This window comes from Mangrovimonas aestuarii (assembly GCF_028767185.1).
Taxonomy (GTDB): domain Bacteria; phylum Bacteroidota; class Bacteroidia; order Flavobacteriales; family Flavobacteriaceae; genus Mangrovimonas_B; species Mangrovimonas_B aestuarii.
In genome coordinates, this window is the sequence record NZ_JARACK010000011.1 from 1 (window position 1) to 97,811 (window position 97,811).

Sequence of the window (97,811 nt, forward strand, 5' to 3'; positions counted from 1 at the left end):
CATATGATGTTAAATCGTAAACATAATGTGTTCCTCCAGCAGGAACTACAGAAGTATTATCCCAAGTATCTAGAGCAGTCCATGTAGTACCTGCATCGGTAGAAATCAAAAACTGAACTTCGTCGTCAGACCCTAAAGTTCCAACTGTTGTTGATGAAGCATACTGCATAATGGCAAAATCAAACTCTACCTGATAAGGACCGCCAGTTGATAAATCGAAGCTTGGAGACAATACCCAATCACTCTTACCTGTGGTATAAATATTAATCTTATAGGCACCATTTGTTCCGTTGTTTGCAAAACCATCAGCAATCCATGATCCCGCTCCTAAACCAGTAGGCCCAGTTGTTGGATCACCATTATCAGCCTCATCCCAACACTGTGGAATGATGGTTGTAAAATCCTCTAAGTATTCTGGAATATAAGCTGCACACTCTGTTGTTATAGAAACTGGCCCTACCCAAGCACTTGTATCACCAGCGCCACAATCGGCTTGCACGTAAAACTCATATTCTGTAGCAGGAGTCAATCCGGTAACAGTGTATGGATTTGTCACTCCTGTATAGGTTGGTGTACCTGTAGGGACAGTCCCCGCAGTTACCATTTCAATGTTCCAAGAAGTTGCTGTTCCTGCCTCTGTCCAGCTTAAATTTGCTGTAGTATCGGTAACGGCACTTGCCATTAGGTTAAATGGCTGAGCACAAGCTGGCATTTCGTCGAAAGAGACATCATCCAGTAAAATATCATTATAGTATGCAGAAGTTGAAGTACCTGTAACCGTGAACCTAACTTGTACCGGCCCACTAATTGTATAAGTAGAAAGATCTATAAAGTAATCTTGCCACTCTGCACCCAATAAATTAGTTATGTTCATTACCGTATTCCAAGCAGTGCCATCGTAAAGTTCTACATCAATCAAGTTAATTGTTGCGTTATTAGTATTGTTACTGAATAATGCGAATTGTAAAGAAGGGCTAGTTAGACCAGACACATCTACTAATGGAGACGTCAAGGTACTGATTTCAGCATTGCCGTTATCTGAGCCATCCATCCATGCATAATTAGTTCCGCCACCAACGGTATGATCATCAACATCTGTTGCAGCATAACCTGCATTTAAATTATAATCCCATGCATTATCACCACCTTCGGTCCAACAGTTAGGAGTTGTCCCCCCTGTAAATGGCTCAGTAAATGGTGCTAAAAAAACACTACAAGCGGTTGTAAACCCAAAAGGCCCTACCCAAACACTTGTATCACCGGAACCACAATCGGATTGCACGTAAAATTCATAATCAGTAACTGGAGACAAATCGGTAACACTATATGGGTTTGTCACCCCTGTATAAGTTGGTGTACCTGTTGGAGCTGTTCCTGTTGTTACCACTTCAATGTTCCAAGATGTTGCAGAACCACTTTCTGTCCAAGATAACTCAGCAGAGGTTGAGCCTATATTTGTTGCAGTTAAAGCAAATGGTTCTGGACAGGAAGGAATATCCCTAATACGGAAATTATCGAAAGACACATCTATATCCTCAGGGTCGTCTACAGTCCCTTCAGAGCCCCAATAAGCGAACCTTGCTGTCATTCCTGCATATGACGTTAAATCGTAAATATAGTGAGTTCCTCCAGCAGGAACTACAGAAGTATTGCTCCAAGTATCGAGAGCAGTCCAGGTAGTACCTGCGTCTGTTGAAATCAAAAACTGGACTTGGTCGTCAGTCCCTAAAGTTCCTGCTGTTGTAGATGAAGCGTACTGCATAATGGCAAAATCGAACTCCACCTGATAAGGACCGCCTGTTGACAGATCAAAACTTGGAGTCAACACCCAATCACTTTTACCTGTTGTGAAAAGATTAATTTTATAAGCCCCATTTGTTCCGTTGTTTGCAAAACCATCAGCAATCCATGATCCCGCTCCTAAACCAGTAGGTCCAGTAGTTGGATCCCCATTATCAGCCTCATCCCAACACTGCGGAATGATGGTTGCAAAATCTTGTAGGTATTCAGGAGTATAAGCTGCACAGTCTGTTGTAAACTCAAATGGACCAGCCCATGCACTTGTATCACCGGCACCACAATCAGCTTGTACATAAAACTCATAAGTGGTAGAAGGACTTAGTGTATTTTCATTATAGGTAGTACTAGTAAGTCCCGATACCATAGTTCCAGAACCTTGAACAAACCCTGCTACTCCCCACTCTATATTCCACATAGTTTCACTGAAACCTTGAGCCCATGTTAAGTCTACAGAAGTAGTAAGAACGTTTGAAGCTCCCAGCGTGTTTGGTTCTATACAAGTAGGTGCTTCATATAGTGTTACAGCAATATTCAACCAGTTACAATCTGAATTAGTCCATGATTGATCTAATATCAAATCAAGCGCTCCATCTACAGCCGGCTCATACAATCCTGCCAAATCACCCTGAAAAGTCAAGGTTGCTGAATTTGTATTATTTGCACCTCCAGATGTTGGAGGGTCGATAACAACAGAACCTGCAGCGGTTGTAACAGTTACATCTGCTTCGCTTGAATAGGCATTATTAACATTTACCCAATCTACCGTGATTAGAAATGAATCGTAAACTCCGGCAGTTACTGCTGCCGTGTTGGCAACATCATTGATATTTAAAGTAATCTCTGTAGAGCCCGGTACATTAGTAGGGCCCGCAATAACGGGGAATGTGAATTGCGCTTGTGACTGCCAAGAAAACACAAAACACATTGTGGCAATAAGCCAAAACGTAGTTTTTCTCATTTGTTAAACAGTTAATAATTTAATTATTTATTCAAAAAATTGATTAAATCTACGTTTTAACATTTTTTTTAAAGAATTTTCAACACTTATTAACCTAAATTAACATATATACTTAAAAATATATAAAACAAAAAAAGCCATAGATTTAAACCTATGGCTTTTCAGAGAAACTGAAAACTATTATTGTTTCACTACTCGAATAGTTTCTACTACATTATTAACTGTTACTTTAACAAAATACGGCCCTTGTTGCAAGTTAGCCATATCAAGGTTAACAGCCATACTGTTAGGGGTAAAAGCAACAACCTGCTGCCCAAGAGTATTATAAACCTCAATGTTTTGGATATCTGATTGAGCTTTCAGTGTCAATTCAGATTTCACAGGGTTAGGATAATATGACAATCCCGTTTCCTGAACGAAGTCTTCAGAAGACAAGGTTTCTGAATCTGAAACTTCAATACCGAAGACACCATTTGGGTTCATAGTTCCATATTTATCAACTTGAATGTAATAGGTATCACCAGGTGTTAAGTCTGTTAAACTCAAAACAGAATTCCAATCATAATAACTTCCACCATCTTGATCACAACCAATTTCTACCAACGTAGACAAGTCACTACAATCAACTGGAGTCTCATATACTGCTATTTCAGTATCCTGAAGACTTGCTCCTTCTATGTCTGTTGAAATAGTAACAGCTCCAGATGCAGGTGCTACGAACGAGAACCATACTGTAGCGTTAGCTCCATCATAAAAACATGAACCAGCAGGCTCATTAGGCTCAACTGTAGAATACATATTACTATACTGTACTCCATAACTTTCTGCACCCAATTCTAATGCCAATGCATCACATAGGTTATCATAAGCTGGGGGACAACCATCTTGAGTCATACTAAGGCTATCAAACTCACAATTTGCATCGTTGTCATCAGAAACGTTAATGGAAATATTATAATTATTAGTATATGGTCCAAACTGTAGTACTCCTACTGAAGTTGCTGTCTGTGGATCATTTCCTTGGTTATCTGTCAATGTTAAACTGGTTGCCGTTCCCATATCTTCAATATTTGCAGTAACAAAGAATCCGTAGCTGTTCTCACAATCACTTACAACTTCAAACGATACAGTAGCATCGGTACAAGTATTTTCATTTAAGGTAAGTGTATATCCAGAACTTTGAGGCGCTGCCCAAGTTGAAATTACAATATAATATGTCTCACCTGCAACAACATCCATATCAAATCCATAAGTATTACCTTCCCAATTATCAGATGCTCCTGCAATACAACTCACACCAATGTCCTCGCAAGACTCATATACAAACACTCCGGTAAATCCTTGTACTGGGTCCATTGTCACTTCAATAGACATATCTGCTGTAGCTGTATAAGAATACACAACGTCATCTCCATTTAAATATGACCATTCAGCACCACAAGACGTTCCTGGAACCCCTGAATAATCGTCAAAATAATTTGCTGTATCATCGGTAGTTGTATAAGGTAATTCTGTTATTTCAAGAGCCAACTCACAAATCTGCCCAGATATTGGACAAGCATATGTTAACACATCACTTTCCAAAATACAGTTGGTATCATTATCGTCAGAAACGGTAAACATAACTTCTGCACCATCTGTATAAGGACCAAACTGCACAACTCCTGTTGCTGTAACTGTTTGAGCGGTACTTCCAAAATCATCTTCTATGGTCAAACTAATAGCAGACCCCATGCTTGTAATATCAACATCAACATAAAAAACCTCATTGTCACAATCGCTAACAATGCTATATTCTGCAACGGCATCGATACATGTATTTTCAGTAATACTAAAGTCATATGTTGTACTTTCTGGATAAGGCCCCCAAGTACTTATCAGGAAATAGTATGTTGTTCCTGCAGATACTACTATGTCAAAGTTTCTTTCATCTGTAGAATAGTCTGCAGCACCACCAACACAACTCACCCCAATGTTAGCACAATCATCAAATACAAATATTCCGCAGTTATTATCTCCAGGAGTAACAGACACTTCTAGAGATGTATCTTCTGTTGGTGTATATGCATACACAACATCGTCTCCATTCATAAACGTATATTCTGTACCACAACCAGTCATTTCACCTGGTACGCCAGTATAATCATTAAAATAGTTTGAAGTGTCATCTTCAGTATTGAAAGGTAAAGAAGCAATTTCTATAGCCGCTTCACAAACCTGACCAGTAATTGGTTGTGTCCAACTTTCTAAAATCCAAACACTATTATCGTCTGCTCCACAATTAGCCTGCACATAAATGTCATATGCCACACCTTCTAACAGTCCATCTATGCTAAGCGTTGTTTCTGTTGACGTACCAGATATTCCCTCTCCTAGGGTAAAACCTTCCAAGCCGTATTCGTAAGTCCATGCAGTTTCTGCATTACCTGCAGACCAGGTAATTTGAGCTTCAGTTAAGCTTAAACTTTCTGCCATAAGGTTTAAAGGGGCAGGACAACTAGGCGTATTGTAAGTTACTTCTAATCCTACTGATAAAAACACTTCATCATCATAAGTATCTATACTGTTTGAAGTAAAAACAATTGATGTAAAATCAGTTACATTCAAATCATTAAAATCGGCTGCGCATCCATTTGCTATAGAAGTACCGTCTGCGGTACCACCAACTACCGTTAATGAAAAATCGTACCAGCTACCACAATAGTCCCAACCACCTGGCTCCGACCCATAGGGCATTTCAATGTTCTGTAACACAACACTTGTAATGGTTTGCTCCTGGTTTACGATTATTTGATCTGGAGTAATTGTCAAGGTAAAGGAATCACTATCCAATCCTGTCGCCGTGAAGGTTTGCGAATCAATAGATTGTGCAAACCCAGTTACTATAGACAAAAGAAATGCCCATAGAAAACAAGTAATTTTCTTCATAAATCAATTTTAGTTAATTGTTAATTTTGGTTCAATTTTTTTTGTGAAAGGCGACAAATCTATACCTATTAACACTAATTAACAATGATTTTTTAATAAAAATAAACTGCATCAGAAAACACTTTAAACCCAAGGAAAACTTAACGCACAAAAAAGCCCCCAACTTCTGTTGGGGGCTTTTTATTGAAAAGCACTATATTAAATTAAACCATTATTTTTTAACCACTCTAATGGTTTGAAGAGTACCATTAATCATAACCTTAACAAAATATGCTCCTGTTTGGAGGTTAGACATATCTAGATCTACTTTCATGGTATTTGGAGTAGCATTAACAACCTGCTGACCCAACATATTGTAAACAGTAACATTTTGAATGTCTTTCTGAGCTGTTAACACCAAGTTAGAGCTTACTGGATTTGGATAATATGAGAATTGACACAATTGCTCTAATTCCCCAACTCCCAAGGTAGTAGGTGACCAAACTTTTAAATTGAACGTTCCATCTGCAGCTACAGCTGAAGCATATTGATATATACGTACATAATACGTTTCACCTATTGTTAATCCTGTAGCTTGAAGCTCTTCCACACCAGCGGCAAGAATATCATCAGCACAGTCTACAACAGTTAATCCCCCTGTACAAGTTCCTGAGTACAACTGCACTACAGAGTCAAAATTAGCATCAAAAGTAATGTTTACATCTGCTGTCAGCGCCTCAAAAGTATACCAAACATCATCATTAGCCGTTCCTGTTGTACCATTACAACTTTCGGCAGCTAAACCAGAATCGGTCGCACCATCTATAGTACCTAGAATTGCAGTAGCAGAATCTACATTCGCGACTCCCATTTCATGAGTTACAAAAATAGCACCTGAACAGTTATCATTGGATGGAGGACAAATAAATGCAATCGGATCACTAGTAAAGACACAATTGTCTTCATTATCACTATTTACCGTAAACGACACTTCATTTCCTATGGTATATGGTCCAAATTGAACCACCCCAACAGAAGCTACTGTTTCTACAAAACCAAAGAAATCATCAGAAATTGTCAAACTGGTAGCGGTTCCCATATCAGTAATATCAACATCCACAAAAAAGTCTCCATTTGTGTCACAATTACTAATTACTGAGAAATTCGCTGTTGCACTTACACACTGATACTCATACAAACAAAACTCAACCGTATCCTTTTGAGTATCGGTCCACACCATACCGTAATAGGTATTACCAGGAGTTAACCCCGTAATACTTCCATCCATATTGTTAAAACAGTTACCTGCAATCTCTGTTAAAGCCCCACAGCTTCCTTCATAAATCACTATTCCAGGACTACCAATACCTGAATCGAATTCCAAAGCTCCAGAGGTTGGTGCTATAAATTGGTACCAAAGCCCAAAATTTCCTGAAGTATCGCAAGAAGTAAGTTCTTCTGACCCTTCTGTTGCGGTAGCTGTATAAGTTACAATATTAGCACATGAGTTTGTAATTGTAATCACTTCAGCATTAACACAGTCGTCATTAGCTAAGGCCGGGAACCAAGTAAAACTAAATGGTCCTGCCCAAACACTCAAGTCATCAACCCCGCAATTAGATCTGACATAAAATTCGTAATCGTTACCTACAATCAAATTCGAAACTGTTAAAGGACTTGAAACGTCTATATCTGTTGGCATACCCGTTGCTGTTTCACCTGCAGTAACATTCAATAATTCAACATCCCAAGAAGTCGCCGTTCCCTCTTCTGTCCAAAAAAGATCAACCGATGTAGAAGTATAATTATCAGTCCCCAAATTTGAAGGTTCTATACAACTAATTGGCTCTGCTACAGAAATATCATCTAGAGAAATATCTCCATTTACTCCACTCCCTCTAATGGCTCTGAATCGGATTTGAATAACCCCAGAATAAGAAGACAAATCAACATATTTTTTACCCCAAGGTTCTTGCGTTGAAGTGTGTTGCTGTCCTAACAACTGATCAACTCCCACTATCCAGTTACTTCCATCATAAATATCAATATATAGGTCTCCCATGGAAGATCCATACATATGGTAGTAAAATGTCAACTCTGGATTTGTTAAACCAGAAAGATCAATGAACGGGGTAAGTAATTCTGCTACATCTCCTTGACTTCCGTTTGAAGCTTCAACATAAAAAAAATTGTTTCCGCTAAATGCTGCTGAAGGCCCTGTAAAAAAAGTTGGAGTAGATGAAGAGCCATCAACGTTCCAGTCATAAGCACTTACTGAAGTTGTATCCCAACAATTTTCTGTTTCAAAATCTGTTGTTGGAGTAAACACCTCTACATCGTCAAACCAAGGAGCTATAGTTACAGCACATTCGGTAGTAAACTCATATGGTCCTATCCAAGTACTTACATCTCCGCTACCACAATTTGCCTGAATATAAATATCATATGAGGTAATTGGAGACAACCCATTTAAAGTACATAGGTTAGACACTCCAGAATGAGTAGGGGTTCCCGTAGGGGTTCCTCCCGCAGCTACAATTTCTATATTCCATAAATTAGTAACATCTGGCGCTGTCCAGCTTATTTCTGCTGAAACATCTGTAATTTGCCCAAAAGTTATCAGGTGAGGCGCAGGACAAGAAGGCATTTCATCAAAAATTATATCATCCAACAAAATATCGTTGTACTTTGAAGAATTAGAGATGGGAGTACCCGTTACCGTAAATCTTGCTTGTACTGGTCCAGTAATTGTATAGGTGGATAAATCAATAATAAATGTCTCCCAAAGTGGACCTAAAAGATCTGTTATGTTAACTACTGAATTCCAAACTGCACCATCATAAATCTCAACTTCTATTGAACTTGCTACATCATCATTGGTATTATTGCTAAACAATGAAAATTGAAAAGAAGGCTGTGTTAAAGTTGAAACATCAATCATTGGAGTAGTTAAGGAACTGACATCGCTCAATGAATTAAACGACCCATCCATCCAAGCGTAATTGGTACCTCCTCCTTCGGTATGATCTCCCGCATTTTGAGCAGCATATGATGCTCCCAAACTATACTTCCAAACTGTATCGCCATTTTCTTCCCAACAGGTTGGAGTTGTGCCATCTGTAAAGGTTTCAGAAAATGGAGCAGCTGTTACAGCCGGACAAGCTGTAGTAAATTCGAATGGACCTACCCATACACTTGTATCTCCTGCTCCACAATTTGACTGTACATAAAACTCATATGCAGTAATAGGATCTAACGTATTTAAATTATAGGTTGTACTATTAACATCTGTTACCATAAAACCAGAACCTTGGGTAAAGCCAGCTGTCCCCCACTCTAAATTCCATAAACTTTCTGTGTATCCCGGATTCCAATTTAAATCTACCGAAGCTTCAAGAATGTTTGTAGCATCTAGTGCGCTTGGCTTAACACAACTTGGCGCCTCGAAAAGAGTAATCGTAATATTCAACCAGTTACAATCTGAACTACTCCAAGATTGATCTAACATTAAATCAAGAGTCCCATCGGTATCTGGCATATACAATCCTGCCAGGTCTCCCTGAAAAGTCAAAGTTGTTGAATCCCCATTAGAGGCTCCGCCCGAAGTTGGAGGATCGATAAGCACAGAACCCGAAGCTGTAGTTACGGTAACATCAGCATCCTGTGAATAGGCGTTATTAATATTTACCCAATCTACAGTAATTAGGAATGATTCATAAATCCCAGAATTTACCCCAGCAGTATTGGTAACATCATTAATATTTAAAGTAATTTCTTCAGAGCCCGGTACATTAGTAGGCCCCGCAATAACAGGGAACGTGAATTGTGCCTGCAACTGCCAAGAAAACACAAAACACATTGTGGCAAAAAGCCAAAACGTAGTTTTTTTCATACTTGTAATTTTTTTTTGTTTAAAGGTTTATTAAAATGAAAATGATTTGTTATTCTTTTTGAGTGCTATACTCTTTATAACAAAAAAGATTCTGAAATGCATTTTTTTAATTTTGCCTGCAAGGATATATTCTTTTTAAGCTAAAGCATTAATAGTGGGCTATAAATTGCGTGACATATGTGTGACAAAACGTGATACTATTTGATTTAAAGGTAACAGGAGTGCCTTTATTTGTTTTAGATTTTTATGAAAAAGGTTGTTCTATTTCGTGAAATAAGATTGTGAATAAAGCAATAACATGTTATGTGCGATAAAAAAATGTGGGTTATTTAAAAAATCGCCACAATTAGAAGGTGTGGTCTGCAAGGAAAGGCTTTAAACTATATTTTTTTGTTTTTCAAGTAGTTATGAGAATATCTAGTCTGTGATAGGAATGAGCTGCTTTAAGTTAAGATCAGTTGTATTAAACAAAAGAGTTATTTTCAATTTTTCCTGCTCAGTCATAGTGAAATTTATGCCTGATTCCTAATCCTTGATGGTTTAAAATAGTACAGCCTAGTTGTTAAAAAGAAAACACCCTTTGGCAGTTTTTAGCCCATTAGCTTATTAAACTGTATCATTACAACAATTGGGAATTTCTTTAGGTAACTTTAATAAAAAAAAGGCTACCATATTGGTAGCCTTTTACTTTTTACAATTTAAACAGTTTTATTGCTTAATTACACGAATGGTTTCCAAATTTCCATCAATACTAACTTTTACAAAATACGCTCCTGTTTGCAGGTTAGACATATCTAAATCTACTTTCATAGTGTTTGGAGCTGCATTAATAACCTGCTGACCCAACATATTGAAAACAGCAACATGTTGAATGTTTTTCTGAGCTGTTAACACCAAGTTAGAACTAACTGGGTTTGGATAATATGAGAATTGATACAATTGCTCTAATTCCTCAACTCCCAAGGTAGTTGGCGACCACAATTTCAAATCGAAAGAACCATCTGCAACAGGAGCTGAAGCGTATGCATAAATACGAACATAGTAGGTTTCTCCTACAGTCAATCCAGTAGCTTGAACCTCTTCTACGCCTGCAGAGAAATTACTATCAGAACAGTCCATTACGCTTAACCCGCCTTCACATGTTCCAGAATACAATTGAACCACACAGTCGAAATTTGCATCAAAGGTTATGTTCACGTCAGAAGTCAACGCTTCAAATGTATACCATACATCATCATTAGCCGTTCCTCCTGTTCCACCATCACAACCTTCGGCTGCCAAACCAGAATCGGTAGAACCGTCTATGGTTCCTGGAATTGCTGTAGCAGAAGCTACATCTATAATACCAGTTTCCTGAGTAACAACATCAGCTACTGAACAGTCATCATTAGATGGAGGACAATCAAAAGTAACAGGATCACTTGTGAACTCACAGCTCGCATCGTTGTCGTCTGTTACGGTAAAGGAAACAGAAGTTCCTGAAGTATATGGTCCAAATTGAACTACTCCTGTAGCTGTAGCAGTTTCTACAAAACCAAAGAAGTCATCGGCAATTGTTAAACTACTAGCACTTCCCATATCTGTAATATCAACATCTACAAAAAACTCTCCTGTGGTATCACAATTATCCACAACTGTATACGTTGCTGTTGCATTGGAACAGGTATTATCGGTTAATTCAAAGGTATACGCAGTACTTTGTGGAGAGGCCCAAGTAGAAATGACAAAATAATAAGACGTTCCCATAACAACATCCATATCAAAATTTATTTCGGCAGCTCCAAAGCCATTGGAACCTCCAGCAATACAGGAGACACCAATATCAGCACAGCTTTCATAAACAAAAACACCAGCATAAATTTCTGTTGGCAATAACGACACCTCTATAGAAGTATCGGCTGTAGCCGTATAAACATAAACCACATCATCTCCATCTAAATAGTACCCCGTTGTCCCACATGATTCACCAGGCTCCTGACTATAATCGTCAAAATAGTTAGAGGTATTATCTGTAGTAGAATAAGGCAACGAAGTAATCTCTAAGGCTTCTGAACAAATTTGACCAGGTATAGGACAAGCAGCTTGTGATAATGGCCCACTAAACAAAGGACAGTTAGGGTCGTCGGTGTCATTTACAGTAATGTTAACATTAGTTCCATTATCGAATGGTCCAAAAGTCACTATTCCTATTCCAGAAACAACTTGAGCTGTACTTCCTTGATCATCTGTAATCGTTAATGAGTCCGCATCTCCCATATCGGTAATATCAACGTCAATAAGAAATCCACTGTTGCCCTCATCACAATCTGAAACAACAAAATAGTTAGCTGATGCATCTATACACGTATTTTCCGTCAATTGAAAATCATAACCAATTGATTGCGTCCAAGATGATCCTATAACAAAGTAATATGGAGTACCTGCAGTTACATCCATATCAAAATTTATAAATTCTTGATATCCGCCCATACCTGCAACACAATTTACTCCTATATCTGTACAACTGTTATAAACAAAAACACCAGAAGACACGAAAGGGGTACTAGGAATCAACTTCACCTCGATTGAGGTATCTACAGAAGGGGTATAAACATATACTACTTCATCACTCTCCAAGAACCATTGGTTTCCACCACAGCTATCACCTGGATTTGCGTCATAATCATCAAAATAGTTACTGGTATCGTCGGTAGTAAAATATGGTATTGAACCAATTTCAATAGCCGACACACAGTTCTGCCCTGGAACCGGGCAATCCATTTGCGTTAGTGCTCCACTGTATATTGGACAGTTAGGGTCATCTGTATCGTTAACAGCTATGTTAACGATAGTAGCATTATCGTATGGCCCAAAAACAAACAAACCTGCTTCGGTAACAACCTCAGCAGTACTTCCCTGATCATCGGCAATGGTCAAGGAATTAGCATCTCCCATATCAGTAATATCAACTTCAACAAGAAATCCACTGTTCACTTCATTACAATCCGGAACAACCAAAAAGCTAGCCGTGGCATCTATACATGTATTTTGGGTCAATTCAAAAACATACCCAGTACTTTGTGGCTGAGCCCAAGTAGAGATTACAAAATAATAAGTCGTTCCTGTAATTACATCCAAATCGAAATTAAGTTCTACTGTCCCCTCTTCCCAATTATAACTATCTCCTCCAACACAAGCAACACCTATATCAGCACAATCTGTATATACAAAAATACCAGCGTAGGCATTAGTAGGTGTTAAGGATACCTCGATAGATTCATCAGCAGTAGCGGTATAAGCATAAACTACATCATCCCCATTAAGAAAATTATTAGAAACTCCACAACCAGTACTTCCTGGTATTCCACTATAATCATCGCCATATAAAGAAGTATCATCGGCTACATTATACGGTAGGCTTGTTACTGTTATAGGCAATTCACAGGTCTCTCCATAATTTTTTTGTGTCCATGTAAAAGGACCTATCCATACGCTATCATCACCACCACAATTGGCTTGAATATAAATATCGTAGGAAGCACCTGGAGTTAAAGCCCCAATAACTACTGAAGGATTAGAAGTAACTGTACCGGGAGTACCTAATCCTTGATCAAATCCCATATCACCATATTCATAACTCCAATCTGTTTCAGTCCCACCTTCTTCCCATGAAATGGTAGCCTGGCTCACATCATCTAAGGTTACAGCTACATTTATAGGCGCAGGACAGGGAGGGGTATTAAAGGTTACCTCTAAATCAACAGATAAAAAGACTTGATCATTATATGTATCCAAGTTATTTGAAGTAAAGGTCAATGTTGTGAACCCTGTAATATCCATGTTTATAAAATCAGAAACACATCCATTAGGAATTGAAGTCCCATCAGCGGAACCTCCGGTTACTGTTAAACCAAAATCATACCAATTACCACAATAGTCTGTCCCCCCTGGCGCAGAGTAGGTCATTGAAACGTTGTCCATTGTAACAGCGGTCATGGTTTGACCTTGATTAACTGAAATTTGATCTGGTGTAATTGTCAGCGTGAATGAATCACTGTCTAGCCCAGAGGCTGTAAACGTTTGGGTACCGATCATTTGAGCATACCCACCAACTATGGACAACAGAAATGCCCATAGAAAAAAAGTAACTTTTTTCATTTTTTAAATTGTTAATTAATTATTGAGTGGTTGTAAAACTACACTTTTCATTTTTTTGAAACAACAAAAAATTAACATTAATTAACTTTATTTAACACGAATTAACCTTAAAAAACCAGAGAAAACCCCTAATCAACCTATTAAAACAAGAAAAAAATTAACAATATTAAAAATCAAAAAACATATAAAAAACAACTCAAAGCCTTACAAAAAATATCAATAAGCATTAACTAACCATTTAGAATAAGAGCTTATTTTTAAAGTTTATCACAAACAAAAAGCCGCCCATTAGGACGGCTATATATTTAATTATTAAAAACTAATATTACTTCTTGATAACTCTTAACGTTTCAGCAACACCATTTATCATGATTTTCACAAAATACGCTCCTTCCTGTAGATTTAGCATATCAAGGTCAACTTTCATGGCATTTGGAGTCACTTCAAGAACCTGCTGCCCTAATACATTGTAAACAGTCACATTTTGAATGTCTTTCTGAGCCGTTAACACCAAGTTAAAGCTAACTGGGTTTGGATAGTATGAGAATTGATACAATTGCTCTAATTCCCCAACTCCCAAGGTAGTAGGCGACCAAACTTTTAAATTGAACGTTCCATCTGCAGCTATAACTGAAGCATATTGATATATACGTACATAATACGTTTCACCTATTGTTAATCCTGTAGCTTGAACTTCTTCTACTCCTGTAGATGTATTACTATCAGAACAATCGATTACACTTAACCCTCCTGCACATGTTCCAGAATACAATTGAACCACACAGTCGAAATTTGCATCAAAGGTTATGTTCACGTCAGAAGTCAACGCTTCAAATGTATACCATACATCATCATTAGCAGTTCCGGTAAAACCACTACAAGACTCTGCAGCCAAGCCAGAATCGGTAGAGCCATCTATAGTTCCTGGAATTGCTGTTGCAGAAGCTACATCAATAATACCAGTTTCCTGAGTAACAATATCGGCTACCGAACAGTCATCATTAGATGGAGGACAATCAAAAGTAACCGGATCACTGGTAAACTCACAGCTCGCATCGTTGTCGTCAGTTATGGTAAAGGAAACTGAGGCTCCAGAAGTATATGGTCCAAATTGAACTACTCCTTTAGCTGTAGCAGTTTCTACAAAACCAAAGAAGTCATCGGTAATTGTTAGAGACGCAGCATCCCCCATATCTGTTACATCAACCTCTATTAAAAATCCGCCACTCGTTTCACAGTCGTTAACCACCATAAAATTAGCAGTTGCATCTACACAAGTATTTTCTGTTAACTCAAACATATAACCTAAAGATTGAGACCACGCAGACGCTATTACAAAATAATAAGGTGTTCCAGCGGTGACATCCATATCGAAATTCACCTCCGAATTATACCCTATTAAACCATCAATACAATTCACCCCGATATCAGTACAACTGTTGTAAACAAAAATTCCTAGGTAACTGTACAGTTCGGTTGGAACCAACGACACTTCTATTGAGGTATCTTCAGTAGGCGTATAAACGTAAACCACTTCGTTAGCGGTCGCCATATCTATTTCTGCGTCGTCTCCCTCGTAAATCAACTGAATCTCTAACACAAATAGTCGCAAAAACTCTTGATTTCAATTCTCCAGACTAAAAAAGCCCCCAACCTGAGTTGGGGGCTTTTTATTGAAAGCACTATATTAAATTAACTAAACCTTTATTCCTTAACTACTCTAATGGTTTCAAGAGTATCATTGATCATAACCTTAACAAAGTATGCTCCAGTTTGCAGGTTAGACATATCTAGATCTACTTTCATGGTATTTGGAGCAGCATTAATAACCTGCTGACCCAACATATTGTAAACAGCAATATTTTGAATGTCTTTCTGAGCTGTTAACATCAAGTTAGAACTAACTGGGTTTGGATAATATGAGAATTGATACAATTGTTCTAATTCCTCAACTCCCAAGGTAGTTGGCGACCAAACTTTTAAATTGAACGTTCCATCTGCAGCTACAGCTGAAGCATATTGATATATACGTACATAATACGTTTCACCTACAGTCAATCCAGTAGCCTGAACCTCTTCTACCCCTGCAGAGAAATTACTATCAGAACAGTCCATTACGCTTAACCCACCTTCACATGTACCAGAATACAATTGAACCACACAGTCGAAATTCGCATCAAAGGTTATGTTCACGTCAGAAGTCAACGCTTCAAATGTATACCATACATCATCATTGGCCGTTCCTCCTGTTCCACCATCACAACCTTCGGCTGCCAAACCAGAATCGGTAGAACCGTCTATGGTTCCTGGAATTGCTGTAGCAGAAGCTACATCTATAATACCAGTTTCCTGAGTAACAACATCAGCTACTGAACAGTCATCATTAGATGGAGGACAATCAAAAGTAACAGGATCACTTGTGAACTCACAGCTCGCATCGTTGTCGTCTGTTACGGTAAAGGAAACAGAAGTTCCTGAAGTATATGGTCCAAATTGAACTACTCCTGTAGCTGTAGCAGTTTCTACAAAACCAAAGAAGTCATCGGCAATTGTTAAACTACTAGCACTTCCCATATCTGTAATATCAACATCTACAAAAAACTCTCCTGTGGTATCACAATTATCCACAACTGTATACGTTGCTGTTGCATTGGAACAGGTATTATCGGTTAATTCAAAGGTATACGCAGTACTTTGTGGAGAGGCCCAGGTAGAGATAACAAAATAATACGATTCTCCTGCGATTACATCTAAGTCGAAATTCCTTTCATTAGTAGTGTAATCACCCATTCCAGCAATACAATTTACCCCTATATCGGCACAACTCTCATAAACAAAAATCCCTGAATAACTCCCTGTAGGAGTCAATGACACCTCTATAGATGTATCTGTAGTTGCAGTATAAACATAAACCACATCATCCCCTGTTAAATAACCATAACTTACCCCACAACCTTCTGACGCTCCTGGTATTCCATCGTAATCATCAAAATAGTTAGCAGTATCATCGGTAGTAGAATATGGCAATGCATCAACAACTAAAGCTTCACCACAATTCTGTCCTGGAATTGGACATGCTGCTTGAGTCAACATACCACTATACAACGGACAGTTAGGGTCATCGGTATCATTTACGGTAATATTAACTTCTGTAGCGTTTACGTAAGGCCCAAAAGTCACCACACCAGTAGCAGAAACAACCTGATCGTCACTTCCCTGATCATCACTAATTGTTAAAGAGGCGGCATCTCCCATATCTGTAACATTAACATCAATAAGGAACCCTCCACTAGTTTCACAATCGTTAACCACCATATAATTAGCAGTTGCATCTACACAGGTATTTTCTGTTAATTCAAACATGTAAGCAATAGACTGTGTCCAAGCAGAAGCAATTACAAAGTAATATGACGTTCCAGCAGTAACATCCATATCGAAGTTAATATCGGTATTATAACCACTATTACCCGCAATACAGTTTACACCTATATCCGTACAACTGTTGTAAACAAAAAGTCCTGAGTAAGTATAATCATCGGTTGGAACCAACGCTACTTCTACCGAAGTATCTGTAGTAGGCGTATAAACATATACCACTTCATCACTGTTTAAGTACCAGTTGTTTCCACCACAGTTTTCTCCCGGGTTACCATCATAATCATCAAAATAGTTAGACGTATCATCTATAGTAGTATAAGGCAAAGCATCTACCACTATAGCTTCACCACAGTTTTGACCAGGTACTGGACACGCAGCTTGTGTCAACACACCACTATATAGAGGACAGTTAGGATCGTCTGTATCGTTTACGGTAATGTTAACTTCTGTAGCGTTATCGTACGGTCCAAAAGTCAACAACCCTGTTTCAGATACAACTTGTTCTGCACTTCCTTGGTCATCAGTAATTGTTAAAGAAGCGGCATCTCCCATATCTGTAATATCTACCTCAATCAGGAATCCACCACTAGTCTCACAGTCGTTAACAACCAAATAGGTAGCCGCAGCATCAACACACGTATTCTGTGTCAATTCAAAATTATATTCTGTACTTTGAGGAGAAGCCCAAGTAGAGATAACAAAATAGTATGTTGTTCCACTGACTACATCTAAATCAAAATTTATCTCTGCTATACCTTCTACGTAATCGTAATTACCCCCCGCAATACAAGCAACACCTATATCGGCACAATCTTCGTACACAAAAATTCCTGCATAGGAAGTTGTTGGTGTTAATGATACTTCAATAGACTCATCTGCTGTAGCTGTGTAGGCATAAACCACATCATCTCCATTTAAATAAGAGGAAGTTGTACCACAACCTGTAGCTCCTGGTGTTCCAGAATAATCATCACCAAACAAAGCGGTATCGTCTGAATCAAGATACGGTAGCGCATCTACCACTATAGGCAGATCACAGGTTTCCCCATAGTTTAGCTGAGTCCATGTAATTGCATTTGTCCAAACGCTGGTCTCACTTCCACAATTGGCTTGAAGGTAAATATCGTAACTTCCTCCTGGCAATAATGAGCTCAAAGCTAAAGTTGGATCTGTACTTACTGTTCCCGTAGTGCCAGTTCCAAATTCAAATCCAGCCTCTCCATACTCATAGTTCCATTCTGTTTCAGAACCACCAGCTTCCCAGTTAATTGTAGCTTGATCTACGTCGTCAATAGCTACAACAACATTAATTGGTTTAGCACAGCTTGGCGTGTCGTAAGTTACCTCAAATTCTACCGATAAAAACGCTTGATCATCCCAAGTATCTAAATTATTTGAAGTGAAGGTAAGCGATGTAAACCCTGTAACATCAAGATCATTGTAATCTGCAGAACAGCCATTAGCAATTGAGGTTCCATCGGCTGTACCACCGGTTACGGATAAAGCAAAATCATACCAGTTACCACAATAGTCCCAACCACCAGGTGCAGACCCATAAGTCGCTGAAAAGTTGCTGATGGTAATTGCGGTCATTGGCTGACCTTGATTTACAGTAATTTGATCTGGCGTGACAGTAAGGGTGAATGCATCACTGTCCAACCCAGTAGCGGTAAAGGTTTGCGTATCTATTGATTGCGCAAATCCAGTCACTATAGACAATAGAAATGCCCATAGAAAACAAGTAATTTTCTTCATAAATTAATTTTAGTTAATTGTTAATTTTGGTTAAAAATTTTGCTGAAACTAACACTATTAACTCTTTTTAACAAACTATTTTTATTAAAATTGTTTTTTTTCAATCAAATAACCATTTCTCAACAACTTTCTTTAACGATCTCGCAATCAAAAAAAAGCGAACTTACACGCTTTATTATCAATGACATACATTTAAACAACAACTAAAAAAACCACTAATTAATTCAATAAACAGAATCTACAGAAACATGTATCATTCGCTAGGTGTTAAACACAAAAAAAAAGCCTATGGAACATTCCATAGGCTTTAAGAAAGAATTAATTTATTTTGAAACTTACTTCTTAATAATTCTTATCGTTTTGGCTGCATTACCCATCACTACTCTAACAAAGTAAGCCCCTTCAGACAAATCTGCCATATTAACAATAGTACTTAAAGAATTTGGCTCTACATAGGCAACTTGTTGCCCTAAGACATTTAACACAACTACAGCGTCAATAGTATTTTGAGCATTCAAATTCAATACATTGTTTACTGGGTTTGGATAATATGAAAACTCGATTTGCTCATTTTCGTTTATATCCAAAGTGCTATTCGTTGTAAACGAGAAAGGACCAACCCATCCACTAATACCAGTTTCACAAGCAGCAAGCACATAAAACTCATAACTAACATCTGGAAGTAAACCTGTAACTGTAAATGGATTAGTAGCCACATCTGCATTTGTAGCAGTACCTGTTGGAGGAGTACCAGCTACAACTAACTCAATATCCCATGTAGTAGCATTACCGTTTTCAATCCAAGTCAAATCAGCACTTGTATCTGTAATATTTGCAACTGTAAGATCAGAAGGGTCTGAACAAATCGGAGTTATCATCGTTACTTCAAAATTATCAACGTATACGTTATAATCTTCTGCATCATCTACCGTTCCTTCTGTTGCCCAGAAAGCAAACTTGGTATATGCGTTATTATAACTAGTTAAATCTACCACTATCTGACTACCTGTATTTGATGGAGGGTTATTTACATCCCAGGTCATCAAGGTCGTCCAATTGGCACCACCATCTGTTGTAACTAATAATTTAAGCTCATCGTCACTTCCCATAGCACTGTTTGCAGTACCACTAAATGCTGTAATTCCTAAATCGAATGTAAGCTCACAAATACCACCTGATAAATCTATATAAGGCGAAATCAACCAATCACCTGTGTCATTTGCATTATAAAAATTAAATCTGGCAGCTCCAGTAGTTCCACTATTTAAGTAGCCATCTTGAGCCCAAGTACCGTTACCTACTACCGGACCTGTTGCCAATGGACTATTATCTGCTTCTTCCCAACAATCTGGCAACGTAGACCAAGAATAAGTTGAAAAGTCCTCTAAATAATCAGGCTCATAAGCACCACAAGCTGTAGTAAAACTAAATGGCCCAATCCATGGACTAGTATCTCCAGCACCACAATCAGCTTGAATGTAAATATCATAAGACGTACTAGGTGTCAATCCTGTTAAAGTGTAAGGATTTGTTGTAGCTACGGCAGTTAAACCTGAACCAAAAACAAAATTAGGAGTTCCCCATTCAAGATTCCATGCTGCTTCACTTCCACCATTGGTCCATGAAAATTGCGCTGTAGTATCTGTTACTGAATCAACTGCAAAATCAGATAAATCAGGGCAAGATGGAATTGGCTCAATACAAATCGAATCAAAAGTATATGAATCGTATGTACCTACCATTCCATGTTTTATAGCAACAAAACCATCTGTACCTAACGGAATATTAACTATATGAACTTCATTATTACTTGTAGCCAAAGTAACAGTTTGAATTGCTGTGAATGTAGAGGCGTTACCTGAATCTGTCATAGTACCAACAATTAAAGTTTGGTCTGCACTACCATCTACAGTAAATTTAACACGATTAGTTCCATCTGCAACATTAGTAATTTCAGGGCTCACCAAAATATAGTCTCCAGCATCATCACTACTATTATACATGTAAAATGCCTGAGAATAGTTAACATAACCGTAACCAGCCCCAGAGTCTATAAACGACCAACAGCTTGGTATAGTAGGATTTGTAGATGTACCAGACGGTGTAGTAGAAAAGTCTTCACATAAAGGCAAACTTGAGAATGCATCACAAGCTGTAGTAAAGTTAAATGGACCAGCCCACTCACTTAAATCCCCAGCAGTACAATCTGCCTGCACATAAACATCGTAATCTGTTTGCGAGGTCAAACCTGATAAAGTGTAAGGATTAGTTACTCCAGAAACAGTTGTACCAGAACCAGGTGTAAATCCAGTTACCCCATACTCTATATTCCACAAGGTTTCTGTATTACCAGCTGTCCACGAAATATCTGCCGAGCCTGCTAAAACATTACTTGCCTCAATAAATGCTACTGAAGGACATGAAGGAATAGGCTCTACACAAATATTGTCTAAGCGGTAAGAATCATAAGTACCATCCTGTCCATGCTTAAAGGCAATGTGTCCGTCAGTTCCCGAAGGAATGTTCACAACGTAACTTTCATAACCAGTTGTTGCCAATGCAATTGTAATTATTGGCGTGAATGTAGAACTAGCTAAGTTTCCGTCCATTGTTCCTACAACAATTGATTGTCCAGATCCTGTTGCCTTCACATCAAAAGTGACACGATTAGTTCCTGAACTTAATCCTGTAGTGTTAGGCCCCACTAAAATATAGTCTCCAGTACCGTCAAAACCATTATAGAAATAAAATTCCGCCGAAGAGTTTACATAACCATATCCAGAACCTGAATCTATAAACGTCCAACAGCCTGGAACCGTAGGATTACTTGATGTCCCTGCACTCACAGTAGCAAAATCTTCACAATAGTTTGGTGCAAACGCATCACATAAGGTTGAAAAACTGAATGGCCCAGTCCAAACACTTACATCACCTGCTCCACAATCTGCACGTACATAGAATTCATACTCTGTATTCGATGTTAGGCCTGTAACATTATAAGGGTTTGAAACACCAGAAGCCGTAGCTGTTCCTGTTGGTGTAGTACCAGCAGTTACAACTTCTACATCCCAAGCTGTACTTGTACCACTCTCTGTCCATCCTAAGTCTGCTGAGGTAGAAGTAATATTGGAAACCGTCATGGTATTAATTAACGGCTCTGGACATGAAGGCATAGGTTCTACACAAATATTGTCTAAACGGTATGAATCGTAAGTACCATTTTGACCATGCTTAAAGGCAATATGACCATCAGTTCCCGCAGGAATGTTCACAATGTGGTTTTCATAAGATGTTGTAGACAATGCAATTGTAGTAATAGCCGTAAAAGTAGAACTAGCCAAGTTACCATCCATTGTTCCTACAATAATTGACTGGCCAGATCCTGTTGCCTTTACATCAAAAGTAACGCGATTAGCTCCTGAACTTAACCCAGTAGTGTTAGGTCCCACTAAAATGTAGTCTCCAGTGCTGTCTGAACTGTTGTATAAATAAAATTCATCATCAGTGTTTACGTAACCATAACCTCCTGTTCCTGGAGTAGGATCTAAAAATGTCCAACAACCTGGTACTGTATTATTGTTATAAGCTCCTGTATCTGCAGTAGCAAAATCTTCACAATAATTCGGTAAAAACGCCTCACATAGCGTTGTAAAACTCAATGGTCCAGTCCAGTAACTTAAATCTCCAGCACCACAATCTGCACGCACATAGAATTCATACTCTGTATTCGATGTTAAACCTGTAACATTATAAGGGTTTGAAACACCAGATGCTGTAGCTGTTCCTGTAGGAGCAGTACCAGCAGTTACAACTTCAACATCCCAAGCTGTACTTGTACCGCTCTCTGTCCATCCTAAGTCTGCCGAGGTAGAAGTAATATTAGAAACAGTAAGAGAACTAATTAGAGGTTCTGGACATGTTGGTATTGTTTGAACACAGATATTGTCTAGATAAAAATTATCGTAAGATCCATCCTGTCCATGCTTAAAAGCAATATGCCCATCAGTACCAGCTGGAATGTTAACAATGTGGTTTTCATAAGATGTTGAAGACAAGGCAATTGTACTAATAGCCGTAAAAGTAGAGCTAGCAGTATTACCATCCATTGTTCCTACAATAATAGATTGACCAGAAGCTCCTGCTCTTACGTCGAAGTTCACTCTGTAATTTCCAGAGGTTAAACCAGTCGTGCTAGGCCCAACTAGAATATAATCACCAGTAGTATCACTAGAATTATACAATCTAAAATCCTGATCTGAAGTAACATAACCATACCCCGATGTACCTGGAGTTGGATCTAAAAACGTCCAACAGGTTGGTACTGTATTGTTGTTGTAAGCCCCTGTATCTGCAGTAGCAAAATCTTCACAATAATCTGGAGTGAAAGCAACACACAAGGTCGTGAAACTAAAAGGACCTGTCCATTCACTTGTGTCTCCTGCACCACAATCGGCTTGAACATAAAAATCGTATGTAGTCGCTGCAGTTAGTCCTAAAACAGGAGTCGAAGTGCTAGTAAGCCCATTACTGCTAACACCAGAACCCTGAGTGAAGCCAGTTGGCCCATACTCTACATTCCATAACGTTTCTGCATTACCTGCTACCCACGATAAATCGGCTGAAGTAGGTGTTATGTTCGATACTGCCAAATCTGTTGTGGCAGGACAAGTAGGCGCTTCATTTAGTGTAATGATAATATTAGACCAATTTGCGCTACTACCATTATATGATTGGCCATAAACCAAATCTAGATACCCATCAACAGTAGGGTCATACAATCCAGCGAAATCACCTGAAAAGGTTAAAGTTGTAGCCGCTGTATTATTTCCCCCACCAGCAGTAGGAGGATCAATAACAATAGAACCAGCAGTGGTGGTTATTGTCATATCTGCCTCATTCGACCAGGCATTTGAATTATTGGCCCAGTCTACAGAAATGGAAAAGGAATCATACAAGCCTGCAGGAACAGCTGCTGTATTAGCCAAATCGTTTACATTTTCTGTTACGTCTGAACTCTGTGCAACTAGTGTGGGTCCAGTGATAGTTGGAAATGTGTATTGCGCAAAACTTTGCCAGGAATACGCAAAACAACATATGGCAATCAGCCAAAATGTAGTTTTTTTCATCATAAATCGTTTAGTTAATTATTATTATTTAGTTAAAAGAGTGCTAAATCTACATTTTTTACCCCACTCAAAACAAAAATAAACACCCGTTAACCTTGATTAACATTTCTAACGTTTAAGCATAAAAAAAGCCTATGGAAAACTCCATAGGCTATAAAAAGAAATCGGTTTTTTGAGAATATTACTTTTTAAGAACTCTTATGGTTTTAGTTGCATTGCGCATTGTCACTTTTACAAAGTAAGCGCCTTCAGATAACTCAGTCATGTCAACTTTAGCTTCTAAAGAATTTGGTTGAACATGTACAACTTGTTGTCCTAAAACATTTAATACAATCACAGCATCAATTGTATTTTGAGCGTTTAAGTTCAAAACATTTTCTACTGGGTTTGGATAATATGAAAACTCGATTTGCTCATTTTCGTTTATACCCAAAGTGCTATTCGTTGTAAATGAGAAAGGACCAACCCATGCACTAATGCCGGCATCACAAGTAGCAAGTACATAAAACTCATACTCAACATCTGCAAGTAACCCTGTAACCGTATATGGATTTGAAGTTACATATGCATTTGTAGGCGTACCTGTTGGAGTTGTTCCTGCAACAACTACCTCTATATCCCAAGATGTAGCGTTACCATTTTCTAACCATGATAAATCTGCACTTGTATCTGTAATATTAGCTACTGTTAACTCTGAAGGGTTAGAACAAGCTGGCGGTAAAGCAACTACTTCAAAATTATCAACATATAAATTATAATCTTCAGCATCGTTTACTGTTCCTTCTGTTGCCCAAAAAGCAAACTTAGTATATTCAGCATTGTAAGAACTCAAATCAACCACTATCTGGCTTCCTGTATTTGATGGTTGGTTATTTACATCCCATGTCATTAAGGTAGTCCATGTGGCACCTTCATCTGTGGTAATTAACAACTTAAGCTCATCATCACTTCCCATATCACTATCTGTCGTACCACTATAGGTCGTAATACCTAAATCGAATTTAAGCTCATGATTACCGTTCGATAAATTGATATATGGCGAAATCAACCAATCACCATTGTTTACATTAGAATACAGGTTAATTTTAGCAGCACCAACAGAACCATTGTTCAAAAAGCCATCACTACTCCATGCTCCATTACCAATTGCCGGACCTGACTCTATAGAACTATCATTTGCCTCTTCCCAACAATTAGGCAAGACTGAAGACGAATAAGTAGAAAAGTTTTCTAAATAATCTGGCATCATTGTACCACAAGCCGTTGTAAAGCTTAATGGTCCTGCCCATGCACTAAGGTCACCTTCCCCACAAACGGCTTGTACATAAACATCGTAAGATGTACTCGGCAACAATCCTGTTAAAGTGAAAGGATTTGACGTTGCTACATTAGGCAGTCCAGAACCAAGAACAAATCCCTGAGTTCCATATTCAATATTCCAAGTTGTTTCACTACTTGAATTTGTCCATGAAAGTTCTACTGAATTTTCAGTAATTGTACTAGTTGTTAAATCTGACAATTCAGGACAAGACGGTATTGGCTCTATGCAAATAGAGTTAAAATAATATGAATCATAAATCCCTTCCTGTCCGTGCTTAATTGCAACATAGGTATTTGTTCCCACTGGAATATTTACCATATGAACTTCAGAATCACTTGTAGCAAGGGTCACCGTTTCTATGGCACTAAATGAAGCTGTGTTGTCTGCAGAACTCATTGTCCCCACAATAAGTGTCTGACCAGCAGACCCATCAACAGTTAAGTTGATACGGTTGGTTCCATCTGCCACGTTTGTGATAGCAGGACTAACTAAAATATAATCTCCAATAGCATCATTAGAGTTTGACATGTAAAAATTTTGACCACCAACACTACTTACGTAACCATATCCCGCACCTGAATCAACAAAGCTCCAACAATCGGCATTAGTAGGGTTAGAAGTACTCCCTACCGGAGCCGTTGAGAAGTCTTCACATACAGGCAAGGTACTCATTACATCACAGGCTGTACTAAATGAATACACATCACTCCATGTACTTAAATCACCAGCTGTACAATCTGCCTGTACATATACATCATATTCTGTTTGAGATGTTAATCCGGATAATGTGTATGGGTTTGTAACTCCAGAAACCGGAGTTCCTGAACCTAGTGTAAACCCAGTAGGACCATATTCAATATTCCATAAGGTTTCAGTATTACCAGCTGTCCATGAAATATCTGCCGAATTTGCCAAAATATTACTTGCCTCAACAAGCGTTACTGAAGGACATGATGGAATTGGCTCCAAACAAATATTGTCTAAATTAAAAGTGTCATAAGCCGCATCTTGACCATGCTTAAAGGCAATATACTCATCAGTTCCCACAGGAATATTAACAATATGACTCTCGAAAGCAGTTGTTGTTAATGCAATTGTTGTTATTTCGGTAAAAGTAGAACTGGCTGTATTACCATCCATTGTTCCAACAATAATTGATTGACCACTTCCATTTGCTTTAACATCAAATGTTACGCGATTAGCTCCCGAGCTCAACCCAATAGTGTTTGGACCTACTAAAATATAATCACCTGTAGTATGTGAAGCATTGTACATATAGAATACTTCTGATGCATTTACATAACCATACCCAGAACCCGAATCTATAAACGTCCAACAGTTTGGCACCGTAGTGTTACTAGATGTACCTGTTGGCACAGTTCCAAAATCTTCACAAAAATCTGGAGTAAACTGAGCACATAATGTCGTGAAGCTGTAAGGACCTGACCAAATACTTGTTTCGTCTGTACCACAAATTGAACGAACATAGAATTCGTAATCTGTTGCAGAAGTTAAGGTTGTAGCAGAGTAAGGGTTTGTAGCGGCGGTAGCTGTAGGCATACCTGTTGGTGTTGTTCCAGCCGCTACAATTTCTATATCCCATAAAGTTGCCGAACCACTCTCAGTCCATCCCAAATCGGCAGAAGAAGAAGTTATATTAGAAGCCGTAAACGAATAAACTAACGGTTCTGGGCATGCGGGCATTGGCTCAACACAAATATTGTCTAATCTAAAGTTATCATAAGTACCATCTTGACCATGTTTAAAAGCAATATGCCCGTCTGCTCCCAATGGAATATTTACTATATGATTCTCGTATGCATTGGTTGCTAAAGTAATTGTAGTAATTTCAGTAAAAGTAGAACCAGTAGAATTACCATCAATAGTACCTACTATAATTGACTTACCTGCAGCTCCCGCCTTTACATCAAAAGTAACGCGATTAGTTCCAGAGCTTAATCCAGTCGTGTTTGGACCTACTAAAATATAGTCACCTGTAGAATCCGAAGCATTATACATATAAAATTCTCCACTAGAGTTAACATAACCATACCCACCGGAAACAGGAGTCGCATCAATAAACGCCCAACAGTTCGGTACAGTATTGTTAGAAGTGCTACCCACTGTTGCTGTAGAAAAGTCTTCACAATAATCTGGAGTGAATGCATCACATAATGTAGTGAAGCTGTATGGTCCTGTCCAAGCACTTACATCACCTACACCACAATTTGCTCGTACATAAAAATCGTAATCTGTTGCAGAAGTTAAACCTGTAGCAGAGTAAGAATTTGTATTAACTTCAGTAGCTGTAGGCGTACCTGTTGGTGTTGTCCCTACAGTTACAACCTCTAGATCCCACATTGTAGCATCATCACTCTCGGTCCATCCCAAATCGGCGGATGTAGAAGTAATGTTAGATGCCGTTAACGTACTTAAATAGGGCTCTATACATGATGGAATTTCCTCTACACATATATTGTCTAATTTAAAACTATCATATGTACCATCCTGACCATGTTTAAATGCAAGATATTGATCAGTTCCAACAGGAATATTCACTATATGATTTTCGTAGGCAGTAGACACCATATTAATTGTAGTTATTGCAGTAAATGTAGAAGTAGCCGTATTACCATCCATTGTTCCTACAATTACAGATTGCTCTGTCCCAGCTGCTTTTACATCGAATTTTATGCGATAGTTTCCAGAACTTAACCCAGTAGTATTTGGTCCAACCAGAATATAATCACCTGTCAAATCCGAACTATTATACATATAAAATTCTGCAGAAGAATTCACATATCCATAACCATAGTTACCTGGCGTAGGATCTATAAACGTCCAACAGTTTGGAACAGTACTGTTATTATAACTTCCTATAGGTGCAGTAGAAAAGTTTTCGCAATAATCTGGTGAAAAAACATCACACAAGGAAGTGAAGCTGAATGGTCCTTCCCAAACACTTACATCACCTGCACCACAATCTGCTCTAACATAATATTGGTATGAAGTAGCTGAAGTTAGACCTGATAAAGAGTAAGGGGAAGAAGCTACTCCGGGAATAGTTGTTCCTTCGCCAAGAGTAAATCCTTGCATTCCGTATTGGATATCCCATAAGGTTTCTGTATTGCCTGACACCCAAGCCAAATCTGCAGAAGTAGATGTAATATTTGAAGCACTTAATTGTGTTGGATTTGGACACGTAGGCGCCTCATATAGAGTTATCACAATATTTGCCCAGCTAGCACTACTTCCATTAAAAGATTGGTTATAAACCACATCTAAATACCCATCAACAGAAGGATCATACAACGAGGTAAAATAACCATTAAAAGTTAACGTTGTTGGAGTAGAATAACCAGCTCCTGATGTAGGAGGATCGATTTGAACCGAACCAGCCGAAGTCGTTACTGTTAAATCTGCTTCACTGGACCAAGAACCAGAAATATTAGTCCAGTCTACAGAAACGGAGAATGAGTCATATAATCCTGCTGGAACAAGCTCACTATTATTAATATCATTAACGTTCTCTGTGTATGGGGCACCCTGTGCCACCGTTGTAGGTCCTGTAATGCTGGGAAATGTGAATTGTGCAAAACTATGCCATGAATGCACAAAACAACAAATGGCTATAAGCCAAAATGTTTTCTTTTTCATTTGGTAAATTAGTTTAATTAATAATTTTTTTTTAGCAATTTATAATCAAAACTAATCTTATAATTTTGTTAAATATAGCAATAACAAGATGTTAACCCAACTTAACAAAAACAACAGTAAACCTTACATTTAAAGAAAGAAAAGACACTTTTATAAGTAAGATTTAATCTTGATGAGAACTAAATTAAGACAATATTACACTTATTAAATTATGACGAGCATATCATATCTATCATTACTTACTTTTAAGAACAACATCTTAAGTCATTTATTAACAAATGGATTTTGCCATAAAAAAAAAGAGCTGCTATTTAGCAACTCCTTATGAATATTATAAGATGTTAAATTTTACTTATTCTTGTGTAAAAGCTTCCATCACGGCATCGCTTACCCCTACATTACTGAATCCACCATCATGGAACAAGTTTTGCAATGTAACCTTTCTCGTTAAATCACTGAACATAGCTACTGTGTAGTTTGCACAATCTAAAGCAGACGCATTACCAAGTGGAGACATTTTATCTGCATAAGCGATAAACCCATCAAACCCTTTAACCCCTTGTCCTGCAGTTGTAGGAGTTGGAGACTGTGAAATTGTATTTACACGTACTGTTTTATCCTTTCCGAAGAAATATCCAAAACTTCTAGCAATACTCTCCAAATAAGCTTTGTTATCAGCCATATCATTATAGTCAGGGAATACACGTTGTGCAGCCATATAAGTAAGAGCTACTATACTACCCCACTCGTTCATAGCATCCTTTTTGTAAAGCGTTTGCATTACCTTGTGGAAAGATACCGCAGATACATCCCATCCTTTAGCTGTAAAGTCGTAGTTCTGATCTGTATAGTGGCGACCTTTTCTAACATTCACTGACATTCCAATAGAGTGCAGTACAAAATCTATTTTACCCCCAAGGATTTCCATAGCTTGGTCAACCAATTTCTCTAAATCTTCCATATTGGTTGCATCAGCAGGAATAATTTGCGAGTTTGTTTTTTCTGCCAATTCATTGATTTGCCCCATGCGCATTGCTATTGGTGCATTGGTCAAAACAAACTCTCCACCTTCTTCGTGAACACGTTCTGCTGTTTTCCAGGCGATAGAGTTCTCGTCAAGCGCCCCAAAAATGATTCCCTTTTTTCCTTTTAATAAATTGTATGACATGGTAATCTGTATTTTCGTTGATTCGTTATTAGCTGTCCAAAGATACTATTAATTCAATAATTGTTTGGCATGGGCTATAGCAGAATTTGACAATTCTACACCTCCTAACATTTGAGCTATTTCTGCAACGCGCTCATCATGCCCCAATTGCACCAAATTAGTCTGGGTTACATCTTCCACATCTTCTTTATAAACCTTAAAGTGAGCATGGCCTTTAGCCGCAATTTGCGGTAAATGCGTAATGGCAAACACCTGCATGGTCTGACTCATTTGCTTCATGATATCTCCCATTTTGTTCGAAATTTCCCCAGACACTCCAGTATCAATCTCATCGAACATAATGGTTGGCAATTGAATGTACTTTGACAATATGTATTTTATCGCCAGCATAATTCGCGATAACTCCCCTCCAGACGCTGCTTTTTTCAAAACGTTAAAACGCCCACCTTTATTAGCTGAGAACAAAAAAGCAATCTCATCCTTACCATTGCTCAGATAAGATTCAGTTTCTAATAACTCCACATTAAATCTAGCATTGGGCATTCCTAAATCGCTTAACAAGGTTTCTAATTGAGACACTAGATCAGGAAGTACCTTCAATCGTTTATTATGAATTGCTTTAGCAATTGCATCTATTTCTTTCTGAAGCTTTACAACAGCAGCTTCTTTCTCCTTAATCGTATCTTCTATATTTTCTGTAGCCGTTACTTTATCTTCTAATTCAGTTTTTATAGCAAGTAATTCAGAAATACTACTCACCATATGTTTTTTCATTAAATTATGTAACAGCTGAAGCTTTGTATTTACTTCATCCAAACGATTAGGATCTGCCTCCAATTCATCATGTAACTGCTCCAATTCAGCAAACACATCATCCAGTTCTATCAAACTACTGTTAACACGCTGGGAAACCAATGCGTATTTTTCGGAATATCCAGCAACAGATTGCATTTGATGTTTTATACTGTTTAATGTAGAAAGCACACCTATTTGTTCATCATTTAACAATTTATAAGAACCAGATAGCTTTTCCTTAATATCCTCAATATTGTTAAGTGTTTCGTACTCTTCCTCAAGCGACTCCAACTCACCATCAACCAGCTTTGCCTCAACCAACTCATTTAGCAAGAAACTGTTATAATCATACTCTTTGGTCGCTTCTGCTTGGAATGCAACAAGCTTATCCAACTCCTTATTTAGCTTTTTGTATTCCTTAAGAAGACTGCTATAACTAACTAAATCCGTTTCTACATCTGCCAACGCATCCACTACTTGAAACTGGAATTCATCCTGAATAATTTCTAGCGTTTGATGTTGTGAATGTATATCAATTAAATGTGTAGATAAAGCCTGGAGGTTTGATAGGGTTACAGGGGAATCGTTCACAAAGGCACGCGATTTACCTGATGGTAAAATTTCACGCCGAACAATAGTTTGATTATCATAATCCAACTCTTGCTTTTCAAATAATTCCTGAAGTTTATAATTAGAAATATCGAAAACCGCCTCAATAATACATTTGGTTGAGCTATCCTTTAAACTGCTTAAATCAGCACGTTTTCCAAGGATAAGAGATAATCCACCAAGTAAAATGGATTTTCCAGCTCCGGTTTCACCTGTAATTATAGAAAGACCTCCATTGAAGTTTACTTGTAACTCATCAATTAAGGCATAGTTCTTTATAGTAAGGGACGTTAGCAAAGTGACTTAAAGCATTTTGGGTTTGAGCAACCAAAGATACTTGAGTTTTAAATTGTAATCAAATTAAAGTTTGATATTTCTCCACTTATCAGAATGTATAGGAGCTATCCTATTGAGTAAGTCTACAAGATCTGAAATGTTCACCGTTGGACCTTCAGAGAATACATCAGAAATTTCATCGGCTTTAGCATCAAAGAAAGTACGCATCAAAAATGAATTTGGCCTCCTACCATGCATAGCCTGAAGCTGCATTAAACTCTCGGCAACTTTTGTTTTACCTTGCTTAACATTATCACTCATTATGTCCATCCCCTCCCTATGGTAATTGTACATTGTTTGCCTATATTCCTTATAAGTTGGAGAAAGAATATTATCAATTAGCATATAACGACTTTGCAAGCCATCCTCTAGTTTCCAACCTTTAGCATTTTCCTGTTGGGAATAATTTACTATTGCTTGAGCTTGTTTATAATATTCATCACCTCCGTTGGGGGCAAAGCTATCTGCATCTATTCCTAGAATCATATAGATGTGAAATGAAATCACAGAAATTAAGTTAGACTCAAACTGACTGGGATTAAATACCATTCGCTCAAATTGAACATACTGAAAGTTAAAATCCTTATCGTTGTAATTATAAACAGGTGAACTATAAGATGAGCCAAAAACAGGTCTAGAAGATTGAACCTGAATGGTAGCTCCAAAACGCTCCGATTCAAATTCTGTAATGGTAATCACCATACTACAATCTATACGTTCTTGGGCTGTAAATGTTTTACGGGTCCATTGCGTTTTGTTGACAAACTCATTTAACTGCCGTTCCAATGTTTTAAAAACCTGAAGATTTTGATTGCCAGTTTGTTGTGCATTTACAATTACACTACAATTAAGTTCTTGAGCAGAAACAGTTAGAGAAACAAAAAAAAGTAAAGAGATTAATAGGTTACGCATCTAATCGTTTTAAAATTTCGTTCATTATATCTTGAGCCACTTCAGTTTTAGACTTAAGCTCATAACGCATAATATTACCTTTATTATCTATTAAGGTAACTTTATTTGTGTCGCCTTTAAAACCGGCCCCTTTGTCATTCAACGAATTTAATACAATTAAATTTAAATTTTTGTTTTTAAGTTTTGCTTTTGCATGCTCCAATTCATTGTTTGTCTCTAAAGCAAAACCAACAAGATACTGATGGGTTTTAGCTTTTCCTAATGAAGCCAAAATATCTTGAGTTTTTTCCAGTTCTATGGTAAGAGAATCTGATTTCTTTTTAATTTTCTGATCAGCAACAGTTTTTGGCTTATAATCTGATACTGCAGCAGAAAGAATAGCGATATCAACCGATGAATAATGCTCATGAACAGCATTGTACATCTGCTCTGTACTTACAACTGGGATAACAGAAATCGAACCATGCTCAACGCTTTGCTGGGTAGGTCCAGTTACCAAAACAACCTCAGCGCCTAAATTGGCTGCTGCTTTAGCTATCTCAAATCCCATTTTTCCACTAGAATGATTTCCAATAAAACGAACAGGATCGATGGCCTCATAAGTAGGTCCAGCGGTAAGTAATACTTTTTTCCCTTTAAGTGGTAGTTTATCCAATATGTCGCTCTCAATAAAAGCAACAATATCTTCCGGTTCAGCCATACGACCTTCCCCTACCAGACCACTAGCCAATTCACCACTGGTTGCAGGAATCATAGCATTTCCAAACTTTTTAAGTGTATCGAATGAATGTTTCGTAGAAGGATGCTTATACATATCCAAATCCATTGCCGGAGCAAAATAAACTGGACATTTAGCCGAAAGATAAGTAGCCATTAACATGTTATCACAAACACCGTTGGCCATTTTTGCCATTGTATTGGCTGTAGCGGGAGCTATTAAAAATAAATCTGCCCACAACCCCAATTCTACATGATTATTCCAAACAGCATCGTCATCTTCTTCGTTTGTAAATGAAGAGAACACAGGGTTTTTGGAAAGCGTAGAAAGTGTAAGGGGGGTAATAAAATCTTTAGAAGCAGGTGTCATGACTACTTTTACATGAGCACCTGCTTTTATAAACAATCTTACTAATGAAGCTGTTTTATAAGCAGCGATTCCAGCACTAATGCCAACAAGAACGTTTTTGCCACTTAAAATAGACATGCTAAATTATTGTTCGTCTTCTTCGGTGTTTCTGTAGTACACCTTATTATCTAACCACTCTTGAACAGCTAATGCATGAGGTTTAGGTAGTTTTTCATAAAACTTAGAAACCTCAATTTGCTCTTTGTTCTCAAAAATCTCTTCAAGACTGTCGTTGTAAGTTGCAAATTCATCCAACTTTTCAATCAATTCCTTTTTAATTTCGGTATTGATTTGCTCTGCACGTCTTGAAATGATTGAAATCGCTTCGTAAATGTTCTCTGTAGAGTCATCTACTTGATTTCTGTCGTACGTCACAGTATTCACCGGAGCATTGATTTTCTTTAAATCCATTATTGTATTAACTTTTAGTGTTAATGATATTTAACTGTTCTTCAATTTCAGCCCCCATTGTATTTGCTTGTTCCAAATACCCTGAGTTTGAATATGCCTTTTTGAAAGCATTATAATAAGTTTGAGCGGTCTCCAAACGTTCCTTCTTTTTATATTCCACACTGTTTACAGCCAAATTATAGGCTGAATCCAATCTATAGAACATAGCATCTTCACGATAAACCGATCCTGGGTAATCTAAAATAAAATTATTGAAGGCTTTAATGGGAGCCTCATAATCCCTTCTGTACTCTGCTATTGTATTAAATTGCTTTGCTATCTCGTAAGCCTTACGTTCAAGCTTTATATCCAATTCTTTAATAAGCATATTAGCTTCAGTAATATACTCTGATTCTGGATATGAATTAATAAACAATTGAAGCTTCTCTATCGCTTTTTTTGTATCTACTTGATCCTTACTGTAAGCAGGGGAAAGCATATAATAGCTTTTTGCCTCTAAAAACGAGGCTTCCTCTAACTTTTCGCTTTCAGGATAACTTGATACAAAACGCTCAAACTGATACCCTGACACATAATAATCATTCATCTCGTAAAACGATTTGCAATACATGTACATAAGCTTCTCAGCTTGTGGCTTACCTCTGTAGTTTGGTACTATTTGCTCAAATAGTCTATTTGCTTTAGCGTACTTTCCAAGCTCGTAAAGTGAATCGCCAACCTTGAATTTCAAAGCTGTATCGTCACTTTTAAGAGCCTTTTGATAAGTACTACAAGAGCTTAATCCAGTGAATATTAAAAGTAAATAAAGAAATTTCCTCATAAGTTTAAACAGAACGCAAAATTAAACCAATTATATTGATTATAAAAATAATATTTCCTGCTAAAATAACAGCACAAATTGGCTTAAACTCAGGTTTAGGTTTTATTTAACTTTTACCAATGTTTAAGCCAAGCCCTATTTTATAAATCAGACATGAATTGTTTAATTTTCTGCTTAAGCATATCGCTGGCAGAAACTAAAGGCAAACGAACAACATCTGCACTCAATTTTAACTGTTCGAATACAGCCTTAATACCTGCAGGGTTACCCTCTTCAAAAATCAAATCAATTCCATCCATTAAGCTAAATTGAATTTTATAAGCCTCTTCAGCGTTCCCTTCAAGACCCAAATTCACCATAGTTGAGAACTGTCTAGGAAACCCTTCTGCCATAACAGAAATCACTCCAGCTCCACCAGCCAATACCATTGGCAATGTAATCATATCATCTCCAGAGATTACCAAAAAGTCTTTTGGCTTGTGTTGTATTAACTTCATTGCCTGAACCATATCGCCTGCTGCCTCCTTTATTCCAATTACATTATCGAAATCGTTTGCCAAGCGCATTACTGTTTGCGGAGTCATATTACTTGACGTTCTACCAGGCACATTATAAAGAATCACTGGTTTAGGCGAAGCTTGTGCAACTGCTTTAAAATGTTGATAAATGCCTTCCTGCGATGGCTTGTTATAATAAGGTGATACAGAAAGAACCGCATCAAAACCTGAAAAATCTGTAGTTTTTAATTGCTCTACTACTCCAGCTGTATTATTTCCGCCAACACCCAGAACCATTGGTACACGTCCATTATTTGCAGCTTTAATGGTAGCTATTACCTCTTGTTTTTCCTTGGAAGTTAAAGTTGCGCTTTCTGCTGTAGTACCAAGAACCACTAAATAATCTATTCCATTGTCAATATTGAAATTTACAATATTAGCCAAAGCTTCATGGTCTATACTGAAATCTGATTTAAAAGGCGTCACCAATGCCACACCCGTTCCTACAAAATTCTTATTCATCTGCTATTTTGTTTAGTATTAAAAGGTATTTTTTAAGTTCTTTCTTAAAAGTATTAAAATCGTTTGCTGATGTTTTTACTATCAAATCATTTAAACGGTCATCTGTTTGTAGAATGCCCACTTTGAAATTTGAAGCAGAATCAACGGTTATCATTTTTAATTCGGTTACATCTTCAGCATAATAACTTATCAAAATATCGAAAGGAGTTTCTACAAATTGTTTCAAGTCTGGGTGTTTTATCTTCCCCATCCAATTAAAATCCTTGGGACCAAAAGCATCCCCAAAAGAAGGAGCACTTTCTGGAGCTTTCTTAGAATACCCTACAATTTTAACATCCGTTTCCTTAACATTAAGAGTTCCTGTTAATGATTTCAACAAATCAATATTTTTCAGCTCATCAAGATTATACACGATACCAACGGTTTTAATTCTGTTGGATACAGCATTAGCCCTAGATCTATTTAACGAATTGTTAATGTGTTTTTGTGCAGAATTTTTCCTAAATCCCTTAAAAATCATTCAACTTTATACTTTGCGCAAAGGTAGTAAAAGTACTGCCTGTTTAAACACAACTTGATCGTTTAATTACGAATCTTAGTCTTTTTGTATCTCTATAAGCTTTCCCTATTCTAAAAACACATAAATAAAGTTATTTACAGATTAGTTATAAGCAAACAGTTTACCAAGGAATAAAACTCGTAAAATAGATTTTACTTTACCGTAAAGAAACACAGAATTTAAAAAGGATTTTTTAAGGCAGATTAAAACACAACCCTTTCAACAGTATTTACTTCGTCAAGTTGTTTTATGACTTTAACAGACTGGTAGATGTCTCTGTATAAAATTAAAAACACTAATCCTGAAACATACAATATTCTGTTGAACGCAATAAAACTCCAATGATATAGATAATACTCACCCACAAAGTAAAAAACTTCCGCAAACACAAAGCATAACCCCATCATAAGAAACATTATTGCTTGCTTTGTGTCCGAACTTAAATAAATGGCAAAAGAAACGAATAACATAACAAAAAGAACTGTTCCGCTAATAATAAAAAGTACTAATTTGAAATCATCCACAACGGTTACCTTCAAGATTTCAAATAATACCAATAGAAAATATGCGTTGATTAAAAACACAACTAAAAGATATCCTCCAACAACCTTATCAATACTCAATCTCTTAACTTTTCTTGCCAACACCATCAACAACCCCAAGTAACTGAGGCAATGCAACACATTAGAGCTGCGTATTGCCCAAATGTCTTTGGAGATTGCGGACAGATAGTCACCTAGAAAAAAAAACAATAAAAAAATTACCAATAGGGTATCTTGTTTTTTCTTTCTGTACAAATAAAAGGATAAAATAACAGGCACAAACAGTGGTTTGGTCCACTGCAACAACAGCTGATTGTTAGTCACCGATGCAAAGATGTTCAATCCGAGCACACACAAGAGCACACAGATGAATAAGGCAACTTGACTTTTAGTAGTCCAGTTTCTCATAGTAGATTTGAATAAGTAGGCGTCTCAAATATAATAAAATATTCTAAAAACCAAACATTTACACCAAACCTTACTAATTATTAAAAGTAAAACCTAAGATAAAGACGGAACCTCTTCCTCTTTAATTGTAGACTGGATATAAAACAGATAAAATGCTAAGATAAGTAATGTTGAATAAGACATGTTAAGCAATTCTCGTTCTGCGATGTAATAATATGCTATTTGGATAACTTCTGAAAACAAAAGACTTAATGCTCCTAAAAACAAAAGCAATGAACGTTTATCATCTTTGTAAAGGTAATTTAACAAGGCAATAGATAGCAACAATAAAGTTACAATGTTGTAAATCATCTCTACGATATACTCATATCCAATAGAACCAAAATCCCGTATTGAATACTGAATATCCCACAACACATAAACTATATAACTATTCAACACAATAAGTACCGATAATTGCAACCTACAGTTTTTTAAAATATAAGCTATGTCCAAGGTCTTTAGAATAGCAACAATAAAGCAAATATAGGCAGCTATATTAAGTCCGTTTCCCAATAAATAATCGACTGTGTACAAAATATAATCATCAAATAAATACAACAGTTCAGAAATTGAAAAAAGGACTAAAAAGGCACTAAAAAATTTCGATTTATACTTTGCATTCAAGAAGTAAAAAGCTGTAATAATGGGAACAATTAATCCTCTAGTAGATTCGGCAAGCCCCTCATTATCATTAACCTGAAAAAGGACAAATAGCAGGCAAAACACCAAAACTAACGCCGTTAACAATTTAGACTTATCCATTACTTTATCTCCTTTATCTTGTCAAAGATAACAAAAATAGTGACTTACCGATGAAAACCAACGTTTTAACGATCCTTAATTACACTTTCTCTAGCAAGCTTAGAAATTCATTCTCAGACAATAAAGGAATATTAAGTTTTTCCGCCTTTTCTTTTTTACTCGGCCCCATTTTATCTCCTGCCACAATAAAATTGGTTTTAGATGATATTGATGAAGCTACTTTACCTCCATTGTCTTCGATTAATTTCTTTAATTCGTTTCGTGAAATAGTTTCAAAAACACCAGAAACAACAAAAGTTTGACTTTGTAACTTATCAGTTTGATTCGCTAAAACACTAGCATCGATTTCCAATTGAACACCAAAACTCTTTAACTTCTGTATGATGGAATTATTTTTTTCTGATTCAAAGAAAACCTGTACACTTTGAGCAATCTTTTCCCCAATTTCCTCCACAGCAACTAAATCCTCAAGTGAGGCATTCGCTAATGCATCAATAGTTTTATAGTGCTTAGCAAGTTTTTTTGCCACAGTTTCACCTACATAACGTATTCCAAGCGCATACAAAACTCTTTCAAAAGGAATACTTTTCGACTTCTCAATACCTTTAATCAAATTGTCGGCACTTTTCTCAGCCATTCGCTCTAATGGAATTACCTGTTCCTTTTTCAACTCATACAAATCTGAATAATCGTTAATTAACCCCTCATTTACCAAAAGAGCAACCGTTTCCCCTCCAAGACCTTCTATATCCATTGCCTTTCGGGAAATAAAATGTTGGATTCTACCAATTACCTGTGGTTTGCACCCATTGTAATTTGGACAATAATGTTGAGCCTCTCCTTCTTTTCTAACTAATTCTGTATCACACTCTGGGCAATGGGAAATATATTCTACAACTTGAGAGCTTTCAAGCCTTTTAGTCAAATTAACCCCTACAATTTTAGGAATGATCTCACCACCTTTCTCTACATATACTTCATCATCAATCCTAACACCCAGTTTAGCGATCTGGTCTGCATTGTGCAAAGAAGCACGCTTAACTATGGTTCCAGCCAATAAAACAGGCTCTAAATTTGCTACCGGAGTAATTGCCCCTGTCCGGCCCACTTGATAGGAAATACTATTCAACTTAGTAGACACCTGTTCTGCCTTGAACTTATAGGCCATTGCCCATCGTGGTGACTTGGCAGTATATCCTAATTCCTCTTGTTGATAAATGCTATTCACCTTTATAACCACCCCATCAATCTCAAAAGGCAATTCATGACGATTTACATCCCAATAATTAATATACTCTAAAACTTCATCTATAGAATTCACCAATTTGGCTTCCTCAGGTACTTTAAATCCCCAAGACCTTGCCTTTTCCAAGCTTTGAAACTGAGTTTCTATACCGACATTATTTCCAGTAGTACCTCCCAACTTAACACTATACAACAAACAATCCAACGGGCGTTTAGCTACTTCCGAACTATCTTGAAGCTTCAAGCTCCCTGAAGCTGTATTTCTGGGGTTTCTATAAGGCTCCTCTCCTATTTCAATTCGCTCCTCATTCAATTTATTGAAACCAGCCAGAGGAAGAACTATTTCCCCCCCTATATCAAATTTTTCAGGATACTCGCCATGAAGCTTTAAAGGCACACTTTTTATGGTCTTCACATTATTGGTTACATTGTCCCCTTGGAATCCGTCACCTCTTGTTACCGCCCTCTGTAACTTACCATTCTCGTAGGTTAAATTTATAGAAGCCCCATCGTATTTTAGTTCGCAGGTATATTCTATTGGATCATCAACCATTTTTTTTATCCTCGCTTCCCAATCCTCAAGATCTTCCTTACTATAAGAATTATCTAACGAGTACATGCGATGCTCATGAACTACTGTTTCAAAATTTTTGGTAATTTGACCTCCCACTCTTTGAGTTGGGGAATTAGGATCTAAAAACTCCGGATATTTTGCTTCCAACATTTGAAGCTCTTTCAGCATCACATCAAATTCATAATCACTAATTGTTGGATTATCCAACACATAATAATTATAGTTATGTTGTGTTATTTCCTTTCTTAGTTTTTCAATAGTTTCTTTTACTGTCATATCCTAAATAGGCTAACTTATTTTAATGCTCCCTTAATCATACGATCCTTAGCAAACATATCTTGTTTAAGATCTATATCTACAAACCCATTATGTTCCAACAAGGTTTTCATATCGTGGCCAAGATATTCATTTATTTCAAAAAACAGTTCTCCCTTTGGAAGCAGAGTTCTTTTTGCAAACTTAGTTATCGCCTTATAAAATAACAACGGATTACCATCGCTTACAAAAAGAGCTAAATTAGGTTCGTGCATAAGCACATTTTCCTTCATATTCTCTTTTTCCTGTTCACGAACGTATGGTGGATTAGAAACAATCACATCAAACTTAACCCTTGCTTTTTCCAATTCACCTTGAATAAACCTAGGCTCCTCCCCGTTTTCATGAGAAATGTTCCAACCGTTTTCCATGTGCAAAATATCGGCTTCTACAAAATTTACCTGCACATTATTGTTCTCTGCATTTTTGCGAGCCAATGCCAGAGCACCACCACTAACATCTAAGGCGTAAACCTTTGCATTTGGCAAGTACTTAGCTAAAGAAATAGCAATGCATCCACTCCCTGTACCTATATCAAGAATTATTATTTCACCTTCTTTTTCGCGATAATCCGATAAAACCCAAGCTACGAGCTCTTCAGTTTCCGGCCTTGGAATAAGCACATTCTCATCAACTGAAAAAGAAAGCCCAAAGAATTCTGTTTCCTTAGTAATATATTGAATAGGTTTATGCTGCTTTAATTGCTCTAAAGCCTCAATAATTTCTTCCTGTTCAACCTCGTTTATTGTAAAATTAGGCTTTAACGCCAACTGCAATCGCGTACAATTGTAGTACTTCTCGATTAGAGTATAAAAAAAGGCATTTATTTCTTCTGCTTCATAATCCCCCCTTAACGACCTATGAAACAGTCGTTGTACATCTTTAAGTTTCATTAATCACAATGTTTTAATCATCCATATACCACAGGCAAAATGCCCAGTTTCTCCCATTGGTTCTTTCAAACGCTTAAACCCAAACGACTCATAAACATGAATAGCAGCCTTTAACTGTGAGGCAGTCTCTAAATAGCATTTCCCATACCCCATGTTTTTGGCCGCTTTCAAACAGTGTTCAAACAATAGTTTACCATATCCCCTGTTCCTATATGATGTCGAAAAATACATTTTCTGAAGCTCACAAACACTTCCGTTGTGGTTCTTCAATGATTTCACCCCTGCACCGCCAAATAGTTCCCCATCTTTCTCTATCACAAAGTAAACTTCATTATCACCTTTATAAGATTCATACATGCTTGAAGTTTCAGGGTCGGTATATGCAGTGCCCTGCAACGGAAGTTCCAATTCATGAAAAACCGCCTTGATAATCGCCTCTATTTGAGCGTTATCTTCTGGTTTTATTTCTCTTATTACAATGTTGTTTTTACTCAACATTATGTATTATTTTTACCCAAGTGAATATACATGAATTTTACATAAAACGCTGTATTGAAATCGCAAAAAATGGACTGGGCAGCACCCGTCCCAACCCTATGGTTGGCAGTGTAATAGTACATAAAGACAAAATAATTGGAGAGGGTTTTACCAGTTCTTATGGAGGAAACCATGCCGAAGTTAATGCAATTGCATCGGTAAAAGATGCTACTCTATTAAAGGACGCAACGATTTATGTAACCTTAGAGCCGTGCTCTCATTATGGAAAAACACCTCCTTGTAGCGACTTAATTATACGATCAGGAATTAAAACAGTAGTAATAGGCTGTTTAGATGACAATCCGTTGGTTGCCGGAAAAGGGGTTGAAAAACTAAAAAAGTCTGGTTGCGAGGTAATTGTTGGCGTTTTAGAACTAGACTGCAAAGAACACCATAAACGTTTCTTTACGCTCCACAACAAAAAACGCCCCTATGTGATTTTAAAATGGGCACAAAGCGAAGACGGATTTATTGCCCCTGAAATTCGAAATGAACAAAAGCCCGTATGGATTACCAACACCTACTCAAGACAACTTGTTCATAAATGGCGTACTGAAGAACACTCCATTTTGGTTGGCACCAATACTGTTTTACAAGATAACCCAACCCTAACCGCTAGAGATTGGACCGGGAATCATCTTACTAGAATAGTAATAGACAGAAAAGGAAAACTTTCTAAAAGTTTGAATATCTTCAATAATAAAGCAAAAACCATCCACATAACCGAAAAGGACATCGATTTTGACAAACCTCTAGCAAAACAAGTCTGCGATATTTTGTTCAAACACCAAATAAACTCTGTCATTATTGAAGGGGGGACTAAAACCCTCCAACATTTTATCAACGAAGACATATGGGATGAAGCTAGAATCTTTACTGGAAAGGTAAGTTTTCACAAAGGAACACTCGCTCCTAAATTCGATGGAAACCTTCTAAACGAAACAAAAATATTAGATGACACGTTAAAAGTTTACAAACATGATTGATACTTTAATTTTCGATTTTGGAGATGTTTTTATAAACCTTGATAAGGAAGGCGCCTTAAAACACACCCTTTCGCTATTACAAATTAATTCGTTTCCAGACGACCTAACGAAAATAAACATTCAATACGAACAAGGCCTTATTGAAACAGATACTTTTATTAAACAATATCAGCATACATACCCTCAATTAAGCAAAGATGAAATAATAGCATCTTGGAATATCCTGCTAAAGGATTTCCCAGAACACCGGCTAGAATGGCTTAAAAAACTTTCTGAAGCTAAAGAATACAAATTAATTCTACTTAGCAACACAAACACACTTCATATAGATTGGATTAAAGAAAATGTAGATTTCTATGAAGACTTTAAAGCACAGTTTAACAAATTCTACCTTTCCCACGAAATCAAGTTAAGAAAACCTAATTCTGACATTTACGAATTCGTCCTTAATGAAAACAATCTAACACCTGAAAAGTGTCTGTTTATAGACGACACACCTGAAAACATTGTATCTGCTAGGAAGCTAAAGATCAACACTTGGAACATCAACCCTAAAACTGAAGACATCACCAACCTCTTCGAGGTAAAAAGCCATTTGTTTTGATTTTCCTTATAGGCAGCATAATTGTATCAACCGGTCTATTCGTCATCTTTAAGCTATTTGGAAAATTTAACATTAACAGCCTTCACGCTATTGTAGTAAATTATTTTATAGCTGGTATTTCAGGGCTGCTTCATTACAACAAAACAATTACTGCGTCAACTTTAGTTTCGAAGCCATGGTTTTATGGAACTATAATTTTAGGCATCTTATTTATTGCTGTTTTCTACCTCATGGCCACTACAACTCAAAAAAACGGACTCTCCACTGCTTCAGTTGCCAGCAAAATGTCGGTTGTTATCCCTATTGGTATTGGTATTTTTGCTTTTAATGAAAATGCTGGAATCCAAAAAATTATTGGAATAACGTTAGCTATAATCGCTGTTTATTTAACAGCATCAAAACCGGGTAAACATAAATCAGCTAATCAATCTATGTTGTTTCCTGTATTACTGTTTTGTGGAGCTGGTATTATAGATAGCACAATTAACTACATCCAAACACATCACATGCCCACTAGTGAAACCGCCTTGTTTTCGGCCTCAACTTTTTTTGTAGCTGGCTTAAGTGGTGTAACCATAATTTTGGCAACACTAAAAAAACAAGATTTCAGTAAAATCAAACAAAGTATAATTGGCGGAATTATATTGGGAGCGGTTAATTTTTACTCCCTCTTCTTTATTATAAAATCTTTGCAGATTCAATATTTGGAAAGCTCAACTGTATTCACCATTAATAATGTAAGCATTGTTACTTTGTCGACACTTTTAGGTGTACTGTATTTTAAGGAAAGACTACTCTTAAAAAACAAAATTGGAGTAGCGCTTGCAATAATTTCAATTATTTTAGTTACTACAACCATATAACATGGAAGACCTATACAAAACCATAACCAAACCAACAGAAGGAATTTTATTTAAAGACAGGAACAGTAAGTTTTTTGGATATACATTTCCTGTAAACAGCGAAGAAGAAATAAAACAACATTTAGACGATTTAAAAAAGCAACATCATAATGCTAGACACTGGTGCTACGCCTATCAATTGGGCACCAAAACCATTAGCTATCGGGCCAATGATGACGGCGAACCAAGCAATAGTGCGGGAATGCCTATTTACGGACAAATACAATCGTTTGATGTCACTAATATTTTGGTTGTTGTCGTTCGGTATTTTGGCGGTGTAAAATTGGGCGTTGGAGGTCTTATCAACGCTTACAGAAGTGCAGCTCAAATGGCTTTGGAAACCGCTGAAATCATAGAAAGAACGATCGACAAAACCTTTTTGATTAGTTGCGATTACCAAAATATTAATAAGGTTATGCGGGTAATCAAGGAAAAAAACTTGAACGTCACGAACCAAAAAATGGAATTAGATTGCCAAATCACAATTTCTGTCAGAAAAAGTGATTCGGAATCTATCCACAATATTTTTGATCAAATTTTCGGAGTGGAAATCAAGACTCTGTAATCTTTTCAGCTTCTATTAAATCCATCAAAAATTTAGGTGCGCGCATCAGTTTATTTGTTTTCATGTCAACAAATGCTAAAACAGTGTTGGCTGTACACAAAATCTGGCCACTTTTATTAACGATTTCGTAATAAAATTCTATTGAGGCTGTAGGCAATTTTGCTAACTTGGTCCTAACCGTTAGAAGCTCATCGTATTGTGCAGAACGCTTGTATTTTAAGTTCATTGAAACCACAGGAAGCATAACTCCTTTTTCTTCCATTTCACGATAAGAAACTCCTTTGTTCCTCAACCACTCAGTTCGCCCCATTTCCAAGTATAGTGCGTAATTAGCGTGGTGAACCACTCCCATCTGATCGGTTTCAGCATATCTTACCCTAGTTTGCATTTCATCGAATTTCATATCTTTTTTTAAATATTTTTTTGTAGTTTCGGAAACGGTTAAACATGGCATTTTTTTTCCATAAATTCAATAGGTTCCTATTTTTTTTTTTAGAATTTTGTTCACATATTTGTCATGCTGTTAACTGCTAGGGAAGTTCACATCCCGAAATCATTAACTAACTAAAAAAACCTTTTAACGACTAATGAATTTAACTGCGAAAACGGTATGGAATAATTGTCTAGAATTCATACAAGATAACATCCAACCTCAAGCTTTCAAAACCTGGTTCGAGCCAATTGTAGCAGTTAAACTCACCGACAATGCACTTAGCATTCAGGTACCTAGTAAGTTCTTCTACGAATGGCTGGAAGAGCACTACGTAAAAATATTAAAAGTCGCATTAACAAAGGAATTAGGAGAAAAAGCCAAATTGGTGTACATCATTAAAATGGAAAACACCTATGGTAACAAACAACCATTTACAGAAAAAATACCAAGCTCTAACCGTACAGCGGTAAAGGCTCAGGATGTAGATATTCCTTTAAAAAATAAAAATCCTGAATTACGAAACCCTTTTGTAATACCTGGAATAAGAAATGTAAAGATTGAGTCACAACTTAATCCTAACTATAATTTCGATAATTTTTTAGAAGGAGATTCCAACCGTTTGGCCAGAAGTGCCGGTTTAGCTGTTGCAAACAAACCTGGTGGAACGTCATTCAACCCATTATTGGTTTTTGGTGGTGTTGGATTGGGAAAAACCCACTTGGCTCATGCTATTGGAATTCAAATAAAAGATAAGTATCCAGAAAAAACGGTACTTTATATATCAGCAGAAAAGTTTACACAACAATATATAGAATCTGTAAAGAAGAATAACCGTAACGACTTTATTCACTTTTACCAGATTATAGATGTATTGATAATTGATGATGTTCAATTCTTATCGGGTAAGTCCGGAACCCAAGATGTGTTCTTCCACATCTTTAACCACTTACACCAAAATGGAAAACAGGTTATACTAACAAGTGATAAAGCACCTGTTGACATGCAAGATATTGAACAACGTTTATTATCTCGTTTTAAATGGGGTCTTTCAGCAGAACTGCAAAGCCCAGATTTCGAAACGCGTATTTCAATACTTAAAAACAAATTGTATCGCGATGGTGTTGAGATGCCAGATGATATTATTGAATATGTTGCAAAAAACATCAAATCGAATATCCGTGAATTGGAAGGCGCTATCATCTCTTTGATTGCACAATCGTCTTTCAACAAAAAGGAAGTAACCATCGATTTAGCGAAACAGATTGTTGAGAAATTTGTAAAGAACACCAAGAGAGAAGTTTCCATAGATTACATTCAAAAAGTAGTATCTGACTATTTCCAAATGGATGTTGATACGCTTCAGTCCAAAACCAGAAAACGTCACATTGTTCAAGCACGTCAGCTAGCTATGTTCTTTGCTAAAAAGTACACAAAAGCATCATTGGCAAGTATTGGATCGCAAATAGGAAAGCGTGATCATGCAACTGTACTCCATGCTTGCAAAACGGTAGACAACCTAACAACTACCGACAAACAATTTAAGAAATACGTAGAGGACATCTCTAAAAAACTTTCTGTTTAAAGTTTAGAATAGTATGACCAGGATTTTAATGGTTTGTTTGGGAAACATTTGTCGTTCTCCCCTAGCCGAAGGTATTTTACAACACAAACTTTTAGATGATACATTTTTTGTGGATTCTGCAGGAACAAGCAATTATCATGTAGGTGAAGCTCCAGATAGACGATCGGTAGATATCGCCAAGAAATATGGAATTGACATTACCAACCAGCGTGGACGACAGTTTCGCAAGAGCGACTTTGATCAATTCGATCTTATTTACGTCATGGACAACTCGAATTACAACAATGTCGTAAAATTAGCAAGGTCAGAAAGCGATATTGAAAAAGTAAAACTTATTCTTAACGAAGTTTACCCTAATCAAAACTACGACGTTCCCGACCCATACTATGGAGGCGATCAAGGTTTTGACAATGTTTTTAAAATGCTTGACGAAGCCTGTTCCATTATAGCCGAACGGATTTCATAGAAAGTATTCGATGATTATTTTTCATAACTTTAATAGATTAACAAATCTTATTCGCTATGAAAATAATTACTCTATGTCTTGCTCTCTTAATATATAGTAAATTTACCTTTGGTCAAGACATCACACTCAACCCCATTGCTACCAATTTTAACACACCTGTAGAAATAAAACACTCAGGAGATAGCCGTCTGTTTGTTGTTGAAAAACCTGGCACCATAAAAATCTTAAATTCTAATGGCACTGTAAATACTACACCCTTTTTAGACATTAGCAGCATTGTAAACAGTAACGCTGGTGAAAGAGGACTTTTAGGTTTGGCTTTCCATCCTAACTACTCTATCAACGGCTATTTTTTTGTAAACTACACCAATCTAAGTGGAAATACTGTAATTGCACGATATCAAGTAAGTGCAAATCCCGATATAGCAAACACAGCAGAGACTACTTTATTAACCATAACACAACCTTTTTCCAACCATAACGGTGGCTGCATAGCTTTTGGAAATGATGGTTACCTATACATTGCAACAGGTGATGGTGGTAGTGGCGGAGACCCAGGAAACCGTGGACAAAGCCTCGATGTCCTCCTTGGAAAAATTTTACGTATTGATGTTGACAACGGTACCCCATATGGAATCCCATTAGACAACCCCTTTAGTAATGATGGAGATGATAATACATTATCAGAAATATGGGCCTATGGATTAAGAAACCCCTGGAAATTTTCATTTGATGCAGACACCGATGAAATCTGGATTGCAGATGTAGGCCAAGGCTCATACGAAGAAATAAATATGGCTTCCCCAACAGTGTCGGGAATAAATTACGGCTGGAGATGCTACGAAGGCAATGCCACATATAACACTTCGGGATGTCCAGATGCCTCCACCGTAACTTTTCCTATTTCTGAATATTCCCATTCAAATGATGGACTACCTAAATGCTCAATTACTGGTGGTTACCGCTACCGAGGAACAGACTTCCCTTCACTAAGTGGCCTTTATTTTTTTGCCGACTATTGCAGTGGCGAAATTGGTATTCTGACTGAAGAAAACGGAAGTTATTCAATTACTTTCACACCAGCTTTTAACGGAAATAACTGGACTACCTTTGGCCAAGATGTAAACAACGAACTATATATTGCTGATCGATTTGGTGGTACTATTTACCGAATTGAAACTGATAATTTAGGTATTGAAGACAATTATATTTCAGACTTCAAGTTAACACCCAACCCTGCAAACGGATCAGTTCAACTTTCTCTAACTGAACACCTGCACCAAGAATACAGTGCAACACTTTACAGTCTGAAAGGAGAAGTATTAAAAAAAGTTGAACATCTTAACACTGATAGTTCAAATATCTCTCTAGAAAACTTAGCTAAAGGATTATATTTGGTTGAAATTTCTACCAGCAACGGAAATAAAGCAATAAAAAAACTCATCATTCAATAGCCAATATGACTACAGAAACTGGTAAACTTTATCTTATTCCCACCACACTTGGAGAAACTGCCCCTCTTGAGGTGCTTCCTATTTCAGTAAAAAAAGTTATTGAACAGGTAAATATTTACATTGTTGAAAACGAAAAAACTGCTCGTAGGTTCATCAAAAGAATAAGTTCCAGCAAACAACAGTCTGGATTGAGGATTTTCGTTTTAAACAAACATACAGACATTAGCGAACTCCCAGAGTTTTTAGAACCTTGTCTTCATGGAAAAAATATAGGTTTATTAAGCGAGGCTGGCTGCCCTGGTGTTGCAGACCCTGGTGCGGATGTTGTAAAAATTGCCCATGAAAAGAATATTCAGGTTGTTCCTTTAGTTGGACCTTCTTCTATTTTATTGGCACTGATGGGCTCAGGAATGAACGGGCAAAGTTTTGCCTTTAATGGTTACTTGCCTATTGACAAGCACGAAAGAAAAAATGAGATAAAACGCTTAGAGAGACTTTCCTATGAACAAAACCAATCGCAAATCTTCATAGAAACTCCCTATCGCAATAATAAAATGCTAGAAGATCTAGCTAACGTACTCGGTAATAATACCTTGATTTGTATAGCCGCCGACATAACACTCCCTACAGAATACATAAAGACAAGAACAGCCAATCAATGGCAAAAAAATATGGTAGACCTACATAAGCGACCTACCATATTTATTATTCAAAAAAATTAAACTATTCGAAAATACTAGGCTACAATATTTTCCTCCAGCTTAACTTTTGCTTTTCTATTTGGTTTGATAAACGAAGTATCGTATCCTGAAAACTTTTTAAGATAGTATTCAATTGAGGTACCGTAAGCATCCCTAAATCCATTCTTTCCGAAACTTCTTAAGTACTTTTTCACATTACCAGGACCAGCTAAATGAGCAGCTGCCAAAATACCAGATTCTGTTATTTTAATACCGTTCATAGTATTACCTACAAAACGATTAATATCCTTACGTAAAATCCATTTGTTACGGGCAGCATTGGCTAGAAATGCCTTTTCCTGCAACTCTGGATCCTTAAGGAATTGAGTCGGATTATAAACACCAATCATTTTGAGAGTCTCCTTTCCAAATTGGTATTTACCTAAATATCCTAGTGTGTTTACTGTGAAGTAATCGCCTCCAGACTCTTTGAAGCCTAATGCTTCTTTAAATCCTACAAACGATTTCCCTAAAGATGGAGAGAAAGTTGCTTCTTGGGTTTGGTCTTGTTCCTCATAATGAGGTACGGTGTAATGTAATGCTAGACCTTTTGTTGAATGATCACCTAATTCTACTATAGGTTCATCAGACGAAAACGCTAAATAAACCAGTGCAAAAGTAGTAAGTGATAGAGCTAGGGTTCCTGCAATATTTTTTACCATAAATTTTAAAATTTCTTCAGCACATCTGACAAGAAGCGTGCCTGAAAATTTCAGCTTGCAAACTTATAATAAAATTTTAACATCTGAAAATTAATCGATTAACCGCAATTAAAAGTAGATAGGGTGCACTGTTACAGATCCTTGACTATCGATTTCAAATGTAGGAAAGGGCATTTTTAAAGTGTTCAAAACAGAAAAAACCGATCTTAAAACGTTAGATTTTGTTTTTATCCTAGTGAAGTCTATATCAAAGCTAAAATAATATTGACGTAGTCTATCCTGAAAAGCTATATTATCACTAGCCTCATCAAAGCCTGTAAGCATGCCATCAGCCCCATATCCAAGTGCTACATTAAACCATCTGGGAATGGTTTTATTTTTAATAAAAGACCGTAAATTCACACTAAGCCAATAAGTTTGACCATTGTAATCCTTAAACACTTGTTGTTCAGTATTTTGTCCTAATGTTTCTGGCCGTAAATTCGCATAGTTGGTATGGTGAAAAGAGTACTTAAATGACAGACGTTGTTCCTGCCACAAAAGCTCCTGACAAACATAAAAACCTGACCCTATGACATTTGACACAATGTCACCCCAAGAAAACCCCCATCCTGAAGAGTAGCCATCAAACACTTCAACAGTGGTTAAAAACAACAAACTTGAACCAGCTCCGTAAATCAGTTGTTTCTTTTCATCAACACCACTCCACCTTAAAGTTTCTGCTGCTAGTCTGGTAAGCTGGTAGGAAGAATAGGTATGCCCTATTTTGTCCATCTGCATCCATTCACCATTATCATTGAAGGTATGGAACTTAGACTGCTCATAATCTTTGTACCATAACTGACTGAGTCCAATCATACTCACTCCGTATATGGCAGCGCCAGAAATGACTATTCCATTACGTCGGGATCTATTAAGTGTATCACTTGGTTTTAAGAAAGCCCCTCTTTGCTCTTCATTTTGAGCAACCAAGGACATTGATATAAAAAAAAGGATGATTATAGTATAAGCGCCTTTTATTCTCAAATCAACGGTTTATACCCTGAGTGTTTATCCAGTTTACATACTCCTGCCGATTTCTGTTATGTTGAGCTAATGTTTTTGCAAACTTGTGATAACCAAATCTGTTAACATCGGCAACGAAGTAATAATAGGAATGCTTTTCATAATTAAGTACGGCATCAATGGCAGAAATATCAGGCATAGCAATCGGCCCAGGAGGCAAGCCGGCATACTTATATGTATTATATGGAGAATCAACTTCAAGATCCTTATAAAGAACACGCTTAATAACCTGATTAAAATCTCCTGTTTTCTTTTTAACAGCATAAATTACAGTAGGATCTGCTTGCAATGCCATTCCCTTTTTTAAGCGGTTTAAATAAACTCCTGCTACTCTTGGTCGTTCATCTACCTTAGCAGTCTCCTTCTGAACGATAGCCGCTAACGCAGTAATCTGTTCAGGACTCAACCCTAAAGTCTTTGCCTTTTCTTGTCTTTCAGCATTCCAAAATCTATCGTACTCTTTAAGCATTCTAGCCCTAAACTGTTCTGCTGAAGTATTCCAAAAGAACTCATAACTATTAGGTATATACATCCCCAATGCTGTATCCTCTGAAAAATTGTTTTCAGACAGAAAAGCTGTATCTGTCATAACCGAAATCAAGGAAAGACTATCGGCTTCAATTTGAGATGCAATACGCGACGCCAAATCGTTTAAGGTTTCCTGATTATTGAAAGATATTTTAAGTGGTAAATTTTTACTTCGAATAGAATTGATGATTTCGTTATTGTTCATCCCCTTTTTTACAGCAAAACGACCTGCTTTGATATTATCAACATACTGCTTGCGTTGAGCCAAAGCATCAAAAGATTCGATATCTTTTAATAATGGATACAACTGTTCTCTTACTTCTTCGTAAGAGGCATTAGTAGGCACATAAATATAAGCTACATCATTATTAAAAACCGTATTAGGCTTAAACATAGCCTTATACACATAATTAGCGAACAACCCGGCAATAAGCAACCCTATCAAGGCTACAGCAATAAAAATCTTTTTAAAATACATTACTTATTTATAAGTTGAAATAAATATTCGTTTTGATATCTTTCGTTGGAAAAATTCCAATCTTTTTTCAATCCCACCTGTTGAAACCCTTGGTTGGAAAATAATTTTATACTGGCTTCATTGTCTTCTGAAATGTTACAATACAACTGATGCAACTGTAACTTCTTAAAACAATAATTTACCAAAAGACTCAACGCTTCAGACCCTAATCCGTTTTTTCGGTATTTGGCATCCTTTATTAAAATACCAACTCCTGCGCGTTTGTTCTTAAAATCGAAATCGAACAAATCGATCAATCCCATGGCTTGGTTGTCAAAATTTGAAATAACCAATCGTAATTGTTTGGCTTCAAAAATATCCTTATGTGAATGTTCTAAATACTCTTTAATTAAGAATCTAGAGTATGGAGTTTGGGTATGGCTCAGTTCCCAAATATTTTCGTCATTTTCTATCTCGTAGACAAACTCAAGATCTTCAGGCTCTAATGCCCTTAAATAAATATGTTCTCCCTTTAAGGTTAACATGACACCTCTCCTTTAAATACTCGTTTGGCAGGACCGGTAAGCCAAACGTCTTTATAGCCTTCGTCAGTTTTTACAAAGCTTACTTTTAAATCACCTCCTTTGGTTTTTAGGGTAACATTGTTTGATTTTGTTTTACCTAACTCAAACATTGCTATAGCCACAGCCGTAACCCCTGTACCACAAGAGAAGGTTTCGTCTTCTACACCTCTTTCATAGGTTCTTACATTGAAAGTACTATCTCCTATTTGTTCAACAAAATTGACATTGGAACCTTCCTTACCGTATAGTTCTCCGTATCTAATACCAGCTCCAACTTCCTTTACATCAAGAGCATCTAAATCAGAACGCAATTCCACATGATGTGGTGATCCCGTATCCAAAAACAAATGTTCTTCATGGTTTTCAATCGTACTCACATCCTGCATTTGTAAGCTTACTTCATCTCCATTAAACTTAACATGGTGCAGACCATCGACTGCTTCAAAAGTAGCATCGCCGTTTATCACCCCTAAATCTCTGGCAAAAGCAGAAATACAACGCCCACCGTTACCACACATGGTACTTTGATTGCCATCAGAATTGTAATAAACCATTTTAAAATCTGTGGCATCGTGATCTTCTATCAAAATCAATCCATCTGCCCCAATACCAAAACGACGGTCACATAGGAGGTTGACCAATTTGGTATTGTTTTTGTCGAAATCATTGTGACGATTATCAATCATCACAAAATCGTTCCCAGTTCCTTGATATTTATAAAAAGTATACTTCATAACAGTCCACAAATATATAAATATTAAACCGTTATTTCTGTTGTTAAATAGGCGTTAAAGTTGAAATAACGGCTCAATAATTATTTAAATTTAAACGTTAATATTTTAAAGCAAAACATAATTAGTTATGAAAAAAATTGCATCCTTGTTATTTGTTTCAGCACTCGGGGGCATCATAACCTTAGGTGCCTACAAAATGTTAATTGAAAACCAGCAGGGCTTGGTTATAGAAACTTCCACATCACCTCCTGCAATAATCCCCACAAACCACAACACTTCAAACATCTACAATTTGGCCAATGCACCAGATTTCACGACTGCTGCCGATAAGGCTGTTCACAGTGTTGTACACGTAAAAAACACAACGATTGTAAATAGCCAACCAACCTTTGAAGATCTTTTCTTTGGTCGCCGTTCACAGCGTAGTCAGGTAGGTACCGGGTCTGGTGTGATTATTTCACCTGACGGATACATTATTACAAACAATCATGTTATAGATGGTTCACAATCGCTATCGGTCACTCTTAACAACAACAAAACTTACGAAGCCGAAATAATAGGCTCAGATCCAAAAACAGATATCGCTCTTTTAAAAATTGAGTCTGATGAAGATCTTCCATATGCCGCTTTTGGTGATTCGGACAATGCTAAGGTTGGCGAATGGGTGCTTGCCGTTGGAAATCCGTTTAACCTAACCTCAACTGTAACAGCAGGAATTATCAGTGCTAAATCGAGAGACCTGAGTGGTCAGAACGCTCAATCGTTTATCCAAACGGATGCCGCAGTAAATCCTGGGAATTCTGGTGGGGCTCTGGTTAACACTAATGGTGACCTTATAGGAATTAACACTGCTATTTCATCACAAACCGGCTCATACATTGGCTATTCATTTGCAGTACCCAGCAACATTGCCAAAAAAGTTGTTGAGGACATTATGGAATACGGTAACGTACAAAATGGAATTTTGGGCGTAGTTGGAGGAACTTTAAATAGCAGAGCGGCAAAAGAATTGGGTATTGCTGAAACCGAAGGCTTTTATGTAGGCGGCGTTGATGAAGACTCTGGAGCTGACCTAGCCGGAATTCAAGAAGGAGATATCATTAAAAAGGTAGACGATATCAGGATTTCAAAATTTGCAGACCTTAGCGGTTACCTCAACACTAAACGTCCTAACGATATTGTTCAAGTTACTATTTTACGTGACGGTAAGGACAAAGTGATTCCTGTAACTTTGGCTAAAAACCAAACCATAACAATGCCGTTGGTTGGTGTTGTTAAAAACAGTTCTAAAAGCGATTTGAAAAAACTAAACGTAGACCATGGCGTTAAAATCACTCGATTGGATGAAAACTATGCCAATTATTGGCAACAAAATGGGGTTAAGGAAGGTAGTATCATTACTGCCATCAATGATCAAAAAGTAAATGATGTTGATGATGTAAAAAACATCCTTAAAAACCGTTCTACTTACGACCCGATTCGCATAGAACTCATAAATTCCTACGGTGAAAAAGAACGCTATAATTTCAGATAATTACACTTAAAAACACTCTTAAACCTACAAACGCCTTAATAAATAATTAAGGCGTTTTATTTTTATAACTTTTTCAGTTCGAAAACGTTTGAAATATATTATTTTTGCGCAAAATTTATAACAACACACTAAATTGTAAACAATGAGTTTTAACGAAACTTATGAAAAAGAGTTAGCTTTTCAAGCTGATAGAAGAAAAGCTACTGTAGAATTCATCAAGATTGTAAGTGACCTTTGGTACGACAAGTCAATTGAATTGGTTCTTTTCAGAAACACATTAATAGACCGTAACGTTAGCCAAATTCTAAACTTACACGAGTATGCAGGTGAGTTTGTTCAAAAGCCAATCTCTATTTTCGATACTGTAGAAATTGCGCAAGCTATTAAAACGTTAGACCTTCCTCCAGCAAAATTGGACATTGGAAAACTAACTTACGAATTCCACTTAGAAGATCAAAAACACAATAGCGCTACTGCTTTTGTTGCCGATAAATTAAAAGCTGCAAACGAAAACGGAACTATTAAGCCTAAAGATGTTGTTCTTTACGGGTTTGGTAGAATTGGTCGTTTGGTAGCTAGAGAATTAATGACTCGTACAGGTGCTGGAAACCAACTTCGTTTAAGAGCCATTGTTACTCGTGGTGAAATCAACGAAACTGTTTTAGAAAAACGCGCTTCTTTATTAAGAAACGATTCTGTACACGGTGATTTCTTGGGTACGGTTTCAACAGATGTTAAAAACAATGCCTTGATTATTAACGGAACTACCGTTAACATTATCTCTGCTAACGCTCCTGAGGAAATCGACTATACTCAATATGGTATCAACAATGCTTTGGTTATCGATAACACAGGTGCATTTAGAGATAAAGAAGCTTTAAGCAGACACTTGACCTCTAAAGGGGCTGACAAAGTATTATTGACTGCTCCAGGAAAAGGTGTTCCAAACATTGTTCACGGTGTTAACCACCTTGAGAACAACCCAACAGACATCGATATTTTCTCTGCTGCTTCTTGTACAACAAATGCCATCACTCCTATCTTGAAAGTAATGGAGGACTCATTCGGAGTAAAGAGTGGTCACCTTGAAACTATCCATGCTTACACTAACGACCAAAACCTTGTAGATAACTTCCACAAGAAATACCGTCGTGGTCGTGCTGCTGCCTTAAACATGGTTATTACCGAAACAGGTGCTGGAAGTGCTGTTGCTAAAGCATTACCAAGCCTTGAAGGTAAATTAACTTCTAACGCTATTCGTGTTCCTGTTCCTAACGGATCTTTGGCAATTCTAAACCTAGAATTAGAAAACCCAACTTCTGTTGAAGGCATCAACACTGTAATGAAAAAATACGCTTTAGAAGGTGACTTGGTAGAGCAAATAAAATATGAATTGAGCGACGAGTTGGTATCTAGCGATATCGTTGGAAGCTCTGCTCCTTCAATCTACGATAGCAAAGCAACTATCGTTAGAACTGATGGTAAAAACGTTGTTCTTTACATTTGGTACGATAACGAATATGGCTATAGCCACCAAGTAATTCGCTTAGCGAAGTATATCGCTAAAGTTAGACGTTTTACTTATTATTAGTAGATAGTTTCATACTAGACATATAAAAAATCCCGCAATTAATTGCGGGATTTTTTTGTGTATAAAGCAACCTTTTTCTGCTTTACACATCTATGTTACAACTAACTAATCTAACCTATATGAAATCTTCACTACTTTACATTTTTGTGATTATCGTTGGATTGAGTGTACAGAGTTGCCTGTACTTCAACAATAACAATGAGGATGATCAATTCCTCACAGAACCCGAAACGTATCACTACGAACCAATTACCATATCTCGGGAAACTTTGGAAAACTCGACCACGCTAGAGGCTCTTTCCAAACCTATGGTAAACACTGGAAAAATTTATGTAAAAGGAAATCTAATATTCATAAATGAAAACAGTGAAGGTTTCCACATTATTGACAATTCAACCCCTTCTGCTCCTCAAAACATTGCGTTTCTAAACATTTTAGGATCTTCAGACTTAGCTATAAAAAACAATGTAATCTTCGCTAATAACGCCACAGATTTAATTGCTCTTTCATTAAACCTGGAAACTCAGCAAATAGAAATTACTAAGCGTATTCCCAATGCTTTTCCACAAATGCCCTCACCTGACGGTTTTATACCTTATGATTTAGAAGAAGATGAAATAATTCTTGATTGGACATTAAACGAATAACATCATGAAAAAACTACTATACATTTGTTTCTTAATTTTATTAGCATGTGATGGAGACCAACAAAGCAACGGCGCCTTAAACTCTGATTCTTCAAATGTTGGGCAAGGTGGATCACTAGCTCGCTTTGCTCTTGTCAATGATTATTTATACACCGTAGACAAAAATAGCCTTAACGTATTTAGTATCGTAAACGCAGAAAATCCAGTAAAAATTAACCAAGTCACTATAGGTTTCAATATTGAAACTCTTTTCAACTATAAAGAATATTTGTATATAGGGTCTCAAAACGGCATGTATATCTATGGCCTTCAAAACCCTGAAGCTCCTAACTATTTGTCCGATGTGCAACATTTTACTGCCTGTGACCCTGTTGTTGCAAATAGCACTCACGCCTTTGTAACCCTACATTCTGATATTGGCTGCGGAACCACAATTAACGTTCTCGAGATTTACGATGTATCAGACGTATTGAATCCAGTTTTGATATCATCAAGAAACTTAAATAGACCCATAGGATTGGCACTGTACGATAATTACTTGTTTGTTTGTGATGACGAAGTGAAAATTTTCGATGTTTCAAATCCTGAGCAGTCAACCCTTGTTTATGCCATAAACAAAAATGCTTTCGACCTAATCATAAAGGATGACCTGCTCATATTAATTGGGGAAAATGGCCTCTATCAATATAGTCTAGATTCTGAAAACATTGAAAATATTAACGAATTAAGTATCATAAACATCTAAAACCAAATTAGTAACGTATATATCCTAAACCTCATTTATATGAGGTTTTTTGTTGATTGGACTTTGATAGTGAACAAATATTTTTAATTTCGTAACCTTGAATAAAAAATTTTCCCAAATGAATCATTTTAAACTTATAACACTCCTATTGATAGCATGTTTTAGCTTAAATCTACAAGCACAAACCAATGACTCTGAAGATGACGGTTTATCACTAAACAGTGGTACTATAAGCAATCAATTTGATTATGTTATCCAAAAATCCAACAACTACCAAGATTATAAAGTTGTAAAAAGACATTGGCTTTCCACCTTAAAGTCACACACCATGGATTCCCTTAAGGCAGTTAGAAAAAACCTTGCCGACACTCAAGCAATTGTAGATACACAAGCCAAGGAAATCACCGAACTAAAAGGAAACTTAGAGAACACTCAAAATAACCTAGAGCAAACTAATCTTGAAAAAGACAGCATCCAAATGTTTGGGTTCATACCAATGAGTAAAGGAAGTTACAGCATGACCATGTGGAGTATAATAGGTGGTCTTTTAGTATTTTTACTGTTCTTTATTTATAGATTCAAAAACAGTAATACCGTAACCAAACAAGCGCAAAAAGCCTTAAGAGAAACTGAAGAAGAATTTGAAGAACATAGAAAGGTAGCTTTAGAACGCGAACAAAAAGTGAGACGTCAACTTCAAGACGAACTTAACAAGCAAAAAGCTTTAGTATAAAATCTCAGCCGTTCATTTAGAACGGCTTTTTTTTGCTTCAAGTCTCTCGCTTAACTTAAAAAGATTCTTCGCATCTTTGTAGCCTGTTATTAAATAAGTCATGAGAATCGATATTATCACTGTATTACCAGAGCTACTGAAAAGTCCTTTTGAAGCTTCAATTTTAAAGCGTGCAATTGAAGCTGAATTAGTTGAAGTTTATTTTCACAATTTACGTGATTACACCGCCGACAACTATAAAACAGTAGACGACTACCAATTTGGTGGTGGGGCTGGAATGGTAATGCTAATAGAACCAATTGATAAATGCATAGCCAAACTTAAATCGGAACGTGATTACGATGAAGTGATTTACATGACACCAGACGGTGAACGGCTTACCCAAGGTATTGCCAATCATCTTTCGTTAAAAGGAAATATAATTATTTTATGTGGTCATTATAAAGGTGTAGATCAAAGAGTACGTGATCATTTTGTGACTAAGGAGATCTCAATAGGGGATTATGTGCTTTCTGGAGGAGAACTAGGGGCCGCGGTATTATGCGACGCTGTTATTCGATTGATTCCGGGTGTATTAGGCAACGAAACCTCAGCCCTTACCGATTCGTTTCAGGATAATCTATTAGCGCCACCAATTTATACCAGACCAAGAGAATACAAAGGATGGAAAGTCCCTGAAATACTTTTTAGCGGAAATTTTCCGGTAATAGAACAGTGGCGTGAAGAACAAGCCTATCAACGCACTAAAGAACGACGTCCTGATTTGTTGGATGAATAGAATCCTTTTCCCGTAACCTTACTGACATACAATTATATAAAAAAGTAAGAATTAGTATTGTACAATATTTTTAATTCATTATTTTTGCACTCAATTTCGGATTAACCTCTGGCGATGGTCGTGAATGTTGTTTCGAATCAACTATTTTAAATTTAAAGACAATGGAATCTTTAATCAAGTTTGTACAAGACGAATTTGTAACAAGAAAAGAATTTCCGGAATTCAGCGCCGGAGACACTATCACAGTTTACTACGAAATTAGAGAAGGTGACAAAGTACGTACACAGTTCTTTAGAGGTGTGGTAATCCAAAAAAGAGGTTCAGGTAGTTCTGAAACTTTTACCATCAGAAAAATGTCAGGAACAGTTGGTGTAGAGCGTATCTTCCCAGTTAACATGCCTGCTTTACAAAAAATCGAGATCAATAAAAGAGGTAAAGTTCGTAGAGCTCGTATCTTCTACTTTAGAGGTCTTACTGGTAAAAAAGCTAGAATTAAAGAAAGTAGACGTTAATAAAACAACGTTCGTATTCAAAAGTAAAAGCCCCGAATATTCGGGGCTTTTTTCTTACCCTAACAAACGATTTAACTCACTATATTTTAACAGTTTACAGTTGCTTATCTTGCCGGTTTATCCTATATTAGCAATAGAGTTTAGGTGTTCTTTTTTTAGTTTATCTTAACTCGTATAAACGTTCTTTACATACAATTGTTTTTTTTGTGACTTTTAGGTTTAGCACATAATAAAACAAGACACTTTATATCATTCAATCTTAGGATCGAACAATATAAAGTTGATGTTTTTTTTAGATAGTAGAAACGTTGATAGATGATGCTAAAGAAAAAAGCGAAGAAACAATTACACAGAAACACGGATAACGAGTAAATACATTTTGAAAGTTACAATTAATGATGTTTCTGTTTGAAATAACAAAACTTGAATTGAAAACCTTAAAACACCGTTTTAAGAAATTTTAGTAGCAATGCTAAACGAGTTAGTAGGTCACGCGGAGTTATTTCAAAGAAAGCCATGTCAAAATAAATACAGGTTTACAGGTTTATATTGATATGGCTTTTGTTTTTTTATACATTTAACAAACACAATTCTGTATCCTTTTAATATTCCTACAAGGATTATCTATCTTCCTAAATCCGTTTACAGTAATCATAACTTGACATTTACACTACACATTACCTCATCGTTTTTTGTATATTTGCGACTCTTGGAAAATCACCTGTGATTTTCTTATCAATTCATAATTAAAAAAATTAACAAATGGCAAACACACCTACCATCTTTTACACCAAAACTGATGAAGCTCCTGCTTTAGCAACACAATCGTTGCTTCCAATAATCAAAGCCTTTACTCACTCTTCCAATATAGCATTGGAGACCAAGGATATTTCTTTGGCTGGTCGTATTTTGGCTAACTTCCCTGATTATTTAACTGAGGAACAACGTGTAAGCGATGCTTTGGCCGAACTAGGTGAACTTGCTAAAACTCCAGAAGCCAATATTATTAAGTTACCAAACATTAGTGCTTCTGTACCTCAGCTAAATGCTGCTATTTCCGAATTACAGGCACAAGGGTACAATATCCCAAATTATCCAGATGAGCCACAAACGGAAACTGAAAAAGATATTAAATCCCGTTACGATAAAATTAAAGGTAGTGCAGTAAACCCTGTATTGCGCGAAGGAAACTCAGATCGTCGTGCTCCTAAAGCGGTTAAGAACTACGCTAAGAAGCACCCACACAGTATGGGAGCTTGGTCATCAGATTCTAAATCGCATGTAGCAACAATGAGTGCAGGTGATTTCCGTTCAAATGAAAAGTCGGTTACTGTACAAAATGCTACAAACGTAAAAATTGAGCATGTTGACGCTAACGGAAACGTAACTACTTTAAAAGAAAAAGTAGCTTTATTGGATGGTGAAATCATCGACGCTACGATAATGAGCAAAAAAGCTTTGGTAGAGTTTTTAGACGCTCAAGTTGCTGAAGCCAAAGAACAAAACATTTTGTTCTCTCTTCACATGAAAGCAACAATGATGAAGGTATCAGACCCAATCATCTTTGGTCATGCCGTAAAAGTATTCTTCAAAGATCTTTTTGCTAAGCATGGGGAAACTTTCAAGCAATTGGGTGTTGATGTAAACAATGGTTTTGGTAACCTAGTTGAAAAACTAAACGAACTTCCAGAAGATAAGCGTCAAGAAATTGAAGCAGATATTCAAGCTGTTTACAATAACGGACCTGCATTGGCAATGGTAAATTCAGATAAAGGAATTACCAACCTACACGTACCTAGTGACGTGATCATTGACGCATCTATGCCCGCAATGATTAGAAACTCTGGAAAAATGTGGGATGCTGAAGGAAAAACTCAAGACACAAAAGCAGTGATTCCAGACAGTAGCTATGCCGATGTTTACGAAACAACAATAGAGTTCTGTAAAGAACATGGTGCTTTCGATCCTACTACTATGGGTACTGTTCCTAACGTTGGCTTGATGGCTCAAAAAGCTGAGGAATACGGTTCTCATGACAAAACTTTCGAAATCAATACTGCTGGAACTGTTCGTGTTGTAGACGCTAACGGAAACACTTTAATTGAGCACGCTGTTGAAGAAGGTGATATCTGGAGAATGTGTCAAGTTAAGGATGCTCCTATACAAGACTGGATTAAACTAGCTGTTAACAGAGCTAGAGCTACAGATACCCCTGCCGTTTTTTGGCTTAACGAAGATCGTGCACACGATGCTGAACTTATTAAGAAGGTAAACAAATATTTACCTAACCACGATAGTTCAGGATTAGACATCAGAATCCTTTCCCCTAAAGATGCAACTCAATTTACTTTAGAGCGCCTTAAGGATGGTAAGGACACCATCTCAGTAACAGGAAACGTTTTACGTGATTACCTAACAGACCTTTTCCCAATATTAGAATTGGGTACCAGTGCAAAAATGCTTTCTATTGTTCCTTTGATGAACGGTGGAGGATTGTTCGAAACTGGCGCAGGAGGATCTGCCCCTAAACACGTACAACAATTCATGGAAGAAAACCACTTGCGTTGGGATTCTCTAGGTGAATTTTTAGCATTAGCAGTATCATTAGAACACTACGGAAAAGTAAACAACGCCCCTAAAGCGTTAGTCCTCGCCGATACTCTTGATGAAGCTACAGAACTTCTATTGGAAAACCAAAAGTCACCTTCTAGAAAAGTAAACGAATTGGACAACAGAGGAAGTCACTTCTACTTGGCATTATATTGGGCTGAAGCTTTAGCAAACCAAACAAAGGATACTGAGTTACAATCGACCTTTACTAATGTTGCTAAAGAACTTAGAGCCAATGAAGCTAAAATTGTTGAGGAACTGAATAAAGTTCAAGGACAAGCTATGGACATTAAAGGATATTATGCTCCTAACGACGAACTAGCGGCGAAAGCTATGAGGCCTAGTGAAACGTTAAATAACATACTGAATACTTTATAAAAAAAGTAACATTTAAAAGGCTCCCTAATCGGAGCCTTTTTTTTAATTTCCCCCTAAAAATTGTACATGAACCTTTACAAGACTATTGTCCTGTTTTACTTGCTGATTTTCGGGACTTTGGGCATGGCTCAAGAAAAATTCACCCTTAGTGGAACGGTCACTGAATCGACTGGAAACGAAACCCTAATTGGTGTAAATATCCTAATCCCGGAACTACAAACCGGAACTACAACTAACGAATACGGTTTCTACTCTATTACGCTACCAAAAGGTGAATATAAAATTGTTGTTAGTTACCTTGGCTTCAAAACCTCAGTGGAAACCATTAACCTAGAACAAGACTTACACAAAAATTTTGAACTCACAGAATCTACAGAAAGTCTTGACGAAATTGTGATTAAAGAAGATGTTGAGAAAATCAACATTAGGAAACCTCAAATGAGCGTAAACTCCCTAACCTCAGCTACCATAAAAAAGATTCCTGTTGTTTTGGGAGAATCGGATGTTATTAAATCCATCACACTACTTCCCGGTGTTACTACTGCAGGCGAAGCCGGTTCTGGTTTTAATGTAAGAGGAGGTGCTGCTGATCAAAATTTAATCCTGTTGGATGAGGCCACCATATACAACTCCTCTCATCTATTCGGGTTCTTTTCGGTATTCAACCCCGATGCTATTAAGGATATTAAACTGTACAAAGGAGGAATCCCTGCACGTTATGGAGGGCGCGTATCTTCTGTATTGGACATTTACCAAAAAGAAGGAAACAGTAACGACTTTCATGCCAATGGTGGAATAGGTTTAGTGTCTAGCCGCTTGTTGTTGGAAGGACCTATTTCAAAGAAAAAAAGCTCGTTTCTAGTTGGTGGGCGCTCATCATACGCACATCTATTCCTTCCTCTATTTGATATTGACAACAAAGCCTATTTCTACGATCTAAACACCAAGATCAGTTACAACATTAATAACAATAACAGCATTTACCTTTCAGGATATTTTGGACGTGACTTATTCTCTTTATCAGATAGCTTCATAAACACCTATGGTAATGCACTTTTTAACTTCAGATGGAACCATTTATTTTCTGATAGGATATTCTCAAACTTATCGATAAACTATTCTGATTACTATTATGGATTGGACCTGAACCTAGTTGAGTTCAAATGGAACTCAGGAATTCAAAATATCAATCTTAAATACGATTTTAAACATTACGTAAGCAACGACCTAAAACTTTATTATGGTTTAAACAGTACCCACTACAAGTTTAACCCGGGAGAAATTGAACCGACAACCGAAACATCAGGGATAAATCCAGATAAATTAATCGACAAGTTTGCTTGGGAAAATGCAGTTTATCTAGATGCCGAATACGATTTTTCCAAATCAATTTCTGCTTCTGTTGGTTTGCGAGTAAGTTCTTTTCTTCGATTAGGGCAAGACGAGCTTAACAGCTATGCAAATGACATTCCTGTGACATTCAACCCTACATTTCAGATCTATGAGAAAGCAAATCCTATAGGTATTGAAACCTTCAAAAGAAATGATGTTATCAAATCGTTTTACAATTTTGAGCCTAGACTTTCTCTAGCGTATCGCCTAAGCGAAGAATCGTCTATTAAAGCCTCTTACAACAAAATGACTCAGTATTTACACCTAATCTCAAATACCAGTTCACCAACTCCTTTAGATGTATGGGCACCGAGTGGCAAATACATCGCACCCCAAAAACTACATCAATACGCCTTGGGGTATTTTAGAAATATCAAAGACAAATATTCCTTGGAAGTTGAAGGGTTTTATAAAACCATAAAAAACAGAATTGACTATATAGACGGTGCCGATCTTATCGCAAACGATGCTATAGAGCAGGTTATTCTTAATGGTAGAGCACGTGCTTACGGCACCGAAGTACTTTTAAGAAAGAACGAAGGAAGGATTACTGGCTGGGTAGCTTATACTTTATCACGATCGGAACAGCAGACCAAAGGACGGACGCCTGAGGAAATAGGCATTAACAATGGAAACTGGTATGTAACACCTTATGATAAAACCCATGACATTTCTGTAGTAGCCAGCTACAATCTGAACGACAAATGGGACTTCAATGCCAATTTCCTTTTTCAAACTGGACAACCGACCACTTATCCTATAAGCCAATACGAATACAATGGCATTAACTTCCCTAACTATGCCGACAGAAACTCAAACAGATTGCCTAATTATAATCGTTTAGATATTTCAGCAACTTATACCCCAAAACCAGATTCTACAAAACGCTGGAAACACAACTGGGTATTTGGGATTTACAATGTTTACAACAGAAAAAATGCAGCATCTATTAGCTTTAGGGAAAACAGTGATACAGGCATGAATGACGCTGTAAAACTATCCATTTTTGGAATTGTTCCTTCTGTAACCTATAACTTTAACTTCTAGAGCCATGAAAAAATTAATATACATCCTTACAGTTTCCATTTTATTTTTCAGCTGCGAAGAGGTTATCGACGTGGAAACTCCTACTGAAGCACCTCGATTGGTGGTCGACGCATCTATTAACTGGGTTAAAGGAACAACTGGAAATGAGCAGTCCATTAAGCTTAGCCTTACGGCTCCTTACTTCCAGGATAATATTCCTCCTGCAAACAATGCTATCGTCACAATAACTGATCAAGAAAACAATACTTATGAATTCCTTGAAGAAGGAGATACTGGTATTTACAAGAACAACTCATTTGTTCCAGTAATAAACAGAACTTATGTTCTCTATATTGAATATGACGGTGAAACTTACACCGCTACAGAATCTTTAAAATCGGTTGCTTCAATCGATTTTATTGAACAGAAAGACAATGGAGGCTTTTCAGGTGAAGACATAGAGCTTAAAGTGTATTATACGGATCCTGCAGATGAAGAGAATTATTATCTATTTGAATTCAATAGCGACATTTCAGAATTTCCTGAATTGCAAGTTTATGATGATGAATTTAACAATGGAAATCAAATTTTTGCTTTTTACACCGACTCAGATTTAGAAACTGGTCACCAAGTACTTATCCAGAACTATGGTGTTTCTAAACAGTTTTACAATTATATGTTCATCTTATTACAGCAAAGCAGTCAGGAAGGTGGTGGTCCTTTTGAAACTATGCCCGCAACGGTAAGAGGGAACTGCATCAACGTAACCAATCCTGATAACTTTCCTTTAGGGTACTTTAGACTCTCCGAAGTTGATGAATTAACCTATACGGTGGAATAAAATCCTTATTTTTGCAGCATGAGCTTTACCAAAACAACTGAACAGGATTCTAACTATAACAACCTTGAAAAAATGAGTGTTCACGATCTTTTAGTGAACATTAATCAAGAAGATAAAACTGTGCCTCTGGCTGTAGAAAAAGCGTTACCACAAATAGAGACTTTAGTAAAACAGATTTCCGATAAGCTTCAGGAAGGCGGGAGGCTATTCTATATCGGTGCTGGTACCAGCGGGAGACTTGGTATTGTTGATGCATCGGAGTGTCCTCCTACTTTTGGAGTACCTTTTGACTTGGTTATCGGCCTTATTGCCGGCGGTGACTCTGCCATTAGAAAAGCTGTTGAATTTGCCGAGGATTCTACTCAACAAGGTTGGAAAGATTTACAGGATTATAATATTTCCCCTAAAGATGTTGTTGTAGGTATAGCTGCTTCTGGAACGACTCCTTATGTTATTGGAGCCTTGGAAACCTGTAACAAAAATGACATTATCACAGGATGTATTACGTGTAATCAAGGAAGTCCTTTAGCCAAGGTCGCTCAATACCCTATTGAAGTAGTTGTAGGTCCTGAGTTTGTTACCGGAAGTTCTAGAATGAAGGCAGGAACCGCTCAAAAATTAGTTCTTAATATGATCTCTACAGCTACAATGATTCAATTGGGGCGCGTAAAGGGGAACAAAATGGTAGATATGCAATTGAGCAATAATAAGCTTGTTGACCGCGGTACCAAAATGCTAATAACCGAACTTAATATTACCAGACAGGAAGCCGAAGCACTCATTGCAAAACACAAAAACGTAAGAACGGCAATAAAACACTACAACAATGGCAACGGAAACAAAACGAACCAATAAAACCGTACTTGTTAACGGTTTGAAAAAAATGGCCATTTCATTGGCTGCTATGTTTTTGGGACCTATTCTAATTTCCGTGGCATTCTGGAATCAGGAGAAACCTCTCTTTATCCCTATCCTTTGTCTAGGCATATTTGTGGCTGGTGCTGCTATCTTTTTTGCTTTTAAGGGTATTATGACGATTATGGACAGCATGTTTAAGAAATAACATCTCTTAAGATAGTGTACAAAATGTCTATTTATCAGTTAAGAAATTGAATCTCCTATTTTAAACTATCTGGACGATTAAAGATAACTTTTACAGCTTGCCCGATAGTTTTTGATTGCGTCATATTTTTAACAATATCCTGCCATACATGAAAATTTAAAGTAATAGGATTAAAACCCTTTGGTTGCTCTAGAATACCATAATCAGCCTGCTCCATTTCAGGTTGAAAAGTGCCAAAAATTCTATCCCATATAATAAAAGTAGAACCATAATTCTTATCTAAATATTTCGGATTTCGACCGTGATGTACCCGATGGTGTGATGGTGTGGTAAAAAAAAACTCAATGGGTTTAGGGAATTTTCGAATGTACTCAGTATGAATCCAAAACTGATATAATACAGCTATTTGGTGACAAATAAAAAAAACGAAAGGATTGAACCCCATTAAACTAATTGGTAAAAAAAAGATTAGCTTGATTTGCTGTGTCCAGCTTAATCTAAAGGAGGTTGACAAATTATACTGTTCAGAATTGTGGTGAGTAACATGCGTGGCCCAGAACACATTAGTTTCGTGTCCGAAGCGATGCGCCCAATATCTCAGAAAATCCAAAATAAAGAAACAAAGAATGCAAGTGAACCAATTTACAGAAATACTCCAAGGTACTATGTTATACAAAAAAAGAACAATTAAGAACGTGGCACTTTTAGTAAGGGTACCCAAGCCAACTTGTACTAATCCAATGGTAAGTGAGGCCACAAAATCTTTTCCTTTGTAGAGTTTTTTATTTTGCCTAAAACTAATAAACATTTCCAATACAGCCAATCCAATCATAATGGGTGCAGCATATAGAATTAAGTTATTCTCATTTGTAAATGCAACAACCTGTTCCATAGTTATTTTCTCCTTCATATATTAGCTTTTTATAATCCCCTTTTTATTTTTCATGAGACGCATTTAGTCTGTTACTGTCTTTACAGCTTATACTCTAAATTTTATTGACTTGATTATAATGAATTCCATGTATTTATCATCAACAATTTTAAAATAAAATATTCTAACAAAACAGTAAAGTGATAGTTTAGTTTATGGGTAGATAATTTAATATCTGGTCTAATTCAATAAATTCTATTTAGAAAACACAATTTTTCACACTTGACTAAATTAATAATTGATGTACAAATCACGACTTTATTACCCCATAATATTGCCGTTCAATATTTTCGCGATGTTCGGGATGGGCAATATCTACCAAGGCTTTAACCCGCTGTTTGATGGTTTTGCCATATAAATTTGCAATCCCATATTCAGTGACTACATAATGTACATGGGCACGCGTGGTTACTACCCCAGCTCCGGGTTTTAAACATGGTACTATACGACTAACACCTTTTTTGGTTATTGAAGGCAAGGCTATAATGGCTTTCCCCCCCTCACTTAACGAAGCCCCACGAATAAAATCCATTTGCCCACCAACACCAGAATACATTCTCGACCCAATGGAGTCGGCACAAACCTGCCCCGTAACATCTACCTCAATTGCCGAGTTAATTGCAACCATTCTCGGATTTTGCTTGATAATATATATATCATTAACAAAGTCTGATGGACGCATTTCTATAAATGGATTATCATCTACATAATCATACAAACGCTTTGTTCCCATTAAAAAGGTTGCCAAGCCACGACCAGGAATAACTTCTTTATAATTACCGTTAATCACATCCTTTAAAATCAAATCAATTACCCCATCGGAGAACATTTCGGTATGTAATCCTAAATCTTTGTGATTGGTTAAGTTGGTCAATACGGCATTAGGGATTACACCTATTCCCATCTGTAATGTGCTCCGATCATCAATCAAACTTGCAACAAAGCTACCTATCTGTTTTTCCACTTCGCCTGCTTCACCCAAAGGGTGCTCAGGAATAGGTTCATCTACCTCAACGAACATATCAATTTCAGATACGTGAATAATTCCATCACCGTGCGTTCTAGGCATCTGCTTGTTTACCTGTGCAATTACCGTCTGCGCATTATCTATTGCTGCCAACGTAGCCTCAACCGAAACTCCCAAAGAACAGTATCCATGCCTATCTGGAATGGACACATGTATAAATACAACATCTATATTTATTATGTTTCTTTTAAAAAGCAATGGTAATTCACTCAAAAATACGGGGGTATAAGAACCATTTCCTGCAGCTAGGGTATGCCGCACATTCTTACCTATAAAAAAAGAGTTTACATGAAAACTGCTTTTAAGAGCAGGATCTGCATACGGTGCTTCTCCCTCGGTATGCAAATGGCATACTTCTACATGCTGTAATTCCTCATGACGGGCGGCTAGAGCTTTAACCAAAGCTTGTGGTGCAGCAGCAGCAGCCTGTACATAAACTCTATCGTTGGATTTGATAACCTTTACAGCCTCTTCGGCACTAACTGAAGTAAACATATTTTCTGAAAATTTCCCTTAAAGTTATTCATAAACCATTGATTATATGGCATTGTACCGACTAAATTCCGGTAAATTTGTACAAGAGTTATTTTCAGTATCTTTGCCATTATTTTTTAGATATGATTATAGTTAAAACCAAAGAAGAAATAGAGATCATGCGCGAGAGCGCTTTGGTAGTTTCAAAAACCTTAGGAATGCTTGCCAAAGAGGTAAAACCTGGCGTGACCACTTTACAGTTGGACAAAATGGCCGAGGAGTTTATTCGTGAGCAAGGAGCCATTCCTGCTTTTTTAGGACTTTACGATTTTCCGAACACTCTTTGTATGAGCCCTAATTCGCAGGTAGTTCACGGTATTCCTAACAATACTCCACTAGAAGAGGGCGATATCATATCTATTGATTGTGGTGCTGTTAAAAACGGATTTTACGGCGACCACGCCTATACGTTCGCCGTTGGAGAAATTGCTCCGGAGGTTGAAAAACTTTTACAGGTTACCAAAGAATCTCTTTACGTTGGAATTAGAGAGCTGAAAGTTAATAACCGAGTTGGCGATGTTGGTTTTGCGATTCAACAGTATTGCGAAGCCCATGGTTATGGTGTGGTACGTGAATTGGTAGGACATGGACTTGGACGTAAAATGCATGAAGATCCAGAAATGCCAAACTACGGAAAACGCGGTAGAGGAAAGAAATTTATAGAAGGTATGGTTGTTGCCATTGAACCTATGATCAATATGGGGACACAACGTATTAAGCAACACCGTGACGGATGGACCATTACTACTTTAGACAATAAGCCAAGTGCCCATTTTGAGCACGACGTAGCCATTGTTGATGGTAAACCTGAACTATTATCTACTTTTGGTTATATCTACGAAGCTCTGGGCATTGAAAGCAATGAAGAAGATGAGTTCCGCCAAAAAGCATTGGTGCTGTAATTTTGAAAGGACTCTTTAAAATTATATTAAATACTATACCGAGGCCGGTACTTATCAGGTTAAGCTATCTGGTGCGTCCGGCCTTAGAGTTATACCTTAAAGGTAACCGTTATACCGATCCTATTGACGGAAAAAGCTTTAGAAGTTTTCTTCCTTACGGCTATGGAAAACAACGCAATAACGTATTATCGCCGTCTACTCTCTCTCTAGAAAGACATAGGCTGTTATGGCTCTATTTACAAAACGAAACAGATTTCTTTACAGCTGCTCACAAAGTATTGCACTTTGCCCCTGAACAAGCGTTTTACAGTCGGTTTAGAAAGTTGAAGAATATCGATTATACAACTACCGATTTAGAATCGCCTTTGGCTGATGTTAAAGCGGATATCTGTAACCTTCCGTTTAAGGATAACAGTTTTAATATTATTCTTTGTAATCACGTACTAGAGCATATTCCTGATGACACCAGAGCCATGCAAGAGCTTTATCGCATCTTAAAACCAGGCGGTATGGGTATTTTTCAAATTCCACAGGATTTAAATAGGGAAGCTACTTTTGAAGACGATTCAATTACAGACCCAAAAGAACGCGCTCGTATTTTTGGTCAGTATGACCATGTTCGCATTTATGGCAGGGATTACTTTGACAAACTACGCTCTATAGGTTTTAAGGTTGACGAAGTAGATTATACATCTTCTCTATCCCCAGAAGATGTTAATAAATACTGTTTAGCTTCAGGAGAAATTATTCCTGTTTGTTATAAAAAATAAGCCCTTTAAAAAAGGGCTTGATAATTATGCTTCAGGAAATCCATTCAACGAGAGGGTTTCGAATTCATTGTCTTCATTCTCAAAAATCAAAAAGACCTTAAGTTCGGGGTGACGCTTTAAAAACTGTTTTACCTTTTCAATACCCATAGCCTTAAAAGCTGTGGCATAAGCATCGGCGGTCATACAATCATCTGCCATTACCGAAATACTCAACAAATTGGTTTTACTGGGATACCCAGTCTTAGTATCGATAATGTGGGCATAACGATTTCCATTTTCGTCTACTTTAAACTTTCTATAAGTTCCCGAAGTGGCCATCGCACCATCGTGCATGCTAACTGCTTTCATCACCGATTGTGAACCATCAAAATTAGGATCTTCAATACCAACTTTCCAATTACTATTCTTTTCAATATTCATACCCTTAGCGCGTATCTCCCCTCCTACCTCAACCAAGTAGTCTGAAACATTTTTAGACTCCAAATAATCGGCAATCACATCAACACCATAACCTTTTGCAATGGCATTGAAATCCAAAAACATATTCGATTCAGTCTTAATAATTTCATTATGTCGAATCAACACCTTACCGAACCCTACCCGTTTCATTAAATTTTCTACTTCTGCACTATCCAAATAGGCTACCTTGCCTTCTGGCCCAAAATCCCAAGCATTGACAAGAACCCCAATAGTAGGATCGAAAGCCCCATCGGTTTCTTTATAAACTTCCTTGGCCTTGGTGATTACATTTATAAAATGATCATCAACAAATTTGATTCTATTATCATTTAGTTTCGAGATAATTGAATTCTCATCGTATGTTGACATTGAATTGTTTATCACAGCAAATAGACTATCAAACTGCCTAGCATAATCAATCTCTCCTAGTGTAGCATACTGGATGCTGTAAGTAGTTCCAAATACTGGACCAGACACCTTGTTTAAAACAGGTTTCGATTCTTTTTTACATGCTAAAATAGTTACAGCCAAAATGGCCAATACTATATATTTTTTCATATTTAGTTAGGATTAGTTTCAATCACTTGAATGCCATTATACTCTAATTTATAAGGCTCATTAAGATAAACAGGAAGAGAATCATCTTTGGCGTTGGCAAGCCCAACACCTGCATAAAGTACTTTAGCGTCTTTTGAGCGGGCATGTGCCTTGAAGGTCTCCATCCACACTACATCGTAGTTATTTGGATTGTCCGGTAACAAAACGGCCTTTACAATAACAAAAAAGTATTGGCTGTTTTTGTCGATACACACAAACTGTGGATGCTTTTTAAGCTGACTGTTAACGGCTACGAATTCAAAACCACGCTTTTCTAAATCCCTTCCCACTAAATTCATGGCAAGGTTATGCAATTCCTGTTCACTTAAGGGTTTACTCATAGCGCAAAAATAGCGTATTAAACTGAAATTAGACCATGAAACACCTATATCATCACCTTAAGGCAATTACCTCAACACCGATAAAGCCTTTGAAAATCTACTGCTAATCCAAAATGAACTTGATATCTCCAGAAATGATATCAGCCTTTAAACCTGTACTTCTATCGTAGTGTTCGTATTTTAAATTAATACTTTTCAATCCAAGACTGAAAATATGGAACGAGGTAAAGATATCGGTATAGCCTAAGCCAAATCCATATTGATTGGCATGATAATTAGACAAATCGTAATCGGACGTATAAAATTCCTCAGTTGAAAAGTGCTGTTCATATGCATTAAAGTAATCGGCTGCTGTTTGGTTGTAATATCTATAAGATGGATACACGGTAAACTTGCCGGAAATCTTTACAGGAACCTCTAAACTTGCCGTATGCGAAGCAATGTCCCAGTCATCAAAATAGTAACGATAAAAACTGCGCAATACGATAATTTCGTTGAGATAATAATTGAGTCGACCTCCCATTGCTATTTTAAACCTGTTATCTGGCAAACGCTCAATATCATCAGCTAAATGAAAATCTTCGATAAAAGAATCCTCTACATCTGTAAAATAAACCCTTTGAAAAGGTGTGGACAATAATCCTTGTTGCAATACAGCATCCAAAGCCAAGGAACCCTGCATTTTCTTATTTATAATCTGAGAAAAACCTATTCCAAAGGAATACGAATTCCTTCCCTTGTTGGATAACTCTTTGAAGTCAGGATCGTAATTCGGGTTTCCTGTTATGGTATTTTGAGTAAAAAGGGGATTATTGATTCCATCACCTCCTTCAGAAAATGGCCGTAATTCTATGGGATAAATCGCTTTCCATGTATCGAGATACACATTACCGTGAAAACTCAACTCGGTGTTTTTTTCATTGAACAGTTTAGTATAGCTCCCTCCAAATCCCAAAGAAAAATAATCATACTCTGAAGACACTGAAACTTTTCCTGACCAAATGGTATTTCTATCCTCTGAATTATGGGTATAGTTACTCGTAAAATTAAACCATAAATCTGATGAAGAAGCTCCTGAGCTTGCCACAAAAGGATTGGCCGGATTATTTCCATCAAATGGGTCAACATTGGAAGACGACGCAGAAGTATAAGCGGAAATTCCAGAGTCGATGGTTAACACATCATCTTCGTTTAAAGGAATAGAAATGACGACCGTTCCTGTAGCATCGGTCAGTTCTTCCGTTCCAATACCACCACTTACGGCTGCATTATTTCCATCTTGATTGTAGTAGCTTGATAAAAAGTTAACTTCAGTAGACTCCAATACACGCTTTTTATACGTTTGAATTGAGTCTGTTTGCTGTTCCTGTGCGTTAACGCAAAAAACAGAAAACATTAAGGCCAATAAAAGACATTTTTTTAGAGTCATTCTTATTGTAATAAAATTAGAATGTTTGATTAGTTACAGCCACATCCACCTCCAGTTTTCCCTCCATTTGCTCCGGAAGCGGCTTCCCTGTATGAATGGAATGTTTCTATGTTTCTATCCACTTGCTTATCCGATAACTGCATATCCGGGTCGTTTATATAGACCTTCTCATATTCCTTAACAGCAACACAGGACGATAGACTCGCTAAGCAAATCATCCCTAAAACTACCTTGCTTTTCATATTTTATCTATTTTGATGTTCTTGGATGTAAAAAGGTTTCCTTTTTCGTCCACTATTACACATTCTACTTTAGGTAATTGGTTTATTCTGTCTATACCAACATCTTTTCCCATAACAAATACAGAAGTTGCCAAAGCATCGGCAAGTTCTGCCATAGGAGCGAATATGGTAACACTTAAAATACCCGTTGCCGGATATCCAGTTCTGGGATCAATTATATGGGAATAGCGCACCCCATTAAAACTGACATATTTTTCATAATCACCGGAAGTTACTACAGCGCCATCTGTAATTGGCAATAAGGCAAATGCTTTCGATTTATCCATTGGATTGGTAATGGCAACTTTCCATTCTTCACCATTAGGCTGAACACCCCAAGTACTCATATCGCCAGAAGCATTGATAATACCAGAAACGACTCCCTTTTCAATTAAAAGCGTCTTCGCTTTATCTGCTGCATAGCCTTTACCTATGGCTCCGAAGCCAATTTTCATTCCTTTTAGTTTAAGAAAAACTGTCCCCTGTGCTCTATCGATAACAATGTTTTGATAACCTACTTTGGCCACCGAATTTTTAATTTCCTCTTCGTTGGGCATTTGGTCCATACTTCCATCAAACTTCCAAATTTTATCCATGGAAGCATAACTAATATCAAAAGCGCCATCTGTAAGTTTGGATATCCCAATCGAACGTTCAATGAGGTCAATAAGTTCCTTATCTACTTTTACAGGTTTTACTCCTGCATTTTTATTAATCAAAGAAGTTTGGGAATTGGCATCCCAAGAAGATATCAACTTCTCAATTCTAGAAATCTCATCAACCGCTATATCTATATACTGATTAGCTTCTGTTTCAGTTTGGGCTACAACCGTAATTTCAAACCGACTCCCCATAAGCTTAAGAACACGCTTATAAGGCTGTTGCCCCCAACCAATGCTGTAAAACATGCTGATAAGAACTATAAATAGGCTTCGTTTCAAAAGAGAAATTTATTAATTAAACGACTCCAGTAATTCTATATACTCCTTAGGACTCTTTTTTTCGTAACCGCTCGTTCCAAGAACGTTTCCACTTGAATCTAAAACCACTACATAAGGAAAGTATCCATTTTTATTATAAAGTTCGGCTAAATGATTGTTCTGTTCTTGTTGCTCTTGAGCTAATGCATTTTTTTTCTTTCTAGGAAAATCTGCCTTAAGCATTACAAAATGATCTGTAGCGTAGCTTTTAAATTCATCTGTACTCCAAACTTCTCTATCAAGCTTTATACATGGTGCACACCAATCCGATCCTTGAAAAACAAGTATAATACGCTTATTGGTTTGCTCTGCTGTTTGCTTAGCTAAATTGAAATCGGTTTGCCAATCCTGTGCAAACCCTGTTAATGAAGTCGCTATTAGCGCGATTAGAACAATTATTTTTCTCATCTTTTTTAAGTACTAAACGAAGAAAAGTCGATAATGTTATCAATCAACTTGTAATTGTGTCTTTTCGGACAAACAATATTAAGAATAATCGTAGCAGGAATCACTAAAGCTGCATGATTATCGACAGAAAACACCTCTTTTTAGAACCACTAAAAATAATGAGTTAGTCTTCAAGGACAAACCCTAACGGAGCCCCAGTGCATCCATTAGGAAAGCTTATTCCCAACAAAGCAGAAATGGTTGGTGCTATATCTGTAATTTTGGTTGGTTGTAAAGTACTTCCTTGAAGAATTCCTTTTCCATAAAACAATAAAGGCACATGGGTATCATAACTATTTCCCGAGCCATGGGTAGTTCCAGTTTTCCTATAGCTTATAATGGCAGTATCTAAAACTATCAATACATCTCCAGAACGTTTTTGGTTATAACCATTCTGCAATAACGCTTCAATACCTTGGGAGAAACTACTGTGTTGCATTGTTGTTGCAGAATACGCTTTTTGAATATTTGGATATGAAATAATTTCGTTCACAATAGCTTCCTGAACATTTTTCAAATTTAGGTTCATTGACTTTATTTTTTCATGGTTTAAAAAAATCTGATTATTACTAATATCCTCAATCAAATCTTTTTCTCCATAAGTAGATTCCAAAAAGCCATTCAACTTAACTTTAAAATCTTTCCATTTAATGTACCCGGCAGGTATGCGGTTACTTTTAAGGTAGGATGGTACATCTACAGCACCGTGATCGGCAGTTAAAAACACTGTATATTCACCTTTGCCAACCTCAACATCTAGGAAATTAAAAAAACGTTCTAAATCCTTATCCAGCCTTAAATAAGTATCCTCAACTTCCTTTGAGTTCACCCCAAAATTATGCCCTACATAATCGGTACTTGAAAAACTTAGGGTAAGTACATCTGTTATATCATCACTTCCCAACTGTTCACCCTTAATAGCTGCCATGGCAAAATCAGTAGTTAGACTGTTTCCAAATGGAGTTTCTTTTAAAATATCGAACCCTTTGTTAGCATCCTTAAGCTGTTTTAAATCATAAGGAAAAGTAGCAGTTGGCTTCCCTTTGACCCCACCTTCAAAGTCATTTAAATCATCGCCGCTTTCGGTATAAGTATTAATATCGTAAAGTGGTTCCCAAACTTTCATATAAGACTCTTCAATATCAGAATCATTAAAATCCGTTACCCAACTTGGCAGCTCATCTTGATAGAAACTACTGCTAATCCAATGTCCCTCATCGTTGCCATGAAACCAATAAGCTGCATTTGCCGTATGTCCTGCAGCTAAGATGGCTCCTCTATCTTTTATGGCTATACTAATGGTTTTCCCTCGCTTTTGAGTAAATAACCTATTCTCATCGGAAAAGGTTGTTGTTAACATTCTATGGGGAGACATTTGGCCTGCATTGCTTGTCGTTCCTACTGAATTTACTAATGAATCTCCTGCACAGTAGACTTCCTCTTTAGATACTTTATCGTACCAATCATTAGCTATAATACCATGATACTTTGGTGTTGTTCCTGTAAAAACAGAAGCATGACCTGGGCCAGTATAGGTGGGTATATAATTAAAGTGATTGTTTTTACAATTGAACCCTTCACGCATCATACGTTTAAAACCACCATCGCCATATTTGTTATAGAAACGGGTTAAGTAATCATAACGCATTTGATCGACTACAATCCCGACTACCAGTTTAGGCCTAACAAAATCCCCTTGACTTTGTTCTTCTTCATTTAATGTAGCATTACTATTCTTTTGAGCTGAACAGCCCCAGCAAAAGACAATCAATGCTAAGGTGTAAATAACGGACTTCATAACAACTTTAATCATTAGAGGCCAAAAGTAAGAAACAATTAATTCTTACTAAGTTAAATAAGTTATAGTATTTTTTTACTTTAGCGTTAACAAAATTGCATATGAAGTATCTTCACAATATTGGGGCGTATTTCTTGATGATTAAAGAGATTTTCAAGAAGCCTACCAAGTGGTCGGTCATGAAAACCCTAATCCTCAAGGACATTGATGATTTAGTAATTGGTTCCTTGGGTATTGTGGCATTTATCTCGTTTTTTGTTGGAGGAGTAGTTACTATTCAAACTGCATTAAATGTTGACAACCCACTTATCCCAAAAGCACTTATCGGATTTGCAACAAGACAGTCCATTATCCTTGAATTTGCACCTACTTTCATTTCTATAATCATGGCCGGTAAAGTCGGGTCGTTCATTACATCCAGCATAGGGACCATGCGTGTTACAGAACAAATTGATGCTCTTGAAGTGATGGGAATCAACTCACTTAATTACCTAGTATTCCCTAAAATGATTGCCTTAACCCTTTATCCGTTTGTGATATCAATTTCCATGTTCTTAGGAGTGATTGGTGGATTGGTTGCCGGTATTTATGGTGGTTTTGTTTCCGGAGAAGAATATATTCAAGGACTACAACAGGATTTCACACCCTTTCATATCACATACGCTTTTATAAAAACAATGGTATTTGCCTTTATTTTGGCTACCATTCCGTCATTTTACGGCTACTATATGAAAGGCGGTGCTCTTGATGTTGGTAAAGCCAGTACCACTTCATTTGTATGGACCAGTGTGGTAATTATTTTATTGAACTACCTAATAACTCAATTACTCTTAAGCTCATGATAGAGGTTAAAGATTTACATAAGTCATTTGGAGAATCCCATATTTTAAAAGGGATAACAACCTCTTTCGACAAGGGAAAAACCAACTTAATTATCGGTCAAAGTGGCTCCGGAAAAACGGTGTTCTTAAAGTGTTTATTGGGACTTTTCACTTACGAAAAAGGTAGTATTAGCTACGATGGTAAAATTTATAAGGAACTTTCTGAAGATCAAAAACGCGATTTACGTGCCGAGATTGGTATGGTGTTTCAGGGAAGTGCCTTGTTCGATTCCATGACCATTGCCGAAAACGTGATGTTCCCACTACAAATGTTTACCAAGCAGAGTAAAAGCGAAATGGAAGACCGAGTTAATGTGGTATTGAATCGTGTAAACCTTGCAGATGCACACAATAAATTCCCTTCAGAAGCTTCTGGAGGAATGCAAAAGCGTGTAGCCATTGCCCGTGCCATTGTGAACAATCCTAAATACTTGTTCTGTGATGAGCCTAATTCAGGTCTAGATCCTAAAACGGCTATTGTAATTGATAATCTTATTCAGGAAATTACTAAGGAGTACAATATCACTACGGTTATCAACACCCACGATATGAACTCCGTTATGGAGATTGGTGAAAAAATTGTGTTCCTAAAAGACGGTCTTAAAGCTTGGGAAGGTTCTAACAAAACCATTTTTAAAACAGACAACGAAGCCGTGACCAATTTTGTGTACTCCTCAGAGCTGTTTAAAAAGGTTAGACAAATGTATTTGGAGGGGAATTAATAATTGAAATAATTTTCAATTAAAATCCCCATTATTGACTATTTGAAGTTACTCTACCCGTTTTACCACCAAAGAATCCATATTCAACTTAACTTTTAGCCAACGTTCAAGTTTATCCTGATCTTTAGCAATTTCTTTTTCCTTTATTTTAGATTTATCCCACTCTACAGTAATCGTTGGAATAGTATCTATTTTAGAGAAGTTAGACGTTATCAAACTTGAATAACTCAAGTTTTTTATGCCTTCGTAGTTAATGGCGACTTCTTTGGTAAGTTCTTCAAATGGAATAGATGTTCTTTCAAAAACCGATAGATGTTTCACTCGGTCTTCAAGCGATTTTATTTTCTCACTTTGCTCAACTAAATCCAAAGAATCCCTAACCCTAAGCTGCTCCATGAACTTAATATTGTCCAGACCTTCTGAGCGACTTTGATTAAAATACAACCTTGCTGAAGCCAAGGCGGGATAATCTTTCATTCTACTTTTAAGAAGATCAATGGTAGACTGCGGCACTTCCTCAAGTCCATAAGTATTAAACTCTATATAACTCTCCCCTTCTTTAGCAGAATACTTATAAACAGCATTCTTTTTAATGTACTCAAACTGGTTTTTAAGTCCGCTTAATTCCTTATCTATAAAGGCTCTTGCATCACGATCAAAATTACTTTCTTTTAACACATCAATAAAAGTCCAAACGGCAGGGATCATAGCTGCAATAGCCAAAATTGTTGCAAGCTGCGAAATACGTTTACGTCGATGAGAGTTCGCATAGCGAAGCATTGGAAACCTTAAAATTTTCAACACTAAAAAAGTAGCCAATGCAATGAAAATAGTATTGATGATGAACAAATAAAATGCTCCAGTGGCAAATCGCATTCCTTTAGCAAAGTCTTCCCAAGCTACAGCCAAACCAAAACCAACTGTACATAAAGGTGGCATTAAAGCTGTAGCAATCGCTACCCCAAAAATAACCGACGCTATTGTCCCCTTTTTGGTTCTAGCAATTATTAAGGCTAAACCACCAAAAAAGGCTATCAGTACATCACGAATATCTGGTTTTGTTCTAGCCAATAACTCTGATGACTCTTCCTGTAACGGAAAAAACTTAAAAAAGAAAAAAGCAGTTACAACACTCAAGAAGATCATAACGCCAAAGTTTATGAGTGACTTCCTTAAGGTGTCGATATCGTTTATTGCTACCGAAAGTCCAATCCCCAAGATTGGTCCCATTAGGGGAGAAATTAACATGGCACCGATAACCACAGCCGTTGAATTGGCATTAAGTCCGATGGACGCTACAAAGATAGAACATATTAAAATCCAAGCAGTAGCCCCCTTAAAAGGGATATCTCCTTTTATAGCCTCGATTGTCGCCTGTTGATCGGTATCCTGGCGAAAATCCATGATTTCCTTAATAAACTGTTTGATGTTGGCAAAAAGTCCTTTTGCTTGTTGTCTTACAGCTTCCTTGGATTGTTCTACTTTTTGATCTTGATTGTTTTGTTCTTGGTTTTCTTCGGAGAAATTAAACTTGTGTTCGTCCATAGGTTAGTTTAGGTATATTGTGCTCCAAAAGTATCTTTCACCTTTTGCAGGACAGTTTTGATATCTTGCTCCTTTGTTTTAGGAAAGATAAGCAAAACTTCTTTTTCGTCAACCACAATATAGTCATTTAAACCATCGATTACAACCACTTTGTTCTTGTCGGTACGGATCATATTTCCTGAAGACTGATCTACCAAGGTACGTGCATTTACAATGGCATTACTATTTTCATCCTTTTCCAACTTATCATATAAACTACCCCATGTTCCTAGATCGTTCCAGTCAAAATGTGCGGGAAGTACATAAACGTTATTCGAACTTTCCATAATGGCATAGTCTACCGAAATGTTCTCTGCCTTAGCATAATTCTCGTCAATAAATTGAGCTTCAGTCTCTGTATTGTAATCCTCAATTCCTGCTTCGAATAGTTGATACAAATCTGATTGATGACTCTTAAAAGCCTTCAAAACACTTTTAACATGCCACATGAAAATCCCTGCATTCCACAAGAAATTCCCTTGCACCAAAAACTGCTTCGCCGTTTGATAATCTGGTTTTTCACGGAATTGCGTTACTGGTTTGATTGATTCTGTTGAAGCTTTATCGTATTCAATATACCCGTAACCTGTGTTTGGGAAAGTTGGCTGAATACCCAAAGTCATCAAAGCGTCATGAGACTCACAAAAATCAAAAGCCTCTTGAACATTATTTATAAATGCATCTTCATCTTCAATCCAATGATCACTTGGCGCCACCACCATCACAGCATCCGGATTTTGTTTCTGGATTTTAAGTGCCGCATAAAGAATACAAGGTGCTGTATTACGCATAGCCGGTTCTAAAACAACTTGGTTTGAGCTTACTTCTGGTAATTGTTCCAATACCAAATCGTTATAGCAATCGTTTGTTAGAATAAAAATATTCTCTTCTGGAATAAGTTTTGCCAGACGTTTAAAGGTTTTTTGGATAAGCGTTTCTCCGGTCCCCAGCATATCGTGAAACTGCTTTGGCAACGCCTGGGTACTTACAGGCCAAAATCTTGATCCTACACCTCCGGCCATTAAGACCGCATAATAATTTTTATTCATCTATGCTATAGTTGAATGCCTAACCTAAAGGAGGCATTAATATTTTATTTTTTCTCTGGTTATATTTACAAAAGTGTAACTTCTGCATGAGGGCTGAAAAGATACAACTTTCCTGTCGCAACCTCAATACACTCGAAACGTTTTACACGTTTATTTCCTTTTCTAAAAACGCGTCCGTTGTAAATTTGAAATTCTTTTCCCTGAGGCACTTCAAATACAAAGGTTCCGTTTTTTTTAGCATCGTATTGTTTCAATGCCAATGCCAATTGAGTATCTGTATCGCTGCTAGCTTTTGGATTTCTAAAATGACTGGCCAACAACGGCAAAAGCTCATTTGGAAAAACATCTGGATTCAAAAACGGCAACATAAGTTTTTGAAAGGTATACTTCCACTCCTTACCATGAGGTTTTATACTTCGCCCGTAATTTTTGAATGCCTCAAAATGAGCAACTTCATGAATTAATGTGATTAAAAAACGATACGGATTTAAATTCGAATTTACTGTTATTTGATGCTTTCCACTGGGCAATTGTCTATAATCGCCATGCCTTGTTTTTCGCTCCTGCTTAAACTTAACTACCAAATGGTCATAATCCAATAACCTTAAAACTTGTGGTATTGCATTTTTGGGGATGTAGTCTTGGAGCCTATTTTGCATAGATGCAAAAATACATTTTGTAGTCACAATTACTAAATATAATTACTGCTAATCCCTTATATAAGTAAATATTTTACTTTAAATTAATTTTGACAGGAAACCAATTTACCTGATTTTATTGATCTATAACTTTCCTTTATCCGAAAACAAAGTGCCATCTATTAAAGTCCCTGTCCTTATCAATTGTAAAGATCAAATTGTTATCAACTAAAAGGACATGAAAGAAGGCTCAGGCACTAATTTTATTTTTGATTGGGCGCCAAACAAAACATCTAACGAATCATTATTTGAAGACATAATCGTATCTTCTCCTGACAAGCAACACATGTTTCGTTTAATACCTCCTAAAGAAGGTCTTTTAAGCAATAACTTTAAGGTGTTGTACTAGATACTTGTAACAACTTTCCGTTATAGAATTTATGTCCAGTTAACGAGAAATCAAAAATATAGTTTGCCATTTCATCTGCGGCTAGTGGTGCTTGATACCCAGGAAAGGCTTCTTCCAACATTTCTGTTTGCACAGCCCCCAAGGCTAATACATTAAAACTTATCCCTGATTCTTTGTATTCTTCTGCCAATAGCTCAGTCAATGTAATTACAGCTCCTTTACTTGAGCTATATGCCGCCAATCCCGGAAATTTCATACTTCCTTGAACCCCTCCCATCGAACTAATTGTTACCACATGTGCTCCAGATGTCATAAATGGCAAAACCGTTTTGATTAACTCCGCCACTCCAAACACATTGGTTTTGTATACGATTTCAAAATCAGTCATGGTCAATTCAGAAAACGGTTTATTTATCAAGCTTCCCGCATTATTAATAAGAACATCTACCTGCCCCCACTCAGACTCGATAAAGTTGGCAACCTCACTATAGCTATCTTCATTAGAAAGGTCGAACGAAAAACAGCTCACATTTTCCAACTGGAAATTCTTTACAGGCTCTTCATTTCTTGACAAAGCTAAAACCTTATGCCCTGCCTTCGAAAATTGCTTTACCAATTCTAAACCTATACCTCTACTGGTTCCTGTAATAATAACGTTCTTACTCATACATTTTTATTTCTTCGGTTGGGGTATTACTCATCTTCTCGATTACTGGAATAAGCTTATTTACCATATCTGCCATAAAGCCATAATCCAATTTTTCAATTTCATCATCTACATGATGATAATACTCGTAATTGGTAAAATCGAAAGTACAAATGGTTTGGCAAGGCACTCCAAACTGTAGATAAAACGGGTAATTATCAGACCTCATAAACAATTGAAACTCTTTTGCTTTAGGCAGTAAACCAATCAATTTAAAACCAGCATATTCATTCATTTTATCTGCCATATTAGAAAGGTCATAACCTGAAACGTAAGCCATATGATCTTTCCCTTCCATAGGCACACCAATCATTTCCATGTTCACCATAGTATAAAGGTTAAGATTTTTAGCTTTCAATCTTTCAGCTAAATGCTTCGATCCTAACAATCCTAGTTCTTCCGCAGAAAACAAAGCAACCATAATACTTCTTTTATTTGTCTTTTGAGTAGCGAAATATTTAGCCATCGCTAAAACTGAGCTTGTACCTGCTGCATTATCATTAGCTCCATTAGCTATAGAATCGTTATCAACCACTTTACCCAACCCTATGTGGTCATAATGAGCACCAATTATAATTACTTCTTCCTTTAACTCTGGGTCTTGACCTTCAATAAACCCAACAACATTAAAAGCATCCTTTCCTTTTACTTCAAAACGGTCTCTATAGGTATCAAAATAAGGTTTCACCCCGTACGATGACAATTGCTTTTCAATATAAGTTGCAGCTTGATTAATGCCTTCGGTTCCGGTATTTCTACCATATAATTCATCAGATGCGAGGTAATTTACAGTTGTTTTTAATTCTTCTGAAGTCACTGAACTCGAAATAATAGAGGAATCTATCGAAGTCTTACAACTTAAGCTTAATAGCAACAGGCTTAGGGGTAATAGTCTTTTCATTATTTATTTTTGTTTGAGCTCAAAGATATAAAATAGAAAGGGCATTTTACTTACAATTATCACTCTGTCCTTGAAGTGATTCATAAAGTAAATAGGTCCGTGTCATCTCAATTATCTCATTAATTGTATCTTTGTATAAACGTTCCCTAAAGTACTGGTTAGGCAAAGTTTAAACGATTAACTTCTAAATCCTTTGACTATGAAAGTTTCAAAACACCTTTCCGGTTTGCTCTCAACTCTATTCTTACTAACCTTCTTGATGCCTCTTTCTATGTATTCTCAATCTAATGGGGAAAACTCTGTAGCCATGAGCAGTTCTGACATGAATTTAAAATGGGGACCTTGCCCCGAATTTATGCCGAATGGGTGCTCTATAGCTGTTTTGCACGGTGACCCGGCTAAAAGGAATGTCGATATTCTTTTTAAGGTACCTGCAAACTCTAACATTCCCAATCATTGGCACAACTCTGCCGAACGAATAGTGCTTATATCTGGAACTATGGAGGTCACTTATGAAGGGGAAACAACTCAAACACTTAATGCTGGTTCTTATGCTTATGGTCCCGCGAAAAAACAGCATACTGCAAAATGTCTAGATAATGGCCCCTGCGTTTTATTTATAGCATTTGAGGAACCTTTAGATGCTTTCGCTATTGAAAAGAAATAGTCTAATTATCTAAGCACAAAAAAACCCATCAATACTGATGGGTTCTTTTATTATTTAAAAGATCTTTTAAATAAACATCGTTAATGGATTCTCTATGAAACCTTTCAACGTTTGAAGGAACTGTGCTCCTGTAGCACCATCAACCGTTCTATGATCACAAGCTAACGTCAACTTCATAGTATTGCCTACTACAATTTCACCGTTTTTAACCACTGGTTTTTGTACAATGGCTCCTACCGATAAAATTGCAGAATTAGGCTGATTGATGATAGATGTAAAGCTTTCAATTCCGAACATACCTAAATTAGAAACTGTAAAAGTACTACCTTCCATTTCTTGAGGTGTTAACTTCTTGTTTCTGGCCTTTACAGCATAATCTTTAACCGCCGCTCCTATTTGAGACAACTTTTGCTCATCGGCAAATCTCAACACAGGAACAACTAACCCGTCTGGCACAGCTACAGCAACACCAATATGAACATGATTGTTAAGTCTCATACGGTCATCAAACCACTGAGAGTTAACTTGTGGGTGCTTACGCAAAGCCAAAGCACAAGCTTTTACAACGATATCGTTAAAAGATATTTTGGTATCTGCCGCCTCATTAACTTGCTTACGGAAAGCAATGGCATTATCCATATCGAACTCTACGTTCAAATAATAGTGAGGTGCAGTAAATTTAGACTCAGCTAAACGCTTAGCGATTACCTTACGCATTTGTGAGTTTGGAACTTCTTCAAAGCTTTCTTCACCGCTTGCCAAAGCAACCGCAGCTTGGGCTGTTGAAGTTGTTACTGCAGCAGCCGGTTTGTAAGTTTCAATATCGCGTTTTACGATACGTCCGTTTTCCCCACTTCCTTGAACCTGGTTTAAATCAATTCCACGCTCTTCAGCCATTTTCTTGGCCAACGGAGAAACAAAAACTCTTCCTCCTGCAGAAGTTTTAACAGGTGCTGCCGATGGTTTTTCTTCTTCTTTTTTAACTTCAGCCTTAGGAGCCTCTTGCTTCGGAGCCTCAGCTTTAACAGCTGCAGCACCAGTACTAAAGTTTTTAGCGATTTCAGACACATCTGTTCCTGCAGGACCAATAATAGCTAATAACGAATCGACTTTAGCTGATTCTCCTTCTTCCAATCCGACATATAACAATGTACCCGAGTTGAACGATTCGAATTCCATTGTAGCCTTGTCTGTTTCAATTTCTGCAAGGATATCACCTTCTTCAACAGTATCACCTACTTTTTTCAACCAAGTCGCTACTGTTCCTTCTTCCATAGTATCACTTAAACGTGGCATAGTTACCACTTCAACACCTTCTGGAATATCAACTTGAGACGATGGACTTGAAGAAGTTTCTTCTTGTTTTTCTTCCACATCAGTTACTGTAGCTTTAGGTGCAGAACCACCAGCCAACAAAGCCGAAATATCCTCTCCTTCTTCTCCAATTATAGCTAACAGTGCATCCACTTTAGTGGTCTCGCCTTCCTGAACACCAATATGAAGTAAGGTTCCATCATGGAATGATTCGAATTCCATGGTTGCCTTATCAGTTTCAATTTCAGCTAAAATATCACCCTCTTCAACCTTGTCGCCAACTTTCTTTAACCAAGTGGCCACGGTTCCTTCTTCCATGGTATCACTCAAACGAGGCATTGTTATGATTTCTGCCATAGCTTATAATTTATGTTGTAAAAATGGATAATCCTCTTGTTCGTATACAGCGTCGTACATCACATTAAGATCTGGGAATGGAGATTCTTCTGCGAACTTCTCACACTCGTTAACCAAATCCTTAACCCGTTTGTCCATTGCTTTAATATCCTCTTCTGTTCCGTAACCTTCTTTAAGAATGATTTCTTTAACCTTGGTAATTGGGTCGATTTTCTTGTATTCTTCTACTTCTTCTTTAGTTCTGTAATGCTGGGCATCACTCATTGAATGTCCTCTGTAGCGGTAAGTCTTCATTTCCAAGAAAGTTGGCCCGTCTCCACGACGAGCACGCTCTACAGCTTCACTAACCGCTTCGGCCACTTTAATAGGATCCATTCCATCTACAGGTCCACAAGGCATTTCATATCCTTTTCCTAATTTCCAAACATCTGGGTGATTTGCTGTACGCTCTACAGAAGTTCCCATGGCATAACCATTGTTCTCACAAATAAAAACAACAGGGAGTTTCCAGAGCATTGCAAGGTTAAAAGTTTCGTGCAATGACCCTTGACGGGCTGCACCATCACCAAAGTAACATAAAGTAACAGCATCACTTCCATGGTACTTGTCACCAAAACCAATCCCTGCACCTAAAGGAATTTGACCTCCTACAATACCGTGACCACCATAAAAACGGAACTCTTTAGAGAAAATATGCATAGAACCACCTAAACCTTTAGATGTTCCAGTTGCTTTTCCATAAAGTTCGGCCATAACACGACGAGGATCTTCTCCCATCCCTATAGGCTGAACGTGGTTACGATAAGCAGTGATCATTTTATCTTTGGTCAAGTCCATAGCATGTAAAGAACCTGCCAACACGGCTTCTTGACCGTTGTAAAGGTGAAGAAATCCTCTAACTTTTTGCTGAATATATACTGCTGCAAGTTTATCTTCAAACTTCCTCCAGAACAACATATCTTCATACCATTTAAGATATGTTTCTTGTGTTACTTTTTGCATAGTCTACGTTAGTTTAATAAACGGATAACAAAAGTAATACTTTAGAGCATAATGGAAAAACCCAAAGTTGTAAAATTTACCCCTTAAACTAAAGGGCACTTTTATCGAAAACCAAAGGCAAGAGGTTCTCTAACGATTCTGATCTTACCACCTTACCTGTTTCCCCCATAAAATAAATATCAATAGGGCGACCTTGCTTAACCTCGTATTCGGATATAGCCTGACGACAGGCTCCACAGGGTGCAACAGGAGCTACTGTTTGTCGAACCTGCGAAGCGGCAGTTATAGCAAGTTTGATAACTTTAGCATTGGGAAATTGTGCTCCAGCTGCATAAATAGCTGTCCGTTCGGCACACAGCCCCGAGGGAAATGAAGCGTTTTCCTGATTACTACCAACAACCACCTCACCATTATCCAACAATATAGCTGCTCCCACAGAAAACTTTGAATAAGGCGCGTATGCATTTTGACGTGCCTCTATTGCTTTCGACATTAGTTTTGATACATCACCTGGAAGTTCATCAACATTATCGTAAACTATTAATACGGATTTTATCTCAACTGTTTTCATTGATTGTATTTTTCTACATCAAGTTAAACAAAAAAAGCCATTGCAGTCGCAATGGCTTTTTTTGTTTAAAGTTCTATCACTGATTAATACTCAACATAGGTATCTGCTCCTAGATTGAACGTTAAAGAGAAACGTAAAGTTCCTTCTAATGGACTCTGTACTTTTGAAGCTGAGAACAAATAAGATAAATCAATATTTACTACATTATATCTAAATCCTGCTCCCAAGGCAAAAAACTGTCTTGCTCCTTTATTAGGACTTTCATGGAAATATCCGGCTCTGAACGCGAATGAATCCTGATAAAAATATTCTGCACTTAATGCCCATGTGAATTCTTCCAATTCTTCACTGAATCCTCCCGGAGCATCATAAAATGACTGAAACATACCTGGTAAGAACCCAACGTCCGGATCTTTTCCTTTATAGATAGATGTATTATCACCTATTAAGTCACCTAAATCATCTATACCCTCATCATATTCACCATTGCCATTATTATCTGTATATTCATACTCATCGCCATAAATAGGTGGAGTTGGAACTAATAGTTTTGTAACTTCTCCTGATAATGACAACTTATTGAAATCATCGAAAATAAAATCGAACCCACCTCCTAAACGTAAATTAGTTGGCTGAAAGTTTTCCACTCCACCTTCATCATATTTGAACTTAGGCCCAATATTTTGAACAGCAAACCCAAAACGCCAACGGCCATTATAATCATTGTAAGCCTCTTCCTCACTTTGGTAATATCCGCTGATATCTACTCCAAAAGTATTAGCTGAAGAAGCATCTATTGTTTGATCAAGTTTCAAATCAGATCTCAAATAGCGCATAGCTACAGACATCGCAAACTGGTCACTTAATTTCAATGCATATGATGCATCTACTGTTAGCTCATTTGGACGTTGGATTAATGCTTCTGAAAATTCATCTTGAACAAATTCAATATCACCTAAAGAAAAATACCTGAAGCTTGCAGCAAACGCACTACGCTCATCCAAACGATTATAGTATGAGATGTTTCCTAAAAAGATATCATTAACCAACTTACTTAAGTATGGCGTATAACTTACCCCTATACCTTGTTTATATGTTGAAAAGGCATATTTCGACGAGTTCCATTGCTGTGAGAACCCATCAACGGATGTAGCAACTCCCATGTCCCCCATAGCAGCGGCTCTAGCATCTGATGCTATAAGCAAGAACGGAACACCTGTAGTTATGGTTCTGCTCTCACTCGACCCTGGGTCAGGAAGAATAACCGTATTTTGTGCATTTATTTTTATGATCGCAAAAAGTAAAGCGGCCGAAGCTAATAATGAAGTCTTCATGTGTTCTTTTATTTATGGCAAATATAATTTTTTCCTACAGTATTACAAGTTTCTCTATCTTCTCAACCCTTTTATTAAGGGCTGGCGATTGTACAGTAAGCTTATAAATATAAACCCCCTTACCTATTCTATCACCAAAATCGTCACGTCCGTCCCAAATAATATCTCTTGAAAGAGATGCGCCTCCCTGATTACAACAGTCCCCACTATTTGTTTGTCCATTCAAAGTTCTCACTAATTTTCCTGACACTGTAAATATTTGAATAGACACATCCAAAGGTGTTGAACTGTTATGGTTAAACCAGAATTCGGTATAATCTACAAATGGATTTGGATAGTTTAGCACATTAGTAACTACCAATTTTTCATTTTCATTATAAACAGTGAATTGAATTTCCTGTTCCGCAGAGTTGTTATAAACATCCCATGCTTTTAAATTCAAAGTGTGCAACCCTGGTTCTAAATCCCTGAAAGGGAAACTCACCAGTCCTTTTTGATAACTATCAACTTCTGTTTCATAATAATCGTTCAAGATTATCGGATTGGTTTCATCTCCATCTATAATGGCTATGATGTCGTGACCAATACCACTGGAAGTGTTAATACCATGTTCATCTTCCAGCTTAGCCAATAACGTTGGAGATTGGTTAACAACTCCTCCTGAAACAAAACTTTCGTCGTTCATGAAAAGTTGAATAACCGGCCCCACATTATCATCTTCTGCATTTTCGTTGATTCCCCCTATTTTAACTGTATTCATACTTGCGCCAGACTGATCTTGCAAAGGAGATGTTGATTTGGCATAAAAACTTACTTTGCCATTACCAACTGGCACTCCAATATCCCTAGGTACAATAAAATCAAGTTCAAACTGACCATTTACTACAGATGCTTGACCTCGAAAAATAGTTTCTCCCAAAGTTTTGAATTGCATAACAAAATTATTACCATCATTGTCCAGTGTTTCCCTTTGGATTTCCTTGTCATATATGGTTGTAGATAAAGTCCCATTATAGCCATTCAAGGCATTGCCTAAAGGATCTGTAACTTCGCCACTTAATTTCACATAACTCAAAGCTTTTAAAGTGTCGGTTGCTTGGCTAATGGGAATATCATTAATTTTAGTTAAGCGAATGTTAGCTTTGGGAATGGCTAATTTCATAGCCGGGTCTCCAAAGAAAAAAATCATACGCTTTTGATTAACATTCGGAGTATGGACTTTATTAAGACGAAGTGCTTCTGCTATACTTGGGTATTCGTAATCCTCATAATCATCGTCCTCTACATAAGAGTACAAATATTTACTAAGCCCCTTATTGAAACTTACACCTGCTCCAATAAATATCTCTCTGGTTGTTGATATTAAACTTATTGCTCCCCCATCTTTATTCCAGAAAGTTTCTTCTCCAGCTGTATCCCTTAAAGGGTTATCAAATCTAGTGAACTCACAAGTAACGGTAACAAAGCAAAAAAACTTACAGGTATTATTTAGACTCTCAGCATCACTCTTATAAAAAATACGCTCATGTGCCAACCCATCTTCTCCTCCATGCCCAAAATAATTAATTACCAAAGCACCCTTTTCAATAGCACCTAAAAAAGCTTCTCTTGTTTTTGGGTATCGATCACCTCCTGATGAGGATTCCTGCTGATAGGAATCGGAATGTATCTTGGTAACATTAACAAAAGGTTTTGCTTCTGAAATCTCATCACAAATTTCATCTGTTGTTAACTCTAAAATTTCTTCTCCTGGTTTATCTATATCATCTGAAATTCCAACAAAAATATTGCGCCAATTCCCGTAAGACTGTTCCGAATAATATTTTTCAATTTTATCGACAATGTTTTTTGCCAACTCAGGGGTATCTGCAATAATTCTTCCAACAGCTACATCTAAGGATCCTCCACCTAACACATCTATATTTCCTTCATCATCATCCATTAATCCATAAAAATCATCAGATACATATGAACTAGTATGACTGAAACTTTCATAGGAATACCAAGATGGTACAATATTATTGTTACCTGATATCCTATCCTTATAATCATAAGAACTATCACCAAATAGGCATAAATATTTTATTCTGTTTTCTGGCGTACTTGCATTATTATATACATATCTCACAAGATTTCGAATAGCACCAATATCATTATTTCCAGAACTAAACTCATTATAAATATTATTTACATCTAAAACTCTCACATTCAACCCGTTTTGAATTTTATTGATTTGAGCCAATCGATTAGCTTGAGGCAACAATTCATTTGAGGTAACGATAATATAGTCGATATCCTCAAACTCTCCCTGATCGTTAAGAAAAATTGTTCCTTTTATATCCTGGTTCTCAATTTGGGTAATATTATCCTTTAATGGAGAATAATAATCATTTGGAGTAACGGCTACATATGTTTTTTTGGCACCTATAACATCTCTAAAGCTAAATGTATCAGAACTATTAGAATTTAAAATATTAGAAATATTATAAATGTCTGTAACATCCCAAACCTCTGAAACATTATCTGAATCAAGCAAATCATATTGACCAACTCCAGAAATGGTAGAGGCTTCATTATTTGTAAAACTAAACTGTTCCCCATAAAAGCGAAGCTCTCTTTCGGCTTCAAGTGAAATATAATCCAAGTAACCAATAGCACCAGGGTTGCCACTATTGTTATAGTTAAGTGATACAGATAAACTACCCGATTGAACAGTAATAGGCTGGAAGAAAAAGCCGCCAGAAGCCCCCGATCCAAGGCTAGGAGTTGAAAACGAAACTGCACCAATTGAGTTGTTATTAACCAACACGTTCATACTTGTTGGTATTGGTGATGCAGCAGCAGCGTGTACCTTGATTAAAACTTCTTTTCCTGTTTCTAGATTTGGAATGTCAAATTCAAATGTTTTTGTGTTTTCTATATCAAACTTATCTCCTAACCATCGTCTACCTAATTTCTCCAAATTATACTCATCTAACTCATGATAGACATAGACATTATGAGTATTAATATTTAGGTCAGTGTCCCCTTGTGGTTGTACTAAAGGCTGGATACGTTTTCCGTTTCCAGAACTTATGTTAATATAGTAATACGTTTTTTCATTATAACAATTAATATTAGTTCTTTTTTCCTCATCGTATCCATTAGGACCCTGTGCATAAAGCAGAATATAGTCACTATCATTGAAAACACCATCTTCCTCCCCAACAAACTTTACAGCATTCTCCATTGTGTCGATAGGATAATCAGCAGCATTACTATAAGGAATCATCCTTCCTCCATTACCATATACCTTAATAGTTCGGGGATCAACATTATTAAGGTTTGCACCCAAACCTTCTATAAAGTTCTTGGTGATTTTATATACCCCTGTGGTATCTACATAAAAGCGGTACCATTCTCCATTATTTAAAACAGAGTTAACAAGATTCTGGTCGTTCTGAAAAGACCTATTGGCAAAAAAATTATTAGTACGATAACGAACTGTGAATCGGTCAATTTTTTTATATGATCCATTATTGGACTTTATAATTGGATATATAGATAAGTTAGTAAAAGTCTTTTCTCGTGAGGTTGAAGTATAGATATTGAGTTTTGGTGAATTTGGGATTAAATCCCTTGGAAGATCCTTTAGTTCTGCAGTAGTAATGGGAGAATAAGAAACATTAACTAATTCTACAGATGATGCAATAACGTTATAATTTTCAACCCATTGAGAAGTAAAGCGCAAACCATTTACTGAATCGTAATTAAAGTTTTCACCTTCAAAAAAAGGAACATCAGCAAGGTAATTTGTCTCATTTACAGCTATATGTCCACTCCAGTCAACAACAAATTCTTTTTGTTGGGCTATTGTTGTTGTAAATACAATTGATAAAAGTAAAAAAATCTTATTTTTCATCGCATAAATAACGTTATCTAATAGTGGATATTACATTAATGTTAGAGAAAAATTAATGTTAGGTTCAAAAGTACGATAATAATTTATCAATATATGCGTTAATAAATCAACAAAACAGTTTAAAAGCATCGCTATACGACATTAAAAATCGGATGAAATACATTTATTTTTAGCAAATTTTAAACTTAGTGCTTGCAGTGTTGGCTTTAATTCTTATATTGCGTGTCCAAAAAAATTATTTATTTTTTAATATATGGTTATGAAAAGAATCTTAAACTTGAAGGTGTTTACAGCAGTATTGCTGGCCGTATCTTCAATTGGTTGTAAAAATTCATCAGGTTCGAAAAATGTTTCTCGGGCAACCGGATGGCAAATCAATGATAAGCAGGGAGGTTTTCAATATAACACCAGCTTTAAAGAGCAGGAAACAGCCCCTGGTCTAGTATTTGTTGAAGGTGGAACCTTTACAATGGGTAGAGTGCAAGATGATGTTATGCACGATTGGAACAACACTCCAAACCAACAACATGTTCAGTCCTTTTACATGGACGAAACCGAGGTAACGAACATGATGTACCTTGAATATTTAGATTGGATTAAAAGAATTTACCCGCCAAGTGATGAAAACTTTAGAGCTATATATAATGGTGCACTTCCAGATACTTTAGTTTGGAGAAACCGCTTAGGGTACAATGAGGTAATGACTGAAAACTACCTTCGTCATCCTGCATATGCAGAATACCCTGTAGTTGGGGTTAGCTGGATTCAAGCTGTTGAGTTTGCCAACTGGAGATCTGATCGTGTTGCTGAATTATCTTTACAGAATGAAGGCTATTTAAAACGTGATTCTCACCTTACTGATTCTGATGCTGAATCTACATTCAACACAGATACTTATATCAATGCACCAACTGAAACATTTGGTGGTAAAGAAGAAGTACTTAAAGGAGGCCGTCGTAAAATCCAAACGGATGCCGAAGGAAATGAAATTGGCGTATATGCTACTAGAGAAACTGGTGCTATTCCAATTAAATACAGACTCCCAACCGAAGCAGAATGGGAATATGCTGCTCTAGGTTTATCAGAAATTCGTAGCTATAACGTATATAGAGGACGTAAAAAATATCCATGGGATGGTGCCTATACTCGTTCAGGAAAGCGTGAAATCCGTGGTGACCAATTAGCTAACTTCAAGCAAGGTAAAGGAGATTACGGTGGAATTGCGGGTTGGTCTGACGATGGAGCCGATATCACTGCTCAAGTTAAGTCTTACCCTCCAAACGATTTCGGATTATATGACATGGCTGGAAACGTTGCTGAATGGGTAGCCGATGTTTATAGACCTATAGTAGATGATGAATTTAACGACTTCAACTACTACCGTGGAAACGTTTATACTAAAAATGCCATAACAGAAGAAGGTACAGTACAAATTGTTACAGTTGACGATATCGTATACGATACCATCAGTAACGGTAAAGTTATCGCTAGAAACTTACCTGGAGAAATCCTTCAAGTGCCTGTTGATGATGAAGAGACTTACTTAAGAACTCAATTCGATAGAAGTGATAACAGAAACTTTAGAGATGGAGATGTACAGTCTTCTCGTTACTACGATCAATCTTTTGATGAGGGAGAAGAAGGTGTTGACAACATCACAAGAAAAATGTACAACTCGCCTAGTCATCAAGTAACTGTAGATTCTACAGGAGGTATGGATCGTGAATATGACAAGTCTAATAAAAGAACATCTTTGATTAACGATGAAGTAAGAGTTTACAAAGGTGGATCTTGGAGAGATAGAGAGTATTGGTTAGATCCAGCTCAAAGACGTTACTTCCCTGAAGATATGGCTACAGACTATATCGGATTCAGATGTGCAATGTCTAGAGTAGGTTCTAAATCTAAATCTAAGAACAAGACCAAAAACTAAGATTTAAACCATATAGTTAATACAAAAAGTCCTAACATTACGTTAGGACTTTTTTAATACATTTACTTTATGAAGATAAAAGAACTACACCAACTATTTCTAGACTCCTCTGGAGTTAGTACCGATACCAGAAAAATATCTAAAAACAGTATTTTCTTTGCGTTAAAGGGAGATAATTTTGATGGTAATACTTTTGCACAAATAGCCTTGAATTCTGGTTCTAAAATAGCTGTAATAGATGATCCTGACTATTGCTCCATAGAAAATACAGTTTTGGTGAAGAATACTCTAGAAACTCTTCAAGAACTGGCAACTTTCCACAGAGATTTTTTAAAAATTCCAATTATTGCTTTAACCGGAAGTAATGGAAAGACAACCACCAAGGAATTAATTAATGTTGTTTTATCTAAAAAGTTCAATACCGTAGCTACAGTCGGCAACCTAAACAACCATATAGGTGTTCCTTTAACACTACTTTCAATGGATAAAACAACAGAAGTTGGAATAGTTGAAATGGGAGCAAATCATCTGAAGGAAATAGAATTACTTTGTAAAATAGCTAAGCCAAACTTCGGCTATATAACTAATTTTGGAAAAGCACACTTAGAAGGTTTTGGCGGTGTAGAAGGAGTAATAAAAGGTAAAAGTGAATTGTATGAATACTTAATTGCAAATGATGGTTTAATTTTTATAAACGCTGATGATTCTATTCAATTAAAAAAATCTGAAAAAGGAAAAATTTTTAGTTTCAGTACATCAAACATATCAGACGTTAAGATACAAATTGTAAATGACAACTCTCCTACTGTAAATATGTCTTTCCAAGATGAAATAATTAATAGTAATTTAATTGGCCTGTATAATGCAAATAACATCGCTGCGGCTCTGGCCATTGGAAACTACTTTAAAATATCTGTTACCACATTAAAACAGGCTATAGAATCCTATATCCCATCTAATAATCGTTCGCAAATAATCAAGAAGGGCTCTACTACACTTATACTAGACGCCTACAATGCTAATCCTACAAGCATGGAAGCTGCACTATCAAACCTGAGTAACAGACAAGATGTAGTTAAAATTGCTATTCTTGGTGATATGTTTGAATTGGGGCAAGACGCAGAGAAAGAACACCAGTACATTGCCGATCTATCGTTATCATTACACTTGGATAAAGTAATACTAATAGGAGCTAATTTTAGCCGTATACACTTAAGTTCCGATAAACTGAGCATATATGAATCATTCAAATCTTTTAAAGAGGATATTAACACTTTAAACATGGATTCTACAACTGTACTAATAAAAGGATCTCGAGGAATGGCTCTGGAAAGAATAATTGACTTAATATAAAGTCAATTTAGAACAATCTATAAAACAAAAAATCCCAAAACATCATGTTTTGGGATTTTTTGTTGTGGGCGCGAAGGGATTCGAACCCCTGACCCCTTGGGTGTAAACCAAGTGCTCTGAACCAACTGAGCTACGCGCCCTTACTTGTTTGCGGTTGCAAATATAATAGACTTTTTTGTATCTACAACATAAAATGAACCTTTTTTAGAAGGTCTTAGGAACTTATTTCACATTCCCCCATAATAAGGAAAAAAAGCCCTCCACGGATAGTAGAGGGCTTTCAAAAAAGGCGGCGACCTACTCTCCCACGAGTGCAGTACCATCGGCGCTAACGGGCTTAACTTCTCTGTTCGGAATGGTAAGAGGTGAGCCCCGTC

The 97,811-nt window shown here is 36.9% G+C and carries 74 protein-coding genes, 1 tRNA gene and 1 rRNA gene; 28 read left to right on the forward strand and 48 right to left on the reverse strand.

Annotation, left to right across the window (positions count from 1 at the left end; translation table 11 throughout):
- The 21 genes from PWU04_RS12525 to PWU04_RS12625 all read right to left on the reverse strand — a co-directional run.
- Positions 1–2,758 (reverse strand): fibronectin type III domain-containing protein (locus PWU04_RS12525; RefSeq protein WP_274476462.1); only part of this gene is annotated, 2,758 nt, incomplete at its 3' end.
- 180 nt (positions 2,759–2,938) lie between these two features.
- The gene (locus tag PWU04_RS12530; RefSeq protein WP_274476463.1) at positions 2,939–5,686 is read right to left on the reverse strand and encodes a T9SS type A sorting domain-containing protein; all 2,748 of its coding nucleotides are present in this window, start codon (positions 5,684–5,686) and stop codon (positions 2,939–2,941) included.
- Between the two features lie 211 nt (positions 5,687–5,897).
- Positions 5,898–9,557: a fibronectin type III domain-containing protein gene (locus PWU04_RS12535; protein WP_274476464.1), complete on the reverse strand. Its 3,660-nt coding sequence runs from the start codon at positions 9,555–9,557 to the stop codon at positions 5,898–5,900.
- Positions 9,558–10,265: 708 nt separating this feature from the next.
- Positions 10,266–13,694, reverse strand: a complete 3,429-nt coding sequence (locus PWU04_RS12540; RefSeq protein ID WP_274476465.1) for a T9SS type A sorting domain-containing protein — start codon at positions 13,692–13,694, stop codon at positions 10,266–10,268.
- 325 nt (positions 13,695–14,019) lie between these two features.
- Positions 14,020–15,306 (reverse strand): T9SS type A sorting domain-containing protein, encoded by a 1,287-nt coding sequence (locus tag PWU04_RS12545; RefSeq protein WP_274476466.1) that lies wholly within the window; start codon positions 15,304–15,306, stop codon positions 14,020–14,022.
- Between the two features lie 92 nt (positions 15,307–15,398).
- Entirely contained in the window at positions 15,399–18,827 is a 3,429-nt protein-coding gene (locus PWU04_RS12550; protein ID WP_274476467.1) for a T9SS type A sorting domain-containing protein, read from the reverse strand.
- A 335-nt stretch (positions 18,828–19,162) separates the two neighbouring features.
- Positions 19,163–23,956: a fibronectin type III domain-containing protein gene (locus tag PWU04_RS12555; RefSeq protein WP_274476468.1), complete on the reverse strand. Its 4,794-nt coding sequence runs from the start codon at positions 23,954–23,956 to the stop codon at positions 19,163–19,165.
- A 178-nt stretch (positions 23,957–24,134) separates the two neighbouring features.
- Positions 24,135–28,931 carry a fibronectin type III domain-containing protein gene (locus PWU04_RS12560; protein ID WP_274476469.1) on the reverse strand — a complete coding sequence of 1,599 codons (4,797 nt, stop codon included), beginning with the start codon at positions 28,929–28,931 and terminating at the stop codon, positions 24,135–24,137.
- A 352-nt stretch (positions 28,932–29,283) separates the two neighbouring features.
- A complete protein-coding gene (locus PWU04_RS12565; protein ID WP_274476470.1) occupies positions 29,284–30,099 on the reverse strand; it encodes an enoyl-ACP reductase FabI in 816 nt (271 codons plus the stop codon).
- A gap of 48 nt (positions 30,100–30,147) precedes the next feature.
- A complete protein-coding gene (recN, locus tag PWU04_RS12570; RefSeq protein ID WP_274476471.1) occupies positions 30,148–31,800 on the reverse strand; it encodes a DNA repair protein RecN in 1,653 nt (550 codons plus the stop codon).
- 63 nt (positions 31,801–31,863) lie between these two features.
- The gene (porD, locus tag PWU04_RS12575; protein ID WP_274476472.1) at positions 31,864–32,751 is read right to left on the reverse strand and encodes a type IX secretion system protein PorD; all 888 of its coding nucleotides are present in this window, start codon (positions 32,749–32,751) and stop codon (positions 31,864–31,866) included.
- Positions 32,744–33,955 carry a bifunctional phosphopantothenoylcysteine decarboxylase/phosphopantothenate--cysteine ligase CoaBC gene (coaBC, locus tag PWU04_RS12580; protein ID WP_274476473.1) on the reverse strand — a complete coding sequence of 404 codons (1,212 nt, stop codon included), beginning with the start codon at positions 33,953–33,955 and terminating at the stop codon, positions 32,744–32,746. Before coaBC ends, porD begins: the two co-directional genes overlap by 8 nt.
- Before the next feature lie 6 nt (positions 33,956–33,961).
- Complete coding sequence (locus PWU04_RS12585) at positions 33,962–34,288, reverse strand: DNA-directed RNA polymerase subunit omega (protein ID WP_274476474.1); 327 nt, start codon at positions 34,286–34,288, stop codon at positions 33,962–33,964.
- A gap of 7 nt (positions 34,289–34,295) precedes the next feature.
- The gene (locus tag PWU04_RS12590; RefSeq protein WP_274476475.1) at positions 34,296–35,108 is read right to left on the reverse strand and encodes an outer membrane protein assembly factor BamD; all 813 of its coding nucleotides are present in this window, start codon (positions 35,106–35,108) and stop codon (positions 34,296–34,298) included.
- A gap of 140 nt (positions 35,109–35,248) precedes the next feature.
- Positions 35,249–36,127 (reverse strand): 4-hydroxy-tetrahydrodipicolinate synthase, encoded by an 879-nt coding sequence (gene dapA, locus PWU04_RS12595; protein WP_274476476.1) that lies wholly within the window; start codon positions 36,125–36,127, stop codon positions 35,249–35,251.
- On the reverse strand, positions 36,120–36,647 hold the full coding sequence (locus tag PWU04_RS12600; protein WP_274476477.1) for a DUF6913 domain-containing protein: 528 nt from the start codon (positions 36,645–36,647) through the stop codon (positions 36,120–36,122). The genes dapA and PWU04_RS12600 overlap by 8 nt, the downstream gene beginning before the upstream one ends.
- A gap of 242 nt (positions 36,648–36,889) precedes the next feature.
- Positions 36,890–37,636 (reverse strand): hypothetical protein, encoded by a 747-nt coding sequence (locus tag PWU04_RS12605; protein WP_274476478.1) that lies wholly within the window; start codon positions 37,634–37,636, stop codon positions 36,890–36,892.
- Positions 37,637–37,729: 93 nt separating this feature from the next.
- A complete protein-coding gene (locus PWU04_RS12610) occupies positions 37,730–38,440 on the reverse strand; it encodes a hypothetical protein (protein ID WP_274476479.1) in 711 nt (236 codons plus the stop codon).
- Between the two features lie 79 nt (positions 38,441–38,519).
- Complete coding sequence (gene ligA, locus PWU04_RS12615; protein WP_274476480.1) at positions 38,520–40,535, reverse strand: NAD-dependent DNA ligase LigA; 2,016 nt, start codon at positions 40,533–40,535, stop codon at positions 38,520–38,522.
- 17 nt (positions 40,536–40,552) lie between these two features.
- Complete coding sequence (prmC, locus tag PWU04_RS12620) at positions 40,553–41,467, reverse strand: peptide chain release factor N(5)-glutamine methyltransferase (protein WP_274476481.1); 915 nt, start codon at positions 41,465–41,467, stop codon at positions 40,553–40,555.
- A 3-nt stretch (positions 41,468–41,470) separates the two neighbouring features.
- Complete coding sequence (locus tag PWU04_RS12625) at positions 41,471–41,965, reverse strand: GNAT family N-acetyltransferase (protein WP_274476482.1); 495 nt, start codon at positions 41,963–41,965, stop codon at positions 41,471–41,473.
- 20 nt (positions 41,966–41,985) lie between these two features.
- Between PWU04_RS12625 and ribD the strand changes: the two genes are divergently transcribed.
- The 4 genes from ribD to PWU04_RS12645 are packed head-to-tail and all read left to right on the forward strand — an operon-like array spanning position 41,986 to position 45,061.
- Entirely contained in the window at positions 41,986–42,990 is a 1,005-nt protein-coding gene (ribD, locus tag PWU04_RS12630; RefSeq protein ID WP_274476483.1) for a bifunctional diaminohydroxyphosphoribosylaminopyrimidine deaminase/5-amino-6-(5-phosphoribosylamino)uracil reductase RibD, read from the forward strand.
- Positions 42,983–43,594, forward strand: a complete 612-nt coding sequence (locus tag PWU04_RS12635; RefSeq protein ID WP_274476484.1) for an HAD family hydrolase — start codon at positions 42,983–42,985, stop codon at positions 43,592–43,594. The genes ribD and PWU04_RS12635 overlap by 8 nt, the downstream gene beginning before the upstream one ends.
- Complete coding sequence (locus PWU04_RS12640; RefSeq protein WP_274476485.1) at positions 43,591–44,457, forward strand: EamA family transporter; 867 nt, start codon at positions 43,591–43,593, stop codon at positions 44,455–44,457. Before PWU04_RS12635 ends, PWU04_RS12640 begins: the two co-directional genes overlap by 4 nt.
- A gap of 1 nt (position 44,458) precedes the next feature.
- On the forward strand, positions 44,459–45,061 hold the full coding sequence (locus PWU04_RS12645; RefSeq protein ID WP_274476486.1) for an IMPACT family protein: 603 nt from the start codon (positions 44,459–44,461) through the stop codon (positions 45,059–45,061).
- Here PWU04_RS12645 and PWU04_RS12650 read toward each other — a convergent pair.
- Positions 45,048–45,464 (reverse strand): acyl-CoA thioesterase, encoded by a 417-nt coding sequence (locus tag PWU04_RS12650; protein WP_274476487.1) that lies wholly within the window; start codon positions 45,462–45,464, stop codon positions 45,048–45,050. The genes PWU04_RS12645 and PWU04_RS12650 overlap by 14 nt on opposite strands.
- A gap of 184 nt (positions 45,465–45,648) precedes the next feature.
- Between PWU04_RS12650 and dnaA the strand changes: the two genes are divergently transcribed.
- From dnaA to PWU04_RS12670, 4 genes are read left to right on the forward strand one after another with little or no spacing between them, the layout of a single operon-like run.
- Positions 45,649–47,076 (forward strand): chromosomal replication initiator protein DnaA, encoded by a 1,428-nt coding sequence (dnaA, locus tag PWU04_RS12655; RefSeq protein WP_274476488.1) that lies wholly within the window; start codon positions 45,649–45,651, stop codon positions 47,074–47,076.
- A 13-nt stretch (positions 47,077–47,089) separates the two neighbouring features.
- On the forward strand, positions 47,090–47,542 hold the full coding sequence (locus tag PWU04_RS12660) for a low molecular weight protein-tyrosine-phosphatase (protein ID WP_274476489.1): 453 nt from the start codon (positions 47,090–47,092) through the stop codon (positions 47,540–47,542).
- 56 nt (positions 47,543–47,598) lie between these two features.
- Positions 47,599–48,996 carry a PQQ-dependent sugar dehydrogenase gene (locus PWU04_RS12665; protein WP_274476490.1) on the forward strand — a complete coding sequence of 466 codons (1,398 nt, stop codon included), beginning with the start codon at positions 47,599–47,601 and terminating at the stop codon, positions 48,994–48,996.
- A gap of 5 nt (positions 48,997–49,001) precedes the next feature.
- Entirely contained in the window at positions 49,002–49,718 is a 717-nt protein-coding gene (locus PWU04_RS12670; RefSeq protein ID WP_274476491.1) for an SAM-dependent methyltransferase, read from the forward strand.
- A 14-nt stretch (positions 49,719–49,732) separates the two neighbouring features.
- Here PWU04_RS12670 and PWU04_RS12675 read toward each other — a convergent pair whose 3' ends face one another.
- From PWU04_RS12675 to dapF, 5 genes are all read right to left on the reverse strand, one after another.
- A complete protein-coding gene (locus tag PWU04_RS12675; RefSeq protein ID WP_274476492.1) occupies positions 49,733–50,398 on the reverse strand; it encodes a peptidoglycan-binding protein LysM in 666 nt (221 codons plus the stop codon).
- A gap of 108 nt (positions 50,399–50,506) precedes the next feature.
- A complete protein-coding gene (locus tag PWU04_RS12680) occupies positions 50,507–51,424 on the reverse strand; it encodes a DUF2279 domain-containing protein (RefSeq protein ID WP_274476493.1) in 918 nt (305 codons plus the stop codon).
- Between the two features lies 1 nt (position 51,425).
- Entirely contained in the window at positions 51,426–52,469 is a 1,044-nt protein-coding gene (gene mltG / locus PWU04_RS12685) for an endolytic transglycosylase MltG (protein ID WP_274476494.1), read from the reverse strand.
- Positions 52,469–52,993 carry a GNAT family N-acetyltransferase gene (locus PWU04_RS12690; RefSeq protein WP_274476495.1) on the reverse strand — a complete coding sequence of 175 codons (525 nt, stop codon included), beginning with the start codon at positions 52,991–52,993 and terminating at the stop codon, positions 52,469–52,471. Before PWU04_RS12690 ends, mltG begins: the two co-directional genes overlap by 1 nt.
- Positions 52,987–53,766: a diaminopimelate epimerase gene (gene dapF, locus PWU04_RS12695; protein ID WP_274476496.1), complete on the reverse strand. Its 780-nt coding sequence runs from the start codon at positions 53,764–53,766 to the stop codon at positions 52,987–52,989. The genes PWU04_RS12690 and dapF overlap by 7 nt, the downstream gene beginning before the upstream one ends.
- A 127-nt stretch (positions 53,767–53,893) precedes the next feature.
- Between dapF and PWU04_RS12700 the strand changes: the two genes are divergently transcribed.
- The 12 genes from PWU04_RS12700 to PWU04_RS12755 all read left to right on the forward strand — a co-directional run bounded on the left by PWU04_RS12700 (position 53,894) and on the right by PWU04_RS12755 (position 67,616).
- Positions 53,894–55,300 (forward strand): trypsin-like peptidase domain-containing protein, encoded by a 1,407-nt coding sequence (locus tag PWU04_RS12700; RefSeq protein WP_274476497.1) that lies wholly within the window; start codon positions 53,894–53,896, stop codon positions 55,298–55,300.
- 142 nt (positions 55,301–55,442) lie between these two features.
- Entirely contained in the window at positions 55,443–56,891 is a 1,449-nt protein-coding gene (locus PWU04_RS12705; protein ID WP_274476498.1) for a glyceraldehyde-3-phosphate dehydrogenase, read from the forward strand.
- Positions 56,892–57,010: 119 nt separating this feature from the next.
- A complete protein-coding gene (locus PWU04_RS12710; RefSeq protein WP_274476499.1) occupies positions 57,011–57,538 on the forward strand; it encodes a hypothetical protein in 528 nt (175 codons plus the stop codon).
- Positions 57,539–57,542: 4 nt separating this feature from the next.
- Positions 57,543–58,283 (forward strand): LVIVD repeat-containing protein, encoded by a 741-nt coding sequence (locus tag PWU04_RS12715; RefSeq protein ID WP_274476500.1) that lies wholly within the window; start codon positions 57,543–57,545, stop codon positions 58,281–58,283.
- Between the two features lie 118 nt (positions 58,284–58,401).
- Complete coding sequence (locus PWU04_RS12720; RefSeq protein ID WP_274476501.1) at positions 58,402–59,016, forward strand: tRNA (guanine-N1)-methyltransferase; 615 nt, start codon at positions 58,402–58,404, stop codon at positions 59,014–59,016.
- Between the two features lie 100 nt (positions 59,017–59,116).
- Complete coding sequence (gene trmD / locus PWU04_RS12725; protein WP_274476502.1) at positions 59,117–59,794, forward strand: tRNA (guanosine(37)-N1)-methyltransferase TrmD; 678 nt, start codon at positions 59,117–59,119, stop codon at positions 59,792–59,794.
- Positions 59,795–59,955: 161 nt separating this feature from the next.
- Positions 59,956–60,306, forward strand: coding sequence for a 50S ribosomal protein L19 (gene rplS, locus PWU04_RS12730; protein WP_274476503.1), 351 nt, complete (start codon positions 59,956–59,958; stop codon positions 60,304–60,306).
- Between the two features lie 762 nt (positions 60,307–61,068).
- Positions 61,069–63,294, forward strand: coding sequence for an NADP-dependent isocitrate dehydrogenase (locus PWU04_RS12735; protein WP_274476504.1), 2,226 nt, complete (start codon positions 61,069–61,071; stop codon positions 63,292–63,294).
- A 66-nt stretch (positions 63,295–63,360) separates the two neighbouring features.
- Positions 63,361–65,733: a TonB-dependent receptor gene (locus PWU04_RS12740; protein WP_274476505.1), complete on the forward strand. Its 2,373-nt coding sequence runs from the start codon at positions 63,361–63,363 to the stop codon at positions 65,731–65,733.
- A gap of 4 nt (positions 65,734–65,737) precedes the next feature.
- Positions 65,738–66,553, forward strand: coding sequence for a DUF4249 domain-containing protein (locus PWU04_RS12745; RefSeq protein WP_274476506.1), 816 nt, complete (start codon positions 65,738–65,740; stop codon positions 66,551–66,553).
- 18 nt (positions 66,554–66,571) lie between these two features.
- Positions 66,572–67,408, forward strand: coding sequence for an N-acetylmuramic acid 6-phosphate etherase (murQ, locus tag PWU04_RS12750; protein ID WP_274476507.1), 837 nt, complete (start codon positions 66,572–66,574; stop codon positions 67,406–67,408).
- The gene (locus PWU04_RS12755; RefSeq protein ID WP_274476508.1) at positions 67,380–67,616 is read left to right on the forward strand and encodes a DUF6095 family protein; all 237 of its coding nucleotides are present in this window, start codon (positions 67,380–67,382) and stop codon (positions 67,614–67,616) included. The genes murQ and PWU04_RS12755 overlap by 29 nt, the downstream gene beginning before the upstream one ends.
- A 55-nt stretch (positions 67,617–67,671) precedes the next feature.
- On the opposite strand, the gene PWU04_RS12760 is transcribed toward PWU04_RS12755, so the two are convergent.
- Both PWU04_RS12760 and PWU04_RS12765 read right to left on the reverse strand, forming a co-directional pair.
- Positions 67,672–68,526 carry a sterol desaturase family protein gene (locus PWU04_RS12760; protein ID WP_274476509.1) on the reverse strand — a complete coding sequence of 285 codons (855 nt, stop codon included), beginning with the start codon at positions 68,524–68,526 and terminating at the stop codon, positions 67,672–67,674.
- Positions 68,527–68,797: 271 nt separating this feature from the next.
- Entirely contained in the window at positions 68,798–70,069 is a 1,272-nt protein-coding gene (locus PWU04_RS12765; protein ID WP_274476510.1) for an acetyl-CoA hydrolase/transferase family protein, read from the reverse strand.
- A gap of 122 nt (positions 70,070–70,191) precedes the next feature.
- On the opposite strand from PWU04_RS12765, the gene map reads away from it, so the two are divergent.
- Together map and PWU04_RS12775 are read left to right on the forward strand one after the other, a co-directional pair.
- Positions 70,192–71,010, forward strand: a complete 819-nt coding sequence (gene map / locus PWU04_RS12770; RefSeq protein WP_274476511.1) for a type I methionyl aminopeptidase — start codon at positions 70,192–70,194, stop codon at positions 71,008–71,010.
- Positions 71,011–71,012: 2 nt separating this feature from the next.
- Positions 71,013–71,780, forward strand: coding sequence for a class I SAM-dependent methyltransferase (locus PWU04_RS12775; protein WP_274476512.1), 768 nt, complete (start codon positions 71,013–71,015; stop codon positions 71,778–71,780).
- Between the two features lie 24 nt (positions 71,781–71,804).
- On the opposite strand, the gene PWU04_RS12780 is transcribed toward PWU04_RS12775, so the two are convergent.
- The 7 genes from PWU04_RS12780 to pafA form a co-directional block, all read right to left on the reverse strand.
- Positions 71,805–72,797, reverse strand: a complete 993-nt coding sequence (locus tag PWU04_RS12780) for an FAD:protein FMN transferase (protein WP_274476513.1) — start codon at positions 72,795–72,797, stop codon at positions 71,805–71,807.
- A gap of 2 nt (positions 72,798–72,799) precedes the next feature.
- A complete protein-coding gene (locus PWU04_RS12785) occupies positions 72,800–73,177 on the reverse strand; it encodes a Na(+)-translocating NADH-quinone reductase subunit F (RefSeq protein WP_274476514.1) in 378 nt (125 codons plus the stop codon).
- Positions 73,178–73,280: 103 nt separating this feature from the next.
- Positions 73,281–74,606 carry a DUF3570 domain-containing protein gene (locus PWU04_RS12790; protein WP_406600955.1) on the reverse strand — a complete coding sequence of 442 codons (1,326 nt, stop codon included), beginning with the start codon at positions 74,604–74,606 and terminating at the stop codon, positions 73,281–73,283.
- Between the two features lie 29 nt (positions 74,607–74,635).
- Positions 74,636–74,848: a DUF4266 domain-containing protein gene (locus PWU04_RS12795; protein WP_274476515.1), complete on the reverse strand. Its 213-nt coding sequence runs from the start codon at positions 74,846–74,848 to the stop codon at positions 74,636–74,638.
- Positions 74,845–75,795: an FAD:protein FMN transferase gene (locus PWU04_RS12800; RefSeq protein ID WP_274476535.1), complete on the reverse strand. Its 951-nt coding sequence runs from the start codon at positions 75,793–75,795 to the stop codon at positions 74,845–74,847. The genes PWU04_RS12795 and PWU04_RS12800 overlap by 4 nt, the downstream gene beginning before the upstream one ends.
- A gap of 45 nt (positions 75,796–75,840) precedes the next feature.
- Positions 75,841–76,275, reverse strand: coding sequence for a thioredoxin family protein (locus PWU04_RS12805; RefSeq protein ID WP_274476516.1), 435 nt, complete (start codon positions 76,273–76,275; stop codon positions 75,841–75,843).
- 163 nt (positions 76,276–76,438) lie between these two features.
- Complete coding sequence (pafA, locus tag PWU04_RS12810) at positions 76,439–78,112, reverse strand: alkaline phosphatase PafA (protein ID WP_274476517.1); 1,674 nt, start codon at positions 78,110–78,112, stop codon at positions 76,439–76,441.
- A gap of 101 nt (positions 78,113–78,213) precedes the next feature.
- Here pafA and PWU04_RS12815 point away from each other — a divergent pair, with 101 nt between their 5' ends.
- Together PWU04_RS12815 and PWU04_RS12820 are read left to right on the forward strand one after the other, a co-directional pair.
- Positions 78,214–78,954, forward strand: a complete 741-nt coding sequence (locus PWU04_RS12815) for an MlaE family ABC transporter permease (RefSeq protein WP_274476518.1) — start codon at positions 78,214–78,216, stop codon at positions 78,952–78,954.
- Positions 78,951–79,715 carry an ABC transporter ATP-binding protein gene (locus tag PWU04_RS12820; protein WP_274476519.1) on the forward strand — a complete coding sequence of 255 codons (765 nt, stop codon included), beginning with the start codon at positions 78,951–78,953 and terminating at the stop codon, positions 79,713–79,715. The genes PWU04_RS12815 and PWU04_RS12820 overlap by 4 nt, the downstream gene beginning before the upstream one ends.
- A gap of 48 nt (positions 79,716–79,763) precedes the next feature.
- Here PWU04_RS12820 and PWU04_RS12825 read toward each other — a convergent pair whose 3' ends face one another.
- From PWU04_RS12825 to PWU04_RS12835, 3 genes are all read right to left on the reverse strand, one after another.
- Complete coding sequence (locus PWU04_RS12825; protein ID WP_274476520.1) at positions 79,764–81,260, reverse strand: DUF389 domain-containing protein; 1,497 nt, start codon at positions 81,258–81,260, stop codon at positions 79,764–79,766.
- A gap of 8 nt (positions 81,261–81,268) precedes the next feature.
- The gene (locus tag PWU04_RS12830) at positions 81,269–82,348 is read right to left on the reverse strand and encodes a mannose-1-phosphate guanylyltransferase (RefSeq protein ID WP_274476521.1); all 1,080 of its coding nucleotides are present in this window, start codon (positions 82,346–82,348) and stop codon (positions 81,269–81,271) included.
- Between the two features lie 65 nt (positions 82,349–82,413).
- On the reverse strand, positions 82,414–83,007 hold the full coding sequence (locus PWU04_RS12835) for a SprT-like domain-containing protein (RefSeq protein WP_274476522.1): 594 nt from the start codon (positions 83,005–83,007) through the stop codon (positions 82,414–82,416).
- Positions 83,008–83,224: 217 nt separating this feature from the next.
- On the opposite strand from PWU04_RS12835, the gene PWU04_RS12840 reads away from it, so the two are divergent.
- A complete protein-coding gene (locus tag PWU04_RS12840) occupies positions 83,225–83,395 on the forward strand; it encodes a hypothetical protein (RefSeq protein WP_274476523.1) in 171 nt (56 codons plus the stop codon).
- Here PWU04_RS12840 and PWU04_RS12845 read toward each other — a convergent pair.
- Together PWU04_RS12845 and PWU04_RS12850 are read right to left on the reverse strand one after the other, a co-directional pair.
- Positions 83,379–84,062 (reverse strand): SDR family NAD(P)-dependent oxidoreductase, encoded by a 684-nt coding sequence (locus PWU04_RS12845; RefSeq protein WP_274476524.1) that lies wholly within the window; start codon positions 84,060–84,062, stop codon positions 83,379–83,381. The two genes, PWU04_RS12840 and PWU04_RS12845, sit on opposite strands and share 17 nt — an antisense overlap.
- On the reverse strand, positions 84,055–85,002 hold the full coding sequence (locus PWU04_RS12850) for a M28 family metallopeptidase (RefSeq protein WP_274476525.1): 948 nt from the start codon (positions 85,000–85,002) through the stop codon (positions 84,055–84,057). Before PWU04_RS12850 ends, PWU04_RS12845 begins: the two co-directional genes overlap by 8 nt.
- 199 nt (positions 85,003–85,201) lie before the next feature.
- Between PWU04_RS12850 and PWU04_RS12855 the strand changes: the two genes are divergently transcribed.
- Positions 85,202–85,669 carry a cupin domain-containing protein gene (locus tag PWU04_RS12855; protein WP_274476526.1) on the forward strand — a complete coding sequence of 156 codons (468 nt, stop codon included), beginning with the start codon at positions 85,202–85,204 and terminating at the stop codon, positions 85,667–85,669.
- Between the two features lie 66 nt (positions 85,670–85,735).
- On the opposite strand, the gene PWU04_RS12860 is transcribed toward PWU04_RS12855, so the two are convergent.
- The 5 genes from PWU04_RS12860 to porU all read right to left on the reverse strand — a co-directional run bounded on the left by PWU04_RS12860 (position 85,736) and on the right by porU (position 94,148).
- On the reverse strand, positions 85,736–87,340 hold the full coding sequence (locus tag PWU04_RS12860) for a pyruvate dehydrogenase complex dihydrolipoamide acetyltransferase (RefSeq protein WP_274476527.1): 1,605 nt from the start codon (positions 87,338–87,340) through the stop codon (positions 85,736–85,738).
- 3 nt (positions 87,341–87,343) lie between these two features.
- The gene (pdhA, locus tag PWU04_RS12865; RefSeq protein ID WP_274476528.1) at positions 87,344–88,342 is read right to left on the reverse strand and encodes a pyruvate dehydrogenase (acetyl-transferring) E1 component subunit alpha; all 999 of its coding nucleotides are present in this window, start codon (positions 88,340–88,342) and stop codon (positions 87,344–87,346) included.
- An 88-nt stretch (positions 88,343–88,430) separates the two neighbouring features.
- The gene (cdd, locus tag PWU04_RS12870) at positions 88,431–88,913 is read right to left on the reverse strand and encodes a cytidine deaminase (RefSeq protein ID WP_274476529.1); all 483 of its coding nucleotides are present in this window, start codon (positions 88,911–88,913) and stop codon (positions 88,431–88,433) included.
- Positions 88,914–88,996: 83 nt separating this feature from the next.
- Positions 88,997–90,247: a type IX secretion system outer membrane channel protein PorV gene (gene porV, locus PWU04_RS12875; RefSeq protein WP_274476530.1), complete on the reverse strand. Its 1,251-nt coding sequence runs from the start codon at positions 90,245–90,247 to the stop codon at positions 88,997–88,999.
- A gap of 34 nt (positions 90,248–90,281) precedes the next feature.
- On the reverse strand, positions 90,282–94,148 hold the full coding sequence (gene porU / locus PWU04_RS12880; protein WP_274476531.1) for a type IX secretion system sortase PorU: 3,867 nt from the start codon (positions 94,146–94,148) through the stop codon (positions 90,282–90,284).
- A gap of 253 nt (positions 94,149–94,401) precedes the next feature.
- Between porU and gldJ the strand changes: the two genes are divergently transcribed.
- Together gldJ and PWU04_RS12890 are read left to right on the forward strand one after the other, a co-directional pair.
- Positions 94,402–96,081 (forward strand): gliding motility lipoprotein GldJ, encoded by a 1,680-nt coding sequence (gene gldJ / locus PWU04_RS12885; protein ID WP_274476532.1) that lies wholly within the window; start codon positions 94,402–94,404, stop codon positions 96,079–96,081.
- A gap of 69 nt (positions 96,082–96,150) precedes the next feature.
- Positions 96,151–97,434 carry a UDP-N-acetylmuramoyl-tripeptide--D-alanyl-D-alanine ligase gene (locus PWU04_RS12890; protein ID WP_274476533.1) on the forward strand — a complete coding sequence of 428 codons (1,284 nt, stop codon included), beginning with the start codon at positions 96,151–96,153 and terminating at the stop codon, positions 97,432–97,434.
- 65 nt (positions 97,435–97,499) lie between these two features.
- On the opposite strand, the gene PWU04_RS12895 is transcribed toward PWU04_RS12890, so the two are convergent.
- A tRNA-Val gene (locus PWU04_RS12895) sits at positions 97,500–97,574 on the reverse strand.
- A 144-nt stretch (positions 97,575–97,718) separates the two neighbouring features.
- Positions 97,719–97,811, reverse strand: a 5S ribosomal RNA gene (rrf, locus tag PWU04_RS12900); the annotation flags it as partial.

What these genes read in the sequence shown, in the direction of transcription:
- PWU04_RS12610 (WP_274476479.1), bottom strand. Translation starts at nt 38,440, where the DNA reads ATGGATAAGTCTAAATTGTTAACGGCGTTAGTTTTGGTGTTTTGCCTG.
- dapF (WP_274476496.1), bottom strand. Translation starts at nt 53,766, where the DNA reads ATGAAGTATACTTTTTATAAATATCAAGGAACTGGGAACGATTTTGTG.
- map (WP_274476511.1), top strand. Translation starts at nt 70,192, where the DNA reads ATGATTATAGTTAAAACCAAAGAAGAAATAGAGATCATGCGCGAGAGC.
- PWU04_RS12540 (WP_274476465.1), bottom strand. Translation starts at nt 13,694, where the DNA reads ATGAAAAAAGTTACTTTTTTTCTATGGGCATTTCTGTTGTCCATAGTT.
- PWU04_RS12565 (WP_274476470.1), bottom strand. Translation starts at nt 30,099, where the DNA reads ATGTCATACAATTTATTAAAAGGAAAAAAGGGAATCATTTTTGGGGCG.
- ligA (WP_274476480.1), bottom strand. Translation starts at nt 40,535, where the DNA reads ATGACAGTAAAAGAAACTATTGAAAAACTAAGAAAGGAAATAACACAA.
- PWU04_RS12760 (WP_274476509.1), bottom strand. Translation starts at nt 68,526, where the DNA reads ATGAAGGAGAAAATAACTATGGAACAGGTTGTTGCATTTACAAATGAG.
- PWU04_RS12670 (WP_274476491.1), top strand. Translation starts at nt 49,002, where the DNA reads ATGACTACAGAAACTGGTAAACTTTATCTTATTCCCACCACACTTGGA.
- PWU04_RS12805 (WP_274476516.1), bottom strand. Translation starts at nt 76,275, where the DNA reads ATGAGAAAAATAATTGTTCTAATCGCGCTAATAGCGACTTCATTAACA.
- PWU04_RS12835 (WP_274476522.1), bottom strand. Translation starts at nt 83,007, where the DNA reads ATGCAAAATAGGCTCCAAGACTACATCCCCAAAAATGCAATACCACAA.
- pdhA (WP_274476528.1), bottom strand. Translation starts at nt 88,342, where the DNA reads ATGCAAAAAGTAACACAAGAAACATATCTTAAATGGTATGAAGATATG.
- mltG (WP_274476494.1), bottom strand. Translation starts at nt 52,469, where the DNA reads ATGTATTTTAAAAAGATTTTTATTGCTGTAGCCTTGATAGGGTTGCTT.
- trmD (WP_274476502.1), top strand. Translation starts at nt 59,117, where the DNA reads ATGAGAATCGATATTATCACTGTATTACCAGAGCTACTGAAAAGTCCT.
- coaBC (WP_274476473.1), bottom strand. Translation starts at nt 33,955, where the DNA reads ATGTCTATTTTAAGTGGCAAAAACGTTCTTGTTGGCATTAGTGCTGGA.
- PWU04_RS12710 (WP_274476499.1), top strand. Translation starts at nt 57,011, where the DNA reads ATGAAATCTTCACTACTTTACATTTTTGTGATTATCGTTGGATTGAGT.
- PWU04_RS12675 (WP_274476492.1), bottom strand. Translation starts at nt 50,398, where the DNA reads ATGGTAAAAAATATTGCAGGAACCCTAGCTCTATCACTTACTACTTTT.
- PWU04_RS12845 (WP_274476524.1), bottom strand. Translation starts at nt 84,062, where the DNA reads ATGAGTAAGAACGTTATTATTACAGGAACCAGTAGAGGTATAGGTTTA.
- PWU04_RS12740 (WP_274476505.1), top strand. Translation starts at nt 63,361, where the DNA reads ATGAACCTTTACAAGACTATTGTCCTGTTTTACTTGCTGATTTTCGGG.
- PWU04_RS12850 (WP_274476525.1), bottom strand. Translation starts at nt 85,002, where the DNA reads ATGAAAAGACTATTACCCCTAAGCCTGTTGCTATTAAGCTTAAGTTGT.
- murQ (WP_274476507.1), top strand. Translation starts at nt 66,572, where the DNA reads ATGAGCTTTACCAAAACAACTGAACAGGATTCTAACTATAACAACCTT.
- pafA (WP_274476517.1), bottom strand. Translation starts at nt 78,112, where the DNA reads ATGAAGTCCGTTATTTACACCTTAGCATTGATTGTCTTTTGCTGGGGC.
- dnaA (WP_274476488.1), top strand. Translation starts at nt 45,649, where the DNA reads ATGAATTTAACTGCGAAAACGGTATGGAATAATTGTCTAGAATTCATA.
- PWU04_RS12705 (WP_274476498.1), top strand. Translation starts at nt 55,443, where the DNA reads ATGAGTTTTAACGAAACTTATGAAAAAGAGTTAGCTTTTCAAGCTGAT.
- PWU04_RS12790 (WP_406600955.1), bottom strand. Translation starts at nt 74,606, where the DNA reads ATGACTCTAAAAAAATGTCTTTTATTGGCCTTAATGTTTTCTGTTTTT.
- PWU04_RS12665 (WP_274476490.1), top strand. Translation starts at nt 47,599, where the DNA reads ATGAAAATAATTACTCTATGTCTTGCTCTCTTAATATATAGTAAATTT.
- PWU04_RS12820 (WP_274476519.1), top strand. Translation starts at nt 78,951, where the DNA reads ATGATAGAGGTTAAAGATTTACATAAGTCATTTGGAGAATCCCATATT.
- PWU04_RS12795 (WP_274476515.1), bottom strand. Translation starts at nt 74,848, where the DNA reads ATGAAAAGCAAGGTAGTTTTAGGGATGATTTGCTTAGCGAGTCTATCG.
- PWU04_RS12715 (WP_274476500.1), top strand. Translation starts at nt 57,543, where the DNA reads ATGAAAAAACTACTATACATTTGTTTCTTAATTTTATTAGCATGTGAT.
- PWU04_RS12735 (WP_274476504.1), top strand. Translation starts at nt 61,069, where the DNA reads ATGGCAAACACACCTACCATCTTTTACACCAAAACTGATGAAGCTCCT.
- PWU04_RS12825 (WP_274476520.1), bottom strand. Translation starts at nt 81,260, where the DNA reads ATGGACGAACACAAGTTTAATTTCTCCGAAGAAAACCAAGAACAAAAC.
- PWU04_RS12815 (WP_274476518.1), top strand. Translation starts at nt 78,214, where the DNA reads ATGAAGTATCTTCACAATATTGGGGCGTATTTCTTGATGATTAAAGAG.
- PWU04_RS12645 (WP_274476486.1), top strand. Translation starts at nt 44,459, where the DNA reads ATGGAAGACCTATACAAAACCATAACCAAACCAACAGAAGGAATTTTA.
- PWU04_RS12605 (WP_274476478.1), bottom strand. Translation starts at nt 37,636, where the DNA reads ATGAGAAACTGGACTACTAAAAGTCAAGTTGCCTTATTCATCTGTGTG.
- PWU04_RS12765 (WP_274476510.1), bottom strand. Translation starts at nt 70,069, where the DNA reads ATGTTTACTTCAGTTAGTGCCGAAGAGGCTGTAAAGGTTATCAAATCC.
- PWU04_RS12800 (WP_274476535.1), bottom strand. Translation starts at nt 75,795, where the DNA reads ATGTTTTACAGCATTGGTTGGGGGCAACAGCCTTATAAGCGTGTTCTT.
- rplS (WP_274476503.1), top strand. Translation starts at nt 59,956, where the DNA reads ATGGAATCTTTAATCAAGTTTGTACAAGACGAATTTGTAACAAGAAAA.
- PWU04_RS12660 (WP_274476489.1), top strand. Translation starts at nt 47,090, where the DNA reads ATGACCAGGATTTTAATGGTTTGTTTGGGAAACATTTGTCGTTCTCCC.
- gldJ (WP_274476532.1), top strand. Translation starts at nt 94,402, where the DNA reads ATGGTTATGAAAAGAATCTTAAACTTGAAGGTGTTTACAGCAGTATTG.
- PWU04_RS12550 (WP_274476467.1), bottom strand. Translation starts at nt 18,827, where the DNA reads ATGAAGAAAATTACTTGTTTTCTATGGGCATTTCTATTGTCTATAGTG.
- dapA (WP_274476476.1), bottom strand. Translation starts at nt 36,127, where the DNA reads ATGAATAAGAATTTTGTAGGAACGGGTGTGGCATTGGTGACGCCTTTT.
- PWU04_RS12560 (WP_274476469.1), bottom strand. Translation starts at nt 28,931, where the DNA reads ATGAAAAAGAAAACATTTTGGCTTATAGCCATTTGTTGTTTTGTGCAT.
- porD (WP_274476472.1), bottom strand. Translation starts at nt 32,751, where the DNA reads ATGCGTAACCTATTAATCTCTTTACTTTTTTTTGTTTCTCTAACTGTT.
- PWU04_RS12755 (WP_274476508.1), top strand. Translation starts at nt 67,380, where the DNA reads ATGGCAACGGAAACAAAACGAACCAATAAAACCGTACTTGTTAACGGT.
- PWU04_RS12785 (WP_274476514.1), bottom strand. Translation starts at nt 73,177, where the DNA reads ATGAGTAAACCCTTAAGTGAACAGGAATTGCATAACCTTGCCATGAAT.
- PWU04_RS12830 (WP_274476521.1), bottom strand. Translation starts at nt 82,348, where the DNA reads ATGAATAAAAATTATTATGCGGTCTTAATGGCCGGAGGTGTAGGATCA.
- PWU04_RS12585 (WP_274476474.1), bottom strand. Translation starts at nt 34,288, where the DNA reads ATGGATTTAAAGAAAATCAATGCTCCGGTGAATACTGTGACGTACGAC.
- PWU04_RS12720 (WP_274476501.1), top strand. Translation starts at nt 58,402, where the DNA reads ATGAATCATTTTAAACTTATAACACTCCTATTGATAGCATGTTTTAGC.
- PWU04_RS12780 (WP_274476513.1), bottom strand. Translation starts at nt 72,797, where the DNA reads ATGAAAAAATATATAGTATTGGCCATTTTGGCTGTAACTATTTTAGCA.
- PWU04_RS12625 (WP_274476482.1), bottom strand. Translation starts at nt 41,965, where the DNA reads ATGTTGAGTAAAAACAACATTGTAATAAGAGAAATAAAACCAGAAGAT.
- PWU04_RS12530 (WP_274476463.1), bottom strand. Translation starts at nt 5,686, where the DNA reads ATGAAGAAAATTACTTGTTTTCTATGGGCATTTCTTTTGTCTATAGTA.
- PWU04_RS12855 (WP_274476526.1), top strand. Translation starts at nt 85,202, where the DNA reads ATGAAAGTTTCAAAACACCTTTCCGGTTTGCTCTCAACTCTATTCTTA.
- PWU04_RS12860 (WP_274476527.1), bottom strand. Translation starts at nt 87,340, where the DNA reads ATGGCAGAAATCATAACAATGCCTCGTTTGAGTGATACCATGGAAGAA.
- porV (WP_274476530.1), bottom strand. Translation starts at nt 90,247, where the DNA reads ATGAAGACTTCATTATTAGCTTCGGCCGCTTTACTTTTTGCGATCATA.
- PWU04_RS12535 (WP_274476464.1), bottom strand. Translation starts at nt 9,557, where the DNA reads ATGAAAAAAACTACGTTTTGGCTTTTTGCCACAATGTGTTTTGTGTTT.
- PWU04_RS12745 (WP_274476506.1), top strand. Translation starts at nt 65,738, where the DNA reads ATGAAAAAATTAATATACATCCTTACAGTTTCCATTTTATTTTTCAGC.
- porU (WP_274476531.1), bottom strand. Translation starts at nt 94,148, where the DNA reads ATGAAAAATAAGATTTTTTTACTTTTATCAATTGTATTTACAACAACA.
- PWU04_RS12700 (WP_274476497.1), top strand. Translation starts at nt 53,894, where the DNA reads ATGAAAAAAATTGCATCCTTGTTATTTGTTTCAGCACTCGGGGGCATC.
- PWU04_RS12635 (WP_274476484.1), top strand. Translation starts at nt 42,983, where the DNA reads ATGATTGATACTTTAATTTTCGATTTTGGAGATGTTTTTATAAACCTT.
- PWU04_RS12840 (WP_274476523.1), top strand. Translation starts at nt 83,225, where the DNA reads ATGAAAGAAGGCTCAGGCACTAATTTTATTTTTGATTGGGCGCCAAAC.
- PWU04_RS12555 (WP_274476468.1), bottom strand. Translation starts at nt 23,956, where the DNA reads ATGATGAAAAAAACTACATTTTGGCTGATTGCCATATGTTGTTTTGCG.
- cdd (WP_274476529.1), bottom strand. Translation starts at nt 88,913, where the DNA reads ATGAAAACAGTTGAGATAAAATCCGTATTAATAGTTTACGATAATGTT.
- PWU04_RS12600 (WP_274476477.1), bottom strand. Translation starts at nt 36,647, where the DNA reads ATGATTTTTAAGGGATTTAGGAAAAATTCTGCACAAAAACACATTAAC.
- prmC (WP_274476481.1), bottom strand. Translation starts at nt 41,467, where the DNA reads ATGAAACTTAAAGATGTACAACGACTGTTTCATAGGTCGTTAAGGGGG.
- PWU04_RS12690 (WP_274476495.1), bottom strand. Translation starts at nt 52,993, where the DNA reads ATGTTAACCTTAAAGGGAGAACATATTTATTTAAGGGCATTAGAGCCT.
- PWU04_RS12650 (WP_274476487.1), bottom strand. Translation starts at nt 45,464, where the DNA reads ATGAAATTCGATGAAATGCAAACTAGGGTAAGATATGCTGAAACCGAT.
- PWU04_RS12590 (WP_274476475.1), bottom strand. Translation starts at nt 35,108, where the DNA reads ATGAGGAAATTTCTTTATTTACTTTTAATATTCACTGGATTAAGCTCT.
- PWU04_RS12890 (WP_274476533.1), top strand. Translation starts at nt 96,151, where the DNA reads ATGAAGATAAAAGAACTACACCAACTATTTCTAGACTCCTCTGGAGTT.